General features: G+C 40.3%; 91 protein-coding genes and 1 tRNA gene. 67 read left to right on the forward strand and 25 right to left on the reverse strand.

Annotation, left to right across the window (positions count from 1 at the left end):
- Positions 1-60: 60 nt before the first annotated feature.
- Together G3567_RS11415 and G3567_RS11420 are read left to right on the forward strand one after the other, a co-directional pair.
- Positions 61-669, forward strand: coding sequence for a DUF4271 domain-containing protein (locus G3567_RS11415; protein ID WP_317164178.1), 609 nt, complete (start codon positions 61-63; stop codon positions 667-669).
- A 30-nt stretch (positions 670-699) separates the two neighbouring features.
- A complete protein-coding gene (locus G3567_RS11420; protein ID WP_164005462.1) occupies positions 700-1437 on the forward strand; it encodes a uroporphyrinogen-III synthase in 738 nt (245 codons plus the stop codon).
- Between the two features lie 74 nt (positions 1438-1511).
- Here G3567_RS11420 and pckA read toward each other — a convergent pair whose 3' ends face one another.
- The gene (gene pckA, locus G3567_RS11425; protein ID WP_164005463.1) at positions 1512-3107 is read right to left on the reverse strand and encodes a phosphoenolpyruvate carboxykinase (ATP); all 1596 of its coding nucleotides are present in this window, start codon (positions 3105-3107) and stop codon (positions 1512-1514) included.
- Between the two features lie 66 nt (positions 3108-3173).
- Positions 3174-3572: a DUF423 domain-containing protein gene (locus tag G3567_RS11430; protein ID WP_164005539.1), complete on the reverse strand. Its 399-nt coding sequence runs from the start codon at positions 3570-3572 to the stop codon at positions 3174-3176.
- Positions 3573-3641: 69 nt separating this feature from the next.
- On the opposite strand from G3567_RS11430, the gene G3567_RS11435 reads away from it, so the two are divergent.
- Positions 3642-5009, forward strand: a complete 1368-nt coding sequence (locus G3567_RS11435; RefSeq protein ID WP_164005464.1) for a saccharopine dehydrogenase family protein — start codon at positions 3642-3644, stop codon at positions 5007-5009.
- Here the strand turns inward: G3567_RS11435 and G3567_RS11440 are convergent.
- Positions 5004-5720: a geranylgeranylglyceryl/heptaprenylglyceryl phosphate synthase gene (locus tag G3567_RS11440; RefSeq protein WP_164005465.1), complete on the reverse strand. Its 717-nt coding sequence runs from the start codon at positions 5718-5720 to the stop codon at positions 5004-5006. The two genes, G3567_RS11435 and G3567_RS11440, sit on opposite strands and share 6 nt — an antisense overlap.
- Entirely contained in the window at positions 5713-6345 is a 633-nt protein-coding gene (locus G3567_RS11445; protein WP_164005466.1) for a 4'-phosphopantetheinyl transferase family protein, read from the reverse strand. The genes G3567_RS11440 and G3567_RS11445 overlap by 8 nt, the downstream gene beginning before the upstream one ends.
- Positions 6346-6400: 55 nt before the next feature.
- On the opposite strand from G3567_RS11445, the gene ahcY reads away from it, so the two are divergent.
- The 4 genes from ahcY (at position 6401) to G3567_RS11465 (ending at position 10755) form a co-directional block, all read left to right on the forward strand.
- Entirely contained in the window at positions 6401-7717 is a 1317-nt protein-coding gene (ahcY, locus tag G3567_RS11450) for an adenosylhomocysteinase (RefSeq protein ID WP_164005467.1), read from the forward strand.
- 128 nt (positions 7718-7845) lie between these two features.
- Positions 7846-8712 carry a tetratricopeptide repeat protein gene (locus tag G3567_RS11455; protein ID WP_164005468.1) on the forward strand — a complete coding sequence of 289 codons (867 nt, stop codon included), beginning with the start codon at positions 7846-7848 and terminating at the stop codon, positions 8710-8712.
- Between the two features lie 80 nt (positions 8713-8792).
- The gene (locus G3567_RS11460; RefSeq protein ID WP_164005469.1) at positions 8793-10148 is read left to right on the forward strand and encodes a UDP-N-acetylmuramate--L-alanine ligase; all 1356 of its coding nucleotides are present in this window, start codon (positions 8793-8795) and stop codon (positions 10146-10148) included.
- Between the two features lie 160 nt (positions 10149-10308).
- Complete coding sequence (locus G3567_RS11465) at positions 10309-10755, forward strand: 3D domain-containing protein (RefSeq protein WP_164005470.1); 447 nt, start codon at positions 10309-10311, stop codon at positions 10753-10755.
- A 112-nt stretch (positions 10756-10867) separates the two neighbouring features.
- Here G3567_RS11465 and G3567_RS11470 read toward each other — a convergent pair whose 3' ends face one another.
- Entirely contained in the window at positions 10868-11446 is a 579-nt protein-coding gene (locus tag G3567_RS11470; RefSeq protein WP_164005471.1) for an FMN-binding negative transcriptional regulator, read from the reverse strand.
- Positions 11447-12159: 713 nt separating this feature from the next.
- Between G3567_RS11470 and G3567_RS11475 the strand changes: the two genes are divergently transcribed.
- From G3567_RS11475 to G3567_RS11500, 6 genes are all read left to right on the forward strand, one after another.
- Positions 12160-15546 carry a PAS domain S-box protein gene (locus G3567_RS11475; protein WP_164005472.1) on the forward strand — a complete coding sequence of 1129 codons (3387 nt, stop codon included), beginning with the start codon at positions 12160-12162 and terminating at the stop codon, positions 15544-15546.
- Complete coding sequence (locus G3567_RS11480) at positions 15530-15919, forward strand: response regulator (protein WP_164005473.1); 390 nt, start codon at positions 15530-15532, stop codon at positions 15917-15919. Before G3567_RS11475 ends, G3567_RS11480 begins: the two co-directional genes overlap by 17 nt.
- A gap of 330 nt (positions 15920-16249) precedes the next feature.
- Complete coding sequence (radC, locus tag G3567_RS11485) at positions 16250-16948, forward strand: RadC family protein (protein ID WP_164005474.1); 699 nt, start codon at positions 16250-16252, stop codon at positions 16946-16948.
- 3 nt (positions 16949-16951) lie between these two features.
- Positions 16952-18235 carry a polysaccharide deacetylase family protein gene (locus tag G3567_RS11490; RefSeq protein ID WP_164005475.1) on the forward strand — a complete coding sequence of 428 codons (1284 nt, stop codon included), beginning with the start codon at positions 16952-16954 and terminating at the stop codon, positions 18233-18235.
- A complete protein-coding gene (locus G3567_RS11495) occupies positions 18236-18910 on the forward strand; it encodes a YjjG family noncanonical pyrimidine nucleotidase (RefSeq protein WP_164005476.1) in 675 nt (224 codons plus the stop codon). It abuts the gene before it with no gap.
- Positions 18911-19681, forward strand: a complete 771-nt coding sequence (locus G3567_RS11500) for a hypothetical protein (protein ID WP_164005477.1) — start codon at positions 18911-18913, stop codon at positions 19679-19681.
- Here G3567_RS11500 and G3567_RS11505 read toward each other — a convergent pair.
- The gene (locus G3567_RS11505) at positions 19675-20952 is read right to left on the reverse strand and encodes a replication-associated recombination protein A (protein WP_164005478.1); all 1278 of its coding nucleotides are present in this window, start codon (positions 20950-20952) and stop codon (positions 19675-19677) included. The two genes, G3567_RS11500 and G3567_RS11505, sit on opposite strands and share 7 nt — an antisense overlap.
- A gap of 97 nt (positions 20953-21049) precedes the next feature.
- Here G3567_RS11505 and G3567_RS11510 point away from each other — a divergent pair, with 97 nt between their 5' ends.
- A complete protein-coding gene (locus G3567_RS11510) occupies positions 21050-21811 on the forward strand; it encodes a rhomboid family intramembrane serine protease (RefSeq protein ID WP_164005479.1) in 762 nt (253 codons plus the stop codon).
- A 5-nt stretch (positions 21812-21816) separates the two neighbouring features.
- Here the strand turns inward: G3567_RS11510 and rlmB are convergent, their stop codons facing one another.
- The 8 genes from rlmB to G3567_RS11550 all read right to left on the reverse strand — a co-directional run bounded on the left by rlmB (position 21817) and on the right by G3567_RS11550 (position 37315).
- Entirely contained in the window at positions 21817-22560 is a 744-nt protein-coding gene (gene rlmB / locus G3567_RS11515; RefSeq protein ID WP_164005480.1) for a 23S rRNA (guanosine(2251)-2'-O)-methyltransferase RlmB, read from the reverse strand.
- 67 nt (positions 22561-22627) lie between these two features.
- Positions 22628-24478 (reverse strand): S8 family serine peptidase, encoded by a 1851-nt coding sequence (locus tag G3567_RS11520; RefSeq protein ID WP_164005481.1) that lies wholly within the window; start codon positions 24476-24478, stop codon positions 22628-22630.
- A gap of 82 nt (positions 24479-24560) precedes the next feature.
- Positions 24561-25286, reverse strand: coding sequence for a DUF1735 domain-containing protein (locus G3567_RS11525; RefSeq protein WP_164005482.1), 726 nt, complete (start codon positions 25284-25286; stop codon positions 24561-24563).
- Between the two features lie 12 nt (positions 25287-25298).
- The gene (locus tag G3567_RS11530) at positions 25299-26840 is read right to left on the reverse strand and encodes a RagB/SusD family nutrient uptake outer membrane protein (RefSeq protein ID WP_205521224.1); all 1542 of its coding nucleotides are present in this window, start codon (positions 26838-26840) and stop codon (positions 25299-25301) included.
- A 17-nt stretch (positions 26841-26857) separates the two neighbouring features.
- Positions 26858-30094 (reverse strand): SusC/RagA family TonB-linked outer membrane protein, encoded by a 3237-nt coding sequence (locus tag G3567_RS11535; protein WP_164005483.1) that lies wholly within the window; start codon positions 30092-30094, stop codon positions 26858-26860.
- A gap of 596 nt (positions 30095-30690) precedes the next feature.
- Positions 30691-32334: a RagB/SusD family nutrient uptake outer membrane protein gene (locus tag G3567_RS11540; RefSeq protein WP_164005484.1), complete on the reverse strand. Its 1644-nt coding sequence runs from the start codon at positions 32332-32334 to the stop codon at positions 30691-30693.
- A 26-nt stretch (positions 32335-32360) separates the two neighbouring features.
- On the reverse strand, positions 32361-35486 hold the full coding sequence (locus G3567_RS11545) for a SusC/RagA family TonB-linked outer membrane protein (RefSeq protein ID WP_164005485.1): 3126 nt from the start codon (positions 35484-35486) through the stop codon (positions 32361-32363).
- A 176-nt stretch (positions 35487-35662) separates the two neighbouring features.
- Complete coding sequence (locus G3567_RS11550) at positions 35663-37315, reverse strand: ShlB/FhaC/HecB family hemolysin secretion/activation protein (protein WP_164005486.1); 1653 nt, start codon at positions 37313-37315, stop codon at positions 35663-35665.
- A gap of 236 nt (positions 37316-37551) precedes the next feature.
- Here G3567_RS11550 and rpsL point away from each other — a divergent pair, with 236 nt between their 5' ends.
- The 33 genes from rpsL (at position 37552) to carA (ending at position 55616) form a co-directional block, all read left to right on the forward strand.
- Entirely contained in the window at positions 37552-37926 is a 375-nt protein-coding gene (gene rpsL / locus G3567_RS11555) for a 30S ribosomal protein S12 (RefSeq protein WP_019039484.1), read from the forward strand.
- 19 nt (positions 37927-37945) lie between these two features.
- The gene (gene rpsG / locus G3567_RS11560; RefSeq protein WP_164005487.1) at positions 37946-38422 is read left to right on the forward strand and encodes a 30S ribosomal protein S7; all 477 of its coding nucleotides are present in this window, start codon (positions 37946-37948) and stop codon (positions 38420-38422) included.
- A gap of 3 nt (positions 38423-38425) precedes the next feature.
- Entirely contained in the window at positions 38426-40534 is a 2109-nt protein-coding gene (gene fusA, locus G3567_RS11565; protein ID WP_164005488.1) for an elongation factor G, read from the forward strand.
- A gap of 12 nt (positions 40535-40546) precedes the next feature.
- Complete coding sequence (rpsJ, locus tag G3567_RS11570) at positions 40547-40852, forward strand: 30S ribosomal protein S10 (RefSeq protein WP_019039487.1); 306 nt, start codon at positions 40547-40549, stop codon at positions 40850-40852.
- A gap of 164 nt (positions 40853-41016) precedes the next feature.
- Entirely contained in the window at positions 41017-41631 is a 615-nt protein-coding gene (gene rplC / locus G3567_RS11575; RefSeq protein WP_164005489.1) for a 50S ribosomal protein L3, read from the forward strand.
- A complete protein-coding gene (rplD, locus tag G3567_RS11580; protein WP_164005490.1) occupies positions 41631-42260 on the forward strand; it encodes a 50S ribosomal protein L4 in 630 nt (209 codons plus the stop codon). The genes rplC and rplD overlap by 1 nt, the downstream gene beginning before the upstream one ends.
- 5 nt (positions 42261-42265) lie before the next feature.
- Positions 42266-42556, forward strand: coding sequence for a 50S ribosomal protein L23 (gene rplW, locus G3567_RS11585; RefSeq protein WP_093364523.1), 291 nt, complete (start codon positions 42266-42268; stop codon positions 42554-42556).
- 9 nt (positions 42557-42565) lie between these two features.
- Positions 42566-43393: a 50S ribosomal protein L2 gene (rplB, locus tag G3567_RS11590; RefSeq protein ID WP_164005491.1), complete on the forward strand. Its 828-nt coding sequence runs from the start codon at positions 42566-42568 to the stop codon at positions 43391-43393.
- A 3-nt stretch (positions 43394-43396) separates the two neighbouring features.
- Complete coding sequence (gene rpsS, locus G3567_RS11595; protein ID WP_093364529.1) at positions 43397-43675, forward strand: 30S ribosomal protein S19; 279 nt, start codon at positions 43397-43399, stop codon at positions 43673-43675.
- Positions 43676-43682: 7 nt separating this feature from the next.
- A complete protein-coding gene (gene rplV, locus G3567_RS11600) occupies positions 43683-44090 on the forward strand; it encodes a 50S ribosomal protein L22 (protein WP_093364531.1) in 408 nt (135 codons plus the stop codon).
- A 7-nt stretch (positions 44091-44097) separates the two neighbouring features.
- On the forward strand, positions 44098-44808 hold the full coding sequence (gene rpsC, locus G3567_RS11605; RefSeq protein WP_164005492.1) for a 30S ribosomal protein S3: 711 nt from the start codon (positions 44098-44100) through the stop codon (positions 44806-44808).
- A 22-nt stretch (positions 44809-44830) separates the two neighbouring features.
- The gene (rplP, locus tag G3567_RS11610) at positions 44831-45250 is read left to right on the forward strand and encodes a 50S ribosomal protein L16 (RefSeq protein ID WP_164005493.1); all 420 of its coding nucleotides are present in this window, start codon (positions 44831-44833) and stop codon (positions 45248-45250) included.
- A 6-nt stretch (positions 45251-45256) separates the two neighbouring features.
- The gene (gene rpmC, locus G3567_RS11615; RefSeq protein WP_164005494.1) at positions 45257-45448 is read left to right on the forward strand and encodes a 50S ribosomal protein L29; all 192 of its coding nucleotides are present in this window, start codon (positions 45257-45259) and stop codon (positions 45446-45448) included.
- 11 nt (positions 45449-45459) lie between these two features.
- A complete protein-coding gene (gene rpsQ, locus G3567_RS11620; RefSeq protein ID WP_019039497.1) occupies positions 45460-45717 on the forward strand; it encodes a 30S ribosomal protein S17 in 258 nt (85 codons plus the stop codon).
- A gap of 2 nt (positions 45718-45719) precedes the next feature.
- A complete protein-coding gene (gene rplN / locus G3567_RS11625; RefSeq protein WP_019039498.1) occupies positions 45720-46088 on the forward strand; it encodes a 50S ribosomal protein L14 in 369 nt (122 codons plus the stop codon).
- Between the two features lie 10 nt (positions 46089-46098).
- Positions 46099-46410: a 50S ribosomal protein L24 gene (gene rplX / locus G3567_RS11630; protein WP_093364545.1), complete on the forward strand. Its 312-nt coding sequence runs from the start codon at positions 46099-46101 to the stop codon at positions 46408-46410.
- A gap of 2 nt (positions 46411-46412) precedes the next feature.
- Positions 46413-46964 carry a 50S ribosomal protein L5 gene (gene rplE, locus G3567_RS11635; RefSeq protein ID WP_164005495.1) on the forward strand — a complete coding sequence of 184 codons (552 nt, stop codon included), beginning with the start codon at positions 46413-46415 and terminating at the stop codon, positions 46962-46964.
- A 2-nt stretch (positions 46965-46966) separates the two neighbouring features.
- Positions 46967-47236, forward strand: a complete 270-nt coding sequence (rpsN, locus tag G3567_RS11640) for a 30S ribosomal protein S14 (RefSeq protein WP_093364550.1) — start codon at positions 46967-46969, stop codon at positions 47234-47236.
- Between the two features lie 22 nt (positions 47237-47258).
- A complete protein-coding gene (gene rpsH / locus G3567_RS11645) occupies positions 47259-47657 on the forward strand; it encodes a 30S ribosomal protein S8 (RefSeq protein WP_164005496.1) in 399 nt (132 codons plus the stop codon).
- An 18-nt stretch (positions 47658-47675) separates the two neighbouring features.
- Positions 47676-48218, forward strand: coding sequence for a 50S ribosomal protein L6 (gene rplF, locus G3567_RS11650; protein ID WP_164005497.1), 543 nt, complete (start codon positions 47676-47678; stop codon positions 48216-48218).
- A gap of 2 nt (positions 48219-48220) precedes the next feature.
- Positions 48221-48577 carry a 50S ribosomal protein L18 gene (gene rplR, locus G3567_RS11655; protein WP_164005498.1) on the forward strand — a complete coding sequence of 119 codons (357 nt, stop codon included), beginning with the start codon at positions 48221-48223 and terminating at the stop codon, positions 48575-48577.
- Positions 48578-48580: 3 nt separating this feature from the next.
- Entirely contained in the window at positions 48581-49105 is a 525-nt protein-coding gene (gene rpsE / locus G3567_RS11660) for a 30S ribosomal protein S5 (RefSeq protein ID WP_093364561.1), read from the forward strand.
- Positions 49106-49115: 10 nt separating this feature from the next.
- Complete coding sequence (rpmD, locus tag G3567_RS11665; protein ID WP_093364563.1) at positions 49116-49298, forward strand: 50S ribosomal protein L30; 183 nt, start codon at positions 49116-49118, stop codon at positions 49296-49298.
- A 4-nt stretch (positions 49299-49302) separates the two neighbouring features.
- Complete coding sequence (gene rplO / locus G3567_RS11670) at positions 49303-49755, forward strand: 50S ribosomal protein L15 (protein ID WP_164005499.1); 453 nt, start codon at positions 49303-49305, stop codon at positions 49753-49755.
- Positions 49756-49766: 11 nt separating this feature from the next.
- Positions 49767-51107: a preprotein translocase subunit SecY gene (gene secY / locus G3567_RS11675; RefSeq protein ID WP_164005500.1), complete on the forward strand. Its 1341-nt coding sequence runs from the start codon at positions 49767-49769 to the stop codon at positions 51105-51107.
- A 2-nt stretch (positions 51108-51109) separates the two neighbouring features.
- Positions 51110-51325, forward strand: a complete 216-nt coding sequence (gene infA / locus G3567_RS11680) for a translation initiation factor IF-1 (protein ID WP_093364570.1) — start codon at positions 51110-51112, stop codon at positions 51323-51325.
- A gap of 5 nt (positions 51326-51330) precedes the next feature.
- Entirely contained in the window at positions 51331-51447 is a 117-nt protein-coding gene (ykgO, locus tag G3567_RS11685) for a type B 50S ribosomal protein L36 (RefSeq protein WP_015361145.1), read from the forward strand.
- Between the two features lie 2 nt (positions 51448-51449).
- Positions 51450-51824 (forward strand): 30S ribosomal protein S13, encoded by a 375-nt coding sequence (rpsM, locus tag G3567_RS11690; protein WP_164005501.1) that lies wholly within the window; start codon positions 51450-51452, stop codon positions 51822-51824.
- A gap of 8 nt (positions 51825-51832) precedes the next feature.
- Positions 51833-52216, forward strand: coding sequence for a 30S ribosomal protein S11 (rpsK, locus tag G3567_RS11695; RefSeq protein WP_093364575.1), 384 nt, complete (start codon positions 51833-51835; stop codon positions 52214-52216).
- Positions 52217-52291: 75 nt separating this feature from the next.
- The gene (gene rpsD, locus G3567_RS11700) at positions 52292-52897 is read left to right on the forward strand and encodes a 30S ribosomal protein S4 (RefSeq protein WP_164005502.1); all 606 of its coding nucleotides are present in this window, start codon (positions 52292-52294) and stop codon (positions 52895-52897) included.
- A 21-nt stretch (positions 52898-52918) separates the two neighbouring features.
- Positions 52919-53911, forward strand: coding sequence for a DNA-directed RNA polymerase subunit alpha (locus G3567_RS11705; protein ID WP_093364580.1), 993 nt, complete (start codon positions 52919-52921; stop codon positions 53909-53911).
- Positions 53912-53938: 27 nt separating this feature from the next.
- Positions 53939-54424, forward strand: coding sequence for a 50S ribosomal protein L17 (gene rplQ / locus G3567_RS11710; protein ID WP_164005503.1), 486 nt, complete (start codon positions 53939-53941; stop codon positions 54422-54424).
- Between the two features lie 73 nt (positions 54425-54497).
- A complete protein-coding gene (carA, locus tag G3567_RS11715) occupies positions 54498-55616 on the forward strand; it encodes a glutamine-hydrolyzing carbamoyl-phosphate synthase small subunit (protein WP_164005504.1) in 1119 nt (372 codons plus the stop codon).
- Positions 55617-55659: 43 nt separating this feature from the next.
- Here the strand turns inward: carA and G3567_RS11720 are convergent, their stop codons facing one another.
- The gene (locus G3567_RS11720) at positions 55660-56205 is read right to left on the reverse strand and encodes a fasciclin domain-containing protein (protein ID WP_164005505.1); all 546 of its coding nucleotides are present in this window, start codon (positions 56203-56205) and stop codon (positions 55660-55662) included.
- A 216-nt stretch (positions 56206-56421) separates the two neighbouring features.
- Here G3567_RS11720 and eno point away from each other — a divergent pair, with 216 nt between their 5' ends.
- The 3 genes from eno to azu all read left to right on the forward strand — a co-directional run bounded on the left by eno (position 56422) and on the right by azu (position 59674).
- On the forward strand, positions 56422-57714 hold the full coding sequence (gene eno, locus G3567_RS11725; protein ID WP_164005506.1) for a phosphopyruvate hydratase: 1293 nt from the start codon (positions 56422-56424) through the stop codon (positions 57712-57714).
- A gap of 144 nt (positions 57715-57858) precedes the next feature.
- The gene (locus G3567_RS11730) at positions 57859-59139 is read left to right on the forward strand and encodes a citrate synthase (RefSeq protein WP_164005507.1); all 1281 of its coding nucleotides are present in this window, start codon (positions 57859-57861) and stop codon (positions 59137-59139) included.
- Positions 59140-59161: 22 nt separating this feature from the next.
- Positions 59162-59674 carry an azurin gene (gene azu / locus G3567_RS11735; RefSeq protein WP_164005508.1) on the forward strand — a complete coding sequence of 171 codons (513 nt, stop codon included), beginning with the start codon at positions 59162-59164 and terminating at the stop codon, positions 59672-59674.
- A gap of 71 nt (positions 59675-59745) precedes the next feature.
- Here the strand turns inward: azu and G3567_RS11740 are convergent, their stop codons facing one another.
- The 9 genes from G3567_RS11740 to miaB all read right to left on the reverse strand — a co-directional run bounded on the left by G3567_RS11740 (position 59746) and on the right by miaB (position 69018).
- The gene (locus G3567_RS11740) at positions 59746-61218 is read right to left on the reverse strand and encodes a S10 family peptidase (protein WP_164005509.1); all 1473 of its coding nucleotides are present in this window, start codon (positions 61216-61218) and stop codon (positions 59746-59748) included.
- A 145-nt stretch (positions 61219-61363) separates the two neighbouring features.
- Positions 61364-62350: a 2-hydroxyacid dehydrogenase gene (locus G3567_RS11745; protein WP_164005510.1), complete on the reverse strand. Its 987-nt coding sequence runs from the start codon at positions 62348-62350 to the stop codon at positions 61364-61366.
- Positions 62351-62571: 221 nt separating this feature from the next.
- Positions 62572-64203, reverse strand: coding sequence for a chaperonin GroEL (groL, locus tag G3567_RS11750; protein ID WP_164005511.1), 1632 nt, complete (start codon positions 64201-64203; stop codon positions 62572-62574).
- Between the two features lie 44 nt (positions 64204-64247).
- Positions 64248-64523: a co-chaperone GroES gene (locus G3567_RS11755; RefSeq protein WP_164005512.1), complete on the reverse strand. Its 276-nt coding sequence runs from the start codon at positions 64521-64523 to the stop codon at positions 64248-64250.
- Between the two features lie 132 nt (positions 64524-64655).
- Complete coding sequence (gene secG, locus G3567_RS11760; RefSeq protein ID WP_164005513.1) at positions 64656-64979, reverse strand: preprotein translocase subunit SecG; 324 nt, start codon at positions 64977-64979, stop codon at positions 64656-64658.
- A complete protein-coding gene (locus G3567_RS11765) occupies positions 64979-65749 on the reverse strand; it encodes a hypothetical protein (protein WP_164005514.1) in 771 nt (256 codons plus the stop codon). Before G3567_RS11765 ends, secG begins: the two co-directional genes overlap by 1 nt.
- Before the next feature lie 26 nt (positions 65750-65775).
- Entirely contained in the window at positions 65776-66276 is a 501-nt protein-coding gene (locus tag G3567_RS11770) for an LptE family protein (RefSeq protein WP_164005515.1), read from the reverse strand.
- Complete coding sequence (locus tag G3567_RS11775; protein WP_164005516.1) at positions 66276-67547, reverse strand: sigma 54-interacting transcriptional regulator; 1272 nt, start codon at positions 67545-67547, stop codon at positions 66276-66278. The genes G3567_RS11770 and G3567_RS11775 overlap by 1 nt, the downstream gene beginning before the upstream one ends.
- Positions 67548-67560: 13 nt before the next feature.
- Positions 67561-69018 carry a tRNA (N6-isopentenyl adenosine(37)-C2)-methylthiotransferase MiaB gene (miaB, locus tag G3567_RS11780; RefSeq protein ID WP_164005517.1) on the reverse strand — a complete coding sequence of 486 codons (1458 nt, stop codon included), beginning with the start codon at positions 69016-69018 and terminating at the stop codon, positions 67561-67563.
- A gap of 187 nt (positions 69019-69205) precedes the next feature.
- Here miaB and topA point away from each other — a divergent pair, with 187 nt between their 5' ends.
- The 7 genes from topA to G3567_RS11815 all read left to right on the forward strand — a co-directional run bounded on the left by topA (position 69206) and on the right by G3567_RS11815 (position 78843).
- Entirely contained in the window at positions 69206-71752 is a 2547-nt protein-coding gene (gene topA / locus G3567_RS11785) for a type I DNA topoisomerase (RefSeq protein WP_164005518.1), read from the forward strand.
- A gap of 15 nt (positions 71753-71767) precedes the next feature.
- Positions 71768-72922, forward strand: a complete 1155-nt coding sequence (locus tag G3567_RS11790; RefSeq protein ID WP_164005519.1) for a formimidoylglutamase — start codon at positions 71768-71770, stop codon at positions 72920-72922.
- Between the two features lie 70 nt (positions 72923-72992).
- Entirely contained in the window at positions 72993-74351 is a 1359-nt protein-coding gene (gene porK, locus G3567_RS11795; RefSeq protein WP_164005520.1) for a T9SS ring complex lipoprotein PorK/GldK, read from the forward strand.
- A gap of 25 nt (positions 74352-74376) precedes the next feature.
- Positions 74377-75018 carry a type IX secretion system motor protein PorL/GldL gene (porL, locus tag G3567_RS11800; RefSeq protein WP_164005521.1) on the forward strand — a complete coding sequence of 214 codons (642 nt, stop codon included), beginning with the start codon at positions 74377-74379 and terminating at the stop codon, positions 75016-75018.
- Positions 75019-75042: 24 nt separating this feature from the next.
- Positions 75043-76596 carry a type IX secretion system motor protein PorM/GldM gene (gene porM, locus G3567_RS11805; protein ID WP_164005522.1) on the forward strand — a complete coding sequence of 518 codons (1554 nt, stop codon included), beginning with the start codon at positions 75043-75045 and terminating at the stop codon, positions 76594-76596.
- A 6-nt stretch (positions 76597-76602) separates the two neighbouring features.
- A complete protein-coding gene (gene porN / locus G3567_RS11810; protein WP_164005523.1) occupies positions 76603-77625 on the forward strand; it encodes a type IX secretion system ring subunit PorN/GldN in 1023 nt (340 codons plus the stop codon).
- Positions 77626-77793: 168 nt separating this feature from the next.
- Positions 77794-78843: an NAD(P)/FAD-dependent oxidoreductase gene (locus G3567_RS11815; RefSeq protein ID WP_164005524.1), complete on the forward strand. Its 1050-nt coding sequence runs from the start codon at positions 77794-77796 to the stop codon at positions 78841-78843.
- Here the strand turns inward: G3567_RS11815 and G3567_RS11820 are convergent.
- The gene (locus tag G3567_RS11820; protein WP_164005525.1) at positions 78815-79210 is read right to left on the reverse strand and encodes a DUF983 domain-containing protein; all 396 of its coding nucleotides are present in this window, start codon (positions 79208-79210) and stop codon (positions 78815-78817) included. The two genes, G3567_RS11815 and G3567_RS11820, sit on opposite strands and share 29 nt — an antisense overlap.
- A gap of 63 nt (positions 79211-79273) precedes the next feature.
- On the opposite strand from G3567_RS11820, the gene G3567_RS11825 reads away from it, so the two are divergent.
- The 10 genes from G3567_RS11825 (at position 79274) to G3567_RS11870 (ending at position 90052) form a co-directional block, all read left to right on the forward strand.
- Positions 79274-81184 (forward strand): ABC-F family ATP-binding cassette domain-containing protein, encoded by a 1911-nt coding sequence (locus tag G3567_RS11825; RefSeq protein WP_164005526.1) that lies wholly within the window; start codon positions 79274-79276, stop codon positions 81182-81184.
- A gap of 62 nt (positions 81185-81246) precedes the next feature.
- Positions 81247-82416, forward strand: coding sequence for an efflux RND transporter periplasmic adaptor subunit (locus tag G3567_RS11830; protein ID WP_164005527.1), 1170 nt, complete (start codon positions 81247-81249; stop codon positions 82414-82416).
- Positions 82413-85676: an efflux RND transporter permease subunit gene (locus G3567_RS11835; protein WP_164005528.1), complete on the forward strand. Its 3264-nt coding sequence runs from the start codon at positions 82413-82415 to the stop codon at positions 85674-85676. Before G3567_RS11830 ends, G3567_RS11835 begins: the two co-directional genes overlap by 4 nt.
- Before the next feature lie 5 nt (positions 85677-85681).
- A complete protein-coding gene (locus G3567_RS11840; RefSeq protein WP_164005529.1) occupies positions 85682-87007 on the forward strand; it encodes a TolC family protein in 1326 nt (441 codons plus the stop codon).
- Positions 87007-87189, forward strand: a complete 183-nt coding sequence (locus G3567_RS11845; protein ID WP_164005530.1) for a CPXCG motif-containing cysteine-rich protein — start codon at positions 87007-87009, stop codon at positions 87187-87189. Before G3567_RS11840 ends, G3567_RS11845 begins: the two co-directional genes overlap by 1 nt.
- Positions 87190-87285: 96 nt before the next feature.
- Positions 87286-87358 (forward strand) — tRNA-Met (locus G3567_RS11850).
- Between the two features lie 109 nt (positions 87359-87467).
- Positions 87468-88790 (forward strand): tyrosine-type recombinase/integrase, encoded by a 1323-nt coding sequence (locus G3567_RS11855; RefSeq protein WP_235923583.1) that lies wholly within the window; start codon positions 87468-87470, stop codon positions 88788-88790.
- A 354-nt stretch (positions 88791-89144) separates the two neighbouring features.
- On the forward strand, positions 89145-89339 hold the full coding sequence (locus G3567_RS11860; protein ID WP_164005532.1) for a hypothetical protein: 195 nt from the start codon (positions 89145-89147) through the stop codon (positions 89337-89339).
- Positions 89340-89432: 93 nt separating this feature from the next.
- Positions 89433-89621 (forward strand): hypothetical protein, encoded by a 189-nt coding sequence (locus tag G3567_RS11865; protein WP_164005533.1) that lies wholly within the window; start codon positions 89433-89435, stop codon positions 89619-89621.
- 41 nt (positions 89622-89662) lie between these two features.
- Positions 89663-90052, forward strand: coding sequence for a hypothetical protein (locus G3567_RS11870; RefSeq protein ID WP_164005534.1), 390 nt, complete (start codon positions 89663-89665; stop codon positions 90050-90052).
- Positions 90053-90196: the final 144 nt, after the last annotated feature.

Here is a 90196-nt window from a genome sequence, read left to right on the forward strand (position 1 = left end):
CATTTGCTATAAATTTTACATTTGTTTTCAGCACTAAGACCAGTTCAAAATAACCATTGGGTGATAAGTATAACATTAGTTGTGCTTGTTTTTCTCGTCCTTGTGAAGTGGAACAAAGGCAATTATTTTTTTTCGTTTTTGAATTCCCTGTATTCTTCAACGTTCTTTTCTCGTAAATTTCTGGAAAAAAGGAGGATAGACCTGCACGAAATATTGCTTTTTGTATCGAGTTTGCTGGGGCTTTCTTTTTTTATTTTTATCATTCTCAATGAAGGAGCTTTTGAAATCATGATCTATTTGCAGATTCTGCTTTTAGTCACCATTATCTTATTGAGTAAATATTTGATTGAAAAAATCGTTGGAGACCTTTTTGAATTAGATCAGCTTATCGCCAAGTACCTGTTTTACAAGCAGAGTATCCTAAGCTGGTTAAGCTTGTTCTTACTCTTTCCCGTTGGTTTGTTTTTATATTTTCAGGATATTGATAAGCCTACTTTAATAATGATAAGCATTGGTGTTTCGGTTCTGGTCTATGTCTTTAAACTTTTCTCATTTGTTAGCTTATATCAAAAACATATTTTAGCTTATTGGTTTTATTTTATTTTGTACCTTTGCGCTTTCGAAATTGCGCCCTATTTGATTATTTTCAAAGTAATTAAAATCAATTGATTAGGGGGGTGTAATAAAATACTAAACTATATGAAAGTGAAAAATATCCTGATTTCACAGCCTAAACCAAACGTAGATCATTCTCCATATTCCGAACTTGAAGACAAGCATAAAATCAAAATCGATTTTATTCCTTTTATTCATGTAGAGCCTGTAGATTCGAAGCAGGTCAGGCAACAGAAGATTGATATCACTAAATTTTCAGCGATCATACTTACGAGCAGAAACGCGGTGGATCATTTCTTTAGAATTGCCGAAGAGATGCGGTATAAGATTCCAGATAGTCTTAAGTACTTCTGTTTGAGTGAAGCTGTCGCTTACTATCTTCAAAAGTATGTGGTCTATAGAAAGCGTAAGATTTACGTTGGAAAAAGGACTTTTCAGGAGCTGGAAGCCAGTATCAAAAAACACAAGGACGAAAAGTTTTTACTCCCGTCCTCCGATATGCTGAAGCCTATTATTCCTCAGCAGCTGGATAAGCTTGGTGTAGACTGGACCAGAGGTATATTTTATAAGACGGTAGTTAGTGACTTATCACACTTAAGGGAAGTTTCTTATGATGTAGTCGTATTTTTCAGCCCCAGCGGAATCAAATCTCTGTACGAGAACTTTCCGGATTTTGAACAAAAAAATACAAGGATTGCAGCCTTTGGAAATTCAACTATCAAAGCAGCGGAGGAAAAAGGTCTGAAAGTTCAAATACAGGCACCAACCCCGGAAAACCCATCCATGACGATGGCCATAGAAAACTATATCAAGGAGAATTAAGTTTTCTTCTATAGCGATAAAAAAAGCCGAAACAGTGATGTTTCGGCTTTTTTATTGTGTTTTGAAAGTAAAGACTAGGCCTTAGGCGCTCCTGCTGTGATTTCAGAGTCTGCATAGGCTTCAAACTTTTTAAAATTGTCTTTAAAAGATTTGGCTAGTGTTTTCGCTTTTAGGTCGTAAGCTTCCTGATCTGCCCAGGTTTCACGGGGATCAAGAACTTCGGTAGGAACCTTAGGGCAGGTCTTTGGCATGGCTATATTGAAGATTTCATGCGTCTTATAGTCTACCTGGTCCAGCTGTCCTTCCAGTGCTGCCGTGATCATTGCTCGTGTATACTTCAGTTTCATTCTGCTTCCGGTTCCATAAGGACCACCGGTCCAGCCTGTGTTGATTAACCAGACGTTCACTCTGGCATCTTTCATTTTTTTGCTCAGCATCTCGCCATACCTTGTTGGGTGAAGAGGCATAAACGGTGCACCAAAACAGGCAGAAAAGCTTGGGATAGGTTCAGTAACACCGGCTTCGGTACCAGCTACTTTGGCGGTGTAACCGCTTATAAAATGAAAAGCAGCCTGACCCGGGGTCAGTTTGCTTATAGGAGGTAAGACTCCAAAAGCATCTGCGGTTAAGAAAAATATATTTTTCGGGTTTTTACCAACGGAGTTGGGCTGTAAATTATCGATGTGATAGATGGGGTAACTCACTCGTGTGTTTTGAGTGATGCTGCTATCGGTAAAGTCTACTTTACCATTTTTTACGATGACGTTTTCCAGGAGGGCTCCGGGTTTTATGGCGTCGTAAATTTCCTGTTCATTTTCTCTGGATAAGTTGATCACTTTGGCATAACAACCTCCTTCAAAATTGAATACGGTATTTTCATTGGTCCAGCCGTGTTCATCATCTCCGATGAGTTTTCGGTCGGGATCTGCAGAAAGCGTGGTTTTTCCGGTCCCTGAAAGACCAAAAAATATAGCTGTATCACCTTTTTCACCCACGTTGGCAGAGCAATGCATGGGTAAGGTGTTTTTCATGACGGGCAGAATAAAATTGAGCGCAGAAAAAATACCTTTTTTAATCTCTCCCGTGTATCCCGTGCCACCAATCAGGGCGATTTTACGCGTGAAATTGAGGATAGCAAAATTATGAGCTCGTGTACCGTCAACCTCCGGGTCGGCCATAAACCCTGGGGCATTAATGACTGTCCATTCCGGACTGAAGTCTACCAGTTCGTCTTCCTTAGGGCGTAAAAACATATTGTAAGCAAACATGTTACTCCAGGGAAGTTCATTGATATGTCTGATGTTCAGTCGGTAATTATCATCTGCACAGGCATAGGCATCTCTTACAAAAAGCTCTTTATCGCTAAGATATTTCACCACTTTAGCGTAGAGTTTGTCAAATTGAACAGGGTCAAAAGCGAGGTTGATGTCACTCCACCAGACTTCATCTTTGGTGATGTCGTCTTTTACAATAAAGCGATCCTTTGGAGAACGCCCGGTAAATTCGCCGGTGTTTATGGCTAAGGCCCCAGAATCCACTTCTATTCCCTGTCCCTTTTTAAGAGTGATGTTGTGTAATTCTTTTGGGGAAAGTTGATAATGTACATCTTTGGAGTGGATGCCATAGGTTTCTAACTCAATCGTTTTCGTAACTCCTTCTAAATTACTCATAATTGTTGTGTTGTTGTTATGGCATACAAATCTAATGAGTTTAAATCTAATTAAAGAAGCTAACTCTTATAAATTCTTAGGTTTTTTTAAAACGTTTAAAACGACCAAAGCCCAGCTTAAAATTAAGAGAGTTCCGCCAATAGGCGTGATCCACGCAATGGTTTTGAAGTCGAAGCTGGTGAGTTCATTAGTTGCTAAGCCATAAATCGAACCGGAAAAAAAGAGGACCCCCAGAAAAATTAACCAAAATAAAGTTTTGTTCAACCTTGGACTTGTAAAGTTTTGAGCGGACAAAAATACCAAAAACAAGGCATGGTAAATTTGATATTTGACGCCGGTTTCAAATGTAGATATGGCTTCTTCAGAAATGAGATTTTCTAAACCATGAGCGGCAAAAGCACCTAAAATGATGCCAATACATCCTAAACTGCTCCCCAGTAAAATCAACTTTTTTTGCGTCTCCAATTCTATGTGCTTTATATTATGTAATTTCAAATTTTACTCAAAATTAATCATTAAAATTCATACTAGATCATGAGATCCATCTTAATCATAGGCGCTGGCAAGTCTACCTCTTCACTGGTAAGATATTTGCTAAGCGAATCCAAAACTCAGGAATTCAAACTCATCATTGCAGACAAATCCATCAAATCCGCCCAGGCTCTGGCGAACAATCAGCCGCAGGCAACTGCCCTGGCTCTGGATATTTTTGAGGCTTCAGAAAGAGCAGAGGCCATACAAAACGCAGATATAGTGATTTCCATGCTTCCGGCCAGGTTTCATATTGAAGTGGCTAAAGATTGTCTGAAATTCAATAAAAATATGGTGACCGCTTCCTATGTTTCCAAGGACATGGAAGTGCTTAACGATGAGGTTAAGGAAAAAGGTTTGACGTTTATGAATGAAATAGGGGTAGACCCTGGTGTCGACCACATGAGCGCGATGCAGGTCATCGATAGAATTCGATCCCAGGGTGGGAAAATGCTGCTTTTTGAATCCTTTACAGGAGGCCTGGTAGCTCCCGAAAGCGATGACAACCTCTGGAATTATAAATTTACCTGGAATCCAAGAAATGTAGTGGTAGCCGGACAGGGTGGTGCAGCCGAGTTTATACAGGAAGGACAATATAAATATATTCCTTATCAGCGGCTTTTCCGCAGAACAGAATTTTTGAGCATTCCCGAGTATGGGCGTTTTGAAGGCTTGGCCAACAGAAATTCTCTGGCTTACAGGAGTATTTATGGCCTGGAAGATATTCCCACCTTGTATCGGGGAACTTTACGCCGGGTTGGTTTCAGCAAAGCCTGGAATGTGTTTGTCCAGCTGGGAATGACAGATGATACCTATGCTATGCAGGATACCGAAGAGATGACTTACAGATCCTTTGTCAATTCATTCTTGCCGTATTCTCCCACAGATTCGGTGGAGCTCAAACTCAGACTGAGTCTTAAAATCGATCAGGATGATTTGATCTGGGATAAACTCCTTGAGCTGGACCTTTTCAATCCAGACAAAAAAATAGGTATTAAGCAGGCAACACCGGCACAGGCCCTGCAAAAGATTCTGGAAGAAAAGTGGACCCTGAAGCCAGAGGATAAGGATATGATTGTGATGTACCATAAATTCGGTTTTGAGCTGGACGGAAAAAAGAAGCAAATCGATTCTACCATGGTAAGCATTGGCGAAGACCAGACCTATACGGCCATGGCCAAAACAGTAGGCCTGCCTGTGGGCATTGCTGCCCTTAAAATTTTAAATGGTGAAATCAAAAAACCAGGCGTTTTAAGGCCTATTCATCCCGAAATTTACAATCCGATTTTAAAAGCTTTGGAGGATTACGACATCAAATTTGAAGAAACGGAAAAGGAGTATAAAGGCTATAATCCGGATCAGCTTTTATAGAGATTGTCTTTCAAAAACATTGCCCATCACGACCATATCTGCTCCAGCCCGATATGCAGCCTGTTTTTGACGTTCGGTTTTGATACCGCCACCTACGATGAGCGGGATGGAGATGTTTTTCTTTACTTCTGAAATAATCTCTGCTGAAACCGGACAAGTAGCTCCGCTTCCGGCCTCGAGATAAATGAGTTGTTTGCCGGAGAACTGGCCGGCAAGGGCCGTATGCACAATATTTGTTACCTCGTCCTGGGGCATGGCTCTGGTCTGACTTACCTCCAGGACTGAAGTGGAAATACCGCCGTCTATCAGAATGTAGCCGGTTGGGATGATTTCCAGAGAAGAATGCTGAAGTTTTGAAATGCTTTTGACTTGCTGCGTGATAAGGTATTCCGGATTTCTTCCTGAAAGAAGACTCAGGAACAAAATGGCATCGGCCTCCTCTGTAATCTGATTGACATTCCCTGGAAATAAGATCAGGGGGAGTGTGGTGTTTGCTTTCAATTGATGAACCACACGTTCAGTCTGTCCATTTTGAACCCGACTGCCTCCGACCAGTAAGAAATTGGTTGAACTCGGAATTCGATTTAAAAAAACCTGCGTCTGAGACAGGTCAAACTTATCGGGATCTATCAAAATGCCTAAGAGGTCTTTTTTGTTTTGAACGGCCTGCGTGATGGATTTAAAAATAGAGCCTGAGCTTTTTTTAGTCATGAGCCAAGGCATAAACACAGGTGAAATTCTCGAACTCCAAAAAATTCAGGATGTAATAGGTTACTTTTTGGTCGTGGGTTACCCTGGCCGTCGTTTGCTGGTCTGAAATATTGAAATCTTCAACGAAGATATCGTGCAGGAACAACAGGCCTTTTTTACCATATAATTTATAAAGCGATTCTTTAGCTCCCCAGACAATGGTCAGTTTTCGGATCAGGTCTTTGCCATCCCCAAGGGCTTTGTATTCTTCGATAGGCGTGAACTTCGGAGCGATAAGTTTGATTTTCTCCCGCTGCTTCTCAATGTCAATTCCCACTTTTTTATTGGAGACGATGACAGCCGTAAATTCATAAGAATGGGTGATCGAGATGTGCTTACCGTCTTTAAGGTGGGGTTTGCCTTTTTCGTCATAGCTCAAATCGAAATCAGAATAGCCAAAACGTTTAAGCAAATACCGGATACTCATAAAGCCTTTTTTATGGATTTCAGACTTCATGCCATCGTAGCGCTCCTGGCAATACTCGGTTAACTCTATCCCGTCTTCAAGGACTTCTAAAGTTTCTTCAATTTTCCAAATAAGAGCGGTTGTAGCTTCATCTACTGTTATTCTTTTGTAAATCGGCATAAAGTTAATTGAGGTTTACTTAATTTTGTTTTCAAAAATATAATAAAAATAAATCATGAGTACAGAAACACTACCTTATACTCCTTATAAAGTTAAAGATATTACTTTGGCAGAATGGGGACGACGCGAAATAGAATTGGCAGAATCGGAAATGCCAGGATTGATGGCCCTTAGAGAAGAATTTGGTAAAGAAAAACCACTGAAAGGTGCTCGTATTGCCGGATGTCTACACATGACTATTCAAACTGCTGTTCTTATCGAAACCCTGGTCGAGCTTGGAGCTGAGGTGACGTGGAGTTCTTGTAATATATTTTCTACTCAGGATCATGCTGCTGCAGCTATTGCAGAAGCAGGTGTTGCGGTTTACGCCTGGAAAGGAATGACCGAAGAAGAATTTAACTGGTGTATTGAACAGACGTTGTTCTTCGGTGAAGACAGAAAACCACTGAATATGATTCTGGATGATGGTGGAGACCTGACCAATATGGTATTGGACGATTATCCGCAGCTAGCAGAAGCTATCAAAGGTCTTTCTGAAGAAACCACAACGGGTGTTCACAGACTTTATGAGCGCATGAAAAAAGGAACACTGCCTATGCCGGCAATCAATGTGAACGACAGTGTTACCAAATCTAAATTCGATAACAAATACGGCTGTAGAGAAAGTGCTGTGGATGCGATACGAAGAGCTACCGACCTGATGCTTGCCGGAAAACGAGTCATCGTTTGTGGTTATGGGGATGTGGGTAAAGGAACTGCAGCTTCGTTTAAAGGCGCCGGTTCTATCGTCACCATTACTGAAATTGATCCTATCTGTGCCTTGCAGGCGGCTATGGACGGGTTTGAAGTGAAAAAATTAGAAACTGTGGCTGCAACTGCAGATATAGTGATTACAACTACAGGTAATAAAGACATCATAAGAGGTGAGCATTTTGAATCCTTTAAAGACAAAACCATCGTCTGTAACATTGGACATTTCGACAATGAAATCGATGTGGCCTGGTTGAAGAAAAACCACGGAGATACGCGAGTGGAGATCAAGCCACAGGTCGATAAATATACCATCAACGGCAAAGACATTATCCTTCTTGCTGAAGGTAGACTGGTCAACCTCGGTTGTGCCACAGGGCATCCAAGTTTTGTGATGAGTAATTCATTTACCAACCAGACTTTAGCCCAGCTGGAACTTTGGAGAAATACAGACCAATACAAGAACGAAGTCTATATGTTGCCTAAACATCTCGATGAGAAGGTCGCCAAACTTCACCTGGAGCGTATCGGGGTGGAACTGACAGAGCTGAAATCAGATCAGGCCGATTATATCGGGGTGAATGTGGAAGGCCCATTCAAACCTGAGTATTACAGATATTAATCGATGTTTCAATCCATCAATTTAGAAAACCAAGCCTTTATGGCTTGGTTTTTTGTTTTTAAATTAAAAGTTATTTCTTTAAGCTGAAAATATCAGGTCGAGTCCTCTTGTAATTAAAATACCATACCATGAGAACATTCTTATTTATCATCGCCTTTCCATTGGTTGTCTTTTCTCAAACCTCTTTTGAAGCGGGAAAACAGGCATTTGAAGACGGAGACTTTAAACAAGCCATTCCCTTATTAACTCGTGTACTGAAACAAGAACCTTCCCATAAAACAGCAAGAGATAGGTTAGGACAATCCTACGCCAGATTAGGTCTTTGGGAGAAAAGTGCAGAAGTCTATAAAACTTTGGTAGAAGAGTATCCTGAACATGCCGAATACCATTTCAGATATGGCGGAGCGCTCGGACTTGTGGCTAAGGAAGGCGGTAGTTTTAAAGCCTTAAGTCTGCTGGGGGAGGTCAAGTTTCACTTAAAAAAAGCCATAGAACTAAATGCCAAGCATATTGAAGCGCGATGGGCCTTGCTTCAAATGTATCTGGAATTGCCGGGGATTGTTGGTGGCAGCGAAAGCACGTCCCGAGACTATGCCTCGCAATTGGAAAAGATAAGTCCCGTAGACGGCGCCCTGGCTTTTGGGTATATCGAAAGAGACCTGGAAAACTACGATAAAGCAGAAGTTCACTACAAAAAAGCGGTGGAACTGGGGCAGTCTGTAACGGCTTACAAAGAACTGGCAGAGCTGTACGAACGTTTAAAAAATGAAGCTGACTACTTTCAGAGTTTAGAAACTGGAATCAGAAAACTGAATTCTGTCGCTTTGGCTTCACTATATGCCGAAAGCGCCCTCAGGCTGAATAGAAATAAACAACAGGCTTTAGACCTTTTAAACAGTTTAAATCCTGCTGAATTTAATACTGCCTCTGTAACACGCTTAGGCAGGGCAGAAGAACTAAAAAAACTGAGCCAGTTGAAATCTCAGTTAAATTAAGGAAATTTTAGAGAGGATTACAGTCTGGAAATTTTCATCTGGATGGGAAACCTTTATCTTTGGAATCTAATAAAAAACAGATGCATTTACATTTTATTGCGATAGGAGGTAGTGCCATGCATAATCTTGCCCTGGCACTTCATGAAAAAGGCGATCACATAACAGGTAGTGATGATGAAATATTTGAGCCTTCCAAATCCAGACTTGAGGCTAAAGGATTATTGCCTGAAGAGTTTGGTTGGTTTCCTGAAAAAATTACTTCTGAAATAGATGCTGTAATTCTTGGAATGCATGCCAAAGCTGACAATCCTGAACTACTGAAAGCTAAGGAGCTTGGTCTCAAAATATATTCTTACCCTGAATACCTCTATGAACATTCCAAACATAAAACACGAGTGGTTATAGGCGGTTCGCACGGTAAAACGAGTATTACGGCTATGATTTTGCATGTGATGCATTATCAGGGTAAAGAAGTTGACTTTATGGTAGGCGCTCAGCTGGAAGGCTTTGACACCATGGTTCATTTAACCGATGAGAATGATTTTATTCTGCTTGAAGGGGACGAGTATTTGAGTTCTGCAATCGATCGCCGGCCAAAATTTCATCTCTACGAACCCAATATTGCTCTCTTAAGCGGTATTGCCTGGGACCATATCAATGTGTTTCCAACGTTTGAAAACTATGTCGAGCAGTTTGAGATTTTTCTGGAGACCATGACCAACGGCAGTACCCTGGTGTATAATGAAGAAGATGATATCTTAACTCAACTTGCACAAAAAGCCACAAAACCTACGAGAAAGCATGCCTATTCCACTCCGGAACACAGCATAGAAGACGGTGTGACTTATCTGGAAACTGCAGAAGGGCCAATGCCCGTGGAAGTTTTTGGGAAACACAACCTGCAAAACATAGCCGGAGCCAAATGGATTTGCCAGCATATGGGGGTAGACGAAGATGATTTCTATGAAGCCATTACCAGTTTTACAGGGGCATCCAAACGCCTGGAAAAAATCGCCCAATCTGAAAAAGCTCTCGTTTTTAAAGATTATGCACATTCACCTTCCAAAGTTCTGGCAACGACCAAAGCAGTTAAAGCTCAATTTCCCTCTAAAATCGTTTTGGCCTGTCTGGAGCTTCATACTTACAGTAGCTTGAATGCCGAGTTTCTAAAAGAATACAAAGAGGCTTTAAATGCAGCCGATGAAGCGGTAGTATTTTATTCTCCAAAGGCGCTCGAGATCAAACAGCTGGAGGCCATTACCGAGGAGCAAATCTTTCAGGCCTTTGGCAGAAAAGATTTAAAAGTGTTTACAGATCCTAAAGCTTTCCAAAACTTTTTGAAATCTAAAACCTACATGGATCATGTTTTGTTACTTATGAGTTCAGGGAATTATGGAGGTCTGGACTTCGATGAGGTTAAACACTGGATTCGATAAGAATCAATTTTAGATCTTGTTTACAATTTCAACCTAAGACTTCATGAATTATAGACCTCACAGCCCCAAAAGCTTTGAGGACTGTTAGGTTTTGTTCCAAAACTTCTCTAAAAACCTGTCGACTTAAATTTAATGAAGTAAAAAACTAAATTCAATACCAATGAATCGTCAAATTTTAAAAAAAGAGTTCAAAGTAAAGCTAGTTGCATTTTTAAGTGTTCTACTTCTGGTCGCAAGTTGCAAAAGCAATGACAATGGTGAAGAGGTCACGATGACCGTCACGGCTACGGCTTACAACTCTGTGGAAGCACAGACCAAAAAGGGGAACCCAAACCTTACCGCCTGGGGAGATATCCTGGAGCCTGGTGAAAAATCCATTGCTGTATCACGAGACTTGATTGATATGGGTCTGAGCCATAATCAGGAAGTACAGATTAAGGGGCTTCCAGGCACTTATATCGTAAAAGATAAAATGAACAGACGCTGGGAAAAGAAAATTGATATCTATATGGGAGTAGATGAAGAAGCAGCCAGAGAATGGGGAAAAAAAGAAGTTGAAATCACTTACGTTCTTGAGGAAGAGAAAACAGAACAGGTCTCAAAATAAGTCAAGTTTTCGAGTTTAAGACCTCACAGTCCCCAAAGCCTAAGGGACTGTGAGGTCTTATTATAGCCCTAATTTATAAACCTATATCGCTTTGAAATAGCCTTTAAAAGGTTTAATACTGCAAGCTGTTTAAAAAATAATCCAGGCGTTGAGTTTGGCTCTCCTTCAGCAGCACTTTAGCTTTTTCAAAGTGCGCCTGAGATTTGTCCTGGCTCATTTTGAACCTCCCATGGAAGCTATCAATGGATACTTCAAAACCCTGGATAAAATGCTTGAGCATCTCGATTTTGGGATGTGTATAGGCTAATTTGAAGTCAGAATCCATCTGATCGGTCATCTCCACAAGGCTTTGGATGAGCTCTTGGTCATCGCCATAAGAAACGCTTCCTTTCACGTGAACTTTTGCAAAGTTAAACGTGGGAAGTTCTTCGGTAGGGAAGGCTGCAGGAGAAATATAAGCATCCCCTCCATGAAATACGAGTTCTACTTTGGAATTGTGCAGATGCTGAAACTGCGGATTTTCCTTATTGATATGCCCTAAAAGTTTGTTTTCCGAAATAATAAACGGGATGTGAGACGTGAAAATTTCATTCTCAAAGTGACTGATAAGCGTGGCAAGCGGAAACAGTTCAATAAAGCCCTGGATGCGCGTCCAGTCGTTGGCTGTAAAATGATCGGGCAAGTAGCTCATAAGTTTTAAAGTGATTTCTGGTCTTAGGAATTTCAATCAAAATTACAACCTTAGTATTAATTGACATCAATTTCTTTTTCAGTTTTTACCTTAAATCTAATTAGGTTTAAAATCTATCTTCACTGTTTAAGTAGCAAAAAGTCTGTTCTTTTCTCTAAATTCAATCTTCTATTAGTCAAATGAAAAGGACCTGTCCAATATAAGACGTTTTACCCAATTATGATATAACAGAATAGGGAGGCAACACGGATGTAAGATGTCAGTAATGTGACAGATCTTGGGAGTCTAATTTTCCCAATATGACTAATGATCGCTTTGAACTTATAGATCAAAGAACTGTTATGACTTTACTTTGGTATCCAAACAGAATACAATATAGGGAAGAGTCCTGAGTTTGTTGCTGAAACCTAATTCTATTTAAAGCAAGACTCTCTGCAGAGGTTTTCCAAGTCTATCGGTATTTATATTTTATTGGACCCTTAATCAGAAATCTTCTCGATGGATCTTGTTTTTTTGGGTGTAGAGGTGCATTTCTAAACCCATCTGTCTTTTTGACTTTGAGTAAGATTTTGGGTTAATAGTTTAGTGTATTGAGGCCTTGTTTTGAAAGTATTGTTTGAAGTTTAGAATCAAAAATAAACCACGAGTATTCAAAAATAAATATTAACTTACAAAGTCTTAAAGTTTAGTTTAATATTGAACTATAAATAAGAATGATAAAAAATACACTTCATAGTTGCATTAAATCAAATCCTGTTTTTCTTGACCTAATCAATGATTATGCAACCGAAGGCTATCTTTTTTGGAATAAAAACAATCCCGAACATCTTCTTATAGATTCTAAGCTGGGTTCAAGAATTACCATTAAAGGATATAAAAATTCCGTTGAAATCAACCCCTATAAGTCCGATACGGTTTACAGGGAATTTCTGCAGCAAATTATTTCTAAAGTATTGGAAAAAAGTGAAAGTGTAGACTCACCAACTGGAATTGAAAATGTTTTTTTAAATGAAAATTCGTATAACACTAAATTATATTTCAGTACCCACAAGGAATCGAAAGCTGGTCCAGAATACTATCTGGTAGCTATCAAATCTTCAGGAATTCTTGATAAAAGAAACCCTTTAGAGACGAATTCTTCTGGCTTTAGTGTTGCGACCTGGCAGTATAATGTTCAGACTGGCGAATTACATGTCAATGATAATTGGGCAAATTTACTTGGCTATACACTTGAAGAGTTAGGACCTCTTGATTTTACTACTTTCGCTAATTTGTCACATCCTGAGGATATTTCAATTGTCAAAAAACTGTTGGAACAGTATGTCGTTAATGAGCTGGATGAATATCGATGTGAGATCAGGATGAAGCATAAAAATGGGAATTGGGTTTGGATATTGGCTAAAGGGAATTCAGTTTCTAGAACAGATGATGGCAGAGTGGAATGGATGATAGGCTCTCACATAGATATAAGCGAAAGAAAAGAGAAAGAGCAGGAATCTGAAGCTTTTGCTTTGGTGGCAAAGGAAACAGATTATTCTGTTATCGTGACATCTGTTGAGGGTATCACTACTTTTGTTAACGATTCTTTTACTAAAATGACAGGCTATTCCAGTGAAGAGATGATTGGCCATAAACCCGGAGATATTCTACATGGTGAATTAACCAAAAAGGAGGATATTGATTCCTTTAGAAGGCTGCTGCAAAAAAAAGAACCTTTTAATCAAGAAATACTGAATTACAGAAAGAATGGGGAGGCTTATGATGTTTCCTGTTTTGTAAACCGGGTCCTGAATGATAAAGGAGAGGTGATTAAATTCATTTCCCTTCAAAGAGATATTACAGAGGAAAAGAGAAATAAAAATTTCCTTAGAACTTTCAAAAATACCTTGGATCAAACAAAAGATTGTGTGTTTCTTTTCTGGGAAACTAACTTAGAATTTTTTTATGTTAATGAAGCTGCTATAGCAATGATGGGATATAGCGAGCAGGAATTATTATCCTTGCATCCTTATGATATCAAACCTGAATATCCAAAAGAAAAATTTAGAGAACTTTCTAATAGTTTAGTCCATCAAGAGGAAAAGTCAGTACGATTTAAAACCACACATAAGACTAAAAGCGGAGAGGAAATTCCCGTTGAGATCTTTATTCAATACATCAATAACAAAACCGAGGAACCGTATTTTTTAGCTATCGTTCATGATATTTCAGAACGTCTTGAAAGTGAGCGAAAATTAAACCAGTTATCTCTCGTAGCTGAAAATACCACCGATTTTGTCATTATTATGGATAGTATAGGTAAAATTGAATATATAAATGAAGCTTTTGAGCAGAAAACAGGTTATTCGTTAGAAGAAATAGAAGGTAAAAAGTCGGAAGAATTTTTACATGGTCCAGAAACAGATTCAGACTTTATCAAGAGAAAACAAAAAAGCTTTGAAAATTTAGAACCTTTAGCTTATGAGGTTTTAAACTACACCAAGGCAGGTGATAAATTTTGGGTCTCTGCCACCCTTAACCCTGTTTTTGATAAGAACGGCGAAGTGCAGAATATAATCGCCATCGGAAAAGACATTACAGACAGAAAAGAACTGGAACTGTCTTTAAAGAAAGAGAAAAAATTTCTGGATGAGGTTATCAATTCCAAGACTTTGAGTATTGTGATCATCGATAGTGCGGGTAACATTACTTTTGCAAATGATGGTGCTGAAAATATCTTAGGCTTAGAAAAAAGTCACATAGAGAAGAAGCAATACAATGATCCTGTCTGGAACCAAATTACTCTGGAAGGAGATCCTTTTCCGGAAGAAGAATTGCCTTTCGTACAGGTCTTGAAATTAAAGCGGCCAGTTACAGATCTTCAGCACGGTTTAGTTTATGAAGATGGTACACAGAAGTTTATATCCGTTTCCGGAGCTCCATTTGAATATCAAGATGATCAGATTTCCAAAATCATCTTTAACATTACGGATATTACGGAAAGAGTCCAGGCACAAAAACAACTTAACAAAACTAAGAATCAGATGCAGAGCATCCTTAGGGAAACCTCAGATGTTGTATATTCCATAAGCATACCGGATAACAAACTTATCTATATCACTCCATCGGTTGAAAAAATCACAGGGTATCCTCAAGCTTATTATTATAGCGAGGATTTTAATAAAGATAAATGGACTGATGTAGTTCATGAGGATGACCTGACTATTTACAAAGAAGGACTTGAAGAATTAAAAAGGAATGGTGAATTTGAAGTAGAGTTTAGGGTTAAGGACAGGAAGAATAATTACAAGTGGGTTTTAAGCAAAGGGAATATAATTACTAAGGAGGATACCGCGATACGATTCGACGGGTATGTCACCGATATTACAAACCGAAAAAAACAGGAAGATTCAATACAGGAATATGTCGGGATTGTAGAAGAACAAAATGAAAGACTTAAGAATTTTACTTACATCGTGTCGCATAACTTAAGATCACATTCATCCAATATTCATGGCTTAATTGATCTGATAAATCTTAAGGACCCCGAGCTTAAAAAAAATGCATATTTTGAAATGCTGGGCAAAGCTTCAGAAAAATTAGAAGACACTCTGCATCATTTGAATGAGGTGGTATCGGTGGTTTCTTCAAAACACGATATGAAAACTGTCAAACTGAATGATTTTATAACCGACTTTCAATCCAGTTTTCAGTCCATGATCGATAAAGCATCGGTCAGTTTTATCAATGAAATCGAAGAGGAAGCATATATTGAAGTGGTCCCTGCATTTTTGGATAGCATTATCACAAATTTGATCACAAACGCCATAAAATATAAAGATCCGGATAAGGATTCATATGTTAGAATATTTTCAAAAAAGAATAAAAAAAACATTATCTTAGGGGTAGAAGATAATGGGCTGGGACTTGACCTAAAGAAATATGGGAGTAAGTTATATGGCATGAATAAAACCTTCCACAACAATAAAGATTCCAGAGGCATTGGCTTATTTCTTACTAGAAATCAAATTGAATCCATGGGAGGTAAAATTAAAGTGAGTAGCATTCCTAAGAAGGGTTCTGTTTTTAAAGTATATTTCAAAAATGGCGATATACAATAAGCTGTTCATAGTAGATGATGACGAACTGTTTGTCGTCATAGCAAAGCACCTGTTACAAGAGCTGGATTTTGCTGAGATTGTCATGGAGTTTCCTGACGGGGAAGATGCTTTTGAATTTTTTAACGAAAACGACCCGAGTCAGTATCCCGATATCATTATTTTGGATATCAATATGAAAAGAATGGATGGCTGGGAATTTTTAAATGCCATAAGACCCTTGAACATCCCTAAAGATATCAAGATTTATATCACATCTTCCTCCATTGATCCGGCAGATCTGGAAAAAGCAAAAGCAGATCCTTACGTCGATTCTTTTATCTCCAAGCCACTGAGTGCTGAGAAATTGAAAGAGATCGCAAGAGATAAAAAGTAAAGCTCAAATTCTATTACGTTAAGAGATAAGCAATGCTGATTGAAAGCTTGAACATAGGGGGTACTTAAAAAAGCTTTTTACTACTTCCTCTAAGTGAAGAAAATAGAAACAATTCCTTTCATCAAATTTTAAACGCTCTTTAAGAAAATAAACATATCAGTATTTTAAACAAAGCCTTCCTGCTTCCGCTTTTATTAGGTGTTGCTTTTTATAGTTTTGGGTATAGCTCTTATGATTCATGTGCGAAAGCATGCCTCATTTTATTGATAAGTCTTAAAATAAAAAGTCTCTTTTTTGATAATGACTATCTTTAACTAAATATCAAGGCACATGTCTCCTTCTCAAAAATCGCTCAGTATAAAACAATGGTCTGTAGACGACAGGCCCAGAGAAAAATTAATTCATAAGGGCAAGTCCAGTCTGAGTGACGCGGAGTTGCTGGCAATTCTTATCGGTTCAGGCAATCGGGACGAAAGCGCCGTGGAGTTATGCAAACGGGTGCTGCATACCTCTGAACACAGTTTGCACAAGCTGGCTAAATTCAATTTGAAACAGCTTCAGGAGTTTAAGGGCATAGGAGAAGCAAAGGCCATAAGTATTCTGGCGGCACTGGAACTCGGCAGCAGGAGGGGAGCAGAACCTTTGGGGGAGCTCACCAAAATCACATCGAGCAAGGATGTGTTCCGGATGATGCATCCATTTATCGGGGATCTGGACCATGAACAATTCTGGGTGCTGATGCTGAACAATTCCAATAAGGTTATTTACAAGTTGCCGTTGAGCAAGGGCGGTATTACTGCAACTATGGTGGATACGCGTCTGGTCTTTAAAAGTGCCCTGGCCCAGGGAGCTACAGCACTCATTTTGACCCATAACCACCCCTCGGGCGCTTTAAAACCAAGCCAGGCAGATATAGACATTACTAAAAAAATCAAAAATGCAGGCGAGCTGCTCGACATTAAGGTGCTGGATCACATCATTGTGACAGAAAAAACTTACTTTAGCTTCGCCGACGAAAGCCTTCTATAATTTATGGAACTACTGGTTTATATTCCCAAACAAACACCGAGAATCAACTATATCTTCAGACATATTTGTGGAAGGATTCTGGGGTTCAAAGTGAAGTTTTGTTCCAAAGTAGAAGATTTCATCGCCTTCGAGGGGGTGAAATTTTCCTATGCCAAAAAGAAACTCGGTAACGAAGTTTTTATTCAGCAATACGGATTACTGGGTGAACTTGGAATAAACGATCTCAATTTCAGCATGGATATCTGGGAAGATGTTCCCTGTTTTTTTAGAGTGTCTTCAGAGAGTGATATTCCTTTTGATATTTTTTCTGCAGCATTTTACCTGGTGACCCGTTACGAAGAATATCAGCCCCACGTTAAAAACGATGTGGATTCTTATCCTTTGGAAGAGAGTTTAGCCTATCAGCATGAGTTTTTAAAAAAACCTGTTGTGGATATGTGGGCTTATAAGTTGAAAGCCATACTGCAAGAAAAATTTCCGGATATTGCATTTCCGGACAAAGGATTTAAAAGTAAATTTATTATATCGGTGTCCAAAGCCTTTAAGCACAGACATAATGGTTTAGTGAGGTTTGTAGGGGCTTCGTTACGGGATTTGTTTCAGTTCAAACTGAAGTCCATGTTCAATCGGTTTAAGACCATGTTGAGGTTGCAGCAGGATCCCTACGACGTTTACGACGAACTTATCGATTTTGCCAAGGCGAATCAAATGCAGCTGGATTTCTTTTTTCAGCTCAGCAACTATTCCCGGTATACCAAGGGCATCAGTTACAACAAAAGGATCTACCATAAGCTGATAAAATCTATGGGCGATTACGGGCATCTGGGACTGCTGCCCGGATTCGAAGCTTTGTATAGTATAGACATCCTGAAAAAAGAAAAAAAACGCTGGGAAAACATCGTCAACAGAAGTCTGACCAAGGCGCTGATTAAAAACTACCATCTCAACTTTCCCGATGCTTATCTCAATTTTAATAAGCTGGAAATTGAGAAAGACTATTCTATGGGGTACCAGAAAAATATTGGCTTTAGAGCAGGAACCTGCACCTCATTTCAGTTTTATGACTTAAACATGGAGCAGGTTTCGGGCTTGTTGATTCACCCCTATGTTTTGAACTCAAATGCACTAAAAGAATTAAACCTCTACGAGCAAATCGATGAGCTTAAAAATTTAAAATCTTCCGTAAAAGCGGTGAATGGACAAATGAACTTCATCTTTGAGAATTCTGATTTTGCTGAGGAGGGTTCAAAAAATGCCATTTTTACACTCATGAAAGAAATGCTATAAATGAAAGGAATTACAGATGTATTTTTCGATTTAGATCATACCCTCTGGGACTTTGATAAAAACTCCGAACTCACTTTTGAACGTATTTTCAAAACCTACAATGTGGATTTACCTCTAAAAGAATTTCTGGAGGTCTATCTGCCGGTGAATAGTAAATACTGGAAGCTGTTTAGAGAAGGTAAAATCGAGCAGGAAAATCTAAGATTTCAAAGGCTGAATGAAGTTTTCGAAATTCTTAAGTATAAATCTTCAGAGCAGCTGGTGAATGATTTATCTCAGGCTTATATCGATCACTTACCAAATCACAACCACCTGTTTCCAGATACCTTCGAGGTACTGACGTATCTGCAAAACAAGTATAAGCTCCATATCATAACCAATGGCTTCTATGAGGTGCAGCATAAGAAACTGGGGAATTCGAAACTGACCCCCTATTTCAAAACCGTTACCACGTCTGAAGACGCCGGTGTCAAGAAGCCGAATAAACTGATTTTTGAGTTTGCTTTAGACCTGGCAAAGACGAAAAATTCCTCAAGTCTTATGATAGGGGATAACCTGGAAGCCGATATTGAAGGAGCCAGGGCTTCAGGAATGGAAGCTATCTTTTTTGGAAAAGAGCCCACTTATGAAGGGCTGCAAATTCAACGCTTAAGCGAATTAAAAACAATGCTGTAAATGAGAGCAATTTTAGTTTTAATCCTGTGGTTTGGTATGCAAACAGGCTGGAGTCAAACCGGCAGCCTGAATGCCTACGAGCACGTCATTATCCCTATGAAGTTTGATTTTCAAAATGAAACCAATGAATATCAGCTTAATATTCTAGCCAGGGTTTTGCTTCAGGAGGAGGGTTTTAAAGTCTTTATGGATACCGAAGAACGACCATTGCAATTCATGGGGAATACCTGTGAAGCCTTGTTTCTTGAGGTCGAGGATACCAGTGGATTTCTAAATATCAGTGTCATTTTCAGGCTAAAAGATTGTTATGATACTGTTCTTTTTGAGTCTGAAAAAGGGCAGACCAAGCTAAAAGACTTTAAAGACGGTTATCAAAAGGCTTTACGTCTTGCGTTTTCTTCTCTTGCCGATCAAAATTACAGATACGACAGCAGCCTGGAAAAGGCAGGTCCAAGATCAGTCCTAGCCACGAGTGAAGGTTTGGAAACCTCTAAAATGACGGAGAGGTATCCCGACAAGAACCTATACAAGTTTGGAGGCCAGACCTTTTGGCTTGTCAAACAGGTTGACGGGGCTTACAGCCTGTTAATGAATGAAGGCAGTGAGCATTATGCAGAACTTGAACAGGCGGATAAGGGAAGCTTTATTTTTAATTCTGACACTATTAATGGCGCAGCTTTTTTTGATGTAGAAGGCAACTTACAGGTGGAATATATGGATCAGGATTTAGGCGAAGTTCAAAGCATTACCTTTAGAAAAATAGATCAATAGGGATATTTTCCAGACCACTTTTGCTTTAAGAATTGTCTTAACTGCTCTTCTCTTTTGTTTTTTCCCGGTTCGTAAAGCATTCTGTTTTTTATGTCCTCCGGCATAAACTCGGCCTGAACGAAATTGTTTTCATAATTATGGGCATACTTATAATCGTCTCCATACCCCAGCTCTTTCATCAGTTTTGTAGGCGCATTCCTAATTGATAATGGTACAGACAAGTCTCCGGTTTCTTTGACCAGGGCCTGAGCTTTGTTGATGGCCTGGTAAGAGGCATTGCTTTTGGCTGAGGTGGCCAGGTAAATCACACACTGGCTCAAAATAATCCTGGCTTCGGGAAAACCGATGGTATTGACTGCCTGAAAGGTATTGTTGGCCATGATTAAAGCGGTAGGATTCGCATTTCCAATATCCTCACTAGCCAGGATAATCAGTCTCCTGGCGATAAATTTCACGTCTTCGCCGCCTTCTATCATTCTGGCCAGCCAATAGACGGCTGCATTGGGATCGCTTCCACGTATGGATTTGATAAAGGCAGAAATGATGTCGTAATGCTGCTCCCCGGTTTTATCGTATCGGGCTGTTTTTTGCTGAATTTTCTCTTCGACCAGTTCATCGGTGATGATGATTTTATCGTCATCCACCGAATTGATGACCAGCTCAAACATGTTGAGGAGTTTCCTGGCATCGCCTCCACTCAGGCGTAGCAGGGAAGTGGTTTCCTTAAGTTCTATGTGTTTCCCGGCCAGATCCTTGTCTTCTTTTAAAGCCCTGTGGAGAAGCTGAATCAAATCGGCTTTCGAAAACTCGTTCAGGACATAAACCTGGCAACGGGATAATAAAGCGGGAATGACTTCAAAACTCGGATTTTCGGTGGTAGCGCCTATCAGGGTAATCCATCCTTTTTCCACAGCACCCAGGAGGGAGTCCTGCTGGGATTTGCTGAATCTATGGATTTCATCAATAAATAAAATCGGATTTTTCTGTTCAAACAAACCCTGGTCCTGTTTCGCTTTTTGGATGACTTCCCGTACGTCTTTTACACCGCTGCTGATGGCAGAAAGTGTGAAAAAGCTGCGTTTGGTTTCCTTTGAAATCAAATTGGCCAGTGTGGTTTTGCCAATACCGGGAGGTCCCCATAAGATAATGGAAGGCACCAGGTCCCGTTTGATCATTTGAGAAATGGTTCCCGTTTCTCCTACAAGATGAGTCTGACTGAGATAATCCGATAGTTGTTTTGGTCGTAGACGTTCTGCTAAAGGTGCTTTCATAATTCAAAATTAGGAATTAATTTCCGACCTGGATAAATAACGAGACATCTTCTGCCTCGAATACTTAAGTGCTTTCTTTTTTCAATACTTTTGACCTATGAATCAAAAAGACCTCATTGTTCAGCATCATCGGCGATCCATTACTGCTGCTATTTTGTGGCCGGTTTTAATCGTTCTTTCCCTTTGGATCGTGTATTGGGTTGAAATTAAATTCAGATTTAATTTCACGAGTTTTGGAGTCTATCCTAGGGAAATGAAAGGCTTAGTTGGCATTATAGCTTCCCCGTTTATCCACAGCGGTATAGAACATCTCTATAAAAACTCCATTCCAGTCCTGGTGCTTACAGCTAGTTTGTTTTACTTCTACAAAGACATTGCCTGGAAGACGCTTCTCTATGGGTTGATTCTTTCCGGTTTGCTGACCTGGCTGATAGGCAGGCCTTCTTACCATATCGGAGCCAGTGGCATGGTTTACTTCTTGGCTTCTTTTTTATTCTTTAAGGGGCTAAAATCCAGAAACTACCGGTTGATTGCCTTATCGCTTATAGTCGTTTTTCTCTACGGGAGTTTAGTCTGGGGAACCATGCCGGGCAAGCCTGGTATTTCCTGGGAAGGACATCTTTCAGGATTTGTAGCGGGCCTGGTCTTTAGCTTTATTTTAAAATCCTCCCACTTCAGCAGTTTGCCTTCTCCTGATACACCCAAACCCAAGCCTGAAAAAGAAGATGAATTCCTGAAGCAGTTTGACGAACAGGGCAATTTCAGACCTTTGGATCCGGAGAATGAAGATGCTTCAGGCTACAGTCAAAATTCGACTGCAGAGGATGAAGATCAGGTGACGTATACGTCTGATTCCTGAATTCATTAATCCCTGGGAAGGCGTTGTCTTAGCGTTTCATACAAAATCACACCACAGGCCACAGAGACGTTAAGCGATTCAATGTCTCCCAGTAAGGGTAGTTTCCCTCGCTGATCCGCCAGTTTTAAAATGCTGGGCTGTATACCTTCACCTTCTCCACCCATGACGATCGCCAGCGGTTTATTCAGGTTTAAATCATAGATAGAATCCTCTGTTTTTTCCGTTGCAGCGACGAGTTCAACACCCGAAGACTTGAGGTAGAAAATGGCATCCTTCAGGTGGTCTACCTTACAAATCGAAATATTAAAGGCTGCACCCGCAGAGGTTTTAATGGTTTCATTATTGACCTGAGCACTGCCGCTTTTAGGTAAAATGACCGCATCTACACCAGTACATTCTGCGGTTCTGAGAATAGCTCCCAGATTTCTGACGTCGGTAACTCCATCTAAAAGCAAAAATAGGGGAGCGGCTTTGGTTTCTAAAACCGCTTCAACCGTCGATTCAAATTCCTTGTACTCAATTTGAGAGGTATAAGCGATAACGCCTTGATGATTTAAGTTTTCAAATTTCTTGAACTTTTGAATAGGGACATAGGAAACTTTCACTGTCTGTTGTTTGGCCAGACCTTCAATTTCCTTGAGCTTAGGATTGTCTGAGTCTTTGAGCAGATTGATTTTTTCAATGTCCTTGTTTTGCTTAAGGGCTTCAACAACGCTGTGTATTCCGAAAATGATATGAGAGTCTTCCATGGTATTTAACTTAAAAGGGATTGACAAAATTATGTCAATCCCTTTAGTAATCCTATGAATAAGTGTTTTATTCTTTAATGATTCTTTTCTGAATGCTTCGCACTGCATCTGTAAGCTTGAGGATATAGATGCCTTTGGATAGTGAGCTCATATCTATGCCCAGCTCTGATGTTGAGTTAAAATTGGATAGGTTCATCACTTCACGTCCTAACATGTCATAAACCGATACTCGAACGTCATCACTGAAACTGATTTCAGGAGATGTAATATTAAGTCTGTTTTTTACCGGGTTTGGCCATAAAGCTATGGTTTCAGACTCGTAAGATTCATTTGAAAGCAACTGCTCTTCAGCATTTAAAAGAATCAGACTATACACCTGGCTTCCATCTTTCAGTTGATTTTTATGCGTGATTTGGATGTCAAAAACGCCCTGTTCTTCTATTTCTATGACTTCGATGTTGTCAACCAGGTTATCTCCAGTCTGAGCAGGGTCAGATGGACTTTCCATGTTCAGTTTCCAGGGCAGGTATACTTCCTGAGTGGCCAGGTTAGTGACTCTAATATCCAAATCATTAACAAGCACAGGAGTTAAATCATTAAAAGTATCTGATACAGCTATTCCTGCGGGATCGTTCCAGGCTACGCCTACTTTCATAACCTTCCCGCTGTTGTTTTCAACCCTCAGCGTATAGGTTTCATTTTCATTTAATGTCCTCTCTTCTATAATATCCCCATTTGATTTATCGATGATAGCTTCAGCCGCTCGTTTTGAATTCATCACTCCCCAGCCGAATAAGGGATCAGGCCCTACTGTACCGGCATCGTCAGCAGTGACAGAAATAAGACCCTTTAGGGTGGAAGATAGCATGAATTCTGCATACAGATTTTGATGCAATTCCTGTAGTAATAAGGCAGAGCCTGCCACACCCGGAGATGCCATGGACGTACCAGTCGCAGTTCTGTATTCGTTTTCAAGTGCTGTTGAGATAATGGATGTACCCAGCCCTGTAATGTCAGGCTTTATTCTGCCATCATCTGTAGGCCCCTGTGAACTACTGCCGTTGATCAGAGCACTTTCAAATACGCCGGTTCTGTAACCGATACTGATCTCACTGGCATTGGCTACCGAGATGGTGTTTTTGGCATTAATACTTCCGGTGAGTTTGTCATAACCGGCTAGAAAGCCTCCTTCATAGATTTCATTACCATCATTACCAGCTGCAAAAACCGGGGCATAGTAGGGGAAAACATTGGTGATGTCATCCCAGATTTTAGCTTCCTGGCTGTAAGCGCCCATAAACCATTCGTTGCCTTCCAGGTTTCTAACAGGAATTCCATACGAGTGATTTGAAATTATAAGTTCATTTCTTCTTAAAGCCTCTATAGCTTCCTGATTATCGTCAACAGCATCGTAAGCATGCAATATGGCCTGGTTTGCCATGCCTTCAGCTTCCAGCGATGCTCCTTTTGCAATTAAGGTACCTGCGACATGTGTGGCATGAAAGGTTTCAATACTGCTGTCATCTTTTTGAATGATTCTTGAAATGGAATTACCATCTATAAATTCTTCATGTAATAGTTCAGGGATGCCACCAACTTCCCAAATCCCTATGGTGTAACCCTCTCCGCTTAATCCTAATCCCAAAGCACCATTTGTTTTTATAAAATCCGTTCGTATGCCTGTCTCAATGTTCCGATTTAAGTTTTCTATATAAATGGGATGCCCATTTTTAATATCCCATAAGAGCCTGTGTTCTTGTTTAACAAATGTTTGAGGATGGTGTGCTTTGTATTCCAGTATTCTTTCACGTCGTTCCGCTTTATTTTGTTTTGTGACTTCAATCAGTTCCTGAAGGCCCTGCTGAGGAAACATCAGAGCGGAGAACATCAAACATAATACGACTACTATCTTTTTCATAAGGTATAAATAAAAAAACTCCGGTAAATATAATTAGAATTATACTTAACCGGAGTTAATAAAATGATATTAAAATTTGCGCTTAGTTCTGAATACTAAATTCACCTACAAACTGAGCACCAAAGTCACCAACAGCTTCTACTAATGTAGTTCCGCCAAAGGAAACACTGGCAGTACCAATGTTAGGGAAGGAAAGACCATCACCAAAGCTGTCATTGACAACAAATTTATAAGTTCCATCAGCAAGACATACTTCTCTGGATGCAGTAGCCTGACCTCTTGAGTAGCCACCTCCTGAATAAAGAACGTTGTCTTGTAAATCTGTGATAGTCCATGATGTTTCATCAGCATAGCCGTCAAATTCAAAACTGACAACCGCTGGTGTATCACAAACCACACTCACCAAGATGCTGATGGTCGAATTGCTGACCTGATTCTCTGCAGTTCTTTCTAAACGAACAACCAGAGTTCCACCTGTAATGCTGAAATCATCATTATAATCAATGGTGAAATCTACCGTAGCTTCATTGCTGCCAGCCGGCACTACCACCGTTGATGGTAAGGTCAAACTAGACATCGGAATCGTAGTACTTTCATCTACAATGAGATTGTAAGTTCTATCTGCTCCTGCTACTCCTCCGGTATAGACATCAAACTGATCGGATACGGAAGCACCTACATCAATATTTACCGATTTAGAAGTTTCTTCAAAACTTACCAAATTACCTGGAGCCAATATGGGATCTGTCTCACAGCTCATAAACAGAGCTGCGACACAGATAAATAATAATTTATTAATATTCCTCATTTTTTTAGTTTTTTAGTTTTGATCACTGATTTCGTTATTGTCCTGAATCTCCTGTAGAGGGATTTCAAAGGTCATTCTTTCGTCGTTGTAAGGGATTGGCACACCTACGAAAGACAAGTGGTTTGTACCTCTTACGGTAGTAGCCTCATTTCTCTTCATAGCTAAGTATGATTTTCCTTCACCCCATAGCTCTAAACGTATTTGCTTATAGATTTCATCCAATAAAACTTGTCCGTTCAAAGCTGCAACGTAAGCAGGATCGATTCCACGAGCTGCAACAAAGTCTTCTAGTTTCGTTTTAGCAGCGGCAGGACTTCCGGATTTTGCTAAAGCTTCTATGTTTAATAATAGAACCTCTGCATATCTCATAAAGACATAATCAGCTTTTACGATTTGAGAAGATCCAAATACCACTCTGTCACTATCATAAAACTTGTTAAACGGTTGTAAGTAACGTGAGCTGTTAGGATTGTTCAAATACTGTCCTCTTCTGGCGTCATTGGCATCCATACTGTTGTACAGACTTTCATCCATAGCCTTGTTGTCTCCAACGGCAGCATAACTGTAAGAGAAAAGGTCGATTTGACCCCACCAGGAGACGAGTCCTACACCAATAGCTTCATTGAGGTCAACACCCCACATCCAGCCTTGAGAGCCTACATTGTTAAATCCGCCACGGATACCGTTAATCGATGTGCTTGTATCCATCAAACTTGCAGATGTACCCGCTAACGCATCGTTGGTTAAAGTAACAACTTCAGACCATCTGTCTTTTCTTGAAGCCAACACATACGCTAATATGGTTTGAGCAACAGACTGATCGATTTCCAGTTTTGAAGGTCTTGAATAATCACCTAAAAGAGGAATTGCTCTGTTAAGGTCAGCCTCAATTACATTATAAACTTCTTCAGTAGTTGATTTCGCATTTCCGGTAATACCTGCTCTGGTGTAGATAGGTAGCGTTGGAGAAGTCCAGGACGCAGTTACATCGTTAACCAAGTATTGAGTGAGGTAAAAATAAGAATGTGCTCTCATCGCAAAGGCCTGGGCCACAATATGTCTGTTGTTGTCAGTCAACTCGTCGATAATGGCCATCGTTTCAGCTTCTGTTTCAGGTTGTGGCTGTCCAAGAATACTCTCGATAACCAAATTGGACCTGTTTATCACTCGGTAGTAATATCTCCAAACCTGATAATTCTCCTGTTGCGTAAAATCTTCAGGTGCCTGAAATTCTGTAATGGCAGCTCTGTACCATCCATAAGTACTCAAGCTAAGGGCCATATCACCAGATAGCATATCACCGTATACGTCATATCCTCTCTGTCCAAAATCTGTATGTGATCCAGTTCCGCCTGTTCCGGATGAGAACATGGTAGAATAGACCCCTGTCATAAAGGCTCCGTTAATTTCTGGATTAACTTCACCAGCCTCACCTATCTGTCTAATGTTCCTAGTGCTACCTGTAGGCTCTTCGACAAGAAACTCCTCTTCACAGCCAACCAGTAGGAAAGCTACGAAGGAAAATTTCATCATGTTTAAAATTGTTTTTTTCATTGTTTTCTTTTTTTTTATTAAAATCTTGCTCTAAGTCCGAACGTAAATGTAGATAATGGCGCGTATCGTCCTCTACCTGAATTTCCGGTCTGACTTGTTGTTGGATTGAATCCTTCTCTTGAACTGCTGATAAACAAGTTATCACCAGATACATAAAGATCTAAATTACTAACACCTACACTTTCTAAAAATTTCTCTGGCATGTTGTAATTTAATAAAATGTTATTTAAGGCTAAAAAGTCAGCTCTTGTAATAAATCTTGTAGACTGTGCATTCACTCTTGGGATCACACGGTCTGCAATACGAGGTACATCTGTAATGTCACCAGGCTGTCTCCATCTGTTTCTTACATCGGTGTGTCTGTTTGTAGCCACAATACCACCATTGTTGTCATGCATCAATTCTGCATACTGACTATCGTAAGCATAACCTCCCACAGAATACGTGAACTGAGTTGATAGTGTAAAGTTATCGTATCGAGCATTAATTCTAAAAGCACCTGTAAGATCAGGAATACCTGATTTACCAACATACTTTTCAGTAGAATTTGCATACTGCTTTGTCACCTGACGCTCAACGGATGCATCCGGATTATCTGCTAAATAAGGAGTTAAGGACTGAATAGATTCGTCAACACCTGAATCAAAAATTCCGTTTCCATTGGTATCGTTGAAATACTGCCACCACATTGGGTAACCATCTGCAGGATCAACTCCAGCATATTCTCTCATGTAAAAGTCAAAGATAGATGCGCCTTCTGAGTACCCATAAGCTCCAACATTCTGGAATATTGCAGGCTCTCCTGTTGAAGGTTCAATAGGCATGGTTTTAAGCTGGTTGTCATACATCGCTCCGTTCAGAGAAACATCTAATCCCCACTTCTGATCATCAACGATTGAAGCATTCAAATCAAATTCAAGACCTGAATTTCTTAAAACACCATCGTTAACTGTGATGATAGCTACACCTGAGGAAGGTGGTTGTCTTCTTGAGAATATTAAGTTTTCTGTATCCTTGATGTAGTAATCTAAATTGACATCCAACCAGCCCATTAATGTTGACTGAACACCAACCTGGTACATATTGGATTCTTCCCAAGTTAAATCAGGATTAGCAAATAAAGACGGCTCTATGGAAAATCCACCACCAACGTTACCTACAGCAAATGTATTGATACCTCTGTAAAATCCTGGGATGTTTTCATCACCAATGACACCGAAAGAGGCTTTTAATTTTAAGAAGTCGATCATGTCATAATCTGAAAGAAAATCTTCCTGACTTAGGACCCACGCAGCACCAATAGAACCGAAGGTACCCCATTTGTCATTAGCAAATCTTGAGGATCCATCCTGTCTTATTGTAGCTGATAAAAAGTATTTATCATCAAAATTATAGTTCCCCTGTCCGAAGTAAGACTCCAAGGTTCTGCGGTTAGTGAAACCCTCTGGATTAGTCAAATTCGTGATATAGTTACTTAACTCTAATCCTCCAGGGATAATCGCTTTACTTTTAAAGGCAGTTGTGTTAGACTGATCAAATTCATTGGTCTGGTGAGCTACAAAAAGCTCTAGGTTATGATCGCCGAATGAATTTTCGTAACGTAACAACTGTAAAAAGTCCATGGTGGTTGTCTCTGTAACACTTTGAAATAAATCTCCGCCATTACCAACACTTACCCCATAGAACTGATTCCCCATAGAATTAAACACGTTGTTAGAGTACTGAAAACCAAATGTCGTTTCAAAAGTTAAGTTTTTAACGATATCCACATTGGCGTTAAAACTACCAACGAATTCATTTCTGTCAGATCCGTTAAAGTCATATCTCGCTGAACCGATAGGGTTCAGGTTGTTAGAGTTAGCTCTGTCTCTGAAACCTGATGAAGAACCGTAATCCAACTGATTTCCTCCAAAAATTGGGTCTGGAACCAGTTCGTAATTATCATCTCTAAGGTAAACAGGGTAAAATGGATTCATCTTGTCTGCAAACTCAAATAAGTTTTCAGCACCATTCGTTTGTCCGTTTTGAACGCTTTCGGATACGGTATAACCTAAGTTAGCACCTACTTTCAACCAGTCTTTAACTTGAGAATCCAGGTTAAGTCTCGTGTTGTATCTTTTGTAGCTTGTACGGATAGCATAACCATTGTCATCAAGGAAACCACCTGAAAAGAAGTATTTGGTTTTCTCGTCACCTCCACCCATTCTTATGTTGGCTTCAGTTCTGATGTCTGGGTTGAAAGCTACGTCTTCGTATCTTTCTGGAGTATATCGTCTGGTGACTCCGTCTCTTACCATTCCTGTTGCAGGATCGATTAGTTCAGAACCATTTGCAACATTCCACATGTTATAACCCACAGGTAGGATAGCGTTTCCGCCAGTTCCAAAGAAATTATCGTTTACAAATTGTACCGGGTTTGGATTACCAGTTAATCTTTCTCTGTTCACTTTTGCTTCCCAAACCAATCCAATGGCTTCTTCAGGTGAAGTGATCACATCGTAACGTGGAATCAACTGCGTGTTGACACCAGTTCTCATGTCCACTTCAATAAAGGATTCACCAGCTTTACCAGCTTTAGTCGTAATTAAGACAACCCCGTTTGCACCTCTGGATCCGTAAATCGCAGTTGCCGAAGCATCTTTTAGAATTACAGTACTCTTGATGTCATTTGGGTTAATCGCATTCAAACTACCTGAGTAAGGCACACCATCTACAACATACAAAGGATCTCTGTTTCCGTTTACAGAACCGAAACCTCTAATACGTACTGTTGAAGTAGTACCAGGTTGCCCGGAAGTGTTAATAACGGTCACACCTGAAGCCTCACCAGCTAAAGATTGAGAAACGTTTGAAAAGTTTTTAGATTCGATGTTTTTAGCCTCGACTACAGAAGCAGAACCTGTAAAGGAACGTTTCGTAGTTGAACCATAACCAACGACTACAACCTCATCCAGGGCTTCGCCTAGCTGAAGGTTAACATCAATTTTAGTTTTAGACCCAACAGCTATGATCTGTGTATCAAACCCAACATAGGAAAATACAAGTCTGTCTGAACTGTCTGCTTCAATGGAATACGTACCATTAAAATCAGTTTGAGTCCCTGTGTTTTGTCCTTCGATTAAAACGTTTACCCCTGGTAAGGGTGATCCGTCAGGATCCGTTACAATACCGGAGACTGTTTTTGTTTGTGCAAAACCAATTTGCACAACCAACGCTAAGAATAGCGTTAATAATCCATTAATTTTTAATTTCATCTTTTTGTTTATTTGAATTAGCCAATGCCAAAAATGAAAATATTAAGTTAATCTCACAAGATTTATTGTATTTATTTTAATACAACAGGTGTTAATTATTAACGTAAAAGTAATATACAATCCAAAACAAACCTTATAGGTGGCTGAATTTTAGATTATTTTAGCAGTTGCTAAAGCTTTAGCTATAAGGAGGTTGTATGTGTTTTAAGCCTATTTTCTTCAATATAAAACAGCTTTTTTTTCTTATATGTTCCTCAGGCTACATTTTTAGGTTTACCAAACCAAACTGATTTTTTGCTTTTATTTTTCAGTTTCAGACCATAAATCAGTATATATTTTGAGTTAAAGCCGCGTTTACATGGTGATTCAGGCTGATCCTAGTATTATATCCTTCTGGTTTCTTATCAGTTTAAGAATTCTCTAAGCAAGCTTTGTCAAGGAAACTTAATGAGTTTCTAACGTGACTTTGATTTTACAGTTCCCGGTTTTAGGTAGCTTTATTATGATTCGCTGATTCTTTAAGCTTTAATTTATGCTATTAAAAAAACCGCCTCGGTGAAGAGGCGGTTTTCTGATCCATTTGGTAATAAGCTTTTTTAGTTTTGATCTCCAGGACCAATATTGGGGTTGGCATCGATTTCTCGCTGTGGGATTTTGAAAATCCAGGCGTCATTAACCGATGGTCTTTCCTGAAAAAAGCCATCCTGATAAAGGATTGCGGAAGCTCCGGATCCGCCATTGGCAGCGTGGTCTATACCCTCATCCCAGCGGATTTTGTCGGTATAACCAAAACCTTCACCCCACAGTTCAACACCGCGCTGAAACTTGATGTGATCCATCAAAAGCGCCTTGGAGTTGTAGACTGTAACATCGTAAGCACTATCACGCGCTTCACCTAATGGTCGTAACGCATTTTGTGCAGCAGTAATGTTATCCAGCATCGCTTCAGCCTCAGCTTCTATCAAATACATCTCCGAACTTCTCATATATATGATGTCATCAGGATCGATTGTTCCGGGATTTTTTTGAAGCATTTTTACATGCATATACGGGTGCAAATTATGTCTACTGGTTATGCCGTAGGTGCTTTTTATATCGCTTACAGCAGCATTCCAAGCGTCAATATCTGTGTAGTTTGGATCGTTGGCAAAGCCTCCCTGACCATTCGAAGCAGAAGTGTTGGTGTTTGGGGCTTCAGGAAGAAAAACATCTTTTCTGTAGTCTGTGTCAGGAATAGCATCTACCAATCTTCTGTCTGCGATTTTAGGGTTATTTCTGTTTTGACTTCCATTAAAGGTGTTGCACATCAAATAGAAATACGAACGGAAAAACGTGGTTTCAGTGCTTATAACATGGCTTCCCCAAATGACCTCTGGTAAAAGCGTCGTGTTGAATCCCGACTTCCAGTCAGCTTCATCCATCAGTGGATAATTTGCTCTTGCCAGCTTTGCAGCATCGGCTGCCATTCTCCACTGGCCGCTGTTTAAAGCGATACGTGCTTTTATACCATAAGCGACATCAATATTGAGTTCAGCTTTATCAGCAGCATTGCCTGTTGGTCTTGGAGTTGCTTCGCCAAAATAAGAAATGGCTTCATCGATATCGTCCATGGCCTGGTCGTAAACCTGCTGAACAGTAGATCGAGGAGCGCTTTCAAAAGGAGCTTCAGAGGCAAACAGAATAGGTACGCCAGGATCTGTTGCCGGATCACCAATCAAGTAGCCTCTGCCGTAATGCTGTACCAAAGAAAGATAAGCATAAGCTCGGTAGGTATAGGCCTGGCCAATGATTTCTTTTAGTTTTGCATCCATGGTCAAGCTGCCGTCTGTCGCCTTATTGATAATGGCATTGGCGCTTGCGATGATGTTATATCGGTGATACCACAGGATTTCATTGGTTAATGAAGTCTCCTGGGTGTGATCCACCCACTGTGCAGTACTCCTCCAGCCCAGGTTATTGGCATTGGCTGAATGAATCAATGTTCCTGCGATATTATCGCCCATTGGCACCCAAAAATGCTCTCCTGCTCTGGAAGTGTCCCCTCCGGGAAGTATGGTCTGACTTTGAGAATACAGCCCACGGTGTAACCCGTCAATGATAAGCGCCATATTATTTGCAGTGGCTAAGGCATCTGCAGATGAAATGGCATCTGTTGGTTTTGTCTCCAGAAAGTCATCTTCACAGGAAGACAGAGACAAAAATGCTAAGGTCAATAGCACTAAATTTATTTTTTTTAACATGACTATATGTTTTAATTTATTAGTTATTAAAATGCAACATTTAATCCCAGAGATAAAATTCTTGCCGGGTTATAATCGTTACCTGCTGGAGTTCCTCCCAGGTTGTACTGTGGGTCCAGACCTTCTCTTTTACTCTTTAAGTACAGGTTTTCTCCAATGACAGAAAGGGTAAGATTATCTACACCTAACTGGCTGGTAAGAGATTTGTCGAAGGTATAACCCAGGTTTACATTCCTTAGAGACCAGAATGAAGCATCGGTCAAGAATCTACTGGACTGGGTTCTTACCAGGTTTGGATTTCCAGACTCCAGTCTAGGGACATCGGTAATGTCTCCGGGCTGACGCCATGCATTTAGAATGTCCGGATGGTATGAGCTTCCAAAACTTCCGCTATGCATCATGGCAGAATAACCATTATCCAGGAATTTACCTCCGATTCCGTAAGTAACTAAGATATTCAGGTTGAATCCCTTATAGCTGAAAGTATTGGCTACCGAACCTAATAAATCTGGAATGGAACTGTCTCCGGTATAGGCTCTTTCGGTATCCTGCCAGTCGTTTGTGGTTTCCTGTACACCATTGGCATCCAGAACAGGAACACTGTTGCCATCTTCGTCAAACTCAAATTTTAAGAACAGCTGGTCGCCGGTCGCCGGATCTACGCCAGCGGTTTGAAGTAGGAAATAATCAAATCTGGATCTTCCTTCTTCCCAGCGTTTCGAACCGGTTATAAAAGGATCGGGAATGCTGGTGATTTCATTTTTAAAGGTAGAGGCCTGAAGTGTTAAATCCCAGACGAAATCGTTAGCATTATACAAGGCAAAATCTAAACCGATTTCCCAGCCTGAGTTATACATGTCTGCAATGTTTGCAGGATAAGAATTTAAACCATTACTCAAAGCAATCGGTAAATCGTATAACAGGTCTGTGGAATTTCTCTTGTAATATTCGATAGAGCCGTTAACAAAATTGTTGAAAAGACCAAACTCTAAGGCAATATCGAAACTTTCGATGGTTTCCCATTGTAAGTTGGCGTTACCAATATCCTGCCAGATGATGGCGGGTGAGCCGGCATTAGAGGTCAAACCGTATCTTGGTTGAGCCAGAAAGAAGTCTCCTAATTGGTCGTTTCCTACCTGACCAAAAGATCCTCTCAGTTTCAGCTTGTCAACAAATTCCAGATTTTTCATGAAATTTTCCTGCTCAATTCTCCAGGATGCTCCAACCGAATAAAAGTTACCGTATTTATTATTATCGCCAAAAACCGAAGATCCATCTCTTCTTCCTGAAGCGCTTATATAATATTTATCAGCAAAATTATAATTGGCTCTTAAAAAGTAACTTTCAATTGTTTTTTTCGTTGTCGCTCCATCCAGGCGGATAGGTGTCGCGAAATTAGCAAATTCAGTAATTCCCTCTGCTGTTTGCTCAATGGATAAACCTTCGTTAAATGAAAAGGTTCTTTCAAAGCTTTCGTGACCGGCAGTGATGTCTATATTATGATCACCATTAATAGTTTTACTATAGGTTAAAATCTGGTTGAAGTTTTCCACTTCTCTTCTGAATCTGGTTTCCCCATACCTTCCGGTAGGCTGTGCATCACCTATAACAGCATTCTCATAACTCTTATTGATGCCTTCGTTGATGTCTCGGCCGTAATTTAATTTTAAATTAAGACCTTCCAGGATTTTGAAATCTACATAAGATCGGAATCCGTAGGTATTGTTCAGGTTTTGCTCGTCGTTTAATAAGAGCTCCTGTAAGGCATGACGTCCCTGGCTCACAGGTCTGGACCCGATGTTAAACTGTGGAAAGCCTTCCCCGGAATCAAACACCGGGTTTCCGGCTTCATCTCTAACGATATTTCCTTCTAAATCATTGACGTAAACAGGATAAACGGAGCCTATGTTCTTTGCGAAACCGAAAGGGTTTACAATACTTCCTGTACCGGCCGATGCCGGACCGCTAGATTCTGTGATCGTTATGTTTGCACTACCCCCAGCGGTGATCCAGTCGTTAAGATCAAAATCTCCATTTAATCTACTGGTTAATCGGTCAAATTTTGAGGTAACCACGTAACCTTCTTCTTCCAGATAGGACGTAGAAAAGAATACTCTGTTGTTTTCACCTCCGCCAGACACATTGAAATTATAGTTCTGTCTGATTCCAGTCTGATTTAAGACATCATACCAGTCTAAGCTATCATAAATAACATCTGCATTGGGATTTAAGCGTCCGTCAGTTCCTACGATCTGATCGTTTGGAACGTTGAATGGATTGTATCCTAACTGAAGAAAAATGTTTTCAGAAGCGTAGGCCGGATCACCGTTGCCGGCGCTGGAGTTTTTTAAAGCTTCCCACATGGTTTCGTAATAATTTCCAGGGCTTAATTCCTCATAGTTTGGAATTCCCTGAGTGACGATACCCAGTTGTGAGGAAAACGTGGTTCTCACCTCTCCCTTTTTACCGTTTTTTGTCGTGATTAAAACAACACCGTTTGCTGCTCTGGATCCATACAAAGACGTGGAGGCGGCATCTTTTAAAATGGTAAAAGAAGCGATGTCTTCCTGGTTAATGGTGTTCAGCGCACCCTCATATTGTATACCATCTACAATATAAAGCGGCTCTGAACTTCCATTCAGGGTACCAACCCCACGAATGACTATGCCAGGTGAAGAGCCAGGTTGTCCTGAAGCAGAGGTGAACTGTACACCTGTAGCTTTTCCTTCGATGGCCGCAATAGGGGAGGTGACATTCCTGTTGGTCAGTTCTTTCGCTCCAATAACAGAGGCTGAACCCGTAAAGGATTCTAAACTGGAGGAACCGTAGGCGACAACAAAGACCTCATCAAGGGATTCGCCAGGAGTCATCTGGACATTGATTTCTGTTTGATCTCCTACACGAATGGTTTGGGTATTAAAACCAATATAGGAAAATTCCAACTGCTGGTTCGGGCTTGCTTCGATCGCATACGCACCGTCAAAATCGGTTTGCGTTCCGATACTTGTTCCCTTTACCAAAACGTTAGCTCCGGGAAGGGGTAGTCCGGAGTCGTCTGTCACCGTACCGGAGACAGTTTTGGTTTGTGCAAAACTCAGTTGCACAACCAACACTAAGAGTAGTGTTAAAATTCCATTTAATTTTGTCTTCATGTTTTGTTTATTGTTTGAATTAGCCAATGCTAAAAGTCATACAAATATTTCATGTTTGCAATTTTAATTTATGTTTTCTTTAAATTATTTTTATATATATTACACATCTTACAATAAGTTATACTTATGGTTACTTATCTTTTATGTTTATGCTGAAATAGCAATAAGATACTCAATTAAAAAAAGGAGGTGAAGCTGATGTGAATTTTGGAGTTAGAGAGGGAGGTGGCTTGATTCTCAGATATTGAATTTGCTAGGATGAGTCTGAATAAGCCTGCTTTGGACTTCAGGCCTAAGCCAACCCCATAGCCTAGTAAATTCTCGTTTATATTTTGAATATTATTTTCGAAATATCCCAAATCCAATACGGTATTCGCAAAAAGGTTGGAATCCAGCACATATCTGTATTCGGTTTGAAGGACGGCATACCTGTTGGCAAACAGCGAGTTTTCTATAAAACCGCGAATGGAATTGACACCGCCAAAACGAAACAATTCATTGTTAAAAAAAGCTTCTGAAATTAAAACTTCACTGTTAAGGTTGACATAAAGCAGATTCCTCCTGTTTAATGCCATCTGATGCTGGCCGCTTAGCGTCAATTTATACTGATCTGATGTTGCATCTGTTTTTCTTTGGCCTGCAGAAGCCTTCAGGTTTAGAAAGCTGTCTTCATCAAAGCCTTGTCTCGATGCTAAGTTGTAAAACTTAAAGCCTAATCCGTAAAATGTAGACTTAAAATCAGTGATTTCTGATGTGGTGTTCAGTTCTCCCTCCAGGTTTGTAGAGTTGGTGAATTCCAGTCCGCCCTCCAAACTGAAATGTTCATCGAGCTGGTAATTTAGATTTATAAGTTGAGAGGTGTTGGAGAAGGAAGAGTCTTTTCTGAATAGCCTTAGACCGGCCTCCAGACTCAAAGGCGATTTAAGGAGGAAGGGAAGGGTGATGTGTCCTTCAAAGCTTTGCTGACCTGTTCCGTTGTTTTTATACCGGATGTCCAGGCGTTCCCCGAAATCAAGATTATTCAGCAGGACCATATTGAAGTATCCATTCAGTTGAAAGTCATTTTCATCGGTGCTCCCAAAGCCCAAAAATCCATCAAAGCTGTTGGAGCTGACTTTTTCGAGATAGACAAATAACTCGGTTGAATCTTTTTTAAATAAAACCTCGGTAGGTTTTTTTACTTCAATAAAGGGGATGTTGTTGAGCTGTTCGGTTTTTTGCTGTATTTCCGACTCTATAAATACATCTCCTGTTTTTATATTCGAAAATCGAGATAAGTAAGTCTTGGATAACGCGGGATAACCTTTGATGTTGATTTTGTCAATGCTTCTCTGGAGTCCTGTTGTTATTTTTAAATCGGCTTCTATAGTATGTGTATCTCTGACTTTGATTTGGGTGAGCAAAGCCTTTCCGAAGGGAGAGCCTTCTTTTTTTAAGCTGAAGATGATGCTGTTGAGAAACCGATTCGCTTCTGGATAAGCCAGTTTAACCTGATGATCTTTCAGGGGTAAATCTTTGGGTATAAGGTGGGCGTGTTCTGTTTCAATAGTAATAAGGAGTGAATCTATTCTTTCATGTAATTCCAGGTTTACATAGATCGCCTTGTTTATCGTATTCTTTTTTGAAATTAGAAAAGGATAACCTGCCTGCTTAAGGCTGTCCATCTTAACGTTTAAACTCGCTTCAGCTTCTTCGAAGGTATTGAATTTAAAGTCCTGTTTTTGAAGTGTGGAATCCGGTTTGGTTTCGATATGGAGTAAGACGCTTTGAGACCGCAGCGCCGAGGTGAGTGAAAGGATGAGGATTAAAAAAAGTGTGTTTTTATTCATTATAAGGACTGAGAACTAACGACGGTCTTGATGTATAATAGGACTGGGAAAACGCTTTTGATTTTAAGATAGTATACATTAATCTGGAGTCTTCCATAGCGTGCCTTAAAACTAAGGACTTTTATATTTCTTAGTTACTGAAAATTAATTGATTAAATTTTGTTTATTAAATATATATATCTACATTTGCAAACCTTAAAAATAAGAGATTTTTTTAAAATAATTTAAGTAAAACTATGCCAACAATTTCACAGTTAGTAAGAAAAGGAAGACGCAAGATGACTAAGAAGAGCAAATCGGCGGCTTTAGATTCTTGTCCTCAGAGACGTGGAGTTTGTACGCGAGTTTACACAACTACACCAAAAAAACCAAACTCGGCGATGCGTAAAGTTGCCCGTGTTAGGTTGACCAATGGTAAGGAAGTAAACGCATACATTCCAGGTGAAGGACACAATCTACAGGAGCACTCGATAGTATTAGTTAGAGGCGGGAGAGTAAAAGATTTACCTGGTGTGAGGTACCATATTGTTCGTGGTGCTTTAGATACAGCAGGAGTAGAGGGTCGTCTGCAACGCAGATCCAAGTATGGTGCAAAAAGACCTAAAAAATAATCAGAGTTAAAGTAAAGACATGAGAAAAAGACAGGCCAAAAAACGTCCCATACTTCCAGATCCAAGATTTAATGATCAGTTAGTGACAAGATTCGTCAACATGATGATGTGGGACGGAAAAAAATCAATCGCTTTCAAAATATTTTATGATGCCATGGATATCATAGAAGAGAAAAAGCAGGACGACGACAAATCCGCTTTGGAAATTTGGAAAGAAGGGTTATCGAATGTGATGCCACACGTTGAAGTAAGAAGTAGACGAGTAGGAGGAGCAACTTTTCAGATCCCTTCACAGATTCGTCCGGACAGAAAGATTTCAACAGCCATGAAGTGGTTGATCAGTTATTCGAGAAAGCGAAACGAAAAGACTATGGCGGCAAAACTTGCTGCTGAATCTATGGCAGCTGCCAAAGAAGAAGGTGCAGCGGTTAAGAAAAGATTAGATACTCACAAAATGGCTGAAGCCAATAAAGCATTTTCACATTTTAGATTCTAAATAATGGCACAAAGAGATTTAAAATTTACTAGAAATATCGGAATTGCTGCTCATATTGATGCTGGTAAAACAACAACAACAGAGCGTATCCTTTATTATACTGGGATAAGTCACAAAATAGGAGAAGTTCATGATGGTGCTGCCACTATGGACTGGATGGAGCAAGAGCAGGAAAGAGGTATTACTATTACTTCTGCTGCAACACACTGTACATGGCCTTACAGAGATCATGAATACATTGTAAACATTATCGATACACCTGGACACGTTGATTTCACTGTTGAAGTTGAGCGTTCTTTACGTGTACTGGATGGTGTTGTTGCCTTGTTTAGTGCTGTCGATGGTGTTGAGCCACAATCTGAAACCGTTTGGAGACAAGCTGATAAATATAGAGTTCCACGTCTTGGATTCGTTAACAAAATGGATAGACAAGGTGCTAATTTCTTCAATGTATGTACTCAGGTAAGAGAAATGTTGGGTGGAAACCCAGTGCCTCTTCAGGTGCCGATTGGAGATGAAATCGACTTTAAAGGAGTGGTGGATTTAATTTCTAAAAAAGCCATCATCTGGAATGAAGAAGATTTCGGAATGACTTATGAGGAAATTGATATCCCTGCTGAACTTGAGGCTGATGTTAAAAAATACAGAGCTGAACTTGTTGAAGCGGTAGCGGAATACGATGAAGAGCTGATGGAAAAATTCTTCGAAGATGAAGATTCTATCACTGAAGATGAAATTATAGCAGCTTTAAGAGCGGCCACCATCGATATGTCTATCATACCGATGATGTGTGGTTCTGCATTTAAAAATAAAGGTGTTCAGGCTATGCTTGACGCTGTGATGAGATATTTACCTTCTCCGGTAGACGTTGAAGCTATTGAAGGAGAAAACCCAGATACGGGTGCAGTTGAAACGAGAAAGCCACACGTGGACTCTCCATTTTCTGCTCTTGCATTTAAGATTGCTACCGATCCTTTCGTAGGGCGTTTAGCGTTCTTTAGAACCTATTCCGGTAGACTGGAAGCAGGGTCTTACGTGTTGAACAACCGTTCTGGTAAAAAAGAACGTATTTCAAGAATGTATCAGATGCATTCCAATAAACAGGAGCCTATTGATTTTATTGAGGCTGGTGATATTGGTGCTGCAGTTGGATTTAAAGATATTAAAACCGGAGATACCCTTACAGACTTGAAACATCCTATTGTTTTGGAATCTATGTCTTTCCCTGAGCCGGTTATCGGTATAGCGGTTGAGCCAAAAACCAAAGCAGATGTTGAGAAATTAGGTGTTGCCCTTGGAAAACTGGCTGAAGAAGATCCTACGTTCCAGGTGAAGACCGATGAAGTATCCGGACAGACGATTATCTCTGGTATGGGTGAACTTCATATTGAAATCTTAGTAGATCGTTTAAAACGTGAATTTAAGGTGGAAGTTAACGAAGGAGAACCTCAGGTAGAATATAAAGAAGCGGTTACTAAAACTGCAGAAGTTAGAGAAGTTTACAAGAAACAGTCTGGTGGACGTGGTAAGTTTGCTGATATTGTTTTTGAAATGGGACCTGTAGATGAAGACTTTGAAGGACCAGGCTTGCAGTTTGTTGACCAGATCAAAGGAGGTAGAATTCCTAAAGAATTCGTTCCTTCAGTAGAGAAAGGTTTCCAGGAAGCTATGAAAAACGGACCTTTAGCCGGGTTTAGAATGGACACATTGAAAGTAACCCTTAAGGATGGATCTTTCCACCCTGTGGATTCTGATCAATTGTCTTTCGAACTTGCTGCTAAAATGGGTTTCAAATCTGCTGCAAAAGGAGCAGGTGCTATCGTACTTGAGCCAATAATGAAAGTTGAAGTGGTAACCCCAGAGGAAAATATGGGGGATATCGTAGGTGACTTGAACAGAAGACGAGGACAGGTGAATAACATGTCCGACCGATCTGGTGCAAAAATCATCAAAGCTGATGTGCCGCTTTCAGAAATGTTTGGATATGTAACTACGTTGAGAACATTGTCTTCAGGTAGAGCTACATCCACAATGGAATTTTTAAGATTTGAAGAAACGCCTGCGAGTATTTCTGAGAAAGTAATCAAGAATGCTAAAGGTTTAAACGAATAATTATAGCTTATTATGAGTCAGAAGATAAGAATTAAACTAAAATCATACGACTACAATTTGGTAGACAAGTCTGCTGAGAAGATTGTAAAAACGGTGAAGACCACAGGTGCTGTAGTTACTGGTCCAATACCACTACCTACCAAGCGTAAAATCTTTACGGTATTAAGATCTCCTCACGTCAACAAAAAAGCGAGAGAGCAATTTCAGCTGGATTCTTTCAAAAGATTGCTGGATATCTATAGCTCATCATCAAAAACGATTGATGCTTTGATGAAGCTTGAATTACCAAGTGGGGTAGAAGTAGAGATTAAAGTATAAGTAGATTCCCGTGCAAACGGGAATCTTTATAAAATTCTCACGAGTTGAGAATTAACATGTCCTGAGCGTTTGGCGAGGGAAAAACGGAAGAAAAATACATTCAGGGCGAGGTATTTTTTGTCCTGAATTTTTTTTAAATAAATAGTAATAATCAAAAATTAATTATGTCTGGGTTAATAGGAAAAAAAATCGGCATGACTAGTCTATTCGACGAGAACGGAAAAAACATTCCGTGTACTGTGATTGAAGCTGGTCCATGTGTAGTTACCCAAGTCAGAACCAACGAGGTTGACGGGTATGAAGCGCTTCAACTTGGTTTCGATGACAAATCAGACAAAAATGCCACTAAAGCGGCCTTAGGTCACTTTAAGAAAGCTGGTACTTCTGTCAAACGTAGAGTCATGGAATTCCAAGGATTTAAAGAAGAGTATAAGTTAGGTGACGAGGTCACTGTAGACTTATTTAAAGAAAATGAATTTGTAGACGTAAGTGCTACATCTAAAGGAAAGGGATTCCAGGGGGTTGTAAAACGTCATGGCTTTAGTGGTTCGGAACGAACTCACGGTCAACAAAGTATGTTGAGAGCTCCTGGTTCTGTAGGTGCTGCCTCATATCCGGCTCGTATTTTCAAAGGAATGAAAATGGGTGGACAAATGGGAAATGTAAAAGTAAAAGTTCAAAATCTAAAAGTGTTGAAAGTTGTTCCTGAAAAGAACTTGATCGTGGTCAAGGGCTGTATTCCTGGACACAATAACACTTATGTAACTATTCAGAAGTAATGAAAGTATCAGTTTTAGATATAAAAGGAAAAGAAACAGGTAGAGAGGTCGAACTCTCTGAATCTGTTTTTGGATTGGAACCTAACGATCACGTGGTGTATCTTGATGTTAAGCAGCATTTGGCTAACAAGCGTCAGGGAACTCACAAGGCTAAAGAAAGAGCTGAAATCGTTGGTAGTACAAGAAAGATAAAGAAACAAAAAGGAACGGGTACCGCTCGTGCCGGTAGTATTAAATCGCCAATCTTTAAAGGTGGTGGTCGAGTGTTTGGTCCAAGACCAAGAGACTATCATTTCAAGCTTAATAAAAAGCTTAAGCGATTGGCTAGAAAGACTGTTTTGTCTCAAAAATTCAAGAACAACGAATTGATGGTTATTGAAGATTTTGGTTTCGAAACTCCTAAAACAAAGGAATTTCTTAATGTTCTTGATAATCTGAAGATTAGAGATAAAAAATCTTTACTTGTCTTGGATGAGTCGAATAAAAACGTATATTTGTCGTCCCGTAATTTGAAATCTGCTAAAGTTGTAAATGTCTCAGAATTAAACACTTACAATATTTTAAATAGCAACGTTTTATTGATTACTGAAAGCAGATTAGAAGAATTACAAAATAATCTCAACAAATAGTAGCTATGAGCATTTTGGTAAAACCAATTATTACAGAGAAAGCAACAAATGAAAGCGAATTAAGAAATGCTTTTTCGTTTGTCGTAGATCGTAATGCCAACAAAATCCAAATTAAGGAGGCTGTTGAGTCAGCTTATGGCGTTACGGTAGAAAAAGTACGTACATTAAATGTGATTCCTAAGATCAAATCGCGTTATACAAAAACGGGAATGGTAACAGGTCAGACATCGGCGTACAAGAAAGCTATTATAAAAGTAGCTGAAGGAGAAACAATTGATTTGTATAGTAATCTTTAAGCTTAAAACATGTCGGTTAAAAAATTAAAACCAAACACACCAGGACAGCGATTTAAGGTAGCTAATGGCTTCGATGCCATAACTGCCAGCAAGCCGGAGAAATCCCTGCTTGCTTCTCGCAAACGTTCAGGTGGACGAAATAATCAAGGAAAGATGACCATGCGCTACATCGGTGGTGGTCACAAGAAGCGTTACAGAATTATCGACTTCAAAAGGGATAAGAAAGATATCCAGGCTGAAGTCATGACTGTAGAGTATGATCCAAACAGGACTGCATTTATTGCCCTGTTACAATACGAAGATGGAGAGAAGAGGTATATCGTTGCACCAAGCGGAATTAAGGTTGGTCAAAAGATAGTTTCAGGAAGTTCGCAAGTTCCTACTGAAATCGGTAATGCAATGCCGTTGTCTCAGATTCCATTTGGAACCATCATTTCCTGTGTGGAATTAAGACCTGAGCAAGGCGCTGTTATGGCGAGAAGTGCTGGAACTTTTGCACAATTGATGGCTAAAGAGGGCAAGTATGTCACTATCAAACTTCCATCCGGGGAGACTCGAATGGTATTGGCTTCCTGTATTGCTACAGTAGGTGCGGTATCCAACAGTGATCATCAGTTAACGATCTCAGGTAAGGCTGGTAGAAGCAGATGGTTAGGAAGAAGACCTAGAACAAGACCTGTAGTGATGAACCCTGTGGATCACCCAATGGGTGGTGGTGAAGGTAAATCTTCCGGAGGTCATCCAAGATCAAGAAATGGTATACCTGCTAAAGGTTATAAAACACGTTCTAAGACGAAGTCTAGTAATAAGCACATCATAGAGCGTAAAAAGAAATAAGATATGGCACGTTCATTAAAAAAAGGACCTTTTGTCCATTATAAATTAGAAAAGAAAGTTGGTCAAAACCTTGATTCAGGTAAAAAATCTGTAATCAAAACTTGGTCAAGAGCATCCACCATTACTCCTGATTTCGTTGGTCAGACTTTTGGTGTCCACAATGGAAGACAATTCGTACCTGTTTTCGTAACCGAAAACATGGTGGGACATAAACTGGGAGAGTTTTCTCTTACCCGTACTTTCAGAGGTCATCAGGGTTCAAAGAATAAAGGAAAAAAATAATTGAACAATGGGAGTAAGAAAAAGAAATAGAGCTGAAGAGCTCAAGGAACAGAAAAGTCAACTTGCTATTGCAAAATTGAACAACTGTCCAACATCTCCGCGTAAAATGAGACTTGTTGCTGATTTGGTGAGAGGTAAGGATGTTGGTCATGCACTGCAAATCTTAAAGTTTAGCACCAAGGCGGCTTCTGGTAGATTGGAGAAATTAGTTCTTTCTGCTATTGCAAACTGGCAAGCTAAAAACGAAGATGCGGATATTGAGCAGGCTGGCGTTTTTATAAAGGAAATTAAAGTAGATAGTGGCAGTATGTTAAAGCGTTTGCGTCCGGCCCCACAAGGTCGTGCACATAGAATTCGTAAGCGTTCGAATCATGTCACTCTTATACTAGGAGAAAAAAATAACACTGAAAGCTAGATAGACTATGGGACAAAAAACAAATCCAATTGGTAATAGACTTGGTATCATTAAAGGATGGGAATCCAACTGGTACGGAGGCGAGGACTATAGTGAAAATCTTGTAGAAGATCACAAGATTAGAAAGTATATCCATGCCCGTTTATCTAAAGCTAGTGTTTCACGCGTAATCATTGAGCGTACGCTTAAACTTGTAACCGTTACTATCACTACTGCCAGACCGGGTATCATTATCGGGAAAGGTGGCCAAGAGGTAGACAAGTTGAAAGAAGAGCTCAAGAAAATTACGGATAAGGAAGTTCAGGTAAACATATTTGAAATCAAAAGACCCGAATTAGATGCCCATCTTGTCGCTACCAGTATAGCAAGACAAGTTGAAAACAGGATTTCTTACAGAAGAGCTACAAAAATGGCAATTGCAGCAGCTATAAGAATGAATGCTGAGGGGATTAAAGTACAGGTATCTGGACGTTTGAACGGGGCAGAAATGGCTCGTGTTGAAACTTATAAAGAAGGACGAATTCCTTTGTCTACGTTTAGAGCTGATATTGATTATGCTTTGGTAGAATCTCACACTACCTATGGTAGATTGGGTATCAAAGTATGGATCATGAAAGGCGAAGTCTATGGAAAACGAGAGTTATCTCCATTGGTTGGCCTAGCTAAGAATGAGACTAAAGGAAAAGCGAGACGACCTAAAGCACGTCGTAGAAAATAATCATTAAAGATTAAGATAAGAAATGTTACAGCCTAAAAGAACAAAATTTCGTAAACAGCAGAAGGGTCGTATGAAAGGGGTCTCTCAACGAGGACACAGACTTTCAAACGGTACTTTTGGAATCAAATCTTTAGATTCTTCTTTTGTTACAGCAAGACAAATTGAGGCCGCACGTATCGCAGCAACGCGTTACATGAAAAGGGAAGGTTCTATTTGGATCAAAATATTTCCAGATAAACCTATTACCAAAAAGCCTCTTGAAGTCCGTATGGGTAAAGGTAAAGGTGCAGTAGAATACTGGGCAGCTGTCGTTCAGCCAGGTCGTATTTTATTTGAAATCGGAGGTGTTCCGCAAAGCGTTGCTAAAGAAGCACTGAGATTGGCAGCCCAAAAATTACCCGTAAAAACAAAATTTATAGTCGCTAGAGATTATCAAGAATAAATAAAGATGAGACAATCTGAAGTAAAAGAATTTTCGGTAGAAGAATTGCATGAAGAGTTGAATAATCACAAGACAAAATTGTCTGATTTGAAGATGACCCATGTTCTATCTCCTCTAGAAAATACTTCTGAGATTCAAAAACTTAGAAGATCAATTGCGAGAATCGCTACCGAAATTACAAAAAGAGAATTAGATTAATTCTACTTACAATGGAAAAAAGAAATTTAAGAAAAGAACGTATCGGTGTTGTGACAAGCAACAAAATGGATAAATCCATTGTCGTTTCTGAAGTCAAAAAAATAAAGCATCCAATGTATGGTAAGTTCGTTTTAAAAACGAAAAAATACGTTGCGCATGATGAAAAAAATGACTGCAATGACGGCGATACAGTAAGAATTATGGAGACAAGACCTCTTAGCAAGACAAAACGCTGGAGATTGGTTGATATAATTGAAAGAGCTAAATAACTATGGTACAACAAGAATCAAGATTAAGAGTAGCAGACAACACTGGTGCTAAATCAGTTTTAGTTATTCGTGTCCTAGGGGGTACGAATAGAAGATATGCTTCGGTTGGCGATAAAGTTGTAGTCAGCGTTAAAGAAGCTACTCCAAATGGAAACATTAAGAAAGGTGCTGTTTCTACAGCTGTAGTTGTAAGAACAAGCAAAGAGGTAAGACGTCCGGATGGATCTTATATCCGCTTCGACGACAACGCCTGTGTTTTATTGAACCCAACAGGAGAAATGAGAGGTACACGTGTATTTGGACCAGTTGCCAAAGAACTTCGTGAAAACCAGTTTATGAAAATTGTTTCACTGGCACCAGAGGTGCTTTAAATCTATCATCATGAAAAGAAGTAGAATTAAAAAAGGTGATCAAGTAAGAGTTATCGCTGGAGATCATAAAGGAAAAGAAGGCAAAGTATTAGATATACTTGTAAAAAAAGATAAGGCCATTGTTGAGGAAGTCAATATGATTTCTAAACACCAAAAGCCCTCTGCAACAAATCCACAAGGTGGAATTACTAAGAAAGAAGCTCCTATTCACATTTCAAACCTTTCTCTGATCACTAAAGATGGTGAGACGACAAGACTTGGAACCAAAATAGAAGATGGCAAGAAGGTAAGAGTTGCTAAGAAAACAAATGAAGTGATTTAATTATGAGTTACGTACCAAGATTAAAAGAAGAATACAACAGCAAAATACTTCCGGCTCTTCGTGAAGAGTATAGTTATTCAAACACTATGGAAGTTCCAAGACTCAAGAAAATTGTTTTGAGTAGAGGGGTTGGCGCAGCAATCGCAGATAAAAAACTGATAGATCACTCTATCGAAGAATTTTCTATGATCACTGGTCAGAAAGCTGTTCAGACTATGTCAAAAAAGGATGTTGCCTCTTTCAAATTAAGAAAGGGAATGCCAATTGGTGTTAAAGTAACTCTTCGTGGCTATAGAATGTATGAATTTTTGGATAGATTAATTACTTCGGCATTACCCCGAGTAAGAGATTTCAACGGTATCAATCCAGACGGATTTGATGGTAGAGGAAATTACAACTTAGGTATTACTGAACAGATTATCTTTCCTGAAATAAACATTGATAAAGTAAATAGAATCTCAGGGATGGATATAAGTTTTGTGACTACAGCAGAAACTGATCAGGAAGCAAAATCTTTATTAACAGAATTGGGGTTACCATTTAAAAAGAAATAATTATGGCAAAGGAATCAATGAAAGCCCGTGAGGTGAAACGCCAGAAGATGGTTGAAAAATATGCTGAAAAAAGAAAGGCTTTGAAAGAAGCTGGAGATTTTGAAGCTTTACAAAAACTACCGAAAAATGCTTCTCCTGTGAGACTGCATAATCGATGTAAGCTTACAGGTAGACCAAGGGGATACATGAGACAGTTTGGACTATCTAGAGTTACGTTTAGAGAGATGGCCAATCAAGGTCTTATCCCAGGGGTTAAAAAAGCAAGTTGGTAATTAATTTAAAAAATGCAATAAAATGAATATTGATCCAGTTGCAGATTATTTAACTAGAGTTAGGAACGCAGTTTTGGCTTCTCACAGAGTTGTTGAAATACCGGCTTCTAACCTAAAGAAGGAAATCACAAAAATATTGTTCGATCAAGGATATATCCTGAGCTATAAGTTTATCGATGATGAGACCCAAGGTGTGATCAAGATAGCTTTGAAATACGACAAGTTTACAAACGATCCTGTGATCAAAAAATTACAGAGAGTAAGTAAGCCTGGCTTGAGAAAATATTCCGGTTCGGAAGATATTCCAAGAGTACTGAATGGCTTAGGAATTTCCATAGTCTCTACTTCTAAAGGAGTTATGACAGGAAAGCAGGCTCAGAGAGAACATGTTGGAGGTGAAATCCTTTGTTACGTATACTAATATAAAAAGACAAAAATTATGTCAAGAATAGGTTACAGTCCAGTTAGTATTCCAGAAGGCGTTACAGTCGATTTAACAGACGATACTATTACAGTAAAGGGTAAGCTGGGTGAGTTAAAACAAACCTTCAGCGAAATCACTATCAAAATTGAGGATAATGAAATCCTTTTTGAAAGACCTTCCGATAAGAAAACTCACAAAGCGAAGCATGGTTTATACAGATCACTTGTATTCAACATGATTCAGGGAGTTACTGAAGGCTTTACGAAAGAACTTGAACTTGTAGGGGTTGGTTATAGAGCTTCCAATCAAGGTCAAAAATTAGATATCGCTGTTGGCTTTTCTCATAACATTGTTATAGATTTGGCGCCTGAAGTAAAGTTGGAAACTATTTCAGAAAAAGGTAAGAATCCGATTATAAAATTATCGTCATTTGACAAACAACTTGTTTCACAAGTAGCTGCTAAAATTCGTTCATTTAGACGACCTGAGCCTTACAAAGGAAAAGGTATCAGATACGTAGGTGAATATATAAGAAGAAAAGCAGGTAAATCAGCTTAATTATGGGATTTTCTAAAGAAAAAAGAAGACTTAAGATACGCAAGCGTGTTAGAAAAACAATTACTGGAACTCCGGTTAAGCCTAGGCTTTCCGTGTTCAGAAGTAATAATGACATCTATGCGCAATTGATTGATGATGTTAATGGAGTTACATTAGCTTCAGCATCTTCAAGAGATAAAGAAATTGATGTTACCGACAAAACAAAGTCTGAGGCTTCTGTAATTGTTGGTGAAGCCATTGCTAAAAAAGCTTTGGACAAAAATATAGATTCAATTTCTTTTGACAGAGGTGGTTATTTATACCACGGTAGAGTAAAATCATTAGCCGAAGGTGCTCGTAAAGGAGGCTTAAAATTTTAAAATATGTATCAAGATTATAAAAATGTTGAAACTGTAAAACCAGGTGGACTGGATCTTAAAGATCGTTTAGTTGGAGTTCAACGTGTTACTAAAGTTACAAAAGGTGGTAGAGCATTTGGATTTTCTGCTATTGTTGTTGTAGGTGATGAAAACGGTGTTGTAGGACAAGGCCTTGGTAAATCTAAAGAGGTTGCCGATGCTATTTCTAAAGCCGTTGAAGATGCTAAGAAAAACTTAGTCAGAATCCCGCTTTACAAATCTACATTGCCACATGAGCAGTTGGGTAAGTATGGGGGTGCCAGAGTTTTCTTATTACCGGCTTCAGAAGGTACAGGTGTTATCGCTGGTGGTCCAACCCGTATGGTTTTGGAAGCCGTAGGTGTACATGACGTTCTTTCTAAGAACCAGGGCTCATCTAACCCGCATAACATGGTGAAAGCTACTTTTGATGCCCTTTTGAAATTGAGAGGTGCTGAGCAGATAGCTAGACAAAGAGGAATTACCCTCGAGAAATTATTTAATGGTTAAGACCCTTATTATGGCTAAAATTAAAGTTACAAAAACCAAGAGCGCTATCAAGCGACCAAAAAACCAGAAGCTTACTTTGGAAGCAATGGGTTTGAGAAAAATCGGCCAATCCAACGAATTTGAAGTTTCAGATTCTTTGATGGGTATGATTAATAAAGTTAAACATTTAGTTTCTGTACAAGAAATAAACTAATACTATGGAATTACACAATTTAAGACCTGCCAAAGGTTCTGTAAAGACCACCACCAAAAGACTCGGAAGAGGAGAAGGTACTGGAAACGGAGGAACTGCTGGTAGAGGACATAAAGGTGCGAAATCACGTTCTGGTTATTCCAGAAAGATTGGTTTCGAAGGTGGACAGATGCCATTGCAAAGACGTGTTCCTAAATTTGGATTTACAAATCCAAATCGAGTGGAATACCAAACAATCAACCTGGATCGTTTGCAGGAACTGGTAGACAACAAGTCTATTTCAGATGCTGTTGATTTTGGAACATTGCACGCTATGGATCAGGTCAATAAAAACTTGCCTCTTAAAGTTTTAGGAAGAGGTGAACTAAAAGCCAAATTGAAAGTCTCTGCACACAAATTTTCTGCTTCAGCAAAATCTGCAATTGAAGCAGCTGGTGGAGAAGCGATCACTATTTAACTAATCACCTTATGAAGTTTTTTGAAACATTAAAGAATATTTGGAAAATAGAAGAATTGAAAAATCGAATTCTTCTCACTTTAGGTTTGCTGCTGGTTTACAGATTTGGTGCTCAAATCGTATTACCTGGAATTGATGCTGCTCAGTTAGCTAGCTTATCTTCCCAAACCGACAGTGGAATTCTTGGTTTACTCAACGCCTTTACCGGTGGAGCATTTTCGAATGCTTCCGTTTTTGCGTTAGGAATCATGCCTTATATTTCTGCTTCTATTGTTGTTCAGTTAATGACTATTGCTATTCCTTATCTTCAAAAACTTCAGAAAGAAGGCGATAGTGGAAGGAAAAAGATTACACAGATTACAAGATGGTTAACCATTGCTATAACCTTGGTTCAAGGCCCTGGATACATCATCAATTTGTATAATACCTTACCTCCTTCAGCATTTTTGATGGATAGCACATTTACGTTTGTTGCTTCTTCTGTGATCATACTTACCACCGGGTGTATTTTTGCCATGTGGTTGGGTGAAAAAATCACTGATAAAGGCATAGGTAATGGGATATCCTTATTGATTATGGTTGGTATTATTGCCACACTTCCTCAGGCCTTTATTCAGGAATTTGTTTCCAGAGTATTTGAATCTAATGGAGGATTGATTTTAATCTTAGTCGAATTGGTAATCTGGTTTGTTATTATCCTTGCTTCCGTTATGTTGGTAAGAGCTGTAAGACAAATCCCGGTACAATATGCAAGAAAGAATGCTTCCGGTAAGTTTGAAAAAGCTTCTGTAGGCGGTGCAAGACAGTTTATCCCCTTGAAGTTGAATGCTTCTGGTGTGATGCCTATCATTTTTGCTCAGGCGATCATGTTTATTCCTGCAGCAGTGGCCGGTCTATCCGATACTGAAATGGCTCAGGGTATTACTGCAGCTTTTCAAAATATATTTGGATTCTGGTACAATCTTGTATTTGCACTTTTGATCATCGTATTTACTTATTTCTATACAGCGATTACAGTCCCTACCAATAAAATGGCAGACGACCTTAAGCGCAGCGGTGGATTTATTCCTGGCATAAGACCTGGTTCTGAAACTGCGGAATACCTGGATAGAATTATGTCACAAATCACCTTACCAGGTTCTGTATTTTTGGCATTGTTAGCTATATTCCCTGCAATTGTGGTATCACTTTTGAATGTTCAACAAGGTTGGGCGCTTTTCTTTGGAGGTACATCATTGCTTATTATGGTAGGTGTCGCGATAGATACTATTCAGCAAGTGAATTCATTCCTGTTGAATAGACATTACGATGGATTAATGAAATCTGGTAAAAATAGAAAAGCAGTCGCATAATTATGGCAAAACAACCCTCGATAGAACAAGATGGAACTATTATTGAAGCATTGTCCAACGCAATGTTTCGAGTAGAACTTGAAAATGAGCATATCGTTACCGCTCATATATCTGGTAAGATGAGAATGCATTACATCAAACTTTTACCAGGTGATAAAGTAAAATTAGAAATGAGTCCTTACGATTTATCTAAGGCTCGTATAACCTATAGATATTAAATACTATGAAAGTTAGAGCATCAATAAAAAAGAGAAGTGCTGACTGTAAGATCGTTCGTAGAAAAGGACGTCTTTATGTCATCAACAAAAAGAATCCTAAATTTAAACAAAGACAAGGATAATTATGGCTAGAATTGCAGGTGTAGATATACCAAAACAAAAACGCGGAGTTATAGCTTTAACCTATATCTTCGGAATCGGAAAGAGCAGAGCTCAAAACATTCTTAAGAATGCCGGTGTAGACGAAAGTATCAAAGTTTCAGATTGGGATGATGATCAAATCGGTAAGATCAGAGAAGAAGTTGGACATTATACCATCGAAGGAGAGTTGAGATCTGAAGTACAAATCAACATCAAGCGATTGATGGATATTGGTTGTTACAGAGGAATAAGACACAGAACCGGACTACCGCTGAGAGGTCAGAGAACCAAGAACAACTCGCGTACAAGAAAAGGAAGAAGAAAAACAGTTGCTAACAAGAAAAAGGTAACTAAATAATAAGTAAAATGGCAAAGTCAACAACAAAAAAGCGTAAAGTAGTTGTAGATGCATATGGCGAAGCTCATATATCTGCCTCTTTTAATAATATCATCGTTTCGTTAACCAACAAAAACGGCGATATTATTTCCTGGTCATCTTCAGGTAAGATGGGCTTTAGAGGTAGTAAAAAGAACACACCTTATGCTGCACAATTATCTGCTGAAGATGCAAGTAAAGTTGCACACGAAGCAGGTTTGCGTAAAGTAAAAGTATATGTGAAAGGTCCTGGAAACGGAAGAGAATCCGCTATACGATCTTTACATAACTCAGGTATAGAAGTTACTGAGATTATCGATGTAACTCCAATACCACACAATGGATGTAGACCTCCAAAACGAAGAAGAGTCTAATTATAATAATCAACTATTACTATTATCGAAGGATAAGACCTTAATTCATAATAGAGATACACTAAATACTTAACAATGGCAAGATATACCGGTCCTAAAACCAAAATAGCAAGAAAATTTGGCGAAGCCATTTTTGGCGACGACAAATCTTTCGAAAAAAGAAATTACCCTCCTGGACAGCACGGGAACAACAGAAGAAGAGGCAAGAAGTCTGAGTACGCTGTTCAGTTGATGGAAAAGCAAAAAGCTAAATATACCTATGGTATTTTAGAAAAGCAATTCCGTAATATGTTTAACAAGGCAAACCGATCTACTGGTATTACCGGTGAGATCCTGCTTCAGTTATGTGAGTCAAGACTCGATAACGTAGCTTTCAGATTGGGCATTGCTCCAACTCGTAGCTCCGCCAGACAGTTGGTATCGCACAAACATATCACTGTAAACGGTGAGCTAGTTAACATACCATCCTACCAAGTCAAACCTAACGATGTTGTTGGAATAAGAGAGAAATCAAAATCTCTTAACGTTATCCAAGAATCTCTTTCAAACAATAAATCTGTTCATGAATGGATGACGTGGAATGGTGAGAAAATGGAAGGTACATTCGTGACCATACCAGAACGATCACAAATTCCTGAAAAAATTAATGAGCAATTCATAGTTGAATTGTACTCTAAATAATAACTGACAACACTCAAATTTATGGCATTATTTAATTTTCAAAAGCCCGATAAAGTTATCATGATCGATTCTACCGATTTTGAGGGCACTTTCGAATTTAGACCATTGGAACCAGGATATGGTTTAACAGTAGGTAACGCTTTGCGCAGGGTGCTGTTATCCTCATTGGAAGGTTTTGCAATCACTTCAGTAAGAATAGAAGGTGTTGATCACGAATTCTCTACGATTGAAGGAGTTGTTGAAGATGTTACTGAAATCATATTAAACCTAAAGCAAATCAGATTCAAGAAAAGAGCCGAAGACGTGGATAACGAAACGGTTTCTATCTCTTTCTCTGGTAATGAGAAAATGACTGCAGGTGATTTTCAAAAGTACCTGACTGGCTTTGATATCTTAAATCCGGATCTTGAAATCTGTACCATGGATAAAAAGGTATCTCTTAACCTTGAACTTACGGTTCAAAAAGGAAGAGGATACGTTCCCGCTGAAGAAAATAAAACCTCTAAAGCGCCTATCGGTACTATTTTTACAGACTCTGTCTTTACACCGATCAAAAATGTAAAGTACAGCATCGAGAACTTTAGGGTTGAACAAAAAACCGATTACGAAAAGCTGGTTTTCGAAATTAGCAGTGACGGTTCCATTCATCCTAAAGATGCGCTTACCGAAGCTGCCAAGACCTTAATTCATCACTTCATGTTGTTCTCCGATGAAAGAATCACTTTGGAAACTGAAGAAATGTCTCAGGCTGAAACTTATGATGAAGAATCTCTTCACATGAGACAATTGCTGAAGACCAAACTCGTTGATCTTGATTTATCTGTTAGAGCATTAAATTGCCTGAAAGCAGCTGAAGTTGAAACTTTAGGGGATCTGGTATCTCATAACAAAAGCGATTTGATGAAGTTTAGAAACTTCGGTAAAAAATCACTTACTGAACTAGAGGAACTTGTTGAAAACAAAGGTCTGGACTTTGGAATGGATCTTTCAAAATATAAACTTGACAAAGACTAGCTTTGTTAAGCTCAAAATACATTAATCATGAGACATAGAAAGAAATTAAATCATTTAGGAAGAACATCCTCACATAGAAAAGCCATGCTTTCTAATATGGCCTGTTCCCTAATTGAACATAAAAGAATAAACACAACGGTTGCTAAAGCCAAAGCGCTTAGACAGTTTGTAGAGCCTTTAATTACCAAATCTAAATTGGACACGACCCATAACCGTCGTTTGGTTTTTTCTAAACTGAAAGACAAATACATGGTGGCAGAACTTTTTAGAGAAGTTGCTCCTAAGGTAGGAGAGCGTCCAGGGGGTTACACCCGTATCATTAAACTTGGAAACAGGTTAGGTGATGCTGCTGAAATGGCAATGATCGAACTTGTTGACTTCAATGATGTTTATACACCAGGGAAGAAACAGGCTAAGAAGAAATCTACCAGACGTGCTGGTAAAAAAGTTAAAGTTGAAGACCAGACTGAAGACACTTCAAATGATTCTGAAACTAAAACAGATGAGGCTTAATACCCTACACTTATTATTATCAATTCAAAGGGATGAACTTTAACTAGTTTATCCCTTTTTTTATATTTATACTATGAAATACAATTTAAAAACTCCAGCTGTCCTGCTCCTTGCCGACGGGACCGTCTTTCATGGAAAAACAACTGAAAAGTTTTCTTCCAACAGATTGGGGGAAATTTGTTTTAACACGGGCATGTCCGGCTATCAGGAAATCTTTACAGATCCTTCTTATTTCGGTCAGATCATGGTCACTACCAATCCCCACATCGGTAATTACGGGGTGAACTCAGATGAAGGTGAATCCGAATCGGTTAAGATTTCCGGACTAATCTGTAAAAACTTTTCCTTTACGACTTCACGCGTTAATTCTGACTCCTCTCTGGAAGATTTCCTTGAGAAAGTTAATTTACCCGTCATTTTTGATGTAGATACCAGAGCCCTCGTGTCCCATATCCGAAAAAACGGAGCGATGAATGCCATCATGTCTACCGATACGGATAACCTGGACGCCCTGATGGAGGAGCTGGAACAGCACCCTTCCATGAAAGGCCTGGAGCTGGCTTCCAAGGTGTCTACGTCGAAAGCCTATACACTGGGAGACAAGTTATCTGACCAAAGAATAGCCGTGCTGGATCTTGGTGTGAAACAAAATATATTGAGGAGGCTGGCCGACAGGGGAGGATTTATCAAAGTATTCCCTTACGACTCTTCTTTTCAGGATTTAATGGAATGGAAACCTACAGGAATCCTTATTTCTAACGGTCCCGGAGATCCGGAGCCTTTAACTTCTGCTATTGAACTGGCTAAACATTGCATTGAGGAGGAAGTTCCAACCTTCGGCATATGCCTGGGTCATCAAATCATTGCTTTAGCTATGGGAATCCCTACATTGAAAATGCATAATGGACACCGGGGGATCAATCACCCGATTCAGAATTTGAAAACTGGTAAAAGTGAAATTACATCCCAGAACCACGGATTTACAATAGACAAGGATTCTACGGTGAGCAATTCGCAGGTAGAGATATCACATATGCATCTTAACGATAAGTCTGTAGCAGGCATTCGTATCAAAGATAAGCCTTGTTTTTCTGTACAGTATCATCCTGAAGCCGGACCCGGACCCAATGATGCCACCTATTTGTTTGACGACTTCTTCGACATGATGTCAAAGCAAAACATTGAAGCATAAAAAAAGTGGGCTAATGCCCACTTTTTATTTAGTTATCATCAGATTAAGGTAATAGTACTGTGTCTATCACGTGAATCACTCCATTGGACTGATTGACATCTGCGATAGTTACCGTGGCTACATTGCCATTGGAATCCATGATTTTTACATTTCCAGCATCTAGCATTGCAGTGAGCGTACCTCCGCTAACGGTTTTCAGTTCTGCTTTGCCGTCGCCTTGTTTGATGGCAGCAATCACATCCTTCGCATTGAATTTTCCGGCTATCACATGGTAAGTCAATACCGTTTGTAATTTCCCTTTATTCTCCGGCTTAAGCAGAGTGGCTACGGTTCCTTCCGGCAGTTTCCCAAAGGCTGCATTAGTTGGAGCAAAGACCGTGAACGGACCCTCACTGGATAAGGTTTCAACCAGTTCAGCTGCTTTTACTGCCGCTACCAAGGTGGTGTGATCTTGAGAGTTTACCGCATTTTCCACGATGTTTTTGCTGGGATACATTTCTGCACCGCCTACCATTTTGGTCTGGGCATAAGAAAGCGTGGTTACAAGTACACTCATGACTAATACGAGTTGCATTTTTAAATTTTTCATAGCATTTATTTTTTTATGTTGATTAAATGTACGTAAGTAAGACCGCGACGGTTTTTTAATTCTCATTATTTAACTTGACATTGTATCTGATTCAAGGAAAATTGTCTTAAAATTATTAATCAACTATAACGTTCTAGCCCGATAACTGCTGTTTTGAAAACGAGTTAAGTAAGCTATATTTTTGTAAATTGCAACAAATCAAAAAAATACATAAAAATGAGCGCAATTTTAGACATACATGCCAGACAAATATTCGATTCCAGAGGTAACCCGGCTCTTGAAGTTGATGTAGTTACAGAAATGGGTACTCTTGGAAGATTTGCAGTTCCGTCAGGGGCTTCTACCGGGGTTCATGAAGCTGTAGAATTGAGAGATGGAGGAAAAGACTATATGGGTAAAGGCGTTTCTAAGGCGGTTGAAAATGTGAATACGACCATAGCCGATCGTTTGCTTGGGATTTCTGTTTTTGAGCAGTCTGAAATCGATCAAATTATGATTGAACTGGATGGAACTGAAAATAAGTCTAACCTTGGCGCCAATGCCATTTTAGGCGTGTCTCTGGCCGCAGCCAAAGCAGCTGCAAATGAACTAAATCTTCCTTTGTACCGCTACATCGGCGGGGTGTCTACCAACACCTTACCCGTGCCCATGATGAATATCATCAACGGCGGGTCTCATAGTGATGCTCCTATTGCGTTTCAGGAATTTATGGTGATGCCTGTAAAAGCGGATAATTTCACGCATGCTTTAAAAATGGGAACCGAGATCTTTCATCATCTGAAGAAAGTTTTAAAAGATAGAAATCTGAGCACTGCTGTTGGTGATGAAGGCGGTTTCGCTCCAAAACTCGATGGAACTGAAGATGCTCTGGATTCTATAAAACTGGCTGTAGAAAATGCCGGATATAAATTTGGAGATGAAGTGATGATTGCGTTGGATTGTGCCGCAGCCGAATTTTATGAAGACGGGAAATACAATTACAAGAAATTTGAAGGGGATGACGCAAAAACCATGTCTTCTGAAGAGCAGGCGAGTTACCTTGCAGAGCTTTCAGAAAAGTATCCAATCATTTCCATAGAAGATGGAATGGACGAAGATGACTGGGAGGGATGGAAAATCCTGACCGAGAAAATTGGTGATAAAGTTCAGCTCGTAGGAGATGATCTCTTTGTGACCAATGTCAAGCGTCTTCAAAAAGGAATTACCAATAAAATCGCGAACTCCATTTTGATTAAAGTCAATCAAATCGGAACGCTTACAGAAACCATTGCAGCGGTCAACTTAGCCCATAATGCTGGCTATACCTCTGTTATGTCACACAGATCCGGTGAAACGGAGGATAATACCATCGCCGATTTGGCGGTAGCGCTTTCTACAGGTCAGATCAAAACCGGTTCAGCGTCCAGAAGTGACCGTATGGCAAAATATAACCAGTTGTTGCGAATTGAAGAGGAGTTGGGAGACAATGCTTATTTCCCGAAAATGAATGCTTTTAAGATCAACAAATAGCAGGCGGAACCGCGGGTTTAACTATTTATTAAATTAACTTAAGATTAAGCGTTAACAGGCACTAATAGTGGTTTGTTAACGCTTTTTTAAGACCCTTTTTTGTAAATTCGAAGATTAAACCAAATCAAGTAAAAAATAAGATATATGGATGCTAAAATAAGTTTTGATGGAAAGGATTATACCTTTCCAGTAGTTAAAGGTAGTGAAGATGAATATGCAATAGACATTTCCAAATTAAGAAGCTCTACAGAAGGCCTTATCACACTGGACAGAGGTTTTAAAAATACGGGTTCCTGTGAGAGTGCCATCACCTTCCTGGATGGTGAAAAGGGGATCTTAAGATATAGAGGTTACGCAATTGAAGACCTGGCTGAAAATGCTACTTTTCTGGAAGTTGCCTATTTATTGATTTTCGGTGAACTACCTACTGAAACAGAACTGGATAGCTTTCATGCAGATATTAAAAAAGAATCTCATGTGGATGAAGAGATGAAGAAGATCCTAGACGGATTTCCTAAGTCTGCGCATCCTATGGGAGTAGTGTCTTCGCTGACGAGTGCCTTAATCGCCTTCAACCCTTCTTCTGTGAATGTGGATTCTAAAGAAGACATGTATCAGGCGATAGTGAAACTGCTTGCTAAATTCCCTGTGATTTGTGCCTGGGCTCTTAGAAAGTCTAAAGGTCAGCCTTTCGATTACGGAGATAATAAATTGAGTTATGTGGACAACGTTTTAAAAATGATGTTCAAAAAACCTAATGAAGATTATGAAGTGGATCCGGTGGTCTCTTCTGCTCTCAATAAATTATTAATCCTGCATGCAGATCATGAGCAAAATTGTTCTACCTCTACCGTAAGAATAGTAGGTTCTTCTCATGCCGGTTTATTCGCTTCAATCTCTGCAGGGGTTTCAGCCTTATGGGGGCCACTTCACGGAGGTGCCAACCAGGCTGTAATCGACATGCTGGAAGGCATCAAAGAAGATGGTGGTGATACCAAAAAATACATGGCTAAAGCCAAGGATAAAGAGGATCCGTTCAGGCTGATGGGATTTGGACACAGAGTCTACAAAAACTTCGATCCCAGAGCAAAAATCATCAAAAAATCTGCTGATGAAGTTTTGGGTAAGCTAGGCGTACAGGATCCCGTACTTGATATTGCTAAAGGTCTTGAAAAAGAAGCTTTAGAAGATCAGTATTTCGTGGACAGGAAGTTATATCCAAATGTTGATTTCTATTCGGGAATCATCTACAGAGCCTTAGACATTCCTACCAATATGTTTACCGTGATGTTTGCCCTGGGCAGACTGCCAGGCTGGATTGCACAATGGAGAGAAATGCGTTTGATGAAAGAACCTATTGGAAGACCAAGACAGGTGTATACCGGTGAGACGCACAGAGCACTGAAGCCTATTGAAAAAAGATAAATTCAAGATTCAAATTTAAACTATGAAGAACATATTCGTGTTATTGTTTTCTGCAGCACTTCTTATAAGTTGCGGTGGAGATGGTAAAAAGGAAGAGAAACAAGAAAATTCCATTAAACTCAGCTCCAAATCGGCCGAGCCTAAAGATGCAAAGGAAGAGGGGGTTTCAAAAGTATACCTCACCGGTAATGACCAGATGCGGTATAATAAAACCGAGATCAAAGTAAATGCAGGGGATGAGGTGGTCTTAACTTTTGCACATGTGGGTAATATGTCTAAAGAAACGATGGGACATAACTTTGTCCTTTTAAAAAAGGAAACCGATGTTCAGGAATTTGGTCAGAAAGCTTTAGAATTTAAAGCTAATGATTATATCCCTGAAAATTCTGATGCCATTATTGTTCATACCGAGATGCTAGGTGGTGGTGAGAAAACCGAAATCACCTTTCAGGCTCCCGAAAAAGGAGAGTACACCTATATCTGCACCTTTCCTGGTCATTTAGCCCTGATGAAAGGCACATTTATAGTGGAGTGATTTCTAATCAATAAATAAAAAAACGCCTTTCAGGACTCCTGAAAGGCGTTTTTACTTATAGTCTTTAATTCTTAGTATTTTATCGAGGCATTTTCTTTTGGTAAACTCTTCAGGATGAATTCCCTGAGATCGTCATTGGCGGTTTTTAAATCCTCTCTGCGCAGGTACATCATGTGACCACTCTCGTAGGTCTTAAAATGCAATCTGTCCTGCATCTTTCCGCTCTCATCGATATGCCACATGGTATATTTAGCATTGAAATAGGTGGTGGCGCCATCAAACAATCCCGCCTGAATCATCACCTGCATGCTTGGATTTTGAGCCATAGCCTGTCTCAACTGTTTGCCGGTATTATTGGGTGTTCTCTCCCAGGGATACACATTGCCAAACATATTGTACTGTAAATCGGTTTTGTAATTCAGTTCATGCTTTAAGTAATGATTTATAGCCGGAGTGAACGAGTGCAACCAGGACGTCAATTCTGAATTATAATCCGGTCGGGTTCCAGCCTCTTTTTCGTCCAGACCCAAATAACGGGAGTCCAGTCTGCCTACAGTATAACCATCATCTATTTTTAAGGTTTTCCAAAAGGTATTAAATGGAACTTCCAGATTGTTCTGAAGGAAGACCTTCTCATCTACACCGGAATAACGAGACATTTTTTCAGCCATTTCCATCCTGACTTCAGCATCTAAAAAGCCTCCTTTGGTAAGCGCCGGAATTAACTCCTGAATCGTAAAATATTCCACTTCATCCAGCAATTCTAAAACAGGTTTGCTTTGGAGTTCAGGAGCGAGTTTATTATGATACCAGGCCGCAGCTGCAAAATAAGGCAATCTGTTGGCCACTTCCACAGGGCCGTCTCTTTCTATTCCCAGTTCGGTAGGAGAAACAAGAATAACTCCGTTGATGTACATCCAGTGCGAATTTTGAAGTTCGTTGGCAAGACCGGATACACGCGTGGTACCGTAACTCTCCCCGATAAGGTATTTTGGAGCAAGCCATTTGTCTTTTCTGGAAACAAAAGTGTTAATCCATTCTGCTAGATACTTGACATCTGCATTAACTCCAAAAAAGGTCTCCTTGTCAAAATTTCCTTTTTCATCCAGTACTGGTCTTGAGTGGCCTGTATTTACAGGATTGACATACACAATATCGGCAACATCCAAAATGCTAAAGGGGTTTTCCTTATAGCCATACGGTTGTACAGGGAAACCTTCATCGCTGATGTTTAAGGTTCTTGGTCCGGTATAGGCTAAATGCATCCAGACTGAGGCAGAACCTGGTCCGCCATTGAAAGAGATGACCAAAGGTCTGTCCTTACTATCTCCTACCTTGTAGTACGTAAACTGTAAACCCGCAATTGGATTTCCCTGCTTATCCCAAACGGGTTGCATTCCGGTTTCTGCTGTGTAATCGATTTTTTCACCATTGATGGTGACTTCGTGATTTGTAATCACAGTTTTATCTACCTCGAATTCCACAGTTTGTGAGAAGGCCAGTGTTGAGCCTAGAATCGCAATAAAAGCTACTATTTTTTTCATGTTTATAAATTTTGCTCTAATATAATTAAGCTATTCAGAATTATCTAGACTATGCCTGCAGTTTTTTTAAACTGAGGAGTAGTTCATACTATAATGCAGTAAGTTTTTGCCGGTAAGGCAGGAAAACTCTTGAAAGCAATCACTTTTAAGTGTTCACAGGATTGATCAATTCCTGAGTTTCTTCAAACTGCCTGATATCATTTAAAACCGATTTCGAAATTTCATGAAGTGCTTCTTCAGTCAAAAAAGCCTGATGCGAAGTGATTAAAACGTTGGGAAAACCAATCAGTCTCAAAATCAAATCATCATCGATGATATGTTCCGATAAATCTTCAAAAAACAGTTTCTCTTCCTGCTCATATACATCTATGCCCAGATAGCCCACCTGTTTTTCCTTCAGGCCCTGTATGACAGCTTCTGTATCTATTAGCGCACCGCGACTGGTGTTGATGAGCATACAGTTTGGCTTTAACTGCTTTAAGCTGTTTTCGTTAATGATATGTTTGGTTTGCTCTGTGAGCGGACAATGCAGCGAAATGATATCGCTTTTTTGAAGGAGATGGTCCAGGTCGACGTATGATATGCCAAATTCTTTCAGGTCCTGGCTGGGGTAGGGGTCGAAGGCGATTACTTCGCAGCCCAGGGCTTTCATGATTCTGCAAAAGGCCTGTCCGATTTTACCTGTGCCAATCACGCCCACTGTTTTTTTGTAGACATTAAAGCCCACTAAATTATTCAAAGAAAAATTGCATTCTTTGACCCGGTTGTAAGCTTTATGGGTTTTACGGTTCAAAGTTAAAATAAGTGCAAGGGCATGTTCGGCTACGGCTTCCGGGGAATAGGCCGGAACGCGAGAAACCTGTAGGCCATATTCTCTTGCAGCTTCCAAGTCCACATTGTTAAATCCTGCACACCTTAAAGCGATGAGCTTAATGCCATGCTGATGAAGGAGTTCGATGACTTCTCTGTCCAGCATGTCATTTACGAACACACAAACCGCATCAAACCCGCTTGCTAAATTGCAGGTTGTTTTGTTGAGCCGCGTTTCGAAGTAAACAATGCTTTGGTTTTTATTGTGGGCATTGAAATAGGTTTTATCGTAGGGCTTTGTACTAAAAAAGGCTACTTTCATAGGATGTTGGTTTAGGTCAGGTGATTAGAACTCAAATTTAAGCTACTCAGGAGTTTTTCGGAATACATTTTAAATAAAATGTCAGTATTCTGAAACCTGAGATCGTTCTGTTGGTGCTTTATGCTGAAGCTTCTAGCTTAAAGAACAAGGCTGTTGTTCTCATAAAAAAAGCCGCTTCTCGTGAGAGAAACGGCTTAAGATAAATTCTGTATGGGTGATGCTTACATCATTCCTGGCATTCCGCCGCCCATTGGTGGCATTCCGCCGCCACCATTATCGTCTTCCTTTATGTCCACAAGAGCGCATTCTGTAGTGAGGATCATTCCTGCAACAGAAGCTGCATTTTCTAAAGCGATACGTGTGACTTTCTTAGGGTCTATAATACCTGCTTTAAGCATGTCTACAAAGGTGTTTGTTTTGGCATCATAACCCTGATTGCCTTCCAGTACTTTGTTGATCACTACGGAAGCTTCACCTCCAGCATTTTCAACGATGGTTCGCATTGGAGCTTCAATCGCTTTGGCAATGATGTTGATTCCGGTCTGCTCATCCGCATTTTCAACTTTAAGACCTTCCAGGGCTTTTAAAGTTCTGATGAGGGCAACGCCACCTCCGGCTACAATGCCTTCTTCTACTGCAGCACGTGTAGCGTGTAATGCATCATCAACCCGGTCTTTCTTCTCTTTCATTTCTACTTCAGAAGCTGCGCCAACGTAAAGTACACCAACACCGCCTGAAAGTTTGGCCAGACGTTCCTGTAATTTCTCTTTATCGTAGTCGCTTGTAGTAGATTCTATCTGAGCTTTGATCTGGTTAACCCGGTTTACGATGTTCTCCTTTTCTCCGGCTCCGTTTACGATAGTCGTATTATCTTTATCTATGGTTACGTTTTCGGCAGTACCAAGCATATCTAAAGTAGCGTTCTCCAAGGTGAATCCGCGTTCTTCAGAAATAACTGTTCCGCCAGTAAGGATAGCGATATCTTCCAGCATTGCTTTTCGGCGATCCCCAAATCCCGGTGCTTTAACAGCAGCGATTTTTAAAGACCCTCTAAGCTTGTTGACCACAAGTGTCGCTAAGGCTTCACCTTCGATATCTTCTGCGATAATCAATAAAGGTTTTCCGCTTTGCGCTGCCGGTTCCAGTACAGGAAGTAAATCCTTCATGGAATTGATTTTTTTGTCCACAAGCAGGATGTATGGATTTTCAAGATCGGTCGTCATTTTTTCACTGTCGGTCACAAAATAAGGCGACAGGTATCCTCTGTCAAACTGCATGCCTTCCACAACGTCCACATAAGTTTCGGTTCCTTTGGCTTCTTCTACAGTGATAACACCTTCTTTACCTACTTTTCCAAAAGCTTCAGCGATCAATTCACCAATCTGGTCGTCGTTATTTGCTGAAATAGACGCAACCTGCTTGATCTCTTCGGATGTATCTCCAACAGTCTTAGCCTGTTTTGTCAGTTCGGCGACTACAGCCTGAACAGCTTTGTCGATTCCTCTTTTAAGGTCTAAAGGATTTGCTCCTGAAGCCACGTTTTTCAAGCCTTCTTTAACGATAGCCTGAGCCAGAACGGTTGCGGTTGTTGTACCGTCACCGGCGAGGTCATTGGTTTTGGAAGCGACTTCCTTCACCATTTGTGCTCCCATATTTTCCAAAGGATCTTCCAGTTCTATTTCTTTAGCAACGCTCACTCCATCTTTAGTCACCATAGGAGCTCCGAAAGACTTTCCTATAATCACATTACGACCTTTTGGTCCTAAAGTTACTTTAACGGCGTTAGCCAGTGCGTCCACACCGCGTTTTACGCCATTTCTTGCTTCAATATCAAAAATTATATTTTTTGCCATTTTATTTAGTTTTTTGTTGATTATCTGGTTTTAGACTATCTGGTTTATACGATTGCAAGGATGTCATCCTCTCTCATGATGAGGTAATCTTTGTCTTCATGCTTGAGTTCGGTTCCTGAAAACTTTCCGTAAAGCACTAAATCTCCGACTTTTACGGTCATCGTATGATCTTTTTTGCCGCTTCCTACTGCTACAACTTTACCGCGCTGAGGTTTCTCCTTTGCGGTTTCCGGGATGATGATTCCAGACGCTGTTTTTGTTTCTGCGGCCTGAGGCTCTACCAGCACTCTGTCTGCCAAGGGTTTAATGTTTACTGCCATTATAAATAAGTTTTTAGATTAAATTTTCATATAGTATAGTCCAAAAGTGTGCCAACAGGTGAGACCTGTCATTACCCAAAAAAAAATGCCAGCTTGTCATAAGCTGGCATTTTTTAAAAGGTATATTAAGTCCTAGTCTACAGGAGGTAAATCGTTGGTTTGCGTATTTTCTACAGGAGCTTGATTTTCATCGAGTAATTTGGAGTCCTGCCCAGTCCTGTTGTTTATGATAGTCACATTGGACAATAAAATCAAAATCAAAAGTAAAGTGGCAAGTGCCCAGGTGCTTTTGTCTAGAAAATCTGAGGTTTGTTTTACGCCTCCGACCTGCTGAGAGCCTCCACCGCCAAAGGATGAAGATAAGCCGCCACCCTTAGGGTTCTGGACCATGATAACAACAATTAGTAAAAAGGCTACAATGACAATCAGGATTAAAAATATGGAAAATGTACTCATTATAATTTATTTTCTTTAAGTCTTTCTATTTCTTGAATTTGGTCTGCAAAGAAACTACTTTTTTCGGGATTATTCAAAATTAATATCTTAAATGCTTGTATAGCTTTGTCATAACGTTTTTGTTCGGTGTAAACCCTGGCCAGAGTCTCAGTCATAAGGCTGGATGAGGGTTCATGTCTTGCTTTTATTTTTTCTGAAGTTTCAAAGGATTTTGTAGGAACAATTTTCGGGTTGTTTTTGATGAATTCATCAATCACCTGGAACTGAGGATTTTCAATAATATTTTCCTGGGTGTTTTGTTTTTCTTCCAATGGCTGAATCTGTGTGAGTTTTAGCCATTCTTTAAAGGAGTGGGTTTCAGAAGCATTAAAATCCAAGGGTTTTCCTGTATCCGGACCTGAAGGTATTTCTTTCTCAACAAAGAGTTCGGGATCACTTATCTGGTTTGCCAGGGCCTCATTGATTTCAAAAGCAGCACTTTCGTTTTCATGCTTGATCAATAAATCAATCTTGTGCGCAATTTCCAGCTGAGCAAATTCTTCGGAGGTGATAAAATCAAAAAGCACAGCCCGGTCCTGAGTTCTTGCGGCGGTTTCTTTCAGAAATCTGTTGTAATGAAAACTCCCGTAATGCTTTAGTAACTTTAATTTCACGGCATAAAGCGGCTGGAAATACGGGTATTGCTCTAAAACCTCCTCAATGGCATGCAGGGTTTTCGTCTCGAATTGCATCGGTGACTTGATGAGGTCTAGTAGCGTTTCCTTTTTCATGTGTTTGCTTTAATCATGCCGGTTCATTACCAGTTGGTTAGTGACGCATTAAAAACATCCTGTGTTATTCTCAGGAAGATTTCTTCGATGGCCTCCTCTCTCAAAGCACCTGATAAGAGTGCATTGGCGGGATAGTCATAATAAAACGAAAAGCTTTGTTCGAAATCTTTTTCCGGATCTAAGGTATTGTAAAATCTAACCCTGACTTCTATAGTCAGTCTGTTTTGCGCGGCTCTGCTGTCTGCGGTCGCCGTCATGGGAGCGATGTAATATCTGGTAATCTCTCCTTCGTAAATCAAGTCTCCATTGTCATTTACAAGATTCAAACTGGTCTGGTTCTGAATTAAATCCTGAAGGCCTAAGGTGAAATCCCTGTCTATACCGGGCTCTACCAGCTGAGCGTTATTTTGAAAGTAATTGACCTGAAAGGTTTCTGCATTGCCGGTATCGGCTCCTGTGAAGGAGTAGTATCCACAGGACTGCAGGCTTAACAGGCACAGAAAAGGTATGAGAAGTCTTATCTTCATTATAAATCGTATTGCTTTATTTTTCTATAAAGGGTTCTCTCGCTTATTCCCAGCTCGTCTGCTGCAGGCTTGCGTTTTCCCTGATGACGCTCCAGAGATTTCTTGATGAGTTCCACCTCTTTGTCCTGTAAGGACAGGGTTTCTTCTTCCTCAATATCTTCGGCATAATCGTAAGGATCTTCAATTTTCGGCTCGGTCTCTCTGGCTTTTTTCTGATTTGGAAGCTGCAGAATCTCGAGTTGTTCTTCATGCGACTCATCAGAAAATTCCTTTTTTGTAGCAGTGTCCCCGTACACTTTCTTAATCAGGTTGATGTTGTCTTCTTTGAAGGTTTCGTCATTTTCCTTTTCCATGAGCTCCAGGGTTAACTTCTTGAGATCATTGAGGTCATTTTTCATGTCGAAGAGGACCTTGTACAGGATTTCCCTTTCATTGCTAAAATCGCTTTTAGCTTTTTTTCCTTCTGAAATTATGGAGGGCAGATTGGAGCTTTTAGGCAAATAATGGAGCAGGGTTGCTTCATCGACCTCCCGTTCGGTTTCCAATACTGAAATTTGTTCTGTGACATTTTTGAGCTGACGGATATTTCCGGGCCAGCTGCAATTTTCTAGAGCTTTGATTGCTTTTTCGGACAGCCTTATCGTTGGCATTTTGTATTTCATGGCAAAGTCCGAAGCAAATTTCCTAAACAACAAATGAATATCGCCGCGTCTTTCCCGTAAAGGCGATAAATGAATTTCCACGGTGTTCAATCGGTAATACAGATCCTCTCTGAATTTATTTTCTTTGATCGCCTCAATCATGTTGACGTTGGTGGCTGCGACAATCCTTACATTGGATTTTTGAACTTTGGAAGAACCCACTTTTATGAATTCTCCGGTTTCCAGCACCCTCAGGAGTCTCACCTGAGTCGTTAAAGGCAATTCTCCAACTTCGTCGAGGAAAATGGTTCCGCCATCGGCTTCTTTAAAGTAACCGTCCCTGGCCTGATTTGCACCGGTGAAGGCTCCTTTTTCATGGCCAAACAATTCACTGTCGATGGTGCCCTCGGGGATAGCACCGCAGTTGACAGCAATATATTTAGCGTGCTTTCTATGCGATAAGGCGTGTATGATCTTAGGTAGACTTTCTTTACCAACCCCACTTTCTCCTGTCACTAAAACCGAAATATCTGTAGCAGCCACCCGAATGGATTTTTCAATCGCTCTGTTGAGACTGGCATCGTTTCCTATAATTTCAAATCGCTGCTTAACAGCTTGTGTTGATTCCATAGTCAGGTTTTATTTAGGATGAAGTGGATTGCATGGGTCCATAACCTACAGCCTCACCAATGAGGGTCGCACTTGTGCACTCATTCATTTTTACCAGAACGTAGTCCCCAACTTTGTAATTTTCTTTAGGAAATACAACCGTTGTATTTTGTGTATTCCTGCCACTCCACTGCAGAGCGGATTTTTTAGACTCCTTTTCGATGAGCACTTCTTCCACCTGTCCGAGGTGTTTTTCAGTGGTCAGACGAGAGTGTTTTTGCTGTAAATCGATAATTTCCTGGAGTCTTCTTTTTTTGGTAGCTTCCGGAACATCATCTTCAAATTTCTTCGCACCCAGGGTTCCTGGTCTTTCCGAATACGCAAACATGTAGCCGAAATCATACTTGACGTATTCCATAAGCGATAAGGTATCCTGATGATCATCCTCGGTTTCTGAGGGGAACCCGGTAATCATATCCTGTGAAATACCACAGTCCGGAATAATGGATCGGATATTATCTATCAGTTTAAAGTACTCTTCCCGGGTATGTAAGCGATTCATTTTTTTCAAAATCCGGTCACTTCCGCTTTGCACCGGTAAATGAATGTAGTTGCAAATATTATGATGCTTAGCCATAATTTCTATGACATCCAGCGTCATGTCCTGGGGATTGGAAGTCGAAAATCGAATCCGCATGCCCGGCTGGGCTTTGGCGACCATATCGAGTAAGTTGGCAAAATTGACCGCGGTTGCTTTTTGCATTTCAGTGGCCTTTTTGAAATCTTTCTTTAAGCCACCGCCATACCACAGATAGCTGTCTACATTCTGTCCCAGGAGGGTGATTTCTTTAAAACCTTTGGCCCATAAGTCATTGACTTCGTCCAGAATACTTTTGGGGTCCCGGCTTCTTTCCCGGCCTCGGGTGAAGGGAACCACGCAAAAGGTACACATATTGTCGCATCCCCGGGTGATGGAAACAAAAGCAGAAACCCCGTTGCTTTGCAGTCTTACTGGCGATATATCGCCATAGGTTTCTTCTTTGGAAAGAATCACGTTGATGGCATCTCTTCCATTTTCCACTTCGTCCAGTAAATTGGGTAAATCTTTGTAGGCATCGGGGCCTACCACCAGATCCACAATTTTTTCCTCTTCCAGGAACTTGTGTTTCAAGCGTTCTGCCATACATCCCAGAACTCCAACTTTCATAGTAGGATTATCTTTCTTGACGGCATTGTACTTTTCCAGACGCTTTCTTACGGTCTGTTCCGCTTTATCTCTTATCGAGCAGGTATTCACGAGGACAAGGTCCGCTTCAGCCAGATTATTGGTCGTATTGTAGCCCTGTTTATCCAGGATGGAGGCTACGATTTCGCTGTCGCTAAAATTCATAGCGCAGCCATAACTTTCAATATAAAGTTTTTTAGAATTGCTTTTATTCTCTTCTTTTACCAGGGTTTGGCCCTGCAGCGTTTCATCGATAATCTTCTCCATGTAAAGCTTTATAATTTGGTGCAAAGATACACGATAAGCTTTGACTGACAAACTGTCATTTTGTTCTTTTAAAAATTTATTATGAAGGATAAAAATACTAAGTTTGAGTTTTTGAGGAAACGACTTTAGTGATGTTCTTAATTGAAATCCAAAAAATCGTATACTTTTGCACTATAAATAATATCCAATGGCGAAAAATCTAGTAATTGTTGAGTCTCCTGCCAAAGCTAAGACTATAGAAAAATTTTTAGGTAAAGATTATAAAGTCGCCTCCAGTTTTGGACACATTGCAGATTTGCCTTCAAAAGAGCTTGGGGTTGATGTGGATAATGACTTCAAACCCACCTACGTAGTCAATAGCGATAAGAAAGACGTGGTAAGAAAGCTTACCAAAATGGCGAAAGAATCTGATACCGTCTGGCTGGCAAGTGATGAAGACAGAGAAGGAGAAGCGATTGCCTGGCACTTATCTGACGAGCTCAAGCTGGAAAGTTCAAAAACAAAGCGGATTGTATTTTCTGAAATCACTGAATCTGCCATTAAAAATGCGATAAAATCACCCAGAGAAATCGATTATAATCTCGTCAACGCTCAAAAGGCCAGACGGGTTTTAGACCGTCTGGTCGGTTACGAGCTCTCTCCTATATTATGGAGAAAAGTAAAAGGAGGACTGTCTGCAGGACGAGTGCAGTCGGTTTCGGTAAGACTGATCGTTGAGCGGGAGCGTGAGATCCTGGACTTCAATCCTGAAGTGTTTTATAGAGTAGATGCGGAATTTGAAACAGAAAAGGGAGGCAGATTCAAAGCCAAACTTCCTAAAAACCTGGCGTCTCAAAATCAGGTTGAAGCTTTTCTTGAAGCTCAGAAACAGGCAAAGTTCAAGGTGAGCGATCTCACTAAAAAACCGGCCAAAAAATCTCCGGCACCTCCGTTTACCACCTCTACCTTACAACAGGAAGCTGCCAGAAAGCTTTATTTTTCGGTCAGCAAGACTATGAATATGGCCCAGCGTCTTTATGAAGCCGGACACATTACCTATATGAGAACAGATAGTGTGAACCTGTCTAAGCAAGCCAAACAAAGCGCAGAAGATGAAATCAAAAGTGCTTACGGGGAAGCCTATCATAAAGCCCGGAATTATAAAGGAAAATCTAAAGGTGCTCAGGAAGCTCACGAAGCCATACGCCCTACCAGTTTTGCGTCGCATCAAATCGATGCTGAACGCGATCAGCAGAGGCTTTACGAACTGATCTGGAAACGCGGAATTGCCTCGCAGATGAGTGACGCAGCCCTGGAAAGAACAAACGTGAGAATTTCGTCGGATAAAGACGAACGAGAATTTACAGCCAACGGAGAGGTTGTCAAATTTGATGGATTTTTGAAGGTTTATCTGGAAGGGAAAGACGAGGAAGATGAAGAGCAAAGCGGATTGCTCCCGGCCATGAAGGTGGGAGAGTCGCTTGCGAATGCTTATATACAAGCTACCGAACGCTACACCAGGCCTCCTTCCCGATACACGGAAGCTGCGCTTGTAAAAAAACTGGAAGAACTGGGCATAGGCAGACCTTCTACCTATGCGCCAACGATATCCACGATTCAGAATCGAAAGTATATAGAAAAAGGGAACGTAGATGGAACCGAACGCAAGTATATTCAGTATACCTTCAAAAACGACGACATAAAAACGGCAACACTTTCAGAAAAAGTAGGAAGTGACAAAGGCAAATTAGTTCCTACCGATGTGGGTATGGTGGTGAACGATTTTTTGGTCAAACACTTTAAAGGCATTCTGGATTACAATTTTACCGCCAAGCTTGAGCAGGATTTTGATGAGATTGCTGAAGGCAATGCAAAGTGGACTAAGGTCATGAAGGATTTTTACATCCATTTTCATCCCAATGTTCTGGATGTAGCTGCCAACGCCGACAGAGAAGTTGGTGAACGCATTCTCGGGGAAGACCCCGAGACAGGCAAGCCTGTGAGTGCGAGACTGGGTAAATTTGGACCCATGGTTCAGATCGGTTCGGTAGAAGATGATGAAAAGCCGCGATTTGCGAGTTTAAAACCGAGTCAGACCTTATCCTCGGTCACTTATGAGGAAGCGATGGACTTGTTTAAACTTCCGAAACAGCTTGGCGAGTACAAGGGCGAAGAGGTCGAAACCAATATTGGCCGCTTTGGACCGTATGTGCGTTTCGGGAAGAAATTCGTTTCCTTGGAAGCCGGTGAGGATCCTTTGGACGTAAGCTACGATCGTGCTATAGAATTGATAAAAGCTAAAGAAAAGGCAGATGAACCTATTTATTATTACGATGACAAGGGGGTTCAAAAAGGTGTCGGCCGATTTGGTCCCTACTTAAAATGGGACGGCATGTTCATTAACGTGAACAAAAAATACGATTTCGATAACCTGACTGAAGAGGATATTATTGAATTGATCGAAGATAAAATTCAGAAGGAAAAGGACAAACTGATTCATCACTGGGAAGATGCGGGTATAAAACTGGAAAAAGCAAGGTGGGGGAGATACAAACTCTCTAAAGGAAAGACAAAAGTCGAGCTTCCTAAAACCACTGAAGCCGAAGAGATGTCACTGGACGAAGCCGAAGCCATTTTAGAAAAGAACACCAAAAAGAAGAAAAAACCCGCCAAAAAGAAAACGGCGGCCAAGTCCAAGAAAACCACGGCTAAAAAGAAAACACCATCGAAAGGCAAAACATCTAACTCAAAATAACTCTAATTAAAATTAATGGCATTTGAATTTCTAGAACCTGTAAATGCTGAGCTACAGCAGGTCATTCATTCTTTTTCAGACCAAAGCTTATCGCAATACGTAAGGTTTTATGAGGGGGAAGATGAGATTGAGTTAGACAATATCCAACTTGCCTTTCTTTGCGTTAAAGACTCACGTCAAAGCGTATACGAGAAAAAATCAGATTTTTATTTTGATGACATCAGAACTCAGCTCTACAGCATGTATGTTGGCAACTGGGAGGTGAAGATTCTGGATTTGGGAGACATCGCTATGGGCGATGAAGCTTCTGATACAGCTTATGTGTTTAAATCCATTCTTTCAGCGCTTTACAAGAAATCGATTGTACCCATCATCCTGGGAGGCAGCCAGGATTTGACTTTCTACCAATATAGGGCTTACGACGGCATCAGATATATGGTCAACCTTACTTCTGCAGATCATAAATTTGACCTGGGGAACTCAGAGATGCCAATGCACGGTCAGTCTTATGTGGGTAAGATGATTATTGAAGAACCCTATAATCTGTTCAACTACAGCAATCTTGGTTATCAGTCGTTCTTATCTCCTTTAGAGGAAATCGATTTGATGGATAAATTGTTCTTTGAAGCCCTTCGGCTAGGTGAGCTGAAGCAGGATTTTACTAAGGTTGAGCCCGTTTTGAGAGATACGGATGTATTAAGTGTTGATATTTATTGTGTTAAATCTTCAGAAATTGCTGATTCAAATCATAAAAATATTAATGGATTCAGTACATTTGACCTTTGTAAATTATCTAGATACGCTGGAATGAGCGATAAACTGAGTTCTTTCGGTATCTATGAGTTGCAGGCACTAGCGAAATCTGAAGGACTTGTGCAATTAATTTCTCAAATGTTATGGTATTTTATGGAGGGATATAGTTTAAGGTTAAATGAGGAGGTGAGTGAGGATAATTCTCATTTCACAAAATACAGTGTACCGATTCAGGATGAGGTTTTAGTTTTTCTGAAAAGCGAAGTATCAAACCGGTGGTGGATCAAAATTCCAAATGAAAATAATAATGCACAAAAGGCTTCGTTATTAGCTTGTGATAAACAGGACTATTTAGATGCTACGGCTTCTATTTTGCCAGAGAGGTGGTTGAAAGCGAAATATAAAAACAACATCTAATTTAAATCTTTAGAATATTAAGAAAAAATTGTTTCTTTGGAGACAAGGTGTGAATCTAATTTATTTAACTATGAAAGTTTATTTTTTATCCTATAGAAGTTTCTCTTTACTCTTATTTGCTTTTCTGATGATGAGTTGTGGGAAGAGTGATAAGGGTCAGCTTGTAGGAGCGGAAGGAAAAAAATGGTATCCTGAAAAGCCTTACGGCATGGTATTAATCGAGGGAGGCTCTTTTATTATGGGGAAATCTGATGCTGATATAGCAGCAGTTAAGGATGCTCCTCCAAAAACAGTTACTGTACCTTCCTTTTATATGGATGAAACGGAAATCACCAATGCTGAATACAGACAATTTGTAGAAAAAGTTAGGGATTCTGTCATAAGACAGAAGTTAGCTGAAGCTGCAGAATTAGCTGGAGGAGCTGGAGAAAATGAGGATGGTATACAGCGTTTTGCGTATAAGAATTCTGGTGGAGATGAGGAGGAGTTAACCGCTTTTGAAGAGTTTTCAAAACACTACGACCCTTTGGATCAGGCTTTGAACTGGGACCCGAAAATAATTTGGAACCCTGCCGAATACCCGGATGAGGATTATGTGTATGTCATGGATGAATTTTATCTGACTAACGATCAGTCTTATAATGGTCGCAGAATGCTGGATGTGACGCAGTTCAAGTACAGGTATAAAACCATGGATGTTGAAGCAGCCGCAAGAACTCCGGGAGACCGTACCGATTTTATAACCGAAAAAGAAGTGCTGGTGTACCCGGATACCACCGTGTGGATAAAAGATTTCTATTATTCTTATAATGAGCCTATGCATAACAATTATTTCTCGCATACCGCTTATGATGAATATCCGGTAGTAGGGGTGACCTGGGGACAGGCCAAGGCCTTTGCCAACTGGAGAACAAAATACCTTAACGACTACAGAAAAAAGAAAGACAAGGCGAGCGTTAGTTTTTTCAGATTGCCGTCTGAAGCTGAATGGGAGTATGCAGCGCGAGGAGGAATTGAAGGCGGAACCTATCCCTGGGGAGGTCCTTATGCAAAAGATGACCGGGCTTGTTTTCTGGCAAATTTCAAACCCTTTAGAGGGGATTATGCCGCCGATGGAGCTTTATATACTGTAGAAGGCGATGCCTATGGTCCCAATGACTTCGGATTATACAATATGTCCGGAAACGTTTCGGAATGGGTAAACACCACCTACGATCCCTCTTCCTACGAATACATGTCTACCATCAGTCCCAACGTAAGCAGTTCTGAAAATATTAAAAAGGTGATCAGAGGCGGGTCCTGGAAAGACGTAAGTTATTATCTGCAGGTGAGTACAAGGGATTACGAATATTCTGACTCAGCGCGAAGTTTTATCGGTTTCAGAACCGTTCAGGACTTTTTAGGTAATTCATTCAATTTAAATAAATAAAAGATAAACTATCAAAGCTTAAATTATGGCAAAATCAAAATCAGGTAAAAAGATAATGAATATGGTCTACGGCCTTGGAGCCGCTATTGTTATTATTGGTGCATTGTTTAAAATTATGCACTGGCCTTACGGAAATACAATGTTAATTATAGGTCTTGTGGTGGAAGCCGGTGTATTTGCGGTTTCCGCATTCGAGCCTGTGGACAGTGAACTGGATTGGTCTAAAGTGTATCCGGAATTAGCTCAGGACAGCCCGGATTCTAAAAAAACATCTTCTAAGGTTCAAAAAGATGAACAGGGACTCTTATCTCAGAAGTTAGACGAGATGCTTAAGGAGGCTAAAATCGATTCTCAATTGATGGAAAGCCTGGGTGAAAGTATCAAAAACTTTGAAGGGGCTGCTCGTAATATCAAACCCACTTCAGACTCTATAGAATCTCAGAGAAAATACAGCGAAGAACTAAACCTGGCTGCCACGCATATGGAATCTTTGAATAATCTTTATAAAGTCCAGGTAGAATCTGCTTCCAAACAAGCTGAGGTTAACCAGTCAGTAGCCGAAAATGCAGACAGACTGAGAGAGCAAATGGAGTCTCTTACAGCCAACCTGAATTCTCTTAACGGGGTGTACGGTGGTATGTTAAGTGCGATGAGACCCAAAGCATAATATAAACTTCTTAAACGAATAACTATGGCTGGTGGAAAACAGACCCCTAGACAGAAGATGATTAATTTAATGTATTTGGTTTTTATAGCTATGCTAGCACTAAATATGTCTAAAGAAGTTTTATCTGCGTTTGGTAATATAAATGAATCTTTGGCAGAGTCAAGTGAAAGCTTTGTCAAAAAAAATAATGCTGCGCTTAGTAATTTAGAGCTAAAAGCGAAAGATTCGGAAGCACAGTTTGAGGAGGTCAAAAACTTGGCTGTATCCGTGGCATCCTTCACAAATTCGTATTATCAATATTTAGGTTCATTAAAATCAGAGCTTAAAGCTACCGTTGATGATCCTACGGATTACGAAACCATGGATAAGTCTGCGTATCTGGATGAGAAAATGCTTTCCAGTGGGAATCTTACGAAAGCAGGTAAAACATTCATGAACGAAATGGATACTTACCGTGAAGGTATGCTTGCACTTCTTGGTGATAATCCTAAATATACCCCGATTATCGGCGCTATTCGTGATGATTACAGCGGAAAAGATATTGTCGTTGATGGGGTTAAAAAGAAGTATATTGAGTACCATTTTGTCGGTTTTCCATTGATTGCTTCTATCACCAAGTTATCCTCCCTGCAGAATGAAATTAAAGTTTTCGAAAACGAAATCTTATCCATCTTACTGGCAGGTGAACTTACGCAAATGGTTTCTATGACCAATTATACGACCTTGCTTAAAACCGAGCGGGGAGCCTATTATCAGGGCGATAAATTTGATGGCTCTATTGTTCTAGGAAGAACAGATGAATCTACAGTACCCAATGATGTGAATCTGACCCTGGATGGAAGAAAACTTTCTAAATCTGACTATCAAATCAAAGAAGGCCGAGTGGTTTTGAATGTAACTGCCGGACAGGCTGGTGAACATCAGATCGCCGGTGAATTGATTTTTAAGGAAAACGGTGAAACGATTAGGGTTCCGGTGGATCAATCTTTTTCGGTTATCCCAAAACCCAATCAGGCTTTGGTTTCTGCAGATAAAATGAATGTGGTTTACAGAGGTATAGAGAATCCGATTACGGTTTCCATGCCGGGTGTGCCCAGCAATAAAGTCAGTGCCTCAGCTCCGGGCTTGAGAAAGCTAAGAGGCTCTCAATATGTTATGGTGCCGCAAACCGGTACGGAAGTCAAAATAAGTGTTGTTGGTGAAATTGACGGACAAAAGTTCCCTTCTTCCTCAACCTTCAGGATCAAAAGTCTGCCAAGACCAACGCCTACGGTGAGAGGACAGATGCAGGAAGGTTCTGCGATACAAATGCCTAAAAATGCACTGAAGGTTTCGCCTATTGGCGCTACCTTTGAAAATTTCGATTTCGACATTAAGCCTGTCGTGAAGCGTTTTACGATGAGTATACCAGGCCAGCCTTCGGTGGTTGTCAATGGAAGCCGATTAGACCGAAAGGCACAGGAACTTTTGGATTTGGCAAGAGCCGGAGATATCGTTCAGATCTTTGATATCAAAGCCGATGTCCCAGGTGTAAACGTTAAAAATATGCCAGCCATATTGGTACAACTAACTAATTAAATCAAGATGATGTATACAAATTTTAAAGTATTTATGGGTTTGATTTTTATGCTGAGCAGTGGATTTGCTGTTGGGCAGTCGAATATCCTGAACGCCTCTACACCATCGGAAGTGGGTGTGTTATCACCTGAACAAAAAGCATCCGACGATGATGAGCCCCTGGAGTATGGTTACATCAGTGACAGAGATATTTTATGGTCGAAAGTGGTATGGGAAAAAATCGATTTAAGACAAAAAGTCAATTTTCCGTTATTATATCCTACACAGGATGATGTGTTCTCTTCCAACAGGCGTTCTCTTTTCAAGACGCTGATGGAAGCTATAGAACTCGGTGCTAAAGACCCAGGCTCTAAAAATGCCATCACTGAAGTTTACGCCACCAGTTATTTCAACAAAAAGAAATCCTTTGATGATATTTTAAGTTCTACAAAATCTGTTTTTCTTCCCGATGTTGCCTTAGATATTTTGGGACAGTATGGCGTGACCGGTACAGAAAGCGTTCAGCAATTTATCAACAGGTCGCTGGCCGGAACACTTTCAAATTATCCGGATCAGTATCCGCAGGACCTGATTTCACAAATGGAACCTTACTTAATCCCTACTGAAATCACGAGTAGAAATATTTTGGAGTACCACATTAAAGGCATGTGGTACTTTGATAAGCTGCAGGGCGAACTTAGATACAGACTACTTGGTATTGCCCCGGCAGGATATGACATACAAAGCCAGAACCAGAGTTTCGCAGGTGAGCCGGAAATCATTCCTTATTTCTGGGTTTGGTATCCTTCGGCCAGATACGTTTTGTACAACGCCAAAGTATTGAATAACGACAACAGCTCTGAACCTTTTAGCTTTGATCACCTTTTGAATTCCAGACGATTTGATTCTTTTATTTATAAAACACAAAACGTGTATGAGGACAGAGAGGTGAATGAATACATTCAGGACAACTCTTTGCTTCAGCTTCTGGAGTCACAGCGAATTAAAGAAGAAATTCGAAACTTCGAATTAGATATGTGGAGTTATTAATTTCAACTCCTTTTTAAATCTTAAATTAGCCCTTGCCATGTGTAAGGGCTTTTTTATGTCACCACCCTTAGCATTCACCTAATCATTGCTGGGTGCTTTACAGACGAATTAGACCTGTCGCCTGATGATCTCGGTTCTGGCCTTTAAAAAAATACTAAATTTGAACAGATGAAAGATGTTTTGATAGTGGGATTTGGAATTGCCGGTTTATCGGTTGCCAAACAGCTCGAGCTGAGGTCCAGAACCTTCGACATTATAGCGGATGAAAGCCAGGATGCTTCCAAAGTTGCAGGAGGAGTGCTCAATCCTGTCGCTCTGAAACGGTATAATCTGGCCTGGAACGCCGAGGAATTTATGCCTCAGGCCATCGACTTCTATTCGCAGTTTAATTCTGAATCCGGAGAAGCCTTCTTCAAGTCAGTGCCGGTTTATAAACTATTTTCTTCGGCAGAGGATCAAAACAACTGGACAGTGGCTTCAGACCAGCGCCTACTGGAGCCTTTTCTGAATCCAAAAATTCAAAAGGTCACCGCCTCAGTTCAATCCGATTTCAAAGCCGGGGAGGTTCTTCAGTCCCACCTGCTCTCTCTGAAATCCTTAATTGAACATGAAAAAGAACGCTATATCCACACTTCCCAATTTATCTCTGAACCCCTGAAGCATGCGGAACTCCATATTAGCCGCGATGAAGTCATTTATAAACAGGGTACTTATAAAGCTGTTGTGTTTTGCGAGGGGTATGGCATCACAGACAATCCTTTTTTTAACTGGCTTCCAGTCTATGGCAATAAAGGGGAATACCTAATTTTTAAATCAGTCGATTTGAAGGCGAATGAATCCATTTTTAAGGCCAAAAACTTTTTGATTCCGCTGGGCAACGACCTTTATAAATACGGGGCGACCTATTCCAGGGAAAACCTGAACGATTTGCCTACGGAAGGGGCTCGTGTAGAGCTTAAGGATAAGCTTTCGGGCATGATCAACTGTGACTTTGAGATTGTAGACCAGGTGGCGGGGGTTCGACCCACGGTAAGGGATCGCAAGCCCGTTTTAGGACGTCATCCCCGCTATAAAAATCTGTATATCCTCAACGGTTTTGGCAGCCGAGGGGTTATGGCCGCTCCCGGCTTGTCGGAGCAGCTGGTTGATTGTATTCTGCAAGGAAAAGACATCGACCAGGCGATTAACCTTAGTCGGTTTTTGAAGTTTTATGTTTAGCATCCTTGTCATAAGATAGGAATAAATTGATCCATATATTCCGTGATAACCTCATAATGATGGGCCCCAGCAGGACCAGGACGACAATAATGGATATAAACGAAGGGACCACCTCCAGGCCAATAAGGAAATAGGACGTTAGAAAAGAGGCTATCGCAAAGGCAACCCCCAGACCGTAACTTATATACATGGCTCCATAAAAAAAGGAAGGTTCTATTTTGAATTTGGTATTACAGACCGAGCATCTTTCGTGCATTTCATAAATTTTACTCAGCTTATATGGGTTGGGTTCTTTGTACATTTTTCCCTCGTGGCATACCGGGCATTTTCCTGTAAACACACTATATAATTTGGTTCCCTTCAGCATTATGAATAAAATTTAGCTTTACAGCGCAAAAATACCAATATTTGCAAAAATTTTAGGTAACATATGCTACACATTCATAATCTTTCTATTTCATTTGGTGGAGAGTACCTCTTTAAGGAGATCAGTTTCAAGCTAAGTGCGGGAAATAGAGTAGGTCTTATAGGAAAAAATGGAGCCGGAAAATCGACAATGCTCAAGATCATTTCCGGAGAAATGCCCTTAGATACAGGTCAGATTGCTAAGGATAAAGAGATTTCTATTGGTTTCTTGAAACAGGATATCGATTTTGAAGAAGGACGCACGGTTCTGGAAGAAGCTTATCAGGCTTTTGAAGCGATTAAGTCTTTGGAAGCCAAACTGGAACATATCAATGAACAGCTGGTGGAGCGCACCGATTATGAAAGCGAAGGCTATAATCAACTCATGATCGATCTGAATGACTATCAGCAGCAGTATGAAATCCTGGGCGGTTACAATTACCAGGGCGATACGGAAAAGGTGCTGAAAGGACTGGGGTTTACCACCTCTGATTTTGGTAAATTAACCGATACGTTTTCTGGGGGCTGGAGAATGCGAATAGAGCTGGCTAAGTTGCTCCTGCAAAGCAACGATATCTTGCTTCTGGATGAGCCGACCAACCACCTGGATATCGAAAGTATTCTCTGGCTGGAAAGTTTCTTACAAAACTTCCCCGGTTGTGTGGTGATTGTTTCTCACGATAAGATGTTCCTGGATAACGTTACCAACAGGACCATTGAATTATCCCTGGGTCAGATTTACGATTACAACAAGCCGTATTCCAAATTCAAAGTATTAAGGGAGGAATTACGGGAGCAGCAGCTGGCCGCTCAAAAAAATCAGCAGAAAGAAATTGAACAGACCGAAAAGCTGATCAGTAAATTTAGAGCGAAAGCCAATAAAGCTTCCATGGCGCAATCGCTGATTAAAAAGCTGGAAAAAACCGAAGTTATCGAAGTGGACGAAGAGGACAATCAGGTGATGAATGTGAAATTCAACTCCTCCAAAAATCCCGGTAAAGTGGTGATAGAAGCTGAAGATTTATCGAAATCCTTTGGCCAGGATACGGTTTTTAAAGATGTGGATTTTCTGATTGAACGGAATTCTAAAATCGCGTTTGTAGGGCAGAATGGACAGGGAAAATCTACCCTGGCTAAAATTATTGTTGGCGAACTGGAACACGGCGGACACATCAAGCTGGGGCATAACGTGGAAATCGGTTATTTTGCTCAAAACCAGGCAGAATATCTGGATGGAAATAAAACTGTGCTGGATACCATGATAGATGCGGCCAATGAGAGTAACCGAAGCCGTGTGCGTGATATCCTGGGCTCTTTTCTCTTCAGAGGCGATGATGTCGCCAAATTTGTGAAAGTGCTTTCCGGAGGAGAAAGAAACCGCCTGGCTCTGGCTAAAATGTCTTTATCTCCCTTCAACGTGCTGATCATGGATGAGCCTACCAACCACTTGGACATTCAGTCCAAAAACGTCCTGAAAGCAGCGCTCAATAATTTTGAAGGCACCTTGATTCTGGTGTCTCACGACAGGGATTTTCTGCAGGGCTTAGCTGATTCGATTTATGAATTCAGAAACAATACCGTAAAGGAATTTCTTGGAGACATCAATGATTATCTGAAGTACAGAGCTCTGGAGTCGATGCGGGAGGTAGAGAAGAAAGATAAAAAGGCGAAGGAAGCCAAAGCCGAGTCTTCCACCAAACACGACTACGAATATCAGAAGAAACAAAAATCGCTTCAGAATAAACTGAGCAGTGTGGAGTCTCAGATTTCCAAGCTGGAAAAAGAGGTCAGAGAAATGGACAGGCAGCTGGAACTCAATTACGAAGAAAGCATCAAAAAGGATAATTTCTTTGAAAACTACAATGCCAAAAAGAGCAAACTGGAAACCCTTATGAAGTCCTGGGAGGAAGTACAGATCAAAATTGAAAGTCTTTAAGTTTTCATAAAATTTGAGATTTGAGTTTAACCTTCCTATTTTTATCAGGTCTAAACACAATTATGAGAAAAATTATATTATATGCACTCGGAGTGCTTTTGCTGGCAGGAGGTGTATTTGGAGCTAAATTTATTATCGATAGTAAAGAGGTTCCCCAGTCTGCCCCGACGAAGACCATCAAAACGGTATTTGTAGATACGGTTCAAAATGCCAGGGTTCCCATTATCATTCCAGCGAACGGAAATCTTCTCGCCAAACGCAGGGTCGAGCTCTATGCTGAAGTGCAGGGGGTTTTTGATTACAGCGCCAAGGCCTTCAGAACGGGACAGGCTTATAAAAAAGGCCAGACGTTAATCCGGATAGACGCTTTAGAGTACAAGGCATCAGTACAATCTGCAAAAAGTGACTTATACAATCAAATTACAGCCATTATGCCCGATTTGAGGCTGGATTTTCCGGAAATCTATCCCAAATGGCAGACCTATCTTAATGCTTTTGATATTAAGCAACCCGTACCTCCACTGCCAGAGTATGATTCTGAAAAAGAACGTTTTTTTATAAATGGCAGAGGTATCAATACGGCTTACTACAATGTCAAAAATCTGGAGGAGCGACTTCTGAAGTATAATATAACCGCACCTTTTGATGGGGTTTTAATTCAGGCTCTTGTCACTGAAGGCACTTTAATACGGAGCGGAATGATGCTGGGCGAGTTTATCGATCCCGAAGTATACGAGCTTCAGGTGGCCATCGCCAAAGAGTATGCAGATCTTTTGCGAGAAGGGGAGTCCGTTAGTTTAACCAATAAAGCGGGCACACAGCGCTATTCTGGAAAAGTTAATCGAATCAATGCCAGTATAGATCAGGCGACTCAAACTGTAAGTGTCTTTATCGAAGTTAAGGACCCTTCTTTAAAAGAAGGAATGTACCTGAAGGCTTTAATCGAAGCCAAAAAAGAAGAAAATGCTATCTCTATTGACCGGAGTTTAGTTGATGATGAGGATAATATTTTTGTGGTTAAGGACACGATCTTAAGACGTCTAAAAGTCAATCCGGTCTATTTTTCGGATGAGCAAGTCGTCGTGAAGGGTGTCCCTGACGGTGAACTTATTTTAGCCAGGCAGGTCCCGGGTGCATATAGTGGCATGCGAGTCGAAGTGGTCAGTGAAAACAATCCTGAAAATCAGCCTCAGGATGACTCCAAGGCAGAGAAAGAAAGCATTCAGGAATGAGAAAGATCATCTCTTATTTCATCAAGTACCACGTGGCAGTCAATGTCATGATTTTAGCTTTTGTGGTTTTCGGAATCATAGGCATGCTGCGTTTGCAGTCCTCTTTCTTTCCGTTAATCGAATCTGAAATAATAAACATCAACGTGACCTATCCCGGGGCAGCTCCGGAAGAAATTGAAGAAGGGATCGTCCTCAAAATCGAGGATAATCTAAAGGGTCTGGTGGGTGTAGACCGAGTCACATCTACCTCCCGAGAAAACGGGGGGAGTATCACAGTTGAAATCGATCGCAACGAAGACATTGATTTGATGCTGAGCGAGGTGAAAAATGCAGTAGATCGGGTTCCCAATTTTCCTTCCGGCATGGAGCCTCTGGTGGTTGCCAAGCAGGAGAATATACGTGAAACTTTCGATTATTTTGTAAGTGGAGAAGGCGTAGACCTGGCTACACTGAAGCAAATCGCAAGACAGATGGAGTATGATCTCCGCGCCATGGATGGTCTGTCTCAGATCGAAATCTCCGGCTATCCCGATGAAGAAATTGAAATCGCCGTTGATGAAGATGACCTGCTGGCCTACAACCTCACGTTTGCTGAAGTGGCCCAGGCCGTTTCCCAATCCAATATCCTCACAACAGGGGGGAGTATAAAAACAGATGTCGAAGATTTCCTGATCCGGGCGAATAACCGTTCTTATTACGGCAAGGAATTGAATAACCTGATTGTCAAGTCTCAGCCGGACGGCACCCAGGTGACGCTGGCGGATGTGGCCATTATTCGGGATCGATTTGCGGAAACTCCTAATGCTTCTTATATCAACGGAAGGGTTGCGGTAAGTGTAAATATCTCTACGACCAATAATGAAGATCTAATTGCTGCTGCCGAAAAAGTAATGCAGTATGTCGAGGAGTATAATGCGAAAAACGATACCATAGAAATTATAGTTGAGGATGACCGCAGCATCACCTTAAAGCAGCGGACTCAATTGTTGATAGAAAACGGGGCAGTAGGTATATTTCTCGTCTTGGTGTTTTTATCCTTTTTCCTGAATACACGTCTGGCGTTTTGGGTGGCCTTTGGTCTGCCGATTTCCTTTTTAGGGATGTTTATTTTTGCCAGTTCCTTTGGCGTGACTATCAATGTCTTGTCTCTGTTTGGAATGATTATCGTTATTGGAATTCTGGTGGATGACGGCATTGTTATTTCAGAAAACATCTACCAGCATTATGAAATGGGTAAAAAGCCGGTTCAGGCTGCCATTGACGGCACTATGGAGGTACTTCCTCCTATCATTTCCGCGATCATCACCACGGTATTGGCCTTCTCTACCTTTCTTTTTCTGGATAGCCGTATAGGCAAGTTTTTTGGAGAGGTAAGTACAGTAGTGATTCTAACCCTCGTCGTATCACTGATTGAAGCCTTGATTATCCTGCCGGCACACATCGCCCATTCCAAAGCTTTGGTCAGGGAAAAAGCCGGTGAGAAAGCTAAGGCTAAAGGCATAGGAAAGCTGTTTAAGAAGATGAGGCGGATGAACGTCTACGGTGACCGCGTCATGGCTTTTTTAAGAGATAAGTTTTATGAACCGGTGGTAAGATTTACCGTCCAGAACCGCTTTATTAGCTTTGCCATCACTACAACGCTGCTCATCCTGACCATTGGGTCCATTATGGGAGGAGTAGTGAAAGTAACCTTATTTCCCAGTATAGCCAGTGATCGCGTCAGTATAGATTTATTGATGCCGGAAGGAACCAACCCTAAAACGACAGACAGTATCATCTCCATGGTGGAAGATGCAGCCTGGCGGGTTAATGAAGACTTTACCAGGCGACAGTCCGGCAATAAAGAGGTGGTCAGGAATATCGTAAGACGTGTAGGACCGGGAAATAATAAAGCTTCTTTACGGGTGAATTTACTTCCGGGAGAAGAACGTGATTTTGGGTCCCCAGAGATTACAAATGCCATCAGAGAGGAAGTAGGCGAGGTGTATGGGGTGGAGCGCCTCACCTTTGGTTCCGGAGGGAATTTTGGCGGTAAGCCCGTTTCTGTCTCTTTGCTGGGGAATAATCTGAAAGAGCTGGAACAGGCTAAGGAAGAACTGAAAGCCCTCATGGAAGAGAATAATACGCTTAAGGACGTCACCGATACAGATCCCGAAGGCATTAAAGAAATAAGCATTGACCTGAAAGATGAGGCTTATGCTTTAGGCTTGAATTTGGGTGATGTCATGAGCCAGGTGAGAGCTGGCTTTTTTGGGCTGCAGGCTCAGCGCTTTCAACGGGGACAGGATGAGATTAAAGTCTGGGTCAGATATGATCGCGACAATCGGGAATCGATCAACGATCTGGATGATATGCGTATTGTGACCCCCGACGGGAATCGTGTACCCTTTGGAGAGATAGCCAGTTACTCCATTGAAAGGGGAACCGAATCTATTAGCCACCTGGGCGGTTTAAGAGAAATTAGGGTGGAAGCCGATTTGGAAGATCCCAATGCCAGTTCCACAGATGCCATCGCCAACATCGATGAAAATATGTTACCCCCGATTCTGTCCAAATATCCCAGCGTGTCGGTGTCCTACGAAGGTCAGAATCGCGAGGCGGAAAAGCTTACCGATTCTGCCAAAAATGTGTTCCCGGTTATTCTTTTTCTCATCTATGCGGTTATTGCCTTTACCTTCAGGAGTTATAGCCAGCCTTTGCTTTTGATGTTCCTTATACCTTTCAGTGTCATTGGTGTAGCCTGGGGACATTATATACATGGCTTTCCGGTGAATGTTTTATCCTTATTAGGCATTATTGCACTGGTGGGGATTATGGTCAATGACGGCCTGGTGCTCATCGGTAAATTCAACACGTATCTCCGGGACGGGATGGATTTTGATACCGCCTTGGTCGAAGCCGGTAAATCCAGATTCAGAGCTATATTTTTAACCTCACTAACGACCATCGCCGGGATAGCTCCTTTACTTCTGGAGCGCAGCAGGCAGGCTCAGTTTTTAAAACCCATGGCCATATCCATAGCTTATGGTATTTTTATAGCAACCTTTCTTACGCTCTTGTTCTTACCCTTGTTATTATCGATTACCAATTCAGCAAAAACGCGATTCAAATGGCTTTCAACGGGTGAACAGGTTAGTAAAGAATCTGTAGAACGCGCGATAAAAGAGCAGGAAGAAGAAGAACAGCGTCAGGAAGAAATCGATGAAGCTAACCGCGATTCAGAACCCGGCCAAACCGAAATTAAACCTAAAGATCATTAGATGATATGAAAGTATTTTCCATCAGCATATTGACTTTTATCCTCAGTTTATGTAGTTCAGCTCCGGCACATGCTCAGGAACTATTGAGCAAAGAAGAAGCCATTACCCAAATGTTATCCAATAACTTTGGTATCCAGCTAGCTGAAAATCAGGTCGATATCGCCGATAATAACCAGGGCATCCTTAATTCCGGATATTTGCCCAGGCTTACCGGTAATGCCGGAGGTAACTACACCAAGGATGACCAGGACGTGACCTTTCGTGACGGTGAACAAAACTCCATTGTTGGTGCTGAGACCACGCGTTATAACGCCTCCATTAACTTAAACTATACCTTATTTGATGGACTCGGGAGGTTCTGGAATTATAAGCGTTTAAAAGAAGAGTACGATTTGTCTTCCCTGGAAGCAAGGCAGACCATAGAAACCACGATGCTGCAACTGTTCACGGTCTATTATGAAGTCGCCCGGCTTTCGGAAAATGAACAGGTGTTGCAGCAAACCTATAACAACACGAAGCAGCGCTTAAAGCGAGCGGAGTATAATTTTCAGTTCGGACAGGTCAATAAACTGGAAGTGCTGAATGCGGAGGTAGATCTCGTCAACGACAGTATCAATCTGATGAATAACCGTCAGCTATTAAAAAATGCCAAGCGCGATTTGAACGTCGTTATCAACTCAGATCTCGAGCAGAACTTTGAGGTGGATACGCTCGTGGGATTCACCAGTCCAATCCAGATTGAAAATTTTGTAAATACGTCCCAGTCCAATAATGTTCGTCTTTTACAAGCGGAAAAGAACATTAGCATTAGCGATTATGATTATAAGGCCAGTAAAGCTGTCTTTCTGCCTTCCATTGGCCTGACGGGCTCTTATGGATGGAATGAAGGTAACTTCCCCGTGACCAGCTTTGCAACCTCCAGCACCACGACCGGTGTTTCTGGTGGCGTTAGTCTAACCTGGGATCTGTTTGATGGCGGAAGTGGAATTACCCGGATGAAGAACGCTAAGATTACGTATGATAACCAACAGCTGCTCAAAGCTCAGATCAGGCAGCAGGTCAAGCGAGATATATCCAATGCGCTGGGAAACTATCAGACCAGGCTTGAAGTTCTGAAGCTTCAGACCCAGAACATCCTGACGGCCAAAAATAACTTTGAACGTTCCAACGCCCAATACAAGCTGGGACAGATTACCTCGGTGGAGCTTCGTCAGGCTCAGCTCAATCTCCTCAACGCCCAGACCAGTAAAAATCTGGCCAAATACGATGCTAAAATCGCTGAACTTGAGGTGTTACAGTTAACCGGCCAACTTTTAAATGTAGACTTCTAATGTTTGAACATTACTTTCAGTGTCCTTACTGCTGGGAAGACATCAGCATGCTATTGGATCCTTCCGTTAGGATACAAACTTACGTAGAAGACTGTGAGGTCTGCTGTAATCCGATTCAGATCACCGCAGGGTTCGAAGACGAAGCTCTGGTGGAATTCAGAGCTGAAGATATCGAGCAATAAAAATTGAGCAATAAAGTTGAAATTTTATTTTGTAGAATTGATAATTCGACTTATATTTGCAGTCCGATATTTACAACACAGATTACAAACATATATCGCGGGGTAGAGCAGCAGGTAGCTCGTCGGGCTCATAACCCGAAGGTCACTGGTTCGAGTCCAGTCCCCGCTACTACTTTAATACTAGTTAAATCAACGGATTGTGTCTCACAATCCGTTTTTTTATGTCCTCATTTTTCTTACTTTTACAAAGAGTACACGATAAAGTACACGATCCAATCATGAAATTAGATTATTCTGAACCAAATATCTATACAGGTGGGGTAGACATTAATTCCTGGTCTAAGCTCTCAAAAGAAGATAAAAAAGAGGCTCTATCTAAAAGTTGGTACGTGTATTATTCCTTTAGAGATCCAAAAACTGGTAAGCTTAAAAGACAAACCAATATAAAAGCAGGTGCGAATCAGTTTAAAACTAAGCGTGAGCGCTATTCTTTTCTTAGAACGATGCGAGAAGCCCTCTCAAAACTGTTAGAGCTAGGATTCAATCCCTATAAAGATAACAGTGACCTGGAAGCCAAGCTGTTTTCAGATCAAGAAAATACAGCCGAAACGCAGCCCAAACCTAAACAACAACCTAAACCACCACAACCAATACCTGCACATCAGTCTGAGCCAAGTCCTGTGCCTGTGGAACCTGAGGAAGACATCATGAGCATTGACGAGGCCTTTAAGTTTGGTCTGTCTATGAAAGAACATATGATGAATAAAAACTCATACGTTCAATACAAAAGTAGAATTGGTCTTTTTGAAAAGTGGCTTAGAGAGGAGGAGCTATTTGATAAGCCAATTACCAGCATTACCAAAAAGACTGTCAATCAATATTTGAATACTATTGTAAAGAAGACCAGTGCCAGAAACCGCAATAATTCCCGAACCGATATTGCTTCCTTATTTCAACTGCTGGAAGAAAACGAAATCGTCACATCCAATTTCGTACAATCCATTGCAAAATTAAAGACCGTTCCCAAACGAAATAAGACCTATACGCCAGATCAGGAAAAGAAAATCAACACTCATCTTGAGAAACATGATCCGACTTTACACCTGTTTATCAAATTTATCAGTCTTAATTTTCTTAGGCCTATTGAAGTTTGCAGATTAAAAATCAGAGATGTCGACTTGAAAGATAAAAAGCTTTACGTCAAGGCTAAAAATCAACCGGTAAAAATCAAAATCATACCTGATATTCTTATCAAGGATATACCAGATCTGTCCAAACTCCCTGGCGATGCTTTACTGTTTGGTCGCTTTGGTATTGGAGAAGCATGGAGTGCTTCGGAAACCAACAGAAGAAATGAATTCTCTAAACGCTTTAAAGAGGTGAAAGATCATTTTGGGCTGGGAGAGGATTTCGGTTTATACAGCTTTAGGCATACCTTTATTACCAAATTATACAGAAAGCTTAGAGAGAAAAGCTCACCCAACGAAACCAAAAGCAAACTCATGCTGATTACTGGTCATTCTACCATGGACGCACTGGAAAAGTATTTACGCGATATTGATGCTGAACTGCCAGAGGATTATTCGCACTTATTTAAGTAAAAAAACATTTACTGTATATAGCTATCTTACTCTTTGAAACAAAAATGTTCCAAGAGTAAGATGGTTATCTAATTATGGAGTTATATGTTCTATAAAGAGAGCTAAAAAGGTTTAATATGGAGGGATTTCGAACAATAAGAAACAAGAACTAACATTAAACTTCAGTAGGATACAATGAAATACATATTAAGTGCAATAAGGAACATTGAAAAACATGCTTACCGTTACTTAACTTAACATAACGTGAACTATCCTTACATAACCTAACAAATCGTATCATAACGTCACGTATCGTCCCCTAACCTAACATTAGCTTAAAACCTATCACTATCATGTCTAATTTTGGAATTAGATATGGATGCAAAAACAGTATATCAAGTAGCGAAAGCACTTCCGGAGGAAGGGCAAAAGCTCTTATACGATATGCTTAAAAAAGATTTGTATTCCTACCAGCAGGAAAAGAAAAAAAACAGAACGGTTCTTACTGAAGAAGGCGCTATTGAGTATCTATTGAATACTGTATTTAATAGGATAAGTATACATCATTAAACAACATAATCCTGCACTAAAGTGCAGCAAACCTCTGTAAGTCTCTGCATCCTAAAACCTACGTATCCATCTCGTCTAATTTCGCGATTAGGTATGGATGCAAACACAGCTTATCAGGTCGCGAAAGCACTCCCAAGGGAAGGGCAGGAGCGATTATTTGAAATGCTTAAAAAAGATTTGTACTCCTGCGATCTAAAGAAGAAAAAAAGAAGAAACGTATTAACCGAAGAAGATGCTATAGAGTATCTGCTGAATAAGGTTTTCAACAAGAAAGCTCATTAATCTGCTGATTAAACGTAAAACTAACGTAAAATTTACGCACAATGGAGAATTATCATTACATCTGTCGCTACTGTAAAAAGGAATTTATTCCCAAAAGACGGAAAGTTCAAAAGTTTTGTTCTACATCCTGCAGAGTGAGAAGTCATCAACTCAGTCAGAAATTCAACAAACCTGCAAAGCTCAATGCTGAAAAAACAAAAATTGACCAGGTCAGTGCAGCCGGAGTGGTTAATGCAGCCCTGGGAACCACTGCTGCAGACTTAGTTAAAAACCTGCTTACACCTGAACAAAGCAAGTCAGCTACGAAAGCAGACCTAAGACGTTTGGAAGAACTGCTCCAGCGTTATCATAAAGTTGAAAATATCAAATCTCTTAGCGATGGCAGAGCGCCTTATTTTGATATGCAAATGAAGAGGATTGTTTATCGATGAGGTGTTACGTAATTAAGAACTCATTTTTTGTCTTTATCCTTAATTAGATAAATGATTTTTGGTTAACCTATTTTAGGAAAAGACATTTGTTTATATGGCTTACAACGCTGAATATAAACTGTCGTTTTAATGCAGTTTATATAA

The sequence above is a fragment of the Psychroflexus aurantiacus genome (assembly GCF_010820555.1).
In the GTDB taxonomy this organism is placed as follows: Bacteria; Bacteroidota; Bacteroidia; order Flavobacteriales; family Flavobacteriaceae; genus Psychroflexus; species Psychroflexus aurantiacus.

What these genes read in the sequence shown, in the direction of transcription:
- G3567_RS11740 (WP_164005509.1), bottom strand. Translation starts at nt 61,218, where the DNA reads ATGAAAAAAATAGTAGCTTTTATTGCGATTCTAGGCTCAACACTGGCC.
- fusA (WP_164005488.1), top strand. Translation starts at nt 38,426, where the DNA reads ATGGCACAAAGAGATTTAAAATTTACTAGAAATATCGGAATTGCTGCT.
- G3567_RS11535 (WP_164005483.1), bottom strand. Translation starts at nt 30,094, where the DNA reads ATGAAATTAAAAATTAATGGATTATTAACGCTATTCTTAGCGTTGGTT.
- G3567_RS11865 (WP_164005533.1), top strand. Translation starts at nt 89,433, where the DNA reads ATGGATGCAAACACAGCTTATCAGGTCGCGAAAGCACTCCCAAGGGAA.
- rplC (WP_164005489.1), top strand. Translation starts at nt 41,017, where the DNA reads ATGTCTGGGTTAATAGGAAAAAAAATCGGCATGACTAGTCTATTCGAC.
- rpsM (WP_164005501.1), top strand. Translation starts at nt 51,450, where the DNA reads ATGGCTAGAATTGCAGGTGTAGATATACCAAAACAAAAACGCGGAGTT.
- rplQ (WP_164005503.1), top strand. Translation starts at nt 53,939, where the DNA reads ATGAGACATAGAAAGAAATTAAATCATTTAGGAAGAACATCCTCACAT.
- G3567_RS11505 (WP_164005478.1), bottom strand. Translation starts at nt 20,952, where the DNA reads ATGAAAGCACCTTTAGCAGAACGTCTACGACCAAAACAACTATCGGAT.
- rplD (WP_164005490.1), top strand. Translation starts at nt 41,631, where the DNA reads ATGAAAGTATCAGTTTTAGATATAAAAGGAAAAGAAACAGGTAGAGAG.
- rpsJ (WP_019039487.1), top strand. Translation starts at nt 40,547, where the DNA reads ATGAGTCAGAAGATAAGAATTAAACTAAAATCATACGACTACAATTTG.
- porK (WP_164005520.1), top strand. Translation starts at nt 72,993, where the DNA reads ATGAAAGTTTATTTTTTATCCTATAGAAGTTTCTCTTTACTCTTATTT.
- rplR (WP_164005498.1), top strand. Translation starts at nt 48,221, where the DNA reads ATGGGATTTTCTAAAGAAAAAAGAAGACTTAAGATACGCAAGCGTGTT.
- G3567_RS11840 (WP_164005529.1), top strand. Translation starts at nt 85,682, where the DNA reads ATGAAAGTATTTTCCATCAGCATATTGACTTTTATCCTCAGTTTATGT.
- G3567_RS11845 (WP_164005530.1), top strand. Translation starts at nt 87,007, where the DNA reads ATGTTTGAACATTACTTTCAGTGTCCTTACTGCTGGGAAGACATCAGC.
- G3567_RS11820 (WP_164005525.1), bottom strand. Translation starts at nt 79,210, where the DNA reads ATGCTGAAGGGAACCAAATTATATAGTGTGTTTACAGGAAAATGCCCG.
- rpsS (WP_093364529.1), top strand. Translation starts at nt 43,397, where the DNA reads ATGGCACGTTCATTAAAAAAAGGACCTTTTGTCCATTATAAATTAGAA.
- G3567_RS11790 (WP_164005519.1), top strand. Translation starts at nt 71,768, where the DNA reads ATGGCATTTGAATTTCTAGAACCTGTAAATGCTGAGCTACAGCAGGTC.
- G3567_RS11420 (WP_164005462.1), top strand. Translation starts at nt 700, where the DNA reads ATGAAAGTGAAAAATATCCTGATTTCACAGCCTAAACCAAACGTAGAT.
- G3567_RS11550 (WP_164005486.1), bottom strand. Translation starts at nt 37,315, where the DNA reads ATGAATAAAAACACACTTTTTTTAATCCTCATCCTTTCACTCACCTCG.
- G3567_RS11545 (WP_164005485.1), bottom strand. Translation starts at nt 35,486, where the DNA reads ATGAAGACAAAATTAAATGGAATTTTAACACTACTCTTAGTGTTGGTT.
- rplX (WP_093364545.1), top strand. Translation starts at nt 46,099, where the DNA reads ATGAAAAGAAGTAGAATTAAAAAAGGTGATCAAGTAAGAGTTATCGCT.
- groL (WP_164005511.1), bottom strand. Translation starts at nt 64,203, where the DNA reads ATGGCAAAAAATATAATTTTTGATATTGAAGCAAGAAATGGCGTAAAA.
- infA (WP_093364570.1), top strand. Translation starts at nt 51,110, where the DNA reads ATGGCAAAACAACCCTCGATAGAACAAGATGGAACTATTATTGAAGCA.
- G3567_RS11475 (WP_164005472.1), top strand. Translation starts at nt 12,160, where the DNA reads ATGATAAAAAATACACTTCATAGTTGCATTAAATCAAATCCTGTTTTT.
- topA (WP_164005518.1), top strand. Translation starts at nt 69,206, where the DNA reads ATGGCGAAAAATCTAGTAATTGTTGAGTCTCCTGCCAAAGCTAAGACT.
- rpsC (WP_164005492.1), top strand. Translation starts at nt 44,098, where the DNA reads ATGGGACAAAAAACAAATCCAATTGGTAATAGACTTGGTATCATTAAA.
- rplV (WP_093364531.1), top strand. Translation starts at nt 43,683, where the DNA reads ATGGGAGTAAGAAAAAGAAATAGAGCTGAAGAGCTCAAGGAACAGAAA.
- rpsH (WP_164005496.1), top strand. Translation starts at nt 47,259, where the DNA reads ATGAATATTGATCCAGTTGCAGATTATTTAACTAGAGTTAGGAACGCA.
- G3567_RS11775 (WP_164005516.1), bottom strand. Translation starts at nt 67,547, where the DNA reads ATGGAATCAACACAAGCTGTTAAGCAGCGATTTGAAATTATAGGAAAC.
- G3567_RS11500 (WP_164005477.1), top strand. Translation starts at nt 18,911, where the DNA reads ATGAGAGCAATTTTAGTTTTAATCCTGTGGTTTGGTATGCAAACAGGC.
- G3567_RS11830 (WP_164005527.1), top strand. Translation starts at nt 81,247, where the DNA reads ATGAGAAAAATTATATTATATGCACTCGGAGTGCTTTTGCTGGCAGGA.
- G3567_RS11455 (WP_164005468.1), top strand. Translation starts at nt 7,846, where the DNA reads ATGAGAACATTCTTATTTATCATCGCCTTTCCATTGGTTGTCTTTTCT.
- G3567_RS11495 (WP_164005476.1), top strand. Translation starts at nt 18,236, where the DNA reads ATGAAAGGAATTACAGATGTATTTTTCGATTTAGATCATACCCTCTGG.
- G3567_RS11435 (WP_164005464.1), top strand. Translation starts at nt 3,642, where the DNA reads ATGAGATCCATCTTAATCATAGGCGCTGGCAAGTCTACCTCTTCACTG.
- rlmB (WP_164005480.1), bottom strand. Translation starts at nt 22,560, where the DNA reads ATGGAAGACTCTCATATCATTTTCGGAATACACAGCGTTGTTGAAGCC.
- G3567_RS11835 (WP_164005528.1), top strand. Translation starts at nt 82,413, where the DNA reads ATGAGAAAGATCATCTCTTATTTCATCAAGTACCACGTGGCAGTCAAT.
- rplN (WP_019039498.1), top strand. Translation starts at nt 45,720, where the DNA reads ATGGTACAACAAGAATCAAGATTAAGAGTAGCAGACAACACTGGTGCT.
- G3567_RS11815 (WP_164005524.1), top strand. Translation starts at nt 77,794, where the DNA reads ATGAAAGATGTTTTGATAGTGGGATTTGGAATTGCCGGTTTATCGGTT.
- rpmC (WP_164005494.1), top strand. Translation starts at nt 45,257, where the DNA reads ATGAGACAATCTGAAGTAAAAGAATTTTCGGTAGAAGAATTGCATGAA.
- radC (WP_164005474.1), top strand. Translation starts at nt 16,250, where the DNA reads ATGTCTCCTTCTCAAAAATCGCTCAGTATAAAACAATGGTCTGTAGAC.
- rpsQ (WP_019039497.1), top strand. Translation starts at nt 45,460, where the DNA reads ATGGAAAAAAGAAATTTAAGAAAAGAACGTATCGGTGTTGTGACAAGC.
- G3567_RS11720 (WP_164005505.1), bottom strand. Translation starts at nt 56,205, where the DNA reads ATGAAAAATTTAAAAATGCAACTCGTATTAGTCATGAGTGTACTTGTA.
- pckA (WP_164005463.1), bottom strand. Translation starts at nt 3,107, where the DNA reads ATGAGTAATTTAGAAGGAGTTACGAAAACGATTGAGTTAGAAACCTAT.
- rpsN (WP_093364550.1), top strand. Translation starts at nt 46,967, where the DNA reads ATGGCAAAGGAATCAATGAAAGCCCGTGAGGTGAAACGCCAGAAGATG.
- rpsG (WP_164005487.1), top strand. Translation starts at nt 37,946, where the DNA reads ATGAGAAAAAGACAGGCCAAAAAACGTCCCATACTTCCAGATCCAAGA.
- rpsE (WP_093364561.1), top strand. Translation starts at nt 48,581, where the DNA reads ATGTATCAAGATTATAAAAATGTTGAAACTGTAAAACCAGGTGGACTG.
- miaB (WP_164005517.1), bottom strand. Translation starts at nt 69,018, where the DNA reads ATGGAGAAGATTATCGATGAAACGCTGCAGGGCCAAACCCTGGTAAAA.
- G3567_RS11440 (WP_164005465.1), bottom strand. Translation starts at nt 5,720, where the DNA reads ATGACTAAAAAAAGCTCAGGCTCTATTTTTAAATCCATCACGCAGGCC.
- G3567_RS11705 (WP_093364580.1), top strand. Translation starts at nt 52,919, where the DNA reads ATGGCATTATTTAATTTTCAAAAGCCCGATAAAGTTATCATGATCGAT.
- rplO (WP_164005499.1), top strand. Translation starts at nt 49,303, where the DNA reads ATGGAATTACACAATTTAAGACCTGCCAAAGGTTCTGTAAAGACCACC.
- G3567_RS11870 (WP_164005534.1), top strand. Translation starts at nt 89,663, where the DNA reads ATGGAGAATTATCATTACATCTGTCGCTACTGTAAAAAGGAATTTATT.
- G3567_RS11730 (WP_164005507.1), top strand. Translation starts at nt 57,859, where the DNA reads ATGGATGCTAAAATAAGTTTTGATGGAAAGGATTATACCTTTCCAGTA.
- G3567_RS11460 (WP_164005469.1), top strand. Translation starts at nt 8,793, where the DNA reads ATGCATTTACATTTTATTGCGATAGGAGGTAGTGCCATGCATAATCTT.
- G3567_RS11530 (WP_205521224.1), bottom strand. Translation starts at nt 26,840, where the DNA reads ATGAAAAAAACAATTTTAAACATGATGAAATTTTCCTTCGTAGCTTTC.
- G3567_RS11490 (WP_164005475.1), top strand. Translation starts at nt 16,952, where the DNA reads ATGGAACTACTGGTTTATATTCCCAAACAAACACCGAGAATCAACTAT.
- G3567_RS11755 (WP_164005512.1), bottom strand. Translation starts at nt 64,523, where the DNA reads ATGGCAGTAAACATTAAACCCTTGGCAGACAGAGTGCTGGTAGAGCCT.
- G3567_RS11525 (WP_164005482.1), bottom strand. Translation starts at nt 25,286, where the DNA reads ATGAGGAATATTAATAAATTATTATTTATCTGTGTCGCAGCTCTGTTT.
- rplP (WP_164005493.1), top strand. Translation starts at nt 44,831, where the DNA reads ATGTTACAGCCTAAAAGAACAAAATTTCGTAAACAGCAGAAGGGTCGT.
- G3567_RS11510 (WP_164005479.1), top strand. Translation starts at nt 21,050, where the DNA reads ATGAATCAAAAAGACCTCATTGTTCAGCATCATCGGCGATCCATTACT.
- secY (WP_164005500.1), top strand. Translation starts at nt 49,767, where the DNA reads ATGAAGTTTTTTGAAACATTAAAGAATATTTGGAAAATAGAAGAATTG.
- rplW (WP_093364523.1), top strand. Translation starts at nt 42,266, where the DNA reads ATGAGCATTTTGGTAAAACCAATTATTACAGAGAAAGCAACAAATGAA.
- rpsK (WP_093364575.1), top strand. Translation starts at nt 51,833, where the DNA reads ATGGCAAAGTCAACAACAAAAAAGCGTAAAGTAGTTGTAGATGCATAT.
- G3567_RS11745 (WP_164005510.1), bottom strand. Translation starts at nt 62,350, where the DNA reads ATGAAAGTAGCCTTTTTTAGTACAAAGCCCTACGATAAAACCTATTTC.
- ykgO (WP_015361145.1), top strand. Translation starts at nt 51,331, where the DNA reads ATGAAAGTTAGAGCATCAATAAAAAAGAGAAGTGCTGACTGTAAGATC.
- G3567_RS11520 (WP_164005481.1), bottom strand. Translation starts at nt 24,478, where the DNA reads ATGAAAAAGATAGTAGTCGTATTATGTTTGATGTTCTCCGCTCTGATG.
- ahcY (WP_164005467.1), top strand. Translation starts at nt 6,401, where the DNA reads ATGAGTACAGAAACACTACCTTATACTCCTTATAAAGTTAAAGATATT.
- porM (WP_164005522.1), top strand. Translation starts at nt 75,043, where the DNA reads ATGGCTGGTGGAAAACAGACCCCTAGACAGAAGATGATTAATTTAATG.
- rplB (WP_164005491.1), top strand. Translation starts at nt 42,566, where the DNA reads ATGTCGGTTAAAAAATTAAAACCAAACACACCAGGACAGCGATTTAAG.
- carA (WP_164005504.1), top strand. Translation starts at nt 54,498, where the DNA reads ATGAAATACAATTTAAAAACTCCAGCTGTCCTGCTCCTTGCCGACGGG.
- G3567_RS11465 (WP_164005470.1), top strand. Translation starts at nt 10,309, where the DNA reads ATGAATCGTCAAATTTTAAAAAAAGAGTTCAAAGTAAAGCTAGTTGCA.
- G3567_RS11860 (WP_164005532.1), top strand. Translation starts at nt 89,145, where the DNA reads ATGGATGCAAAAACAGTATATCAAGTAGCGAAAGCACTTCCGGAGGAA.
- G3567_RS11825 (WP_164005526.1), top strand. Translation starts at nt 79,274, where the DNA reads ATGCTACACATTCATAATCTTTCTATTTCATTTGGTGGAGAGTACCTC.
- eno (WP_164005506.1), top strand. Translation starts at nt 56,422, where the DNA reads ATGAGCGCAATTTTAGACATACATGCCAGACAAATATTCGATTCCAGA.
- porN (WP_164005523.1), top strand. Translation starts at nt 76,603, where the DNA reads ATGATGTATACAAATTTTAAAGTATTTATGGGTTTGATTTTTATGCTG.
- G3567_RS11445 (WP_164005466.1), bottom strand. Translation starts at nt 6,345, where the DNA reads ATGCCGATTTACAAAAGAATAACAGTAGATGAAGCTACAACCGCTCTT.
- G3567_RS11765 (WP_164005514.1), bottom strand. Translation starts at nt 65,749, where the DNA reads ATGAAAAAGGAAACGCTACTAGACCTCATCAAGTCACCGATGCAATTC.
- rpmD (WP_093364563.1), top strand. Translation starts at nt 49,116, where the DNA reads ATGGCTAAAATTAAAGTTACAAAAACCAAGAGCGCTATCAAGCGACCA.
- G3567_RS11480 (WP_164005473.1), top strand. Translation starts at nt 15,530, where the DNA reads ATGGCGATATACAATAAGCTGTTCATAGTAGATGATGACGAACTGTTT.
- G3567_RS11540 (WP_164005484.1), bottom strand. Translation starts at nt 32,334, where the DNA reads ATGTTAAAAAAAATAAATTTAGTGCTATTGACCTTAGCATTTTTGTCT.
- rplF (WP_164005497.1), top strand. Translation starts at nt 47,676, where the DNA reads ATGTCAAGAATAGGTTACAGTCCAGTTAGTATTCCAGAAGGCGTTACA.
- azu (WP_164005508.1), top strand. Translation starts at nt 59,162, where the DNA reads ATGAAGAACATATTCGTGTTATTGTTTTCTGCAGCACTTCTTATAAGT.
- secG (WP_164005513.1), bottom strand. Translation starts at nt 64,979, where the DNA reads ATGAGTACATTTTCCATATTTTTAATCCTGATTGTCATTGTAGCCTTT.
- G3567_RS11770 (WP_164005515.1), bottom strand. Translation starts at nt 66,276, where the DNA reads ATGAAGATAAGACTTCTCATACCTTTTCTGTGCCTGTTAAGCCTGCAG.
- rpsD (WP_164005502.1), top strand. Translation starts at nt 52,292, where the DNA reads ATGGCAAGATATACCGGTCCTAAAACCAAAATAGCAAGAAAATTTGGC.
- porL (WP_164005521.1), top strand. Translation starts at nt 74,377, where the DNA reads ATGGCAAAATCAAAATCAGGTAAAAAGATAATGAATATGGTCTACGGC.
- G3567_RS11855 (WP_235923583.1), top strand. Translation starts at nt 87,468, where the DNA reads ATGAAATTAGATTATTCTGAACCAAATATCTATACAGGTGGGGTAGAC.
- G3567_RS11470 (WP_164005471.1), bottom strand. Translation starts at nt 11,446, where the DNA reads ATGAGCTACTTGCCCGATCATTTTACAGCCAACGACTGGACGCGCATC.
- rpsL (WP_019039484.1), top strand. Translation starts at nt 37,552, where the DNA reads ATGCCAACAATTTCACAGTTAGTAAGAAAAGGAAGACGCAAGATGACT.
- rplE (WP_164005495.1), top strand. Translation starts at nt 46,413, where the DNA reads ATGAGTTACGTACCAAGATTAAAAGAAGAATACAACAGCAAAATACTT.